The following is a 115,343-nucleotide window of genomic DNA, read 5'->3' as shown; positions in this document are numbered from 1 at the left end:
CTGACAATGGCAAAAAAACTATTAGGAAGTTTTTGATTAAAACTCGTGAATGGATTTGTGGTGACATCTCTGATACTTAGGTACAACTCAAAAATCGGGCTGAAAATTAGCTAATTTCCAGCTACGCCATGTTTTCTGAGTCAAGGTTGAGAGAAGACTTTTTCTCCTGGTAGGTATAGGTAATCAGCCCAGCTACCAAATTCACCATGAAATTGAATACTCTGCGACTTCTGGAATGTTCGAGTTGAACAATGTTCCGCCCTTTTTTGCTATTGTCAGTTAGACACTCTGGTAGTCAGTACCGAAAATCCACGAGTTTAATGTAAAGATTTTACACTTATAAAGATTTAATTACTGAGAAGAAAGATACAAAGCAATCGCTAAACATGGCTTTTGATTCTTGCCATGCGATCGCACATCAATAGATTACGTACAATCTATCTAAAATCAGATTTGGCAAAACCGCTCATGTTAAACTACAATCCGCTGCATTGTTTGCCATCTTCCGAAGAACTACCCGACTCAGATGATACTGCTGTGGATAATGAACTCCAAAATTTAATTCCCGGCTTGCTGAAAACGATCCTGGCTTTGGTTTGGTGCGATCGCTGGAATTGGTTCTTTGGTGTTGACATGGGTATTTATTATCACCCAGATAAACCAGCTATTGTCCCTGATGGGTTTCTCAGCTTAGGAGTTAAACGTGTCATTGATGAGGACTTACGCCTAAGTTATGTGCTATGGGAAGAAAAGCAACTGCCAATTTTAGCACTAGAAGTTGTTTCTCAAATTTATCGCGAAGAATATAACACCAAGAAAGAATTTTATGCCAAAGAATTAGGAATTTTGTACTACGTTGTATATAGTCCCCTGCGGCGGAAAAAGACACCTTTGGAAGTGTATCATTTAGTTGATGGGGAATATATCTTAATGTCAGGAAATCCCGTTTGGCTACCAGAAATTGGTTTAGGAATTGGGCGAGAACGAGGAATTTATCAAGGTATAGTGCGGGAATGGCTGTACTGGTATGACGAAGAAGGGCAAAGATTGCTGATACCAGAAGAACGCATTAGGGAAGCCGAAGAACGCACAGCTTTTGAAGAACAGCGACGGGTAGAAGCAGAACAAAAAGTGAAAATGTTAATTGAAAGGCTAAATGCGCTAGGTGTCGATCCAGAAAGTTTGGGTTGAAATTTTATCCAGTAAACTTTAAAAAATCAGTCCTTTTTTGCCCAAAATTGGCAATTATTTGTGCTGAAAAAAGTGTCGGGAGTATTGGTTGATTAATATACTCATTGCAGATTTTATTTCTGGCAGTTTAGTTAACTCTGTTAAAGTCAAATCTTTGGCATAATTTTGTAACACATAAAGAATCCTTTAAACTTTATGAATACTACTAATCTTCTGAGAGAAATACAAATTGAGTTCATTCAAAGACTCAATACAAATCAGGATGAAGAATTGTTATGTTCTAGATATGAAGGAAATTATAGTGAATTAAAAATTATTTTATTGGATGAATTAAGAGATGCTAGAGAGTTTGCTTGGAAAATGGTTGATAAATTTAAACATCAGAGTAATAATGCTCGTGTGAATTTCTCTAATCATCTAAAAGGAAAGTTGGGAGAAATTGCTGTAAAACACTCTCTTGGAAACTATATAACTTCCGTAAGTTATGAAATTCTCCCTAGCGGCGATGGGAAAGTTGATTTTAAGATTAACTCAAATAAAAATATTGGAATGCAAGTTAAAACTCGATATGGCAACATTAATACTCAATGGAAGTTTTCTAAAGATGAAATAGAAAAAAACAAGGTTTTGGCATGTGTATTGATTCATGAAAAACATTGGGAAAGTCAAATTTTTAATGAGTTTGAATCAGAATATAGACTTGTGATGGCAGGATTTATTACTACAGAAATTATTAAAGATAAAATTAATGCCAATGAAATTTATTTACAGTCCGATAAATACGGATATTCTATTAGTCTAAAAATAGAGAACTTACTTCATGGTAGTGGTTTAAAGAGTTGCCTGAAACATTTAGAATTTATAAACAATTTGCAGTGGAGAGAGTATCAAATTCAGGCAGAAGGTGGAGATATATGCAGTCTTATAATTAGCCGAACTAACAAAACACTCGTAACAGGCGATAGTTGCCATTACATCAATTTTTGGGATTTGGAAAATCAAACCTTGCAATACTTTGTTGCAAGTACTAGAAGACAAACTGGCGATGGGCATAGCGGAGATGTTACTGCTCTTGCTTTAAGTCCTGACAATAATTTTTTTGCTTCGGGAAGTGATGATAAAACTATTAAAATCTGGGATTGTAATACAAAAAGCCTACTTAAGACCTTAAAAGGGCACTCACAATCTGTGTATTCTCTAGTTTATAGCTTTGATGGTAAGCGAATTTTTAGTGGGAGTCTAGATCAAACGGTCAAGGCTTGGAAAGTACCTGACTTTGAAATAGAGTTCACCATAGATGTCAAAGATAATCTAAATTCAATTAAAATTCATCCTAATGGTGAAATTTTAGCTACTGCTGGGAAAGATAAAAATATTAGTTTTTGGAGGGTATCAAATCAGCATTTACTATGTAAATTATCAGCACACGAAGAACAAATTATGGATATCTGTTTTTCTAGCGACGGATTTATTTTGGCAAGTTGTAGTAAGGATAAAACAATAAAAATTTGGAATACCTCTCATAAAAATTTAATAAATGGATTAAAACCACATTTAAAATTTATAAGGTTACACGAAAGCTATATTAATGCAATTACAATTAGCCCTGACTGCAAGCTACTTGCGAGTATAGATGGAAATGGAACTGTATATTTATATGAGATTGAAACAGGACAACTGATTTGCAAGCATCCTGAACAACTTCCATATAGTTATAGCAGAACTCATGCAATAGCATTCAGTCTAGACGGAAAACTTTTAGTTGCAGTAGCAAAGCATATCATCAGAGTTTGGCAACGGGTTAACTAATATAGACATTTCTTTATAATGTGCTTCCTATGACACAGCCACAATTACAGTTATCAAATATCGTTTACTTCCGGTAGCCAGTCTTCATCCAACACTAACTCTACAGAATATGGGCACTCTTCTGGAAACACGGATACAAGTATCCCCGTTTGCTTGGCTGCTTGCCGACGCGCCTTTTGATAGCTTTGCTCAAGTTGCTCTGTAGGATAGCTCTTAAGACTAGGACTATCTTCTATTACTAACTCAATTTGGGTACGAGAATCGGTGATAGAATCGAGCCAACTATCTGAGCGACGCTGGGGTTGATATTGCCACTTGAGCAGATGCAAAAGTAAGCGAGTTAGTTGACTAGCAATACTCCGCCGTTCACTTTTGCCCAAGCCTTCAACCTCTTCAATCAGATGTTCTACATCAACTTCATGCCAGCGATGCGATCGCAATAGTTGGGCTGTCTGTTGAATCCACAAGTTAAAATCTGCTTTATAAGTTGCGCTCATAGCCGTTCTCGATCGGTTGCATAGTTTAAGCCATAGCACGTAGCTTTTCGGGCAGAAATCAATCTCATCAGTTTTTTTCAAGCCTCAAAAATCTTCATCATCAACAAAAAATTCGGCATCGTCTTCCAATCTAGAATTACTCTGCCCAATACCAGCAAGTCCCCACAGAGGTTGCAGCAGTGCCATACCAATTAACCCGACACCGGCACTAAAAGCTAGCACTAAACCCATTGGTATCTGAATCGATTGGAATGTTAAAAATTTTAACGATACGGGTGTAGCATTTTGGACTGAAATAATTGCGATCGCTATTACCCAAACTGCTACAACTAAAGATGTAAAAAAAGGAGCAAGAGTTTTCATACTTTGATCGAAATGAGGAGTTAGGAGTTAGGAGTTAGAAGTTAGGAGTTATATTTTGCTCGAAATTAGAAATAAGGAGTTAAGAATTGTTACTTTACAACTCTTAACTCCTAATTCATAACTCTTAACTCTTAATTCCTAACTCTGGCAAATTAAACTGCTACTGCCTCTAGTTTAGCAATGGCACTTTCTAACTCTTGGGCGATTTGGGTGAGTTTTTCGGGAGTGTTGGTTTCTAGGTAGACGCGTACCAGTGGTTCTGTACCGGAAGGACGCAGTAGAACCCAGCTACCTTCTTCTAAATACAGCTTAATACCGTCTTTACGCCCCACTTCCTTGACTTTAATTCCTGCTACCTCTGTAGGTGGATTTTTAGTAAAGGAGTCGATGACGGCGGTTTTGTGTGCCTCTGTGAGGTGCAAGTCTAGGCGGTTGTTGTAAAGTGGGCCATCGGCTTCAGCGATCGCTTCTTTGACAAGTTGACTCAGCGGTTTGCCTTCATAAGCGATCGCTTCTGCCACCAGCATATCGGCTAAAACCCCGTCTTTTTCGGGAATATGCCCAATAACACTCAAACCACCTGATTCTTCTCCACCGATTAACACGGCAGTTTCGCGCATTTTTTCGCCGATGTATTTAAAACCAACTGCTGTTTCGTAAATTTGCAGCCCATTTTTAGCAGCGAAATTATCCAGCAGGTGAGTTGTAGCGACAGTACGGACTATCGCGCCAGTTTTACCTTTATTTTTGATTAAATGACGTGCTAGGAGTAGCAGCACAGTATTCGGAGTAAGGACGTTTCCTTGTTCATCAACGATACCAAAGCGATCGCTATCTCCATCCGTTGCCAAGCCCAAATCAGCGCGATCGCGAACTACTGCTTCCACTAACTCAACTAATTGTTCTCCTTTGGGTTCTGGCATTCCACCCCCAAATAAAACATCTCTCCAATCGTGGAAACTTTCTAGTTGAACGCCACTATGTTGCAAAACTTCATCTAAATAGCCGCGAGAGGTAGAATACAAAGCATCGTACTTTACCTTTAAATTAGCGCTTTTGATCTTTTCTACATCAAGTAGAGTGTAGATAAATTGTAGGTAATCTGGTTTCGGATCGAAAATGGAAATTGAACCTGATGGGTTGTTCCCAGGCAACTCATCCGATGCACCTTCTATATTTGCCACAATAGTATCAGTAATCTCTGGAGTGGCAGGCCCAGCATAATCGGGTATATATTTAATTCCACAGTAAGGTGCTGGATTATGGCTAGCAGTAAACATTAACGCCCCAGCGGAATTTAGGTGACGGGCATTGTAGGCAATTACTGGTGTGGGACAATCCCGATCGGTAATTTTTACAGTCCAACCCAAGTCTGCTAATACTTGGGCCGCTGTTTGGGCAAACTGGTCAGCTAAAAAGCGAGTATCGTAGGCAATAAGTACTGGTCTATCTTTTGTGTAGGCTGTTTCTAAGTAAGTGGCGATTGCCCTTGTTACTTTTCTCACATTAGGAAAAGTAAAGTCATCGGCAATAATCCCTCGCCATCCATCGGTACCAAATTTTATCTTGCTAGACATTTTTGCCACTTGCTCCGGTACATTATCAGTACTATAAAAGCTTCCCGCAAAGCGTGTGTAGCAGCAAGTATCCTCCGAAGTTCTTTTCTAAGCAAGCCTTAGCTTAAACTTCTCCCCACCGTATTTTCTCTCACTGTTTCTGAGCAATGTCAACCCCCGATCGACCTTTTGCCAGTTATCACCTTTGGTCTCTAGTTGCCCCAGCGACTGGGCAAGAACGCTGGCACTGCCAGATGAGACGGGGGTTTATCAAAGCACGGCAACACGAACCACAAGTCAAAGCGCTTTTAATGCAAGCCACCGCGCCCCAGCGTATTGGCATACTAGCTCAGAAAGGCGTTTATGAGTTTCATCATCACAGGCATCTGTTGAAGCAAGCAGATGGCGTAGAAAGAGTTGCCCAGCTACTTAAATTAGGCAACTCAAGCGTTCAAGTTCAGCAACGCGTGCTGCAAATTTTGCAAAAATATCACGATTCGCCGTTGCTTTTGGATAAAGATATTATCCAATTAACTCCAGGTGATGAAGGCTTTCCTAAACCGATAGTAGTTGAACAAGAAGATTATTGCTTTCGCTTATACGCGGCTATGGACTGCGTTTTTATTGAGTCTGATAGCACTTTACATATTTTGGATTTCAAAACTGGCAAGTCGGCTTTTGACAAACGACAGGCATTAGTTTACTTATTAGCTGCTCGTTATCTTTACCCTGGACGAAAAGCTGTAGCATCATTTTATAATTTAGAAATATGTAAAAAATCAGACTTAATTAGTATTAACAATAGTGAATTAGAATCCTTAAAATTTGAGTTAGCGAATATTGCTCATAAGCACCAGCACGATTTGCAGAAATATCAGGAAGAAACTAGTAATTTCAGTAAAATATTCCCTCCTAATCCTGGCTCTCACTGCCGCTTTTGCCCATTTAACTCCATCTGTGAGTTTGCCGATTTTAAGCAGCATCAATCATATCCATTGCCTAGTTTAAGAAGTTTAAGAGTTAATAGCTAATTAGTTTATTTACTTGGTTCATTTTTCAAAAATAATAAATACTCGTATTTTTACTGGACTGATTTTCTTCTCCTATCAGACAACCTAGATGTCAGATACATCGATTTTTATCTTTGGTTGTAAGGAGTTAAGACTAGTGCGATTAACCACAAATAAATCCGTATTTAGATTAGTAGGAATTTCGACATTTCTTTTACTTCTCATTTTTAAAGGGATTTTACCTCAACCTGTTTATGCATTGCTGTTGTCTCCAGATGCTTGTGCTGTTCAAGCTAGATGTGCTGCTGCTGGCTCGGAATTAGCTCCTACTGCGAAGACGTTTATGAATATTCAACTGGCGATACCATGACATGGGATGATTATGCAAATTATTCTAACAATAATATTGAGGGAGAATGGATTAGCGATGTAGTTCGTGCTGATATACCGCCAGATAATTCATCTCCTTATGATAGGAAAGATTGACTTCAATAAAAGCGCGATATGGCTGTTCAATTAATAAATTTTCATCAAATTAGAGGTTACTGGGATGAATGAGCTTTATACGCTTCTCCAAAAAATTAAAGAAAATCCAGTTATGTACATAGATAAGCCATCAATTACTTGTCTTGATTCATTCTTAACTGGGTATATAGATGGTCTAATCACACTCGGATTTACTACAATAGACTCTTGTGGAATGGAAGGGTTTCAAGAGTGGATACAAGAAAGAGCAAAAACTAATGTGAGTCAATCTTGGGCTGGGATAATTCTCTCTTACTCTGGAAGCGAACGAGCAGCTTTTAATAGGTTTTTTGAAGAATTTGAGCAGTTCTTAAAGCAGAAAGATAATTCAAAAATTCAAAAAAATGAAGATATTTCAAGGCTTAGTGAGGATATGAGTTTTCCTCAGTTTGATATTTACAGCGAGATTATAACTAATATAAAGAAAAGACCAGGAATGTATTTAGGAGCTAATTCAATTACTAGACTAGATATGCTTTTGCGAGGATATAGTCTGGCTCGAAGAGAAGTTGGCGTACCTCCAACTGAGCCAGAAAGGGAATTTGAAGGTTTTCAATCATGGATTGAAGAAAAATATGGAATTAACTCAGGTCAGTCATGGGCTAAGATAATTCTTTTTTATTCTGTAGACGAGCATGAGGCACTACAGAAATTTTTTGAATTGTTTGAAGAATACTTGAATATGAACAAGAATTCAGAAGTTGATGAAAATAGTGGTTAAGTAGAGAGTATTAAGGTGCGTTACTACCGGATAACACACTCTACTGACGTGGCAAGCTTAAAATAGTGCGTTAGATGTAGGTTGGGTTGAGCAACGCGAAACCCAACATCGATCGGAGTGTTGGGTTTCGTTCCTCAACCCAACCTACAATTTTTTTTGCAACAATTTAGTCTTGCCACGCCACTACTTACTTTCTGATGGTCTTTCCCCAATTCCTAATGCCCTAATTTAAAAAGGTGGTAATTCTTTAATAATTGTGAACCGAATATGATTTATCGCCAAATCACCGATGGGAATATCTTCTTTAGTTAGCCGTTCACCTTTGCTTGTCACCGTTTCAAAGGTGATGCCTTTGCCAATTTCAATGTGATACCAGCATAAGCCCATAAAAAAGCGCGTTGGATAAGGGCCACCTTCACCTATATCGTCAGGATTTGATTCCATTGGCAACCAACCAAAATTGGGGACGTAGAATTCTAGCCAAACATGATTAAAGTCGGGTTGTAACGGTACTCCTACGAAGTCACTATGGGGAGGACATTTGTACCTGCCTACGGTACGGCAGGGGATGCCATTTAAACGGGATAAAGCAAGTAAAACGCCGACATATTCACCACAAGAACCAACACCCCGCTCTAAAACCGTATCTGGTGTATCAATGTAAGGTTTAATACCGTAGGATAACTCATCATAAACGTAGTTGCGGATGCTGTGCATTTTCCGCAACACATTGGTTTCAGAACCAATCGCTTCTCTGGCGGCACGGCGAACAATTGTAGTATCCATTGCTAAATCGTCGTCGTCCACTAGGTAGCGTGTTTGTAATTCTGGGGAAAGTTCAGGTATATTTTCTACATCTCTGGGTGTAATCCGATATTTAATCCCTCGAACTTCCAAAAGAGCTTTCCAGCCAAATATATGCCGTTCGCCTGGGGCAAGAGAATCAAATTTAAAGACTGCTACGCGTTGCCCTTCTATCACTTCTTCGGTGAAGGGTATACCAATAGGTTCAACGTGTTTCACCTTTTGACGCTCAGTTTCCGATGGTAGGGCGATGCGCCATTCGACATCGGGTAAATAAACCTCGTCTAAGGGTGCAATTTCTTCAGCATAAGACATTTCAATCAGATAGCCATTAGAGAGGGCGTAACGCTTATCTGGCTGGTAATGATAATACAGAGGATGAATAAAAGTGCGATCGCGGAATGTTAGCTCATGACTCGGATCGGCATTGGGGTTATCCCGGATATAAGGCTCTTCTGAGGCGTAGGCGACGTAAATACTTTCTTTGCCTGTTTCGGCATTTTTATGGATTGCTATGCCCGTAGGACATTCAAAGGGTGTCAGGACGCTAAATTGCAGTTCTCCTGTGGCTCTGTCCATCGCGTAAACTGATTGTTCGGTGCGATCGCAAATCCATAGCATTTCTTGGTTAACTGCCAAATTCTCTATCCCAACTCCAGGGGCATAAAATCTGGTAATTTCTTTTCGCGTTTCGCGGTCAAAAACTAGAATGTAGCCTAGCCTTTGGCAACTTACATAAACTGTTGTTTCCCAAACAGCAACGCCATCAGCGGCATAAGGCAATGTTACAAAATGTTCCAGATCCAAAGTGTTGAGCTTGCACGAGTAAACACTATTTTCTCGGCTTACCCACAGGGTATCATCCCACACCGCTAGACCAGTGACATCGGTAAATTCTTCAACTTGATGGAAATTGAGAATTCTGCTGTTGTCAGAGGTAGGATCGATCTCCAGTAGATGCCCTTTAATACTGTCAATAGCAATCAGTCTATCTTTAATAAAAGTAATGCCACACAGGGCAGCAGCAGTAAGCGGTCGAATTGTTTTTTGCCCAAACATCTGGCTAACGGTCAAAGTGGGGAGTGCAAAACTCATAAAACCTTGTGGTAAGTGTAAAAAACCCTCACCTTTAGGTAGGAGAGGAAACATGACCGAAGAGGGGAAAGGGGGAAGGGGGAAGGGGGAAAGGGTGCAAGCCCCTAAACTTTATTTATCGAGGGGAAAAAGATTCAATTCCAGACTATTGCGCGAGAATTGAGGCATCCTTACTTCAAGCCCCTAACTTTAGTTATGGGGTTCTCTTTCCCCTTTCCCCTTTAACCTTTTCCCTGCCCAAAGGGCATTGACTCAAGCGGTTTTACCGCCGTCACACCAATCGCTTGATATAGGAAATCCTAGTCGAGCAATGGCTCCCCCAATTGGGGTAGATGAAGAGTGCTGAGTTAAAAGACTGCCCATAATGGGCGTTGCTCTTACCAAGTACATCAATTAGTGGTTTTCGATCGCCACGTTTACAGCGGAGTACTAATAATTATCGGTACAATGTGTTCCGAAAAACTCTTTCGTGAGAAATAATACTATGTCAAAACAGGAGGAATTTACAAATATTAAGAATTACATATACACTCATACAACTGAGCGATCGGCTTAATGTAACTTTAAAAGATGGAATTCCTGCCATCACTAAATTATGATCGAATTTTGTAACCATTTGCTGTGACCTACACGATGTCTGCTAATTCTCTGCCTGAAGGTGCCGCCGTTTGGCATAGTTTAGAAGTTGATAAAGCGCTAGACCTGCTTGATAGTAATGCAGACAGCGGCTTAACACCCCAAGAAACTCAACAGAGATTGCAAAAATACGGCCCCAACGAACTTGAAGAAACTGCTGGCCGTAGTGCTTGGGAAATTCTGCTGGATCAGTTCAAGAACATTATGTTGTTGATGCTGATTGGCGTGGCTCTGATTTCTGGGTTTTTAGACCTAATGGCTTTACGGGCGGGCAGTTTGAAGCCTGGTGAAGTGCCATTTAAAGATACGATCGCTATTTTAGCAATTGTTATCCTCAATGGCATACTTGGCTACGTCCAAGAAAGCCGCGCTGAAAAAGCCTTGGCAGCCTTGAAAAAAATGACCTCTCCCTTAGTGCGCGTCATCCGTGACACCAGATTGGTGGAGATAGCAGCCAAGGAACTAGTTCCAGGGGATGTCATGCTGCTGGAAGCTGGGATGCAGATAGCCGCAGATGGACGCTTGATCGAACAGTCTAATTTACAAGTGCGTGAGTCGGCATTAACTGGTGAAGCCGAGGCCGTGAATAAACAGGCATCACTAAAATTGCCGGAGGAAACATCATTAGGCGATCGCTTAAATGTCGTCTTTCAAGGAACTGAAGTAGTCCAAGGACGTGCCAAGGTTCTGGTGACTAACACCGGCATGACTACAGAACTAGGCAAAATTGCCACCATGTTGCAGGCGGTGGAAAGTGAACCCACGCCTTTACAGCAGCGGATGACTCAACTGGGTAATGTCCTAGTTACAGGTTCTTTAATTCTGGTGGCGATCGTCGTCGTTGGCGGTGTCATCAAAGACGGAGGTTTTAAAAATATTCAAGAACTTTTGGAAGTTTCCTTGAGTATGGCGGTTGCTGTAGTGCCAGAAGGTTTACCAGCTGTAATTACCGTCACCTTGGCACTGGGAACCCAGCGAATGGTACGCCAAAATGCCTTGATTCGCAAATTGCCAGCAGTGGAAACATTGGGTTCTGTAACGACCATCTGTTCTGATAAAACCGGCACCCTGACTCAAAATAAAATGGTGGTGCAATCGATTTCCACCAATAATAAAACTTTTCGCGTCACCGGCGAAGGTTATGCCCCCATAGGGGACTTTGAGTTAAATGGTCAAAAAATTTCTCTAGAAGAATCTCCAGAAATCTCCGCATTATCAGTTGCCTGTGCTATTTGTAATGACTCCGTATTGCAAAAAGAACAAGGTGAATGGGCAATTTTGGGAGATCCGACAGAGGGGGCATTACTCACCCTAGCGGGAAAAGCGGGAATTGAAAAAGACCAGTGGAACAGTAAGTTACCTCGCGTTGCGGAGTTTCCCTTTTCCTCAGAACGGAAGCGGATGAGCGCGATCGCTCAGGTGGAGCAAGTAGCCACAGGTGAAGCATCTTCGAGGGGTGTTGACCCTGCGATCGCCGGTTTTCTCGAATCGGAACCTTACTTAATGTTTACCAAAGGTTCTCCAGAATTAATCTTGGCACGTTGCACTCAGATTCATTTGGGTAATGACACGGGTACTATAACCGAAGCACAACGCCAGAAAATTTTGGCAGAAAATGACCTGATGGCGAGTAAAGGTCTTCGGGTGCTAGGTTTTGCCTACAAACCTTTGTTAGAGATTCCTCCAGAAGGTTCAGATGAGACATCCGAGCAAGGCTTAGTATGGCTGGGATTGGTGGGAATGCTAGATGCGCCACGCCCAGAAGTCAGAGCAGCTGTGCAAGAGTGTCGAGAAGCAGGTATTCGCCCAGTAATGATTACTGGCGACCACCAATTAACAGCACGAGCGATCGCCACCGATTTGGGAATTGCCCAAGAAGGCGATAGGCTACTTACAGGTCAAGAATTGCAACGGATGACTGACCAGGAATTAGAGCAAAACGTTGACTTGGTAAGCATCTATGCCAGAGTTTCCCCTGAACACAAACTGCGAATTGTCCAAGCACTGCAACGCCGGGGTCGATTTGTCGCGATGACAGGTGATGGTGTCAACGATGCCCCAGCCCTCAAACAAGCCGACATCGGTATTGCAATGGGCATTACTGGCACTGATGTCAGTAAAGAAGCGAGTGACATGGTATTACTTGATGACAACTTCGCTACCATTGTCAGCGCCACCAAGGAAGGCAGAGTTGTTTATACCAACATCCGCCGCTTTATTAAATACATCTTGGGCAGTAACATTGGTGAAGTTCTCACAATTGCAGCCGCCCCTTTAATCGGCTTGGGAGGCGTTCCCCTGACTCCCTTACAAATTTTGTGGATGAACTTGGTGACAGACGGTTTACCAGCCTTAGCATTAGCTGTGGAACCTCCAGAACCAGATGTGATGCAACGTCCGCCTTTTAGCCCCCGTGAAAGTATTTTCGCTAGGGGATTGGGTTCTTATATGATTCGCATTGGCATCATCTTTGCCATTATTACCATTGCCTTAATGTGGTGGGCTTATCAACATAGTCATGCCCCAGGCTATCAAGGCGATCGCGATAGTTGGAAAACAATGGTATTTACCAGCTTGTGTATTGCTCAAATGGGTCATGCGATCGCCATTCGCTCCAACAACCGACTGACCATTGAGATGAATCCCTTCTCGAATATCTTTGTATTAGCGGCTGTTGTCGTCACCACGATTTTGCAGTTGATGCTAGTTTACGTCCCACCCCTGCGAGATTTCTTTGGTACTCATTACCTGAATATGCAAGAGTTGGGGGTTTGTATTGGCTTCAGCGCCTTAATGTTCGTGTGGATTGAAGCGGAGAAGATATTCTTGCGGATTATGGGCAAGAAGGCTGTTTGAAAAAGAAATTTTAGATTTTAGATTTTAGATTTTAGATTTATCTTCAATCCAAAATCTAAAATTTAAAATCCAAAATTGAACTTATGTACCTAAAAACTCTAAACCTCCGACAATTTCGCAATTATCAAGACCAAAAGGTTGAGTTTACTGCCGCCAAAACAATTTTGGTAGGTAATAACGCTCAAGGAAAGTCTAATTTGTTGGAGGCGGTGGAGTTGCTGGCGACATTGCGATCGCACCGCATCACCCGCGATCGCGATTTAGTTCAAGAAGGAGAAGCCATAGCCCAAATTGATGCCACCCTTGAGCGACAAACAGGTGTTAGCGACTTGACCTTGACCTTGCGCCGCAATGGTCGCCGTAGCGTTGCTCTCAATGGTGAATCTATCCGCCGTCAAATGGATTTTCTTGGCGTTCTCAATGGAGTCCAATTTTCCAGCTTGGATTTAGACTTAGTACGCGGCGGCCCCGAAGGTCGCCGCAACTGGTTAGATACACTGTTAATTCAACTCGAACCAGTTTATGCTCACATTTTGCAGCAGTATAACCATGTGTTACGCCAGCGCAATGCCTTTTTAAAACGCCATGTAGAGACGTTGGATGCAACGTCTTTACAATCAGAACTAGCACTGTGGGATGCACAGTTAGCTACTACAGGAACTAGGGTAATTAGACGACGCGATCGCGCTATCCAAAGATTAGCCCCTATTGCTACCACCTGGCACGGCAGTATCAGCGGCAGTACAGAAGTTCTACAAATCAAGTACGTGCCGAATATTCCTTTAGAAGATAACCAGCCAGAAGAAGTGCAGCAAGCTTTTTTAGCAAAAATTCAGCAGCGAGCCGTAGCTGAAATGCACCAAGGCACGACTCTTGTCGGCCCCCATCGAGATGAAATAGAATTAACGATTAACCAGACACCCGCTCGTCAATACGGTTCTCAAGGTCAGCAACGAACGCTGGTTTTAGCTTTAAAATTAGCCGAATTACAATTAATTGAAGAAGTCGTCAAAGAGCCACCATTACTATTACTAGATGATGTTCTTGCCGAATTAGATTTATCCCGCCAAAATCAATTGCTTGATGCCATTCAAGACCGTTTTCAAACCTTGATTACTACTACTCATTTGGGTTCTTTTGATTCTCAATGGTTGAAATCTTCACAAATTCTGTTTGTGAAGGCAGGAGAAATAAGGCAATATCAATAATTTTAAAAATCATATTTATACTAATTGAAGCATATTTTATACCAATTCGTAATTCCTAATTAAAAAACATTAAAGTAGGCATACTGAAAATCTACTCCTTTGGTTCCCTCAAGCTGGCAATTTGATAAATGTACGTTTTGATAGCTCTCTAATTCAGATAATTGATTATCTGGTATTCCCTTATTCATATTTTCAGATAAAGGTAAATTAGGAAGCTCAATAACTCTATGTTTCTTAGCCATATTTTTTATTAAAAATAATAGCTAGCTAATTATTGATTTCGTTTTTCAAACCTTTTAAAAACGCTGAGAACTAAAAAAGTCAGCATTGCACCGATTAATCCTAACTGCCATAAACCACAGCCAGCAGCAATTCCCAATGCAGAAGAAACCCAAATAGCCGCTGCTGAAGTGAGTCCGTGAATTTCAAGTTGCTGTGACTCTTGGGAAGATTGACGCACAATTTCTCCAGCACCGAGAAATCCTACACCAGCTGCAATCCCTTGAATCACACGGCTAAGTGCATCAGGACTAGATTGCAGTCCTTTTGTTTGCATGATTATTAAGGTAAATAAGGCTGAACCTAAACTCACTAGCATGTGAGTTCTTAAACCCGCTGGTTTGCGCCTAATTTGACGTTCTAAGCCGATGATTGCTCCAATAAGCAATGCAATACATAGCCGGAAGCTGATATTCAGCCAATCATTAGTTGCAAGGTAGTAAGTGTTTGCCAATGTTTAGTCTGATATGGAGAATTCTATATACTAGGTTAAATCGTAATATTTTTATAAAAATAGTACAAAATTATTCTAATGTTTTATTAATGGAGTTTAATCCAATGGGTGTAGTGCAATAGCCTATCTCATATTTGGATTCTATCAATCCAGGAATGGTTTTGAAACTGAGAATTAATATTTTCCCTTATTAGGATTATTTTTCAATAAGAGATTATTTTGGTCAATGAATGGAGATTTGCATTATTAAATTGCGATCGCGATTCGGATTTGGGCAAACTACATGAATTTTGAGTTTATGAAGTAGTTTTTTGGCTATTTAAAATGACTTAGCCAGAGAATTATACCTTAAATTGTTAGATTTAACCCATACACTGAACAATTAAATATGATAATGACATGTACAAGTCGAGCAAATAAGCTATACAGCGTATTTAAAGTTGCTGAAGTACACAACGATTCGTCTCAAAGCCAGGTATAAAGCCTGTTTTACTTCTGAATTCTGTTAGCACAGGGGGGTGCAGCCCATTCTGAATTCTCCTCTATCCTGCTTCCACCGTAACTTTGTAATTCATCCAAAAGAAAGCTGCTGTAAGTCCTGAGTACTTTTTATTCAGAAGTCAGTAGATTAACCTGATAACATACCAAAAAGAAATGGCTGTGGCTACAAATAAACAACTAACAAATTGAGTGAATAAACTCTACTGGCTAGATCAAATTAAACTACAAGACCGTGCCAAAGTAGGTGACAAAGCCTTTTACTTGAGCAAAATTATTCAGCGTGGCTATCCGGTGATGCCTGGTTTTGTAGTTTCGGCAGAAATTTTGCGGCAATTTCTCGAAAATCTCAATAGTTCAGAATCATTAATAGCTGACTTACCCCATTCTTCGCTACACCTGGATGTTACTAATTGGCGCCAACTTCAGCAGGTGGCTAGTCGCTTGCGCCAAGAAATTCTGACTGCGACTATAACCCAGGAGTGGGTGAGTACAATTTTTCAAGCAGCTAGAGAATGGAAAACTAGCTGTTTAATTCTTCGACCTTCCTTGGGAGTATCAACTGCTACTCCAGGAATAAACAATATATCGGGTTTACTAGAGTCGGTATTTTGCCAGTGCGAACCAGAAGCGATCGCTTTGGCTCTAAAACGTACTTGGAGTCAAATATTTCGGGCCCGGAGTCTATTATATTGGCAGCACTCAGGAATTAATCTGCAACAAATTAATCTCGCAGTTTTGGTGCAACCTGTTGAAAATGCGATCGCCTCTGGCTCGCTCACAACCAATGCCTCTGGATGGGAAATTGAAGCTACTTTGGGATTAGGAATTGCGATCGCTCTTGGCGAAATACAGCCAGATATTTACTACATTCAACCAGAAACTGGGGCTGTACTTGAGCAACAACTGGGCAATAAAATGCTGGCTTATGGTGTCGATGATGCAGCATCTAAAATTTTTTTGCGACTCGCGCCGAACTCAGCGTTAACACCAGATCGCACCTGTCTGATTACTTATTTAATTCCAGAAGCCCAACAAAAACAGTACTCTTTACAAGAAGAATACTTACAACAAATAATTACTCTGGGAACTCAACTGGTAAGTGAACTAGGTAAAACTTTTACCATTAAATGGACTCTCGCTGGGCAAACTACATCTGGTAAGCTCTACATCACACAAGTTAATCCTTCGCAATCTATGATTCCCCACTCACACTTGATTCGGGGACTAGGAGCAGCCGGAGGACGGGTTGTAGCCACTGCCCTGATAATTATTAATCCGCAACAGAAACCCGAACAACTACCGAAGGGAGTAATTTTAGTAGTACCAACGATTACCCCTGATTGGTTACCATTATTGCAACAAGTTGGTGGTATTATCACTGAACAAGGGGGATTAACCAGTCACGCGGCAATTCTAGCTAGAGAATTAGGTATCACAGCAGTAGTAAACGCCACATCTGCCACAACTTTGATCCAAACTGGCGAACGATTGCTGCTTGATGGCGACAGAGGAGAAGTTTATCGCATCAAAGGAGACTCAAAGGAAGAGATGGACAAAGGAAGAGAAGAAAATCTTCTTACCTCCCATCACCCCAACCCGAAAGCGCCTCATTCTGCTGTTACGTCTCATCTACCTATGATTGCTACCCAATTGCTGGTTAACTTGAGTCAGTCCACTTTAATAGAACAAGTGCAAAACCTGCCTGTGGATGGAGTGGGATTGTTACGTTCCGAATTGATGGTACTAAATATATTGAACGGGCAACATCCCAATAGTTGGATTTTAAGCGGGCGTCAGGCAGAATTGTTAGAGCTATGGTCTGAGCAGATTATGCAATTTGCTCGTGCCTTTACCCCAAGACCAGTTTTTTATCGTTCTTTAGATTGGCGATCGCAAGATTTACCATCATTGAGTGATAGTTTACAATCTTCGCCCCAGTCAATGTTAGGCGAACGCGGTACTTTTAGCTATTTACAAAATCCCGCAGTCTTTGACCTAGAACTGCAAGCTTTGGCAAGTGTACAGCAAGCTGGCTACACCAATGTAAACCTACTGTTGCCTTTTGTGCGGACTGTAGAAGAATTTATTTTTTGCCGTCGCAAAGTTGAGCAAGCTTTTTTAACCGAGGTAGCGCAGTTTCAATTGTGGATGATGGCAGAAGTGCCAAGTGTCTTGTTTTTATTACCAGAATATGTGAAAGCAGGTGTGGCCGGAATTTCTATTGGTACAAATGACCTGACCCAATTATTGTTAGGAGTGGATCGAGAACAAGGACAGCTAGCAAAAGTATTTAATGAACGTCATCCAGCAGTTATGGGTGCGATCGCTCAACTGATCCAAATGGCTAAAAGTGCCGATATACCTTGTTCAATCTGCGGTCAAGCACCAGCTCTCTATCCAGAAATTATTGATAAATTAGTGGAATGGGGTATAACTTCCATTTCTGTTGAACCGGAAGCAGTCGAACGAACATATCAAGCGATCGCTCGTGCTGAACAACGCTTAATTTTGGAAGCAGCACGCCGAAAGCTTTATTAGTTAGGAGTTATGAATTAATTGCTCGCTGCCAATTATTTAATGTAGCCAGTTTCGCGCAAAAACTTTCGTAAATCGGCGAAGTATTTGGTGCGATCGCTTTTTTTATAAGCTTGTTGCACTCGCCCCCATCCATCCTGTCCTTGATTCAACAGATATTTATCTGCCAAATAAGCTGCTAAAAAGCCCTTGCCATCATCGCCTTGTTGCCGTGCCTGGGTATAAGTTTGCCATAGCTCTGAGGCATGATTGGAGATTAATTTGGGATAACTACGAGTCACATCAACCATTTTCCCTTGGCGATAACGCCAAATTTGCAAGGGGTAGGCAGAAGCAGCATAAGCTGTAAAAGCATAGGCAAAGCGATCGTCTCGACTTTCAAACTCTGGCAATCCATCTTTGTCTAAATCTTTTAGTTGATAGCCACCATTGCCCCATTCATGACGAATCTTAATATACTTTTGAGATTTGCTGTCGTAGCGATAAATCAATGAATAAGTACAACAGTGCGCTCCACCTGTAAAGAAATCGGCAATTATTTCTGGTTCTTTGTTACCGTCCAAGTCTTGCACTGGTAAGTTGTTTTCTTGTCCAGATATATTCCCCACAGGGTCTGTCATATTCATCTTCTTGCGGCAGTTCTCGATCCAAAACAGTTTTACCCGCCCGGATAATTTTCAACCGGATATTTTTATACTGATATTCCTCTGGTTTTTCGTAAGATATTTCTGCTCGCACATTGCCTGATTGCCCAGTTATTGTTTCTGCTATTGCCGTCTGGGTAAATATAGCCGTTGCACTCAAAAGAGCTAAACCGATTAGAGATTGACTGATAAAGGAGCGAATAGTAATCATCGTTGGTGTTGTATATAGCACATTCAACTTTATACAACACCATCAAAATGTCAATATCGGTAAATTGCCGCAACGGCTGTGCTATACGGAATCTCTTCAAAGGGAACAGCGTAAACCGTGCCACCGTTTAATAAAGTATGAGCAGCAACAAAATCCAACAAATCTTCATCACCAGCTTCTTTTTCTGGGTGCAAATAAACCGTTTCTGAGGTTGGATCGAATAAACCCCACTGTTGCTGACCAACTGCAACTAGTAATGAATCCACGCGTTGGTAATAAGCCGCTGAGATAACTTCTTGGAGGTTGTTAGATGCTTTACCAGTATCACCACCAAACAGTTCGTGAAATTGCTCTAAAACTGCTTGCTGTGACTTTTGGAAATCAGCCTCGACAATTGGCCAAGCTTGCTCGTGTAAATCTTGGGCGCTGAGAATTTCTGGATTACCGATAATAGCTTCATCCATTAAATGCTGGTAAGTATTCGCCTGTCTATACAAAGGCAAGAGATACTCTACCCCAGCCAGCACCAAAGGCGCTTTTTGTAATTTCAGTTTTTCGTGTAATGCGCCATCAACAATTTGAAAGAATTGGAGGATGTCTTCTTGACGTTTATCCCTATCAGGGCTTCCCTGTCCGTGAAACGTACCCGGCTGTGAAAAAGAATTAGAGGTCCCCCCTTTTGATGTGGCGATGCGAAACTGACCTTCTTTAGCAGTATCATCTCTTTGCAGAGCTTCATCTAGACTTTTAGGGAGATTTTCTACTTCTACTTCTTTGACGCTGTAGCGTGTTCCTTCAAAGAACCTGACATCTTGTTGACTCAAAGCCAGGATATAGAAGCGACCATTGCCATTTAAAATTGGCAGCAACGGCTTGATGTGAAAGCGGTCTGTAACTACAACCAACTCTTGAAAATCAATTGGTAGGGGATAGTAACGAAAAATATTTTCAGAAATAAAAATCGCCAGCCCTTGCTCTCCCATTTGCTCCCAAAACTCTTGGTTATCAATTTCCTGGGATTTTTCCAACAATGCGATCGCATCTTCCTGTGTCAAACCCGCATCAATTAAACGAGTCTCTGCTTCTCTGACCAAATTTTTAAAGCGAATTGGATCTTGTCGCACTTCTGGCCCGGCTGGGTGCGTTGGCATATAAATGGAAACACAATTTCCTTTTGGCTGTTCTATTAATGTCTTGATGTCCTCTTTCGAGATTAATTGCATATTATATCCCTCCTATCAACATGACTAGATACATCAGACCAGACCATCAATATTCAACGATCTGATAAGACGTTATTCTCAGGTGATGGCGGTTGAAGTTCAACCATTTGTTTCTGAGTTTATTTCACCTTAAGGAGGGTTTTGTTGCATCTTTCTTTTGATAGGCAATATTCATCAAGGGAATTACTAATTAAAATTCCTAAATTAAGAGCCAAAATTGCCACATAGATCAAATGTTTGGCGTATTAGAGTTTGTGCGTCCTGAGTTTATCCCTATTCTGCTATTTGATTGGCTAAGACCTAAAGTTACTCGTTTCATAATCCAGTACAAACCTGCAAGTACCACAAAGGTGATAGCAATAATCACCAGGGGTTGTTTTCCCAGAATTTCTTCTACCCCTTTGGTAAGTACGGCATCGGGTTGAGTAATAAAATCCCAACTGTTGAAACGCAAAAATCGCCCCCAATAAACACCAACAGCACAGAGAAAATGTGTAATTGTCTCAACGCGCCAAATCCATTGGCTCTTACCGATACGATGTAAGTAGTGACCCCAATTAATTAACGATATTACATAAGCTTCAAATCCACTTAAAATTACTAGCAAATACAGAGGAATAAGTACTAAAGTAATCATCCACACCGATTGAATCGTGCGGATATCATCTATCAAGTGAATTACATCGGTCAACAAATATGGTGCATTTGGTAAGAAAGCATAGAAAACTAAGAATCCTAGCCACCAAAGCCAAGTGCCACCTCGCCTCATGCGAAATAGCCAGACACTCAAAGCCAAAGGTATAAAAGCCAGAAACAAATTCCAAGTCATCCAACTCATATTAATTCGCAAGACCTGCACGACTCTGGCTATTAATTCTTCTTTCATAGGTGCTTACTCGGAAGATGTTTGATTGATGTAGATTCACTCTGTAGTGTTAGTGTTAACCTTAGCGATCGAGTTTTTGGAGCCTCCAAGAAAATTAATTTTCTCCAAGAGCGGACAAGATTTTTATGTCCGTTAGAAGTAAATGCATACTGATATATGTCCAAAATTTAGAGTTTTTGTGTATTTTATGCTGGAGGATGAAATTTATCAATCAATCGGCTTAAGTCTACTAGTATAGCCAGAAAATCATCAGGGTAAAAGATACCACCAAAAGGTAGTCTGAGCAATAAAAACGCTGCGAATAAGTGATGGTGGACTTTTTTAATTGCAATGTATGCCTGTGTGCTAACTATTATATTGATTTCATTTTGCTCTGCGAGAGTTCCAGAAGCATTCAACATTTTGGTCAAGTTAGCCTTTGATTAGGGGCGGGCGAGACGCCCACCCCACAAAAAGTAGTTGGATATTTTTTATTGAACAGTTCCTAACTAACGCAGTAGCACTCGACTACGAGGGCCGATCGCTTGTTTTGCTAAAGTGGGCATTGTACAACTTTTGGCAGAATCTTGCGAACAAGCGGCTTGAGCAAGGGTTGCAGGGTTGACAACTACTTGATTCACCTCTAAAGAATTACCATTACTCAATTCCATATTAGGTGTAGTAGAAATTGATGGTGAATTAGACCTAGATGTGTACGTTGTAGGTGTCGAAGAAGCGCCACTATCAACTATTGGTGTAACAGTGAACGTGTTACCGCCATCAACCATTGGCGTAACAGTGAATGTGTTTCCACCACTAACTACAGGTGTAGGGGCGATCGCACTACCATCACTAACTACAGATGTAGGGGCGATCGCACTACCACCACTAACTACAGGTGTAGGAGCGATCGCACTACCATCAATTACTGGCGGGGGAGTGGGTGTACTACCACCGTTACTTACTGGTGGGGGAGTAGGTGTACTACCACCGTTACTTACTGGTGGGGGAGTAGGTGTACTACCACCGTTACCAGTAGTTGGTGTAGGAGTTATGAGAGTTGCAGTTGCAGGTACTTTGATTTGTATTCTTGCTAGGGGTGAGTTAGTCATTTCCAAAGATGTTACCTTTGGCGAACCTGGGAGATCGGATTTGAAATCAAAGACTGTGGGAGTGGCGCTACCATTGCGATCGCTATATCGGACTCCATATCCACTCACTTCAAAAGTGCCCTGATACTGGTTTCCAGTGTTTGGATCGGTGACAATACCAGTATATAAGGCTTTGGTGAGATTAAATTCATCCTGAACTACTCCTTGAAATGTGGTTCCTGCCAATTGTCCCTGATATTTATAGGGTGTCAACTCACCGCCAGAGAGAATCGGCGAAGTGAGAACGCCATTAAAGGAGACAATCGGAATGCCTTTAAAGTCAACAAAATAATGCAGACTACCATCAGAGCGTGTTTGTACCTGCACATAGTCTGACTTGTATATAGGAACATAATTAGGATTGTTCTTAGTTCCTAAGTTCCGCGAGTAAGTCCCCGTGTCGTCTGTATCAACACGAGTAATGCTTTGATTGAAATTGGGATTATTTCTGGGAAGTTGGATAGTACCCGATAATGTACCAGTGCTTTGAATTGTGATTTGAGCAGAAGCACTTGTTCCACCTAAACCGATGAAGATTGCGGCTATGCTGCTGCTAACAAGAAAACAACCCAAATGAACTGATGAATTTAATTTCATGAAAAATTTGCTCCTTTAATCACATACAAAAAAAATACGCGTATGTTTACGCATGACTTTTCCTTGCTCCTAATGGATCGTGGAAATATCTAATACTGAACTAAGCAGTAGTCAAATAGCGTATTTTATTACATTTACATCAGTACAAAATTAAAACCGGAAACTTGCTCTTAATGTCCCAACGATTAATGCATCGTTAGCAGCATTGTGATCCGGATTGAAAATAACGAATAAGCCTGGAGTCAAGGCGATATTGTCGCTGAGTTGGGCGCGGTAAAAAACTTCTACGTGAATTGATGTGTCACTACGTCCACCTGCTGTCCCCCCATCAGAAAAGTTGGGAAAATTGAAGCCGTCGGGTAAAGTACTGGAAGTAATTTTGGGCGGTTGTCCAACGAGAACGCCCCCTAAATTCCCAGGACGCAACAAATTAGGAAAAGCTGCGAATACCATCCAGTTGGTAGTTTCTACACTTCCCGAAAGTTTAAATGGCTTGGAGGAAGTAAAGCCACCCCAACCACCCAATTGCAAGTTAGGGTTAATTCGCCAAGCAACGGTAGCGCCAATGGCTTGGGTATCGAAAGCTGTAGGATTTGCAAAAGGTGAAATCAGTTGAGAATCGCCAATACCACCTCCCAATAAGCCATCTGGGGAGTGGGAATAGAGATAATGTACGCCGATATCGATGTTATTTGTGGGTGCTAAACTTAACTGAGCGCCAGCAGTATATCTACCGCCAAATAGTCCGCCCTGCTTGGTGTCGCCAGGAAAATTGGGTATTTCTGCACTATAAACGCCTTGCAAACTGATGCGATCGCTAATTTGCCAGTCAAAGCCTATACCACCATTGCCGTTACCAATACTTAAAATCGGGTTGCGCTGACCAAATAGAGAAATTGCACCATCGCTAGAACCTTCTAAAGGGCTAATACCGCGAAAGGTGTTAATCGGGTTGACTCCCGCCGTACCTACGACAATTCCCAAGTTATTCGAGGCCAGAAACCGATAAGATAAGTCACTAATAACTAGATTGTTGTCTGTATTTGACTCGAATCCCAACCGCCCCATATTGGTAGATAACAACGATGCATTAGAACCCAAATTACCCGCAGACAGCCCTGTTAACAGCAAATCTCGCCCTGTAAATGAAGTTGCTAAGGTTAGTTGGGCACTACTTGTAAAAGTCAGATTGGTTTTTCCCTGACGTTCAGGTACTCCATCTCTCGGAAACAAATCGACATCGGAACTATTGGTTCCCTGAACGCTAAAAATGGCTTGACCAAATAATCTGGTAGTTGTGGAAAACCGATTTCCTTGTAATTCACTAGTCTGCTTTTCCACAACTTCGACGCGCTGCTGTAATTGCTGCAACTCTGCTTTGAATTCGCCTTGCAATCTTTGCAGCAGGATTAAATCTTCATGATTAACAGTATTAATTTTATTGTTAGGGTAGGCGTAGCCCGCACTTCGGCTGCGCTCAGTGACCGCCGCAGGCATCGCATCGTTTATCTTCTCCAAACAAGCATTTAAACCAGCCGCAAATTCATAACGGCTGATGCTACGATTCCCCAGATAAGTCCCATCAGTATATCCCGCAATGCAGCCATAGCGTTCTACTAAAGACTGCAAAGCACCAAAAGCCCAGTCGGAGGGTTGCACATCCTGGAGTTGCGATACTGAGGTGACTTGAGACATTGGGTTGTCTGAGTCTGGAGGATGAAGAGATTGGGAAAATTCTTCTGTACTTTCCTGGTTCTGTACAACTTCTGTTACAGGTTGAGTATTTTTTAATTCAGGTAAGTTAGGTGAACTGATAAATTGAATTTTATCTCTACTTTTTCTAAGTATATTCTCGTACTTATTTTTTATAGCTGACGAGGTGGTTATATCTGGTTGCACGAATTCAGGTGGTGTAATTTCAGCAGGTGAGACAACTTGAGATAAATCGTCCTGTGTTGACTGCTGCACCGGATTTTCTGGCAGAATTACGGACTTTTCTGGTAAATTGAGCGCAGATATTGGCGCTGTTGCCAGCACACTCGCCATCAGTAGACTCATATCACTCCTGGTATTTCATTTGACTTGCACCAATACTTCTTTTGACAGATAAAGTTGGTGTATATCAGGAAAATTTTGGAATAAAAGTGATAAAAGTTACTGGCTATCCGAGAGGCATCACCGTGTCAGTGAAGAAGGGAATAGGTTACAGGTTATAGGGTACAGATTATTCCCGATCGCCTGTCACCTTTGCCTCTCTGCCCAATGCCCCAGATAGATTATTCTGGTTCGCTACAATACTTATTCATCTGATTCACTAATGTATCTGACTGTTTGCCAAGAGTTGTAGCTGTCGTCAGTGCTGAATCAATTTCGGTTCTAGCCTTTTGGATTTTTTCTCTTCCAGATTCTGAGGCTTGTGCTGTCTTGGTTGCACCAAGCGCTTTACCTGCTTTGGCGATCGCTTGACTAAGATTTTGAAAAATCTTCACAAAACCGCTTTGAAATTCTTTCAGTTTCGGATCTTTTAACTTCAGTTCTGCAATGGATTTAGTCACAAAGTCTAAATCTTTAGATAACTGTATGCTAGTTATCACTTGTGTTCCTTTATTTTTATCAATTAAAGAAGTTCCAGCATTCACAACTCGAATCAGTCGCTGGCACTGAGAAACTTTATTCTCACTGCAACTAGCAACTAATAAAGCAATACTTAGGCTCACAGGAGCAAGAAGAATATATTTACGTAAAACAGACATTAACACCCCAACAGCAATCAAACCCACAATATAGTATCCAATATTACGGGGAAATGAGAGGATTGGGCAGAGGGGCAGGGGAGCAGGGGAGCAGGGGGCAGGGGGCAGGGAGATGAGGGAGACAAGGGAGATGAGGGAGACAAGGGAGACAAGGAGATAAACAAAACTCCTAACTCAGCACTCATTACTCATTACTCATTACTCAGCACTCCTAACGCCCAATGCCCAATGCCCAATGCCCAAATCACCAATCTATCGGCAAACCCAACTGGTCTAAAGTAGCACCATCTTGTAACAGTGGTTGAATATCGCTGTCTATTTGAATACGACCACCAGATAGTACCAAAGCGCGTTGAGTGACTCTGCTTAACCAATTTAGATCGTGGGAAGCAATTAAAATCGCTTGCACGGGTAACTTTAATAATACTTGCCCCAAATGACGACGCCATGCTGGATCGAGACCGTTAGTTGGCTCATCCAAAATTAGAATTGTTGGTTCTAGGGCTAAAATTGAGGCTAGGGCGGCTAGGCGTCTTTGTCCGCCAGAAAGTTCGTGGGCGGAACGATTAGCATAGGCTTCTAGACCAAAATCAGCTAATAACTGCCTAGCGCGATCGCTAGCCTCTGCTGGTGATATCCCATAGTTACGCGGGCCAAAGGTAATATCTTCCAAGATAGTCGGCATAAATAGTTGGTCGTTGGCATCTTGGAAGCTAAAGCCAATTTGACGACGCACTTGGGGTAAAGTTTGCGGTTCTACGGGAATGCCATTAATGGTAATTTTTCCTGTTTGCGGTTGTTTTAAGCCAATTAAGTTCTCCAATAAGGTACTTTTTCCAGAACCTGTTGCTCCCATCAATGCAACGCGATCGCCTTTGTTCAAGGTAAAAGATATTTCCTGTAATACTGGCTCCTGGCGAGAATATGCATACACCAGGTTCTCAACCTCGACTACAGCGGCATGGGGGTTATGGGTTGATAATTGGGGATTAGAAGATAAGGATTTCAAAATTGACAAACTCTATATGTAAGGGAGTAGAGAAGCGATTAATCGCGTCTTAGGTAGAGACACGATTAGTCGCGTCTCTAGTAGGGAGTGGGTTAAATTCTGTAAGAAGTTAGGGTTACACTAGCAGCGATCGCCCAAGCTAGTAACAGGGCAAAACGTTCTTTTGGTCTGAGGCTAGAATCTATGGGTAATTGTCCGTTGTAACCACGAGCTACCATTGCCGCATAGACTCGCTCTGCTCGATCTAAACTGCGGAGATATAAAGCTCCAATCATGGCTGCACTGGCATAGCGCAACCATCCCGTAGTTCCATTCAAACCGCGTAGTTGGGCGCTGCGCCGCATCCGCGTTACTTCTGAGAGCAAAATTTCCATATATTGCCCAGCTAATAACAAGTTTTCCTTTAAAGGTGCTGGTACTGGTAATGTTTTCAGGGCAATGCCGAAACTGTGGGGCGGTAAGGTTAACAAAAAACTATTCATCGTCACTAGACAAACCAGCGAACGAACTAGCAAAAAACTGGCTCGTTCCCATCCCAAGGGCAATGCTAGCAATGACAAAAAAATCAATTCTGTGCCGAGTAATCCTCCCAATTGGCGAATTGGTACGCGCAAGAAGCAAGCCCATAAAAGTGCGATCGCGCCATATATACTTAGTCCATACCAGGCATGATGCTTTAATAAAGCTGCTCCCACCACGATCGCTAGAGATAGTTGTAAGCGTAGCGGTAAGGAAAGTTTAAGCATTATTCGGTTTCACTACCTTGGCAATTCCAAAGGCAACAGCAAAACAAACCGCAGCTCCCACCAGTCCAGCGATACTAGTGCCAATTGGCCCTAAACCCTCAATTCCATAGTCAGCTAAGGGAGTCGGTACAATTATCCGTACTTTCTGGGCTAAGTTAATGAAACCTGTATTTTCAGCAACTTTCTCCAAACCATCGGGCCATGCTGAAGCAAACAGTGACAGCACTCCCGCAATCAAGAAAATGGTGACAATAGGTACTGACCCAGCCGCGAAACTCTTGCTGTTCGCCTGGTAACAAATCTGGTCTGGCTCTGGACAGATAAGTCAGCACACCCCCGGTAATCATTCCTTCGCCAATGCCAATCAAAATATGCACGCCAGTCATGGCTGGTAAAACTATGGCTACCGGTGCAGTTCCAGAGAGGGCTAATTCAATGGCACAAGCGATCGCAGCTACCACTACACTCACACCAGCTGCGATCCCAGCAGCCAAGGGTAAACGCCCTTTAGACCCTCCAAATAGCCGTTGCAAGGTTTCGGTTAAAACCCAACCAACCCAAACTCCAACTACTGCCATGTTAAAAATGTTTGCTCCCAAGGCTGTAATGCCACCATCAGCAAATAACACGGCTTGAATAATCAAAACTGTGGCGAGACACAACGTTCCTGCCCAAGGACTGCCCAAAACGATCGCAGCTAAGGTTCCCCCTAACAAGTGACCACTAGTACCTCCTGCTACTGGAAAATTGATCATCTGGGCAGCAAAAATGAAGGCGGTGGTTAATCCCAATATCGGGGCACGACGAATACCAAAAGCCTCTTGCGATCGCCCGAAGGCAACAAACAACGCTGCCACACTCGCTAAACCAGTAGCCCCGGCCACCGGAATAGAAACAAATCCATCAGGAATATGCATGATCTACCCTGTATTTTTAGAGGTTCATTTAACTCAAAACAAGCAATAAAACTACGCCATCTAATTTAATTACAAACAAAATTTTTCTCTTTTTTGCAATGCCCTACCGGGGGATTTTCTAGTGCTACTTTTGACATATTTACAATCCACTGTTTACTAAATAGTATACTTATTTAGTAATATATTAGTTTTTGTTAGGCTGGATTTTTTATATTGCTAAACCTTGACAAATATTCCAAAACGAGACTGTACATATCTAGTCTTATTTGGTTCCTCAAATTACTCCTAAAACAGGTAATAAAGAAACATTCACTGCTTCTTACCCTTATGGAGTAGTTCGTTTTTTCAAAAATCAAATACCAATTTCTAGCTGCTCCTACAGTTAAGAAATAGCTACAAGTATTTATCAAAATATTATTTTGATTTTTATTTGTTTTGTAGTGTTTAATTAATTCAATATTTGTTGCATCAATAAATAAGTTTTTACACGTGTAACAAGCTTATGTAATCAGCATTTGCACTTTATTCTTAACCTTGCTGTAAAAACAATAATGTATAAGCACATTAATAAAATTTCCGATACTCCATATTAAATTAATATTCTTTGTAGTATCATTAAAAAATTATAAAGATATGCTGAATAAACTGTATATTTGCTGACTTAGTTTACTTAAAAATACAGGATGTTTTGCTAGAAAATACGTAATTTTTCGTATAGTATCATAAAAACAAGGGGTAAGATGTAAAATTTAGATTAATTTAGGAAAATATTGGGAATCGAAGTGCGGAAATTACTAAACTTTCAGGGCAACTAACTGTAACAAAAGGATTCCTCAACTTTTGAGTAACTAGGTTCAGTCACTAAAGTCACCAAATGTTTGATTCTATTTTCCACAGACTTTACACACCCTCGTTTTGCAATTTGCAATATGAAAACAAACTCATCGACCTCGCTGTTAACAGTATCAACTGGCCCGCTAAAGATTTCAGAGTTGCCCCCCAACCCCGTGGGTACAGATGATAATTCTATTCATCTTTCTCTAGTAATTCCTACTTATAAAGAGCGTGACAACATCAAGAATGTAGTCAGCATATTGAGTCAATTACTAGATGAATCGATTGCAGGAAAGTATGAACTAATAGTGGTAGATGATGATAGCCCAGACCGAACCTGGGAGATAGCGCAATCTTTGACGACAGAATACCCCCAGTTGCGAGTGATGCGACGCCAACAGGAACGGGGGCTATCCTCAGCAGTGATTCGTGGATGGCAAGCAGCGACAGGCAGTGTGTTGGGGGTGATTGATGGAGATTTGCAGCATCCACCAGAGGTATTATTACAACTGTTGGGTAATATTGAGCAGGGAGCAGATTTGGCAGTAGCTAGCCGTCATGTAGAAGGAGGCGGTGTTAGTAGCTGGAGTGTTGTTAGGCGTTTCTTGTCTCGTGGCGCTCAGTTGTTAGGCTTGGTAATCTTACCGGGGGTATTGGGCAGAGTTTCTGACCCGATGAGCGGTTATTTTATGGTGCGTCGGAGTGCGATCGCAGGTGTAACACTCAATCCAGTTGGATATAAAATTCTCCTAGAAGTAATTGGCCGGGGAAAAGTAGACCAAGTTGCCGAAGTTGGGTATGTATTTTGCGAACGCAAAGAGGGCGAGAGTAAGGTGACATGGAAGCAATATATAGATTACATCCACCACTTAGTGCGATTGCGGCTTTCCACAGGGAAAGTAGGACGATTGCAAAGAAAAGTCAATTTCCCCATCGGTCGATTTGTCCGTTTTGGGTTTGTTGGCTTTAGTGGTGTGTTTGTGGATTTAACGGTGTTTCACTTGCTGCGTACTGTAATTCATTTAGGTTTAACCCGCAGTACGATTCTTTCGGCCGGAGTGGCAATCGTCAATAATTTCCTATGGAATGATATATGGACTTTTAGTGATATTTCTCAGAGGCAACGTGCTTCGCATCAACGTTTCAAGCGATTCTTGAAGTTCAGTGCGGTCTGTTTGGCAGGGGTTATATTACAAGCTCTAATAATTAACTTTCTCTATAATATCTTGGAAATAAATCAGTATTTAGCTAAGTTGATAGCGATCGCAGTTGCTACCATCTGGAATTTCTGGGTTAATTTGAAACTTAGCTGGCGCGTCACAGACGTGAAATAATCACAACGAGGGATTTGAGCTTTAGATTTTTGTTTTTAGATTTTAGAACGAACTTAAATCTCAAACGTCAAATCTACAAATCCATGACTGTGAGGCCCAGCAATGAGAGTTCTTTTCCAAGGTGCATTTTATTTTTACAAACAAATTATCTCGTTGCTATCTGCATCTGCTATACATTTCCTGCCTCTGGCAGATAAAAACTCTGGCTCACAACGCAAGCATTGGCATAATTGGCATCGCCTTCCTCCTTTCTGGGTTCATCTCTTGCCGATTTTAATCTGGTCGATTGTCGGCATCAGCTTGCGCCTAATCAACTTGACTGCAAAGCCTCCTTGGACTGATGAGTTTGCCACCTTAGTGTTTAGCTTGGGGAATACTTTTATATCAGTTCCCCTCGATCGAGCGATCGCACCTGATATCCTATTACAACCACTGCAACTAAACCCAGCTGCAACTATTGGTGATGTCATTCATAACTTAGCGACACAAGATAATCATCCACCACTGTATTTTGTGCTGGCTTACCAGTGGATGAAGTTATTTAAGAGCGACGGAGGATTAATATCGCTGTTTGGTGCGCGATTGCTACCAGCTATATTCGGTGCTGCCTCTATCCCGTGTGTTTACGTATTAGGTAGAGTAGCGTTTCGTTCGTCATTAGTAGGACACTTGACTGCTGCCATGATGGCAGTATCACCTTATGGCGTATTTTTAGCACAAGAAGCGCGTCATTACACTTTGGCAATCTTATGGGTAATTGGTTCTCTCACCTGCTTAGTAATTGCCACACGTCATATTCAAAACCGCACACCTTTACCTATATGGGTAGCACTTTTCTGGATCGGAATTAATGCTTTCGGTATTGCTACTCATTATTTTTTCACCCTTACCCTTTGCACAGAAGTCGTAGTTTTGATTTTTCTGGCTTGGCTTCAATTGCAAACTAGCAGTCCGGCAAGTGAACTTGACGGGGTAAAGGGGAAGGGGGAAGGGGGAAAGGGTTTAAATCCCAAACCCAGTGCCCTTTCCCCTTTCCCCAGCCCTCACCAAGCATTGTTGACTTGCCAGACTACTAGCAGCAAATCTCTTTTCTTCTCTCCTCCCTGGCGGCGTATCTATGCCGTTGCTATAGGTACTTGTGTAGCGGGTTTAATTTGGATACCAACCTTGTTAGAGAATGAAAATCGTGGTGCTTTGACCGAGTGGATTCGAGGTTCGCGCGTTGGACTAGAGTGGTTAAGCCCAATTTTTCAAGCTTTAGGAACATTGATTGCAATGATTTCCTTATTACCAGTTGAATCTTCACAAGCTTTGGTTGTGATTCCTTCTGGAATAGTGATGCTAACTTTCTTTATTTGGGCAGTACCAATTTTGCTGCGTGGGATAAAAATTCAACTACAGCACCCAGAAAACCGGATGATGATTCAGGTACTTGCGGGAGTCGTTATCAGTGCGATCGCAATATTCTTTATCTTTACGTACTTTTTGGGTATTGACCTTACCAGAGGTGCTAGATATAACTTTGTTTACTTTCCTGCGATCGTGGTTTTATTAGGTGCAAGTCTCGCAGTTTGTTGGCATCCTCCCCAGATAGAAACAGAGCCAGGAAAAAATGGGATAACAAGCATAGGTAAATGGGGAATAAACGGGAAAAAAGCCGTAATGGTAATTTGGTTAATGGGATTTTTCAGTGCAGTTACAGTAATCTGCAATCTCGGCTATCAAAAATATTATCGTCCTGACCTGTTTGTGCAACTAATTCAACAAACATCCTCAACACCAGTACTGATTGCCACCACCCACAAAACTTATGTACACACTGGGGAAATGATGGGAGTTGCCAGGGAGATTAAACTTGCAAATTCACTCCAAAATCCCCTGTTTCTCCTTGCTCATCAAGATCGAGATCCGAATGCTTCCACCATTGCTCTGGAAAATACTTTAAAAAAATTACCACGACCTTTTGACTTGTGGCTAGTAAACTTTCACGCACCCGTAGCAGAAACCGTCAAAACATGTGTGACATCTGATACTCAATCTTTGCCACCCGTAGACGGCTACGAATATGAACTTTATCATTGCCAATGAATAGGGGGCAGGGGGCAGGGAGCAGGGAGCAGGGGGCAGGGGGCAGGGGGACAAGGAGATAAACAAAACTCCTAACTCTTGTACAGACGCGATTAATCGCGTCTCTACTCTTAACTCCTAACTCAGCACTCCTAACGCCCAATCCCCAATGCCCAATCTATATGCATCTTGTGGAAGTTCCTCAAATATGAATATCCATAGGAGACTAGAGAAAGAAAAACAAAATATATGTGACACGTTTTTCAAATAGCGAAAGCTGTAACTAGTTAAGGAGGATTTATGCGTGCAGTACTGATGGCAGGGGGTTCGGGAACGCGGCTTCGCCCGTTAACTTGCGATCTGCCAAAACCGATGGTGCCGATTCTAAATCGACCAATTGCCGAACATATTATCAATCTCCTCAAACGACATCAAATTACAGAAGTTATTGCAACATTGCATTATTTACCTGATGTCTTGCGAGACTATTTTCAAGATGGCAGCGATTTTGGCGTCCAGATGACTTATGCTGTCGAAGAAGATCAGCCTTTGGGTACAGCAGGCTGTGTAAAAAATATTGCCGAACTTCTTGATGAAACCTTTTTAGTTATTAGTGGGGATAGCATAACAGATTTTGACCTGACGGCAGCGATCGCATTTCATAAACAAAATAAGTCAAAAGCTACTCTGATTTTAACCAGGGTTCCCAACCCGATTGAATTTGGAGTGGTGATTACCGATGAGGAAGCCCGGATTCGGCGATTTTTAGAAAAACCCTCTAGTAGTGAAATTTTTTCTGATACCGTCAACACTGGTACTTATATTCTCGAACCAGAAGTTTTGGAATATCTGCCAGCAAACGTTGAATGTGACTTTTCTAAAGACTTATTCCCTTTACTGCTAACCAAAGATGAGCCAATGTATGGTTACATTGCCCAAGGTTACTGGTGTGATGTCGGTCACTTAGATGCTTATCGTGAGGCTCAGTATGACGCGTTAGATCGGAAAGTCCAGTTGGATTTTGCCTATAAAGAAGTTTCTCATGAATTATGGGTAGGCCAAAATACTTACATCGATCGCACGGCTGTGATTGAAACCCCGGCTGTGATTGGTGACAATTGTCGTATTGGGGCAAGAGTACAGATTGAGGCAGGAACCGTAATTGGGGATAATGTCACTATTGGCGCTGATGCTAATCTCAAACGTCCCATTGTATGGAATGGGGCATTTATTGGCGAAGAAGCACATCTTTCTGCCTGTGTAATTTCCCGTGGTACTCGTGTAGACCGCCGCGCCCATGTATTAGAAGCTGCTGTTGTAGGTTCGCTTTCTACGGTGGGAGAAGAAGCCCAAATTAGCCCTGGTGTACGTGTTTGGCCCAGTAAAAAGATTGAATCAGGGGCAGTTTTAAACATTAACTTAATTTGGGGAAACACAGCCCAACGCAATTTATTCGGTCAACGTGGCGTTCAAGGATTAGCTAATATCGACATCACCCCAGAATTTGCCGTGAAATTGGGAGCTGCTTACGGTTCTACTTTGAAACCTGGTTCTAAAGTAACGGTTTCCCGCGACCAGCGTAATATTTCTCGGATGGTGACGCGATCGCTGATTGCAGGTTTAATGTCGGTAGGTGTTGACATTCAAAACCTTGATGCTACAGCTATCCCCATCGCCCGTACAGTTATACCCACAATGTCGGTAGCTGGTGGTATCCACGTCCGGGTACACCCAGACCGCCCTGACTACATTCTGATTGAATTCATGGATGCCAAAGGCATTAATATCACCAAAGCCCTGGAAAAGAAAATTGAAGGGGCTTACTTTAAGGAAGATATGCGGCGGGCGCTAATTCATGAAATTGGCGATGTATCTTATCCTAGCCAAGTCATGGAGCGCTACTGTACTGCTTTTGAGAAATTATTGCATGTTCATACACTCCGCAACAGTCGGGCAAAAGTGGTGATTGACTATGTTTATGCAGTATCAGGGGCAGTTTTACCCCAAATGTTGGATAAATTTGGTGCTGATGCAGTGGTATTGAATGCCAGTGTCAATAAAACGGCAATGTCAATCACCGATCGCGAAGGATTGCTGACTCAGTTAGGTCATGTAGTGGAGGCATTGAAAGCTAACTTTGGCGTGCAAGTATCCGCTAATGGAGAACAGCTAATTTTAGTTGATGAATCCGGCTACCCAATTCGCGGGGAAATGTTAACAGCATTGATGGTAGACATGATATTAACTGCTAACCCCAGAGGAACAGTAGTTGTACCAGTTCATGCTTCTAGTGCTATTGAACAAGTCGCCCGTCGCCATGATGGTAGAGTGATTCGCACTAAAGCCAACCCTACAGCTTTAATGGAGGCTTGCCAGAAAAACCCGAATGTGGTAATAGGAGGTAGTGGAGAGACTGGTTTTATTTTCCCGCAACTGCATCCGGGATTTGATTCCATGTTTTGTATTGCCAAGATAATTGAGATGTTGACTATACAGGAGCGATCGCTTGCTGCTGCGCGGTCAGAATTGCCCCGTGTAATTCACAAAAGTTATACAGTCCGTTGCCCGTGGACAGCCAAGGGTGCTTTGATGCGTTACTTAGTGGAAACTCACCCAGCGCAAAACCTAGAACTCATCGATGGAGTAAAAATTTGTCAACCCTACGATGATAGTTGGCTGTTAGTTTTACCAGATGCCAGCGAACCACTGGTGCATTTGTATGCAAATAGCAACGATCGCGAATGGGTAGATGAGACTGTGAGAAACTACCGCACCCGTGTTCAGACTTTTGTGGAAAGGCAACAAGAATATCAACCAGCCGAAGTGTAATTCGTAATTCGTAATTCGTAATTGAATTCTTTAATTACGAACTACGAATTATCTTGACCATCCGCCCAACTATCGAAAGGAAGTAGGCTTTCGCCTTTGCCCTTGTAGTTTACTCAAAGTATTAAAACTTGACATCTATTTAACGTGAGTTCTAGGAGTGCTATTTTGACCTCTCCCCCAGCCCTTCTCCTACCAGGAGAGGGGAGCAAAAACCCTCCTTACTTGTTACTCCTCCCTCTCCCAAGGGGAGACGCACTCGCGTTCGCCTTTTAGGAGAGCAGGGTGGTTTCATACAACGAGAGAAAAACTAAAAATAGGTTTCAAAGCCTCTCTCCGCTTCGGGGAGAGGTTTGGAGAGGGGTCAAAATCTATGGTTATATATGAGAAATCAAGACTTATGTATTTTTCTTTTTTCGTATGAAACCACCCTGCGTTCGCCTTTTAGGAGAGGGAGGCTGTCCGGGAGAGGTCTGTCGAACTCACGTTGATTTAAACTATCTTCTTGCAGAGTGCGTTATTCACTCTTAATATAAAAGTACGCTAACTCAATCGAGTTACCGTACTTAAAGCAGCCAAAGGACAATATCACATAACTCCTGCAAGATCAAGTCTTGTATCGCTTTTAGTCTAAACTCTTTTGTTCAAGCGTTGATCTCAATACTCCTATTCGAGTCAGTGCGAGGTTTTTGACCAATTAAGGTATGAAAATTCTTGCTGCCTCGTCTAGTTTTCGGTTTGTTTCCTGAAATACTTAACAAAAGTTTACTCATTTAAATGAAAAAGACTCTCAATTAGTCTGATAGGATATCTTCAGAATTATTGAGACTAATACTCATTAAGCTGGTCATGTATTTCAGCTATTTGCAAACTTTCTGAAAAGATAACGCTTTTGACTTGCGTGGCTGTTCAAACACTGGAGTCGATACCTTGATGGGCAGATTAACCAACCTCTCAGGGCGACTTTCCAGCAGGGCACACAACTATTTACTTATCAGGTGTCAATATGTCAAAAAAAATTGGTTTGTTTTACGGTACTCAAACTGGTAACACTGAATCCGATGCTGAAAAAATTCGGGATGAGTTTGGTGATGATATTGTGACATTACATCCCATCTACGAGGCGGATACTAGCACTTTTGATGAGTATGACTTGCTGATTATTGGTTCTCCTACTTGGGATATTGGTCAACTTCAGAGCGATTGGGAAGGCTTTTTCTCCGATCTAGATGAAATAGATTTTAGTGGAAAGCTAGTTGCCTATTTTGGTGATGGAGACCAATATGGCTATGCCGATAACTTCCAAGATGCAATCGGAATTCTGGAAGAAAAAATTTCCCAACGAGGCGGTAAAACTGTTGGTTACTGGCCAACTGAGGGATATGACTTTGAGAATTCTAGAGCTTTGAGAAATGGCAAGTTTGTCGGATTGGCACTTGATGAAGGTAGTCAATCTGATTTAACAGATGAGCGAATTAAAACTTGGGTTGCTCAGTTAAAGAAAGAATTTGGTTTGTAGAGATTTAGGGCGTACAGCTAACTGTACGCCTTTGTTGAAACTGATAATTTAATTTAGAAAATATAGGTATTTATGTCTGATTCATTTGATGTTTTATGGTTAAGTGCCAGTCCTGTTTTGCAGCGTTTTGATAAACCATTACTTGAACATTTATCTAGGTATATAAATATCGCCCAGTGGGAATATCAGCAAACTAGAGATGAAGCCAGTTCCATAGATCAAGCTGTAGATTTACTGTATGAATTTTTAGAATGCCGCGGTCCCGTGCATTTAGCCGGTCATGCGATGGGTGGTGCGATCGCTTTAACCTTTGCGCGGCGATTTCCGCAAAAAGTGCGATCGCTCACTCTGCTGGCTGTAGCAGCTCAACCTGCAAATAATTGGCAAGCTCACTATTACTTTCAACGACAACTTTTTAGCATCAGCCGTGAATTAGTTTTGGCAAGTAGCGTTCGCAGTTTGTTTGGCAATCAACCACCTCATACCACTAAAAAGTTAGTAGCTGCCTTAGATAAAGATTTAGAACAATCTCCCACGTCACACTCTTTATTTAAGTTGGTTTATTTACCCAAGGGTGGAGTTTCTATGCCAATGATGGTATGTGGTAGCAAGAGCGATCCGGTAGTCAATCCACCTGCATTGCATGACTGGTTAAATTGGTTGAAGCCAGAAGATAAACTTTGGGAATGCCCACAAGGGTATCATTTTTTTCACTATTTTTATCCTCAACAGGTTGGCGAACAAATTTTGAGTTTTTGGCAATGCCACCATCCGCATCTACTGGAAGCATCTGCACTATCTTTTAGTACTTCTACAAATTAGTAACTTTGAGAGTGCCATGTCTAATGACAAGCCTTACGGCTACGCACTGGTGAAATTTGGGGTGTAATGAGGTGCGTAGCTTGCCGCCGTAGGCATCGCTAATTAAATTTTTTTTCCTGTCACACACTACGACTTAACTTATAGTTAGGAATAGGTTGATTGCTAATTACTGCATAGAGAACATCTGGATCGAGGTCGGCTCCCGATCGCCATTGTATTGTGCCTAATTCGTGGTTTAGTTCAACCTGAGCAAAGTATTTTTTATCTTGCAAAGGTGCAAAAACACCTGTAAATTTAATCAGCTTACTGATATCAACTATTCCTTCCATTTTGTCTTCAAAACAGATATATAGTTGATAGTTTTCTCTTGGTTCCACTGCAATAATATCTTTTAACATATTTTACTACTCCAATGGTAAGACCATATTGAGGGTTTGATTATCTCTAGCTAGTTCCCAGTTTTCCATCAATTCACTCTGATGTAAAGTCGCCCATTCTGATATCAGTTTAAAAGCTCTAGAGCTAAGTTTACCTTCTAAAATTTCTAAGGTTTCAATGCTAATTATGGCTTTTTGTTGATTGTATCTTACGTGAAAATGTGGGGGCGGATGGTCATTATAATACATAGTAATGATCATACCGAAAAAACGACTAATTTCTGGCATACTTTATTCCCTCTTCAGGATGTATTGGAAGCCAATGTGCGTCTACGCCTTAATTAACGTTTAACATTGGAAGATGGGTAAGAAAAACTTGCCAAATGGCAAATATTTAGTTGGCATTTCTACGAGGCTTCTGATTGTACATTTCCCGCAGCTTTTGAAGATACTCCGGTTCAGTCTCAATTTTGATCCAGATATGGTGTACCAACGCTAGCCTCTGTTTGTGCTTCTCATTTGGCATTCTGCGGTCAACTCCCTGAGAAAACCAATGATTGACGGTTGTTATTGAACAGTCACAAATAAAAGCTAGTTCTTCCCGTGAGACATTCCAGTGTCTGAGAAACTCATTGAGTTCCATTTCCGCTCGTATATGAAGTGTAAATAGGCATTTAACTCATCTAAGTGTCCCTGAGTAGGAGTTTCAGAAGCAATAGCAATAGCTATTAAATTTGCCATTTGGCAAGTTCTGAGCTATCTTAACTATGGTGAAATAAATATTTATCCTCATTTACTTTGGACAGATTCATAATCTGTTCTATATTTTTGCTTTCTCAAAAAAGAAGCAACTTCATGACGTATCTAAAATATGGTCTCAGTTAAATTCTCGGTTAAGAAAGTTTCACAACATGGTCGTATTGGCAGGCTCTGTTATAAAAAGCGTTATTTTAATACCCCTCTTTTGTTTCCAGTAGTATCTTTGGTTACTGGCACAACAGCAAAGGGAGGAGGACTGTGGAAATACATTTTGCAGATGGATGAGTCTAATAGTCTACTACGTCGTAATTTGCCAGTGTTGTCTCAAGTACTTCACTTTTTAGACTTCATCCCGAATAAAAAAAACTCGCTGGCATCTTGGCGTAAATTCGGTATTAAACGGCGTTACCTTGAGGAAGTCTCTCCTCCTGTAAAATATAATGCTCCACTTTTCCTCGATTCAGGTGGTTTCAAACTTCTTTGGAACAAAAGTATAGATTTGTCTGCTTATGGTTTATCTATGGAAGATGGACAAGGATTTGAGTCGATATTGAAGTTACAAGAAAACTTTGGTGGGGATATTATCGCTACATTAGACTATCCTTTACCTCCTAAATTAGCAGTGTCCGAAGCAAAAGAACGTATGCAGAAAAGCTTGGACAATGCTATAGCTGCTGCTTTAATACTACAAAAACGATCTCGATGGAAACCATTTCTTTATGTTGCTGCTCACGGTCAAGAGAGAGATAGCATGAAAAATTATGTTAAACAGGTATTTGATGAGTTTCAGAGAGAAGAGTTAAAAAATTATTCTTTTGGATTAGCAGTTGGATCATTAGTACCATTGCGAGGTGCTAATAAAAATACAAAGATTATTGAATTAATTAAAGGTTTGCAAGAAAGCATTCCTGAAAACAGACAAGAATTAACTCCTATTCATGTATTTGGTATAACTGGTAGTTTAATTCCAATATTAGCTTATTTAGGTGTAGATAGCTTTGATTCTAGTAGTTATGTTCAGGAAACTAGGAGTTTGAGCTACATAAATCCTGAGACCAGGAAACCAGAACCCATTTTGGAAATGGAAGAATTGACTTGTGATTGCCGTGTTTGTCAAAAAGCAAATTTAGAACATATACAAAATGCATTGATATCTGAGATTAGTGGTAAACCTGTTCATAATGGTCACTATAAAAGTAAATACTATGCTGACATTGCTTTACACAATCTAGAAATGGATTTCCGTATTGTAAATAAAACTAGAGAAGCGATAGAGGCAGATTACTTACAAGAATATCTCATTGAATATACAAAAAAACTTCCTCATCTACAACCTGTAATGAATGCGATCGCCACTGAAGATACTGAGTTACAGATTAGGCTATCACGCACACTAATACCAGTACCCAAAAAACAAGAGTTCGAGAATAACGAACAGGTTATTTCTCTAAAATATAAACCTGCTGACTTTAATATTCTGAATAATGGCTATGCACCGCTATCTGGTAAGCATATTATGCTAATAATTCCTTGTTCTGGAGAAAAACCTTATTCTAAATCTCGCTCTCATCGCTTCATTACGGAACGCATAGAGAAAGTTTTGGGTGATATAACAACATCAATAGATAAAGTTACATTATCTGGATTATACGGCCCAGTGCCGGAAAAATATGAAGCTTATCTGGATTTTAGCGGAAATCTTAGATCGTATCCTGCAAGATGATAACTTACGTCAACAAGTAGAGCGAGTTGTCGTTGAAGGACATCACAAGGAGTTTAATGAAGATTTAGTATTACATACAGCTTCACATTTATTACATAGAGCGATCGCTGCTATTAGTGGTGTTAATGAGCAGGAATTAGAATACTGGTATGATGTAAATCACAGAGAAGTAATTGTCTGGGAACGATACGAGGGTGGAGCAGGAATTTCAGAAGTTTTTGAGAATAGGCTACGAAATAATCCTCAAGAAGTTTATGAGGAATTATTATCATCAGTTATCTGCCCTGTAGATTTAGCAGAAAATCAAAATTGGACATCAGCTGAAGAGTTACGTGCTGCATTGGCTCAAAATTGGAATTTGCCGTCTGATAGTCAATTCATTGATAGAGTTGTAGAAGAAGCCGAAGCAGAACGTCATGTACAACTTCAACAACAAGAACAAGAGGAAGAAAACCGTATGGTTTGCCGAGAACATGATGGCTGTCCCTGCTTGCATTCACACTACTTACTGTACAGAACGAGATAACCAAGCCTTGAGTGTCAGCCGGATTGTTGGTGAAGCTATCCTGCGTTATTTTGTACAAAGAGATTTTTAAATTAAGCTAGAACTTAAAATATCAAAATATTACATATTTTACAAGTTAAAATTTAAAATTTTAGCTATTCATGGTCAATGAATGATAATTAAAAATCTAAAAGAATATCAAAAATATAAAAATGCAGCTTTAGAAGTGATGCATAAGTTAGCTATATCCATTGTTGACTGTTTAGATAAGAAACTGTACTTACAAAGTCTGTAGGTAAGACTTAAAAGAAAATATCAGTGAGAAGAAAAGTTTCAACTGAGCATAATAACTTATTTGAAATGCGATCGCTAGCAAAATTACCTACCAAGATCGCATAAATCTTTTGGTAATTCCCAAGATTAATTCTAGGGAAATATAGCTAACTCAGTTTCTGGATCAAAAAAGTGAATTTTCTCTGGAGTTAGCGATAACCATAGTTGTTCACCAGCTTTTACAAATCGGTCTGGTGGGATTCGCACTTGCAAGGAATTGGCTGTAGTGGCTCTTTGAGATCCTGGTTCGGCAATCTTAACAGCGAGAAAGGAATCGTTGCCGAGATTTTCTACCAAATCTACTTGCACGGGTAGATTTTTAGTTGCAGGCATACTCAAGTTCAAGTGTTCTGGGCGAATGCCTAAAATTAAAGTTTTCCCATCATATTTTTGTAAAGCTTTTCCCCAAACTTCTGGCAGGGTGAAACGCAACTGGGAATGAGTAATCAACTGCGGAGCATGAAATTCTACAGGAATAAAATTCATCGGTGGCGAACCAATGAACTCTGCTACAAAAAGATTTGCAGGACGGTTGTAAAGTTCTAGGGGAGAAGCAACTTGCTGAATTTTACCCTCAGACATAATCGCAATGCGATCGCCCATTGTCATCGCTTCTGTTTGGTCATGGGTAACGTAAATTGTCGTTGTCCCCAATTGGCGCTGTAATTTGACAATTTGAGCGCGGGTTTCCGCCCGTAGTTTTGCGTCTAAGTTAGAAAGCGGTTCATCCATTAAGAATACTTGCGGGTCACGTGCGATCGCTCGTCCCAATGCAACCCGTTGTCTTTGTCCCCCAGATAGTTGTTTGGGTAAGCGATTCAGCAATGTTTCGATTTGCAACAGTTGAGCAACACTACGCACCTGTTCATCCACCGCCCGTTCTTTGTTAGAAATATAGCGCAATCCTTTAGGTAACTTTCTGGTCGCCCCCACAAAAAGATTTTCCGCCCAGGTGGAAAGTTGAGAGTGGGCAATGGGGAGTGGGGAATGCTGATTTTCCCTATTCCCTATTCCCCATTCCCTATTCCCTAATTCCCTGCGGCGCAACCCAAAAGCGATGTTGTCATACACCGTCATGTGCGGATAGAGGGCGTAATTTTGAAACACCATTGCGATGTCGCGTTCCTTGGGTGGTAGGTCATTAATTAAGCGATCGCCTATCCAGATATTACCGCCAGTCATCGTTTCTAACCCGGCGATTAACCGCAGCAAGGTACTTTTACCACAACCAGAAGGGCCTACCAGCACCATAAATTCACCGTCTGCGATCGTTAGATTAATCCGCCGCAAGACATTGACACTTTCCGCCCGCTCTTGGGCTACATCGATTTTTTCCCCAGGCGTGAGGGGAGATTGGGTTTGTGAGGTAACACTTTCCCCTTTACGCGGGGAAAAACTTTTATAAACGTTTTCTAAAATTACTTGGGACACAACTAATTATTGTGATTGGGGATTGGGTATGGGGCATTGGGCATTGGGGATTGGACTAATGACTAATGACCAATGACAGTTTAGCGCCCATCATAATACACCTTCAGGGTAAATACGAAAAGTTAAAAAAACAGCTTGCACTATCAAAAGCAAACTATTCTAAATTTTAGGGCTATCAAGAGGTGTTGTGATGACTACCGATGTACCTAAAAATCTTTCCCAAGACCCAAATATTAACCCTATCCATGACATTGTAGACGTACAAACTACAGATTGTTGCATTGTGGGTGGGGGACCAGCAGGAGCAGTATTGGCGCTGTTGTTAGCGCGTCAAGGCATTTCTGTGATGCTGCTAGAAGCACACAAAGACTTCGATCGCGACTTTCGCGGCGATACAATTCATCCGTCGGTGATGGAAATTATGGAGGAATTGGGATTAAGCGATCGCTTGTTAGAACTTCCCCATACTAAAATGCGCCAAATTAGTATTCAAACTCCTCAAGATAATGTCACATTCGCAGATTTTAGCCATCTGAAAACCCATTATCCCTACATTACAATGCTTCCCCAGGTAAAATTCTTGGAGTTCATCACCCAAGAAGCACAAAGATATCCTAATTTCCATCTGGTGATGGGTGCGAATGTGCAGGAATTAATCACCGAAAATGACGTGATTCAAGGTGTCCGCTATCGAGGAGGCGGTGGTTGGCATGAAATTCGGGCAATACTGACAGTTGGTGCAGACGGGTCGCCACTCACGTTTACGCCACTTGGGTGAGTTTGAATCCATCGAAACTTCACCGCCAATGGATGTCCTCTGGTTTCGCCTACCGCGTCAGCCAGAAGACTCTGAAGGAGGAATGGGGCGCTTTGGTCAAGGTAAACTAATCGCCATACTTGACCGTGGCGATGAGTGGCAAGTTGCCTATGTTATTCCTAAAGGAGGCTATCAACAACTAAGGGCTGCGGGTTTGGAGGAATTAAAAAAATCTGTTGTCGAAGTAGTGCCAGAATTCCAGCAACGTATTCAAAATTTACATGATTGGTCACAAGTAGCTTTTCTCTCGGTCGAGTCCAGCCTTGTCAAACGTTGGTATCGTCCGGGACTGTTAGTCATTGGTGATGCAGCTCATATAATGTCCCCCGTTGGTGGAGTTGGCATTAACTACGCGATTCAGGATGCTGTAGTCGCGGCGAATGTACTTAGCAAACCGCTCAAAAACCGAGAAGTACAACTGAGTGACCTAGCAAAAGTACAACGTCAACGCGAGTTGCCTACACGCATTATTCAAGCGTTTCAAACTTTTATCCAAAAGCGGGTATTGGCCCCGGTTATCACCTCAAATCGCACCTTTGTACCACCTGCATTTTTGCGCTTACCCATCTTGCGCGACCTTCCAGCCAGGTTGATCGCCTTGGGTGTTTTTCCAGTTCACGTCAAGGCTTAATTTTTGCCAAAAATTTTTTCTATTTAATTAACTTAGTGGTACAATTATACTACTCTATGCAGAATTGAATGCTCAATTTAGTCAAGCGAGGGTGGCGAACGGTATACTCAATGCTGTTCAAAGCGATCGCTTGGCTTTTATGCTAGAAAGGACTAAAAACTCAAAATGGATGTAGAAAATTTGTTCAAACATTATTAAAAAATGCAAAAGATTAAACCTATCTAGATATTAATTGGCACTACATAGAAAAACCTTCTCTTTTTGAATCAGTACTTTTTGCAGTCAGGAGTAATTTTAATGAACAGCTGCGTTTTGATGGCGGAAATTATTAATGAACCGCAACTCCGCTATACAGCGGATAATTTGGGAGTCACGGAAATGTTGGTGCAGTTTCCCAATTCCCAGAAACCAGAAGATCCGCCAGCCACGCTGAAAGTTGTCGGCTGGGGGAATTTAGCGACAGAAATTCAGCAAAACTACCACCAAGGCGATCGCGTCATCTTGGTAGGACGTTTAACTATGAATACTGTCGATCGTCAAGAAGGGTTTAAAGAAAAACGCGCTGAATTGACAGTACAACAAATTCAATCTGTTGGAGGTAGTTTTAATACTGATCCATTACCCTCAGCAACCCCAACTCCATCATTTACTGAAACTGCTCCCCGACAACCATCAGCATCTCGTCCTCCACAGAAAGAGGTTCCCACTTACGATTCACCACGTCCAGCACCTACTCCAGCGACAAATCCTGTTGGCGTTGCTCCCCAAGCGAAAACTTACGAACCCGTACCCCAACCCACAAATTATGAGCGAACCACTTATCCAGCAGTGAAAGAGGAAGAACCAGATCCAGATGATATTCCGTTCTAAAAGTTGGTAGTTGAACGTGTATTCAATTTGCTAAGTATGATTAGCAAAAAGGATTGCGATTAGACAATTTCTACAAGTAGCCATCCTTTAAGATGTGCTATTTTTTTGTTTGCGTTGACGCTTTGCATTTTGTTGTGAAAAATTTACCTACTCTTATTCACCAATTCTCCATACATATCTGAGTTGTTGTGGGCACTACCCACCTTAGCGACGCATTATTATTGATTATTAATTAAGAGATTTGCTTTCTATAAAGTTGACCTGCTCTACATTTTTTAGCAACCGTGGCATTTTGAACTGTGCCTCTGAAGTACCTTGAGAAATAATTGTGTCTTTTAGCATTTTGAAACTGTCTCTTTCAACAAGCTTAATTTCAGGTGCGCCAATCCCATTCGCTTGCCTATAACTCAGATAAAGCACATTTAAATCATAAATTACCTGTTCAAATTTATCTCGAAATAATGTTAAATCAGGAAGAATTTCAAAAATTTTTGAAACCTCTAGGTAAATAATGTACCTCAACGGAAATGATGAAATATCAATGCTTGTCGTATAGTCTATTATTTTGCAGTCGTCTCCCCAAATTTTGCAAGCTTCAGTAATGGCAGCGAAAATTTCGTTCTCAGAAATTTTCGCTCCGCTAATATTTAGTAAAGAACCTTGGCGATACAAAAATTCAATCATGGGACTTTGGTTATAGTAGCCCACACATTTAACGATATCTCCCATCCTGTACCTGTAAAGTCCAGCTACTGTCGTCACAACTAATTCGTAACTTTCACCTATATCTAGAGAAGTCAAGTCAACTGTAGTGGGTTTTTCTGCATCAATTTGGGAAATAGGTATAAACTCAAAAAATGCCGAATGAGGAGTAATTACGTAAGCTGGAGAATCTTTTTGTGGCTCTAGATTACACCCGATCCAAGCTTCAGAAGCACCATAACCATGTGAGTAAATTGGTATTTCACCTGCATAAAATTTCAAACTTTCTTTATAGAGTTGCAGCGACCCAGTTATGATACATTGTATGTTAGACAACTGCGGCCATATTCTGGGTATAATACCCTCAAATCCTTTTTCAAATTCAGTTCGGAGTGTGTTACTTTTTTCTGGACTAGGTTTGAGCCTATTTTGTAGCTCATTTCTTGTAGCTGTATCCAGTTCCAAATTGGAATTAATTTGACCGTGGTAAATATCATTTATTATTTGTGGCCACTCTCGTTCTAATATTTGTAGAGCATCCAAAACATTGGAGGCAAAATTTGCCGTAATATAAGTAAGCTTTGGCTCCAAGAGAGCAAAAAGCATATGGCAATAATAAGCGCTCCTATAATCGGGAATCAAGAATATGCTAATAGGGCTAGAAAAATTGAGACTGAATATTTTTTGAAATAATTTAGATTGTCTAATTCCTCCGCTAGTTCCTGAACCTCTAGGAATACCGCTAGGTGTAGATTTAAGTGGTTGTGCGCTAGCCAAAGCCAAACCACGACAGTTTTTTGCGTATGCTTTACCATTGAGATAGTAAGAGCGTGCGATCGCGTTTATAGCCTGAAAAGATTTTTGTGAAGTTGATAGTAAGCGTTTTGTTCTGGGTATAAGTTTAGATTTGCCCGTTGTCCCCGACGTTTCTTGAAAAAGAATAATTGGCTCTGCTACCAGTTGAGAGAAATTTCCACTATTAGCAATATCTTCGATAATTTCGCGGTAATTTTCATAAGTCGTAAGAGGATGTATCCTTTGGAATTCTGCAATCGAACCTATAGCCGCCAAGTTATACTTCTTACTGTATTCCGTATCCTTTTGAAGTTTTAGAATATTTTTGAGAAGCTTGTGTTGGACAGAAACAGCATTAGCTGTGTCTTTTAGCAAACTTTTCAGGCTTCTTTTCGCTGCTACTTGCAACAAATAAAGTAGAAAAATATCCGAAATTTTATTGAATATTTCTTGTGCTTGTTCTCGAATTTTTAAGTTCATACGCAGCAATTGTTTTAGAAAATACCTTATCCCAATATGGAAGTCTTGTATTGCCTCAAAAGAATTAAATCTGGGCTTTAATCATTGTTTGCGACCGAAGTCAAGGATGAGTAGCCTGTAAGCGACGCCCAAAGCAGGAAATTAAGAGATATCACCGCTATCTGTTCAGTGTAGACGCTTTTGAGGCATTGTTTGGTACAGTACTTGATAATCCAAAATCCTTTTTAGCGGTAGTAATCGAGACAACAGAATTGTTTCAAATTACAATACAGATTTGGCAGCACAAATAGCTGTAAAGAAAGCTAGTGCAACTCAATCAGCCAAAAATTATCTTGATGGATGAGGCAACTATAGGAATCCGCTTTGATTCGGAGAAATTATTTGCGTAGGGAGGGAATAGGGGATAGGGAATAGGGATGAAGGAATAAATGTGTACTGAGTTTTTTCACGCAATCAAATACGAGTCCTATAGTTCTCAAAACATTAAAAATTGTAGTTGAGGTCTAAGCAGTGAAAAACCACCAAGGAGTCTAAAAATCAAATTTATCGACACATACATCAAAACTCTTGTTAAAATCCAAATAATTTTAAGTTAGAATTCGTACCCAACTCCTATGAGAGAAACTGTCCTAGAGGTTCGCAATCTCCAAGTTGAATTTCCCGGTGATGGCAACACTGTCAAAGCTTTGGATGGTATTTCCTTTGCGCTGCATCGAGGTGAGACTCTAGGAATAGTAGGAGAATCGGGAAGTGGTAAATCGGTGACAGCCTTAGCTGTGATGGGTTTGTTGCAAACTCCTGGCATAGTGAGTGGCGGTGAAATCTGGTTTCGTGCGCAGGAAAATGGCAACCCCATCGATTTGGTAACATTGCCTCCTGAGCAAATGCAGTTACACCGGGGTGGCGACATCGCCATGATTTTTCAAGAACCGATGAGTTCGCTTAATCCGGTTTATAACATCGGGTTTCAGCTAACAGAAGCGATTATGCGGCATCAAAATGTGTCAGCAGCCCAAGCACGACAAATTGCGATCGCAGGTCTGCAAGAGGTTAAACTTCTACCTAGCGATGAGGAGATCCAACAGCAGTATATCGAAACTTGGCATCAAACCAGCAAGTCATCGAAACTAGAACCATCAAAGTTGGCACAGTTGGTTAAAGAACACAAAGAAGCCATGCTGGAACGCTATCCTCATGAACTTTCTGGAGGTCAGTTGCAACGGGTGATGATTGCAATGGCAATTTCTTGCAACCCATTAATCTTAATCGCCGATGAACCAACCACAGCTTTGGATGTGACGGTGCAAGCGACTATTTTGGAGTTAATGCGAGAATTGCAGCAAAGCCGTGACATGGCAATGATTTTCATCACCCACGATTTGGGGCTAATTTCAGAAATTGCTGACCAAGTAGCGGTGATGTATAGAGGTAAAGTTGTCGAATCTGGTACTTCTGGGCAAATTTTCAGTAGTCCCAAGCATCCATATACTAAAGGTTTGATAGCTTGTCGCCCCACACTCAACCGCCGTCCCCAAAAATTACTCACTGTTTCCGACTACATGAGTGCAGAAGAGACGCCAACGGGACAAGTAGTAATTCAGCCGAAAGAACCTGCACAACCCACAGAAGTTACCAAAGAAGAGATTGCTGCAAGATTGGCAAACTTTAATGAGAAAGAACCCCTGCTGCAAATCCGCAACCTGAAAGTTAGTTTTCCAGTGCGTGGGGTGTTCGGTAGTATAAAAAGTTATAATATGGCAGTTAATGGCGTTTCTTTTGATGTTAAACCAGGAGAAACACTAGGTTTGGTGGGAGAATCTGGTTGCGGTAAAACGACCCTTGGCAGAACCTTGCTGCGCTTAATTGAACCGATGAGTGGTCAGATTATCTTTGAAAAACAAGATATTACTAGCCTCAAAGGAGAACGGTTGCAAAAACTGCGGCGGGAAATGCAAATAGTCTTCCAAAATCCTTTTAGTTCCCTCGATCCCCGGATGAAGGTTGGGGACGCGATAATGGAACCTTTGTTAATTCACGCTGTTGGGAAGACAAAACAACAACGACGAGTGCGAGTAGTCGAACTTTTAGAACGGGTGGGGTTGAGTGCAGATGCGATTAACCGCTATCCTCATCAGTTTTCTGGCGGTCAACGCCAACGGATTTGCATAGCTCGTTCTTTGGCGTTAAATCCTAAGTTTATCATCTGCGATGAGTCAGTTTCAGCGCTAGATGTTTCAGTACAGGCGCAGGTGTTAAATCTTCTCAAAGAATTACAGTCAGACTTTCAGCTTACTTATATCTTTATTTCTCACGATTTAAGTGTAGTGAAATTTATGAGCGATCGCATTTTAGTCATGAATCGCGGTCAAATTGTTGAAGAAGGGACAGCCGAAAGCATCTACCAAGAACCTAAAGAGGAATACACGCAAAAATTAATTGCTGCGATTCCTACTGGTAGTGCTGAACGGGTGCGAAGTCGTCATCAGAAGGCTTTATAGAAACAGAATTCAAAAGTCAGGAGTCAAATGGGCTTGACTCCTGAATCTGAATTCATTTTCAACAGATATTGGTGCAAACAAAGTTAATTACATCTGCAAGTCCAGAGTGAGTTTTTAAATTAGTAAAAATAAAAGGTTTATCGCCGCGCATTTTTTTAGCATCTCGTTCCATCACACTTAAATCTGCACCAACATAAGGTGCTAGATCGGTTTTGTTAATCACCAATAAATCAGACTTGGTGATACCAGGGCCACCCTTGCGGGGAATTTTATCACCAGCTGCAACATCGATGACGTAAATTGTTAAATCCACTAATTCTGGACTAAAAGTAGCAGCCAAATTATCGCCGCCACTTTCCAAAAACACCAAATCCAAATCGAGAAAACGTTCTTCTAATTGTTCAATTGCTGCCAAATTCATCGAAGCATCCTCGCGAATAGCAGTGTGAGGACAACCACCAGTCTCTACACCCAAAATGCGATCGCTAGCCAACGCCTGAGAACGCACTAAAAACTGAGCATCCTCCTGAGTATAAATATCATTCGTCACCACCGCAACCTGATACTGCTCGCGCAATTCCTTACATAAAGCATCAACTAAAGCCGTCTTCCCCGAACCCACTGGCCCAGCAACCCCCACTCGAAATGCATTCATTTTTATTTGTCCTTTGTCATTTGTCATTTGTCATTTGTCATTTGTCCTTTGTCCTTTGTCCTTTGTCCTTTGTCATTTGTCATTTGTCATTTATTAACGTGAGTTCGATGAACTTCTCCCGGACAACCTCCCTTTCCCCGTGGGAGAGGAAGGAGCAACGAGAAATTAGGGTTTTGGCTCCCCTCTCCGTGTCGGAGAGGGGTTGGGGGAGAGGTCAAAAAAGGGCTTGTCGAACTCACGTTTTATTAAAAATCGGAAGCTAATGACCAATACAACTCTTGGAAAGGCTGCGCCAACGACTACGCGGTAGTTGAATCTCGACTTACTTCTCCTGTCGGAGAGGCTGCGCCAACGACTACGCGGTAGTTGAGCGCAGTCAAAACTCAGTACAAGTCGCTCGATTACCGCGCAGCGATGCACTGAGCGCAGTCGAAGTGTCGAAACTCAGTACAAGTGACTAATGACAAAGGACAAATGACTAACTCCTAAATAACCTTGTATACTGCGTTTCATGCTGCATACTCGCTAGCGACAAACCCCAACTACAACAGGCGAGTTCATCGTCATCCAACGCAAGAATTTCTAATGTCGTAGCACTGAGTAGTGGTTGCAAATCTAGCAATAACTGCTGTCCTGTTGTTTGCCCAAGGGGGATCAGTTTCACGCCAGCAGTAATCAAATTACTTGCCCAACTATGCAGATATGCGAGTAATGCGGCTTGGATACTGATTTGCCAATGGGCAACGGCAATACCAAAAGCGATCGCATAATTGCAAGGATTACCTACAGCATTGGCAATAGGCATAATCTGCGATTCTAGTTTACCAAGTAATTGGATCAGCGATCGCCCCATCTGCCAACTAGAGGCGCGTAATTCTTCTGTTTCCCTAGCAGCCGATAGCCACAAATTCCAACGGCGTAGCGACTCAATATCACCTATTTTTACAGCTTGCTGCGATCGTACCATCACCGCCGCCTCTAACCGAATTGCCCCGTAGAGCAACTCTGCTTTTAACCAATCTTTGAGATGTGTGTGGTTAGCGATCGTACCATTTTCTACCAGCATTTCCAAACCTTCAGAATAACTATATGCTCCTACAGGCAAAGCGGGGCTAGCCAACTGTAAAATACTCAAAAGATGACTATCAGTGAGCATGATGGTGTTGTCCATAAGCTCCTAATTCTGGCTGAAACGGTAAAATTTCCTCTTTAACTTCTAACCCTAATTGTTCCAACATTTGACGTAAAACTGAATCTGAAGATAAGCGTAAATAAGTTGGAGTAATTTCTACTGGTACATGGCGATTTCCCAAATGGTATGCCGCCCGTAATAACAAAAGTGATGTTTGGGCAAAAGCAGTTATTACTAGTTCTGGTTTGGCAGTAATTCTGATTAAACTGCTATGGGTTTCTTCTTGTAGAATATCGCCATCGTGTAAAACAGTTCCTCTGGGTAAATGTAAAAACACAACCTTACCATCTGGCGTTTCAAAACGATGACGGCTGCGGGTGCGTTCTTCTGCTGTTAGCGCCAGAGTAAAAGTAACCGCAGCATCGTAATTAGGTGGTTTAAGTTGGGTAAATGTCAGCATACAGAGTTTCGCCTGAACTTTTGCTTTTCATTATGGTTCTAATTTAAATACAATATCTGCCTTGCCCGAAGAAAAGATAAAATTAAACAAAGGCAACGAGCCAAATGGGGACAATCATGAACCAAGCCATTGAGGGAGTACGCTGGACAATTCACGATTTAGAGGTTCTACCCGAAAACGAGTGGACGCGCTATGAAATTATTAATGGAGAACTCTTTGTGACTCGCACACCTCACCGCCGTCATCAACAAGTTTGTGTAAAAATTGCTCGACAACTCGATGTTTGGTCAGATTCGAGTGGTTTAGGGGAAACAATTGTGGCTCCAGGAGTGATTTTTTCGCAAGCAGATAGCGTCATACCGGATGTAGTTTGGGTAAGTCGAGAACGACTGGCGCAAATTGAAGATGAAGCGGGACATTTGACAGGCGCACCAGAGTTAGTAGTAGAGGTTTTATCCCCAGGTAAACAAAACGAACTTCGAGACAAAGAAGCAAAACTGAAACTTTATTCAGTTCAAGGCGTGCGTGAGTATTGGATTGTCGATCGCTTCACTAAACAAGTCGAAGTTTATCGGCGAGAAAAAGCACAGTTGGTTTTAGTTGCTACTTTGTTAGGCGATGATGAAATCACATCACCAATTTTACCCGGATTTTGTTGTTCTATTCGTTTCTTTTTTCCTGAATAATCGTAAATTTAAAAAAATATTTGTGGTAACAAAAAGGTTTAATTAGCAACTTCATCCTGTGAGCTACTAATTGGTAAGGTAAACCAAAATGTTGCTCCTGCATTCAATGCACTGTTTACGCCAATTTCGCCACCGTGAGCATGGATGATTTGTTTACATAGATACAACCCTAATCCCAAACTTACAGAATTGCCGATACTTGCACCCCGAAAGTAAAGGTCAAAAAGCCGATCGCTTTGTTGTTGACTAATTCCCACGCCGTTATCACTAACAGTACAATAAATCATGTCATCCTGACGGGTAGCGTTAATTGTCAAGAGCAAACCAGGGGGATTATGTTTCAAAGCATTGACAATTAAGTTAGAAAAAACTCGCCATAGTTGCGTAGGGTCGGCATTCACTAATGGCAAATTTGCGGACACCAGATTTGTCAGCTGGGCTTGATTTTGCTCTAGCAATGGCTCTAAATCTGCGATCGCAGCTTCGACAACTGTCAGTAATTGTACGGCTTGACGTTGTAAGACAACACCTTGCACCTCACTGATATGAGTTTCCATCAACGAATTAATTAAGTTCAGTTGGCGATCGCTACTTTGAATCATCCGCTCTAAAATTGAGCGGGAAATCGTAATATTTTTCTCTGAACGGGCCAGCAAATTCTTCAGTACCATTAAAGTACCTAGTACTGGGTTGCGTAAGTCGTGGGAAACTGCATGGAAAAATACTCGTAGTTCTTCTTCAGTTTGCTTGCGCTGGGTAATGTCTTCAATCAAACCTTCGTAGTAAAGCAGTTTTCCCTTTTCGTCACGAACTTCGTAGGCTTTTTCGGAAATCCAGACAATACTCCCGTCTTGACGATAAATTTGGGACTCGAAATCGGAAACGCTGCCATACTTTTCCATCAGGCGCACAAATTCTGCTCGGCGGTTCGGGTCAACGTATAATTGTTCAATATCAGTGAAATTTGCTGTCACCTCGTCTACTAAGGAGTAGCCATAAATCCTCGCTAAAGCAGGATTTGCCGTAATATAATGTCCATCGGGACTGCTTTGAAAAATTCCTTCAACGGCGTTTTCAAAAATGCTGCGATATTTAGCTTCGGCAACCTTGAGTTTTTGGTAGGCAGATTCTAGTTCTTGGCGGGCGAAAAATTCCGAACGTTGCAGGCGATCGTACAGATAAACACCGATGTCACATATAGTACAAAACCAGAAGATATATAAAATGAACGTTACATTATATATTCCTGGATGGTCGGGGATTGATGTTTTTAGCCCAAGTACTGTATTCACACCAAAATAGTAAATCAGCACACTTACTTGAGTCAGCAAGTGAAGAATCCAGCAAACAGGCATCAACACAGCTTGGCTCAAGAACAACAGCGACCAGCCGATGGTATCGGGTAGTGCGAAACCTCTGATGGTTGCAAACAACTGCGACGCTAAACTAAGTGACCAAGAAGACCCCAAAAATAATAAATCTGGACGATGACGACCTAATTTAGTTTTATGTAAAGCAAGGCAAATAATTATAGTTGCAAGCATTGCAACATTAATTACCAGGCGTTGAGTTCTAAGTACTTCTGGGAGCGGCTGCAACTCTGCAAAAGGAAAAAACAGGCCGTAAATGTCTCGCAAAGTAAAAGACAACAGACAAATCAGCGCCAGCCATAACCATAAACGTAATCTTTGCCACAAAAAACGGTTACGCCAAACTCTGTAAAGAGTAATGATTTCATCTGTTGTTGGTGCAGAAAAGGTTTTTCTCCACCACCTTTGCACTGTTGTCAATGGAGTAGCCATTAGCATCCGAGCAACTTTGCCCATACCTTGAGGGTGTTTCCCTTACTTAATAGACTTCTTGCAGAGTCGGGAAAGGGGGAAGGGGTAAAGGGTAAAGGTTTTGTATTTAACCCTTCCCCTTTAACCAAAACCTTTTCCCACAAGAGTGCAAAAAGCACCTTTGCAAGAGGTTTAATATTGCCATAAATAACACCCTCTCATTTTTTGGTGATTTATGGGCGATTTGTTGCGGATGAAGTTGCCAAAGGTAGTGTAAACCAGAAAGTTAATCCACGCTTGCGGTTACTCATAACACCGATTTCGCCGCCATGCGCCTTAATAACTTTCCGACAAAGATACATTTTTAAGCCAATGCTTGTAGAGCAGCAATCTTGAGGATCGCGGACATGCAGATCGAAGAGGCGATCGCACTCTGCTTTACTCATTCCCACACCGTCATCTTGAATCTGAGTGCGAATCATTCCCCCTTCAATGGTGGCACTCAGGGTAAAATTTAATCCTGGCGGATTATTTTGCAAGCCATGTGCGATCAAATTGACCAAAACTTTCTGCAATCGAGTCTCATCTGCCATTACTAACGGTAAGTCTGCCCGAACCAAGTTCTTCAAAGTCGCTTGATTTTGTGTCAGCATCGGTTCCAACTGGGAGAAACATTCGCCCACTAGGGTGCTTAGTTGTAGAGGTTCGAGTTTGATTTCAATACCCTGTTTTTCACAGGAATTAATTTCTAGCAATGAGTTAATCATTGTTAGTTGGCGATCGTTACCCTGAATCATTCGCTCGATGATTGAGCGAGATATTGGAATTGCAGATTGGGCAGAAGAGGCAGAGGGGCAGGGTGCGGGGGGCAGAGGGGAAAATTCTCCCTTGCTCCCTGCTCCCTGCTTCCCTGCTTCCTTGCTCTCCACTCCTTGATTTAATAAATTCTTTAACACCATCAAGTTACCCATCACGGAAGTTCGTAAATCGTGGGCAACTGTGTGCAAAACAACATCTTTGACACGATGCAAATTTTCAACTTCTTGCATTTTCTGCTGCAACTGTGCTGTCCGTTCTTGGACTTGGTATTCTAAATTAGTGTTGAGTTCTGCTAGCTTTTGGCATATCTGACTTTGTTGAATTGCGATCGCTAGCTGTTCCGACATCTGCTGTAACAAATCAATTTCTATTAGCTGCCAATGACGCGGCCCTGAGCATTGATTGGCAATTAACGCCCCAAATAATTCGTCACCTAGCATAATTGGTACAGCCAAGCTAGCCTTCGTTTGGAATTTTTGACAGTGTGCTTTTACTTTGGGAGATGCTGATATTTGCGTTACGTCTTCAACGACACGTACAAGATTATCTTTTAATAAGTTTCTTAATTCTTGTAGATAAGCTTCATCATTAGTAGACCAACCTGAGACTGATGGATACTTAGGATCTACTGATTCGGCAAGAGTTTTGACTCCTAAATTAGCATTATTTAAACCAATGAAAACTCGATCTGCTTGCAGAAATTGCCTGACTTCCGTCACGGTGGTTTGAAGAATTTCCTCTAATTTCAGCGAAGATCGAATTCTTACTAGGGTTTCTGCCAACAAACGATCGCGTTGGGCACAAAAGCGTAATTGTGCTTCTACTTGTTTGCGTTCTGTAATGTCGTGATGCACTGCTAAAATCGCAGGAATACCATTTAAATCAATGACTTCAGCTGACAGCAGCGTTGTAATTATCTCGCCAGATTTTTGCCGAAAATCAATTTCTAAGTTACGAGCAACTCCCGTGCTTTGCAACTCTTGCACTAAGTTTAGGCGATCGCGATCGTTTACCCAAAGATTTAATTCAAAAGAAGTTTTACCAATTGCCTCATCTCGCCCATAACCGGAAAGATTCACAAAACTGTCGTTAACTTCGATAAAGCGTCCTTCTTGCAGCGTGCTAATGGTAATTGAATCGGGGCTGCAACTAAAAGCTTTAGCAAATTTTTGGGCAAGATTTTGTAAGGCGACTTCCCCTTGTTTGCGATCTGTGATGTCTCGGACAATTGCTAATACCTCATCTGTACCACTAACTACCAACCGCGCCTCATAATCTCTGATTCCCAAAGATGTTGGTAGTTGATATTCACAAGTTTGCAAAATTCCCGAATCTAAAGTTTTAGCGATCGCTACTTGGCTAATGGCTGCAACATCACTCGGCAATAACTCTTGCAAATTTTTTCCAACTATTTCTTCTCTCGCAAGAGTGATATTTGCACCCTCACTTTTCAAATCTAGATACTCGCCATCGCGGCTGATGCGAAACATCAAATCGGGGATAGCATCCAAAATTGCTTTATATCGTGCCTCACTCTCAAGCAATTTTTCTTGGGCTTGTTTTCGGTCTGTAATATCCATAACCAAACCATGCCAAAGAAAATCACCTGCTGCTTGTAATTCTGGTTGCAAAGTACCTTGAATCCATTTAAGTTTGCCACTAGGCGTAATAATCCGACTTTCCCAATGCCAAGGTGTAAGAGTAGTACGACAAACAGCAATAGATTCTGTAAAAGCTTTTATATCTTGTGGATAAATCAGTTTGCATAACATTTGAAAGTCTGGCTGTATAGCCTCTGGTTCTAATTCATACAAATATTTACAACCAGAACTAATATAAGGAATAAATACAGAACCATCCTGCCGTTGCAGAATTTGGAAAATCATTCCCGGTAGATTGGCAGCAATTGTTTCCAATAGAGGGATCTTCTCTGGTAGAAAATCTGGTTTCTGCGGTGATTTTACAATTTCATCCACTCTTAGACCCTTTGATATATAAGCAATTGGCATAATATTCAAGGTAATCATAGCCATTGTAAAAGTTTTTAGCTGTCAGCACGATCGCAAACAGCAGAAAAAGTGGCTCTACTTTCAGCGTAGTTCTGGATGCTGCGATCGCATTCACCCAATCGGGTGAACCATTTGTCAAAGAGCGAATGACTTTAGGAGTGCTGACAGAATACCCTGAGATAATCAACTTCGATCGCAACAATCAGATAGAAAGTAATTGAACGATACATTTAATCTAGTTTTACCTAAAGGTAAAAACTAATCATGGGCAATCCCAAGTGGGGTACTTGCAATAGATTTGAGAGGGATGAATGCAATTACAACAGACACAAATTTTAGAAGAAACACTATGGGAAGCAGTTCTCAATCGAGACTTTGCTTTTGAAGGTAAGTTTTTCTACGGTGTTCGCTCTACAGGCATTTATTGCCGACCTATTTGCCCTAGTCGCAAACCGAATCGGAATCAAGTTTGTTTTTTCCAGTCGGTACAAGATGCTGAAATTGCAGGTTTTCGACCTTGTAAGCGCTGTCAGCCACAATCTGAAATAGTTCCAAATACAGCCAAAATCTTAGCAGTATGTCGATATATTGAAGCACAAGTTGATCGCATACCAACCCTATCGGAATTATCCTCTCAGGTAGAAATGAGTCCTAGTTACCTACAAAGAATATTCAAGCAGATAATTGGCGTATCGCCTTTTCAATATGCAGATGCGCTGCGTAGCCAACGGTTGAAGCAGCGTCTTCAGTCAGGAGAAGAAATTGCTGATGCAGCTTACAACACGGGGTATGGTTCAAGTAGCCAACTGTATGAGAAAGCACCTAAACAATTAGGAATGACACCAAAAATTTACCAACAAGCTGGAAATACAATCAACATTGTTTATGCGATCGCTCCATGTTCGCTAGGATATTTGCTTGTGGCAACAACAAAGAAGGGTATCTGTGCCGTTAAACTAGGTGATGAAGCAGACAAGCTTGAACATATCTTAAACCAGGAATTTCACCAAGCGCACATCATACGTGACGATCGCACACACAAGGAATGGATACAAGCAATCCTCGACTTCATTGCGGGAGGTGAAACGCATCTTAATTTACCACTTGATGTCCGTGGGACAGCATTTCAGAAACAAGTTTGGGAAGCATTACAAAAAATTCCCTATGGCGAAACCCGCACTTACACTGATATCGCCTGTGATATTGCCAAACCCCAAGCAGTCCGCGCGGTGGGTAATGCTTGTGGAGCTAATCCGATCGCGGTGATTGTACCATGTCATCGGGTGCTGCGGAGTGATGGCAGTCTTGGTGGTTATCACTGGGGAGTTGAGCGCAAACAAAAACTGCTTACACAAGAATCGAAATTTCTCAAAGATGACTCAAACACCTGAACTAGAATCGTTGACTGAAGAAAGCCTTACCCGTGGTTTAATGGTGCTTGCCAAACTTGATAGTGATTTGGCTGGGATTTTAGAAACACTGGGGCCTCCACCGATGTGGAAAAGAGAACCGGGTTTTACAACACTTCTGTGCATCATTCTAGAACAGCAAGTTTCCGTAACAGCTGCAAGGGCTATATTTAACCGTCTATGTGCAGTGGTTGTAACTTTAACGCCAGAAAACTTTTTGATATTAGATGATGCTCAATTAAGAGCGATTGGATTCAGTCGGCAAAAGATTCTATACTGTCGTGGGTTGGCGAATGCTATTGCAACTGGTCAGCTTGACCTCAGCAAGCTAGAAACAATGGACGAAACTACTATCAGAACAGAGTTAAAGCGCCTCAAAGGTATCGGAGACTGGACAGTTGATATTTATTTGCTCATGGCGCTGCAACGTCCTGATGTCTTTCCTAAAGGCGATTTAGCGATCGCGATCGCTTTCCAAAAACTCAAAAACTTGGCGACGCGTCCAACACCAGCACAACTAGAAGCCATGACACAGCACTGGCGACCGTGGCGAGCAGTTGCCGCAAGACTTCTATGGCATTATTACCTAAATAATCCCAAATAATTGCTACTTCTTTCTTGGTGCACTCGGCGGTTCGTATTATAAATATAAACTAAATGGCAGAAAATCAATTAAGCCTAACACCAGAAAATGATAAAACTTCAAAAATCCTGCCGATAATCATAGTAATAATTGCATTATTCGCTTTATCTTCAACAGCAATATTTATTAAAATTGCTGTTAGAGAAATGAGCGCTGTTGCTACATTATTTAATCGGTTATGGATAGCAACTATTATCTTTGGCTTATGGAGTGGAATTAACCAAGTACGGACTCAAATTACAGAAGATAAACCTGTATTACCACAGCAGCCTTATCCAATCAAAGAGATAGCGCTTTTAATCGCAGTGGGTCTAGTTCATGTATTAGGTAGATTATCTTGGACTTGGTCGCTAACTCAGACTGGTGCTGCGAATGCTAATGCCTTAGGTAGCCTCAATCCGCTATTTACTACTTTAGGAGGATGGCTATTTTTTAATCAAATTTTTGGGCGCAAATTTATCATCGGTTTGATCTTAGCTATAATCGGTGCGATCGCTGTTGGATTTGAAGATTTATTGCGTTCTAATAATAATATTACAGGTGATGCTGTTGCTCTCATCTCATCGATATTTTATGCAGCAAACTTTTTACTTATTGAGCAGATCGGAAATAAGTTTTCAACGATCTCTATTCTTCTGTGGCGTTGTGCGATCGCAACTTCATTGATGATTCCAGTAGTACTAATCTGGGAAAAACAAGTTTTCCCAGTTACTTTGTCGGGATGGTTAGTAGTATTTGCGCTAGCTGCTATTTGCGAAGCCTTGGGTCATGGGCTAATTGTATACAGCCTCAAAAATTTCTCATCGGGATTTATTTCTTTACTTTTACTACTCAATCCAGTGATTGTTGCGATTCTTGCTTGGATACTTTTCTCGGAAAACTTGAGTATTTTTAACTTGTTAGGATTGGCTTTAATTGTCGGGGGTATATATTTAGCAATTTCTAATAAAGAAGCTGTGCAATCTAAAATTAATAGCCAGATTCAATCTCCAACAGAAACAGATTCATCCGCCAGTTCCCCAAAATAATACCAATTTGAAAAAAATAATGCGACAAATAGACCGTATTGTAGAGACGCGATTCATCGCGTCTTTACCCAAGGACGTGTTGCAATCATTAATTGAATTGCGATAAGAAACGATGGCACAGCCCGCCACAGACATCGCTGTTTCTATGGCACTACTACTTGAGTAATGCCAATAGTAAGTCGGTTACAGTTTACCAGTGAATACCTTTTGGGCCGGGCCTGTCATGTAAACCCGTTGGTCGATTTCTGACCATTCAATTTGCAAGGGGCCACCTGGTAATTCTACAGTGGCGGTGCGATCGCATTTCCCGGTTAACACACCAGCTACTAAAGAAGCACAAGCACCAGTCCCGCAAGCTAAGGTAATTCCAGCACCCCGTTCCCACACCCGCATTTTCAAATAGTCACGGCGTACCACTTGCATAAATTCGGTATTTATGCGTTGGGGAAAAACTGGGTGATGCTCAAATTTCGGGCCGATGGTTTCTAGTTCAATTGCTGCTACATCTTCTACAAAGGTGATGCAATGAGGATTTCCCATATTTACACAGGTGACTTCCCAAGTTTGCCCCGCCACCTCCAACGGCACAGAAATGACTTTTTCTTCGGCGGGTGCAAGAGTGGTAGGAATTTCGCTAGCGAGTAACCTGGGTAAACCCATATCTACTTTAACTTGACCATCAGATAAAAGTTGGGGAGTCATTACACCACCCAAAGTATGAATGCGATATGAATCTTGATTCCGGGATTCCCCTTCTAAGTCTGCTAAAAAGCCAGCTAAACAGCGAATGCCATTGCCACACATTTCTGGTTCTGAACCATCGGAATTAAAAATCCGCATGGTGTAGTCAGTGCCGTTTTCTCCAGGTAAGGCAAAAATTACACCATCAGCACCGATACCAAAGTGGCGATCGCACAACTCGATCGCTTGCTCTGGAGTCACTACAGGCAAAGATGACGAGCGATTGTCAATCAAAATAAAGTCGTTGCCTAGACCATGATACTTAGTAAATTCGATTGCCATTTCTTCAAGGATGAATTATCAAGGATTAGTTACTCTTTATTTTGCCTTGTAGGTTCATCTTTACTAAAAATGCTTACTGAATTTGACACCACTTTACCCAGTATTAGACAAGTCCAAAACCTGATAAAACAAACAACACCAGTAGAGTTAAAGCTGCTGACTGGTGATGTACTCACAGGAAAAGTTTTATGGCAAGATCCACAGTGTATCTCTATTGCTGATGAAAACAGTCAGCAAACCACCGTTTGGAAACAAGCGATCGCCTACATCAAGCCGAAAGTGAGTTAGGAGCGAGGCAGAAACATCACAACCCATCGCTTTAAGTGATTTCTCACAAAGAATCTACCCAGGTTGACGAGTTTCGACACTTCAACAGGCTCAGTGCATCGCTTTGCTCAACTCTCGATCCCTTAGTTGGTTGAGCGTACCCCTCCGGGGAAGCAAGCTACGCGTAGCGTCTCGTAGAGAAGTCGAAACCAACGGCGACGGTAGATTTATTAACGGAAATTGCCTTATCACTTGCTTCACTCAAATTAAAAATTCAAGCCCACTGCTTAAGCCGTGGGCTTGGAATAAAGATGCCTTGCGCCTCGCATCTCGAAGCAATTCTTTATTTATTGTGAAATACAAGCCCACAATTAAAGTTGTGTATTTTTAATTTTTTCATCACTAGACTCAGGTTTTTGCAGCACAAACCCACTGATTGCGTCCTTGTTCTTTAGCTTTATATAAAGCTTTATCTGCGGCATTAATTAAATTTTGAGATGAACTTTTATCTGTTGGCATTTGAATTGCAACACCTAAACTGACAGTCACAAAATATTGAAAATTATTCTTCTTCTTATGGGGAATTTTTAACTCTTGAATAGATTTTTGAATCAACTTAGTTATTTTAATCGCACCTGATTCGTTCGTATTTGGTAAAATTACAACAAATTCTTCACCACCATAACGAGCTAGTAGATCGGTAGGACGCTTTAATACAGATTGTGCAGCACGAGCAACTTGTATTAAGCATTCATCCCCAGCTAAATGTCCATAGGAATCGTTATAATCCTTGAAATAGTCAATATCAAATATAATTAAAGATAAATAATTTTCACTTAGTCTTAATCGATCCCATTCCTGCTCTAAAAACTGATCGAAACAATGACGATTGGCGATTTGGGTTAGAGCATCTAGTTTACTAAGTTTTTCTAGCTGAGAATTTGCTAGTTCTAAAGCATTGTTTGCTTGAGCAAGTTGATTAGCTTGAGAGCGGAATTGCTCTAATAATTCAGAATGTTCTAAAGCTACATTAAACTGAGCAGCTAACTGATGGATAAATTGAATTTCCGACTTTTTCCACTCGCGCGAACAATGGCACTGATGAACGCATAGTAATCCCCATAAAGTTTTTCCTTTCATTAAAGGTGCAACAATTTGTGCCTTGATTTGAAATTGCTCTAACAGTTGAATGTGGCAATCTTTTAGCCCAGCTTGATAAATATCTGATACTACCTGTATACGCCCTTGGTGATAAGCAACTGCATATTTTTCACCAAAACAATTATCCTTTACCTTGATGGCGATCGTAGAATCGTAGTCAGGCAATACATTCTCGGAGACAAATTTACCAGAGGTATAGTTCGATCCCGGATCAAATCGAAAGATACTGACGCGATCGCTCCGTAAAGCCTTACGAATTTCTCGTACAGTAGTCTTAAACAAGGTGTCTAGATTCAGAGATTCACGAATCTCAGCAACTAAATTAAACAGAATATCCTGCTGCTGATTTGCTTTATACAGTTCTACTGCTTTTTGTTCTGCTTGAGCTAAAAATTCTGCTTGTTTAACTGCAAATCCTAACTGCGTTGCAATCTGAGACAAAAACTGAATTTCTAATTGTTTCCATTCATGTGGCTGTGAGTGCTGATAAGCAGCAAGCACTCCCCACAGTTTTTTTCCCACAAAAATTGATGCAGTTGCATAAGCTCGAATATGGAACTGTTCTAAAATTTCTATATGGCATTGAGATAAGCCTGCTGCGTAAACATCTGAAACAACTAAAGCTTCATTATTACGATACCGTCCACCTTGATTTTCTTGTAGATAAGAGTCATTCCAAACTGTATTTTTTCCTAATGTATCTACATCATCCCATCCAGTTTCTGCAAACTCAAAGTCGCTAACAAATTCTCCACCCCAGTTTTCATAGAAACGATAAACGGCAATCCGTTCGACTCGGAGTAACTTGCAAGTTTCTTTAGTAGCTGTACGAAAAATTGTTTCTAATTCAAAAGAAGCTCGAATTTTGCTAATAACTCGGTAAAGCGCCCTTTCTTGCTTTTCTAGCTGCTGAATTTGAACTTGTTTCTCATAGAGTTGAGTTTCTAAATTACTAACACTAGGCTGTCCTAAAAGCTTACAGAGTAAATTAGCAGATGCTCTAGTAATAATACGTAAACTTGTGTACAACATTATAAGTATAATTTCAGAAATATTTAAAAAATGAAAAGATACAGCTACAACGATGTAAAAACGTAGTTTTTCTTAGTTTATAACCATTATCGCGTAAGAAACTTTCGCAATTGCTTCTCTTCATCTGACTTTTGCCATTAAGCCTTAAAAAGCTTTCTCACAAATAATTTTGGATAAAGTACTGTAAATACAGTACAGTAATTATCATTATCGCCAAAGTATCTGATAACTGAAAATATGAGATGAAAAGGTATTGTAAAGACAGAATAAATTTGTAAAAAGTAAAGCTCAATTCTTAGATAAACTCAGTTATCAAACAAGGTAATCAAATTCAATAGACTAAAAACTTCTGCGATTGACAAAGATCAAGCAGATAACCCCATTAGATACTTTTTTGCAAAAGAGAATCAAAATTTAGAGTAGTCAAGAGCAAAAGATCGCCGTCCCCATGTTTGATTTGTCACTTTATCCTGCAACCACTTTTCAAACATCCTCTTAAGCTCTTATGGATGGACTGTTACCGAAACTGAGCTGCAAATGACTCAATCTATGATGATGTCCGCATCAGAGATAACATCTTGGATCTGGGTATTATCCTAAAAGAATATGAAAAAGCACCCCAAATAGCCAAGTCACTACCATCCCAAAGGCGCGATCGCTATATTGAGCCACTTAGCTTGTGGAGTCTTAAAGTTCAATCAGTTACACTATCGACAGGTAGAAAGTCTTTGAGCGCTTCTGCTTCACCAGCTTTTACCACTGGGATAGACAGGGGTACTGAACTAGCGCTCGCAAATAACTGTTGTAGTTGACTCAAACCTGTCAAGCCACCACATAACAATACTTGGTCGCCGACTCGCAAATCCATACCGCCATCAGGATAGCGGATAAACTTACCATCTCGCCGGATCGCCTGTACTTGGACTCCATATTGCTTGGCGATATCTAAATCTGCAAGGGTTTTACCTTGTGTTGGCGCGTCTGCATTGACTGTAACCCACTGACAAGCACTATTTTCTCCGGGAACAGCCACTTGTCCCTTAGCGAATTCTGCCAAAGCTGCCAGTTCTTCATTAGCTCCCACCACCAACAAGCGATCGCCTTCTGCCAATTTGGTTTGATTATTGGGATAATCAATTTCTTCGCCGTTAGCGCGGCGAATTGCCATCAAACTCGCTCCTGTTAAATAGCGCATATCTGCCTCTTCTATGCTCATGCCAATTAAGGGCGAATCAGATGGTAAAGGATACCAACGCTGATTTAAATCGCGGGTGGCTTGGCGCAAATCACGAGCAACTTCAGTTGCAGAGCGCTCTGGCCGCAAATCTAAATAATGATCGTTGCGGATTTGCTGCATTTCTCGTTGGACTACAGGTGGCGACAACAAGCCTAAGCCAGTTAATAAATAGGTTGCCATTTCTAAACTGGCTTCAAACTCTGGTTGTACAACTTCCCTGGCTCCCAATTGATACAGCACCTCAATATTTCTATCCTGGTTAGCACGGACAACCAAATCTAATTCTGGGCGCAATTCTAAAGCGCGTTTCAAGCAAAGACGAGTACTTATGGGATCTGGGAGTGCGATCGCCATTCCTTTGGCATGATTCACCCCGGCAGTTTCCAAAACGTGTAAACTGACGCAATTACCATAGACATAAGACACCCCAGCCTCGCGTAACTGCTGAATTCTCCTCTCCGATTGGTCGATTACTAGCACAGGTAGGTCGTGTTGCTGCAACAACTTCACCAAATTCTTGCCGACTCGCCCATAGCCACAAACTACCACATGGTCTTTGAGAGGCAAGTCTTCCGACACATCCTGCACCTCATCTTCTTCTAAATACGGTTTTAACCAAGGCATTGATTCGGCAAAGTTAAATAAAAATGGCACTAACCGCAGTACAAAAGGAGTCAGCATCAGAGTGACTGCGGTGGTTCCCAAAATTAATAAGTATATTTGTCGAGACACCAGCCCCAAAGACTGCCCTTCACTAGCGAGAACAAAGGAAAATTCTCCAATTTGCGCCAATCCCAAACCGGCGATGATGGCTGTTTTCAAAGGGTAGCGGAATAGTTTTACTAGGGGCGTGATAATCAAAAATTTACCGACAAAAACTATTGCCACCAACCCCAAAATCAATTCTAGGTTGTTCCACAAAAACACTGGGTCAATTAACATCCCAATGGCAGCAAAAAATAAACTGGCAAAGATATCTCGCAGTGGTTCGACATAAGTCAGGGTTTGGTCGGCGTACTCTACCTCAGAAATCATCAAACCCGCGACAAATGCCCCCATTTCAATGGACAGTCCCAAATGCTCTGTCAACAGGGCAATGCCTAAACACAGGGCTACAACCCCTAATAAAAATAGTTCTTTACTTTCGGTACGGGCTAGCAGTTGCAACAAAGGCGGTATCAGCCAAATCCCCGCAGCGACAGCCCCAGCAGCAAATAAAGCAATCGAACCTAGCGCTGTGAGGACAGCAATGCCAATAGTTTCTGCTGGTTGATTGAGGGCTGGTAAGACTGCTAACATCAGTCCTAGTGCCAAATCCTGGACTACCAAAATCCCCAGCATCACTTGCCCGTGGGGCGTTTCCGTTTCGTTGCGCTCCATCAAGCACTTGAGGACAACGGCTGTGGAAGACAGGGACAAAATACACCCCAAAAACATCCCCTTCGCAGGTAAGGCTCCCCAGGCTCCGCTTAACCCGCATACTAAAACTGTCACCAAAATCGTCAAAGCAATCTGGAGTCCACCTCCACCAAGAGCGATCGCTTTTACCTTCTTGAGTTCCGCAAAGGAAAATTCTACACCCAAGGCGAATAACAAAAAGGCGACCCCGAACTGTGCCAGAGTCTCGACTTGAATCAGTTCTTTAATCAATCCCAGTCCCGTTGGCCCAATGACTATCCCACCAATGAGATACCCCAACAGCACGGGTTGTTGCAAAAGTGCCGCTAATAGTCCGCCACAGGCTGCAACACCTAGAACTAAAACTAAATCAACAATTAACCGAAAATCTTCTTGCACCAGTTTTAAAAGAACTATTAAGACCTATTAATTCAGGATACAAAGTTTTATATATCCCAAGATAGTTTGTTTAGATATTGGGCATTGGGCATTGCCCAATACCCATTAAATTTTAGGCGAACCAAGGGCATTCAATAACAGCAGTGACCACGGCATTTTTATATCGGGTATGAGCCATGAGTACTTTCTCAGTACAGGCAATGCAGCAGGTAATACAAAACGTAGAGAGCGTAGGGATGCGGGCCGATCGCCATTTTCATCTACAAGATTATATTTCTTAGCCAGTTCGGCAACAATCTGCACGCGTCCTGTATGGCGGATTATATTTGGCTCACTAGCAAGTGCAGCGATCGCTCGTCCAGTAAATAAGGGAGTTTCCCAGTTGTAGCGATCGCTCAAGAATGAGTTTTTCGGGTCAGTAGCATTAGTTTGATTCATCTCAGAAGCAAAACTGGAAAAAAGCTCAGTACCAACAATACCCGGCCAAATTGAAACAGAAGCGACGTTATGGGGTTTTAACTCAACAGCCATATTAGCAGCTAGGCGATCGCAAGCTGCTTTGCCAACACCATAAACTGTATTAAACAGATAAAACATACTACCCCATGAAGAAATAGTACAAATTAGTCCAGAGTTACGCTTAGTCATCATCCGAGCTGCAAAAACACTCGCAACATAGTGGCTGCGAAGACCAACGTTGTTGCTAGCATCCCAAAGACTTGGTTCAGAATCCCAAAAGGGCTGTCCCTGAGCGTCTTTTAATGCCTGAACTCCTGAGTAAGCATTATTTACCAATAGGTCGAGTTGGCCATTTTGCTCATCTTGAATGCGATCGAAAAGCAAACGCACCTGCTCATCGTCGCTGTGGTCTACTTGGACGGGAATGCATACACCACCGACTTCCTCAATGGCTGATTTCGTTTCACTAAGACTCCCTGAAACCCCATCACTAGAGGAGTTGTTCAGGCTGCGACCCGTAACGTATACAGTTGCACCTGCTTCACCAAGGCCAATGGCAATTCCCCTACCAATTCCCCGCGTAGCACCTGTTACTAAAGCCACTTTACCTTCAAGGTGTTTCATGAGCGCTCATTTCTAATCTTTTACCGTTAAATATTGATTATTACAATATTCTTTCGTCGCTGTGACTGAAACAACTTCTACTTCTATGGGTTTTTCTTTAGTTCCGTCGATCAGAAACTCACTAGCTCCTTCACGAGGTTTTTTTGGATTTCCCCAATCATAGGTGTAACCTAAACCTGTCCAAGGATAATGTTCTTGACTAGCAACGGCATAAGAAGTTGTGTATATCTCTTGCAAAATCGGATAACTAGCAGGAATCGGGATCTCAAAAACATTACAACTAGAATCATTAATTTCTGGATCGACACATGGTCTACTTAAATCTTCAGCTTTCACCCACATTTCGACAAAATGCGTCTTATTTGAATTTCTATTTAAAATTAAGCCTAAATACTGCTGTAACCTCAGAGAAAGCATAATATTACCAGGAATATTTATACCGATCCCCTTACAATTTTGACAAAATTCCTTAACTTGAGGAACAGCTGTTAACCAAGTCCGTGCCTCTATGCTTTTTTTTGTACCTACCTTCCAATCCTCGGTTGGGTTTTTGACATATTTCCAACTCGCCATCAGATATTCAATTTTGCCGTTATTTTCTCTCCACTTTATTTGAGGATTAGTTTTTGATAATGACCAAAGATTTTTTATTACTTTATCTTCACTCGGTCTTTTTGCATCCTCAATCGCTGCATCTAACTGTCTTTTTAGAGCGTTATAACTTTCTGGTTTAGTTTTCTCCAAATACTCATTGACATTTGGATTGGTTTCTAATTGCGCTACTAAATACTTTCTGAGGTTTGATGTACTCTGTGTGGGAATTTCTCTAGCTAGCAAACTGGAAGATCCGACTGCTAAAAATGCACCTGTCAAACCTAAAAATACTTGAGTCTTTAATTTTTTCATTAAAATAATCCTGTGGATTTCCAATAAGAGGGTGAATGTTTCAGCCCATCTAATATATGGGTTCAATTCAAAGATTGAATCTGATTTTATATTTATGTTTGCCTGAGATAATATTGTGCTTAATATTTTTAATTAACTCTATCTGTAGAAAAATAAATATCTATGAACTAGTAGTACTCTGTCAAGACTAAATTGATGGATAAGCAAGTTGGTAGTAAGGACTTTAGTCCTTAGAGGCTATTTATAAAGTAAATATAAAGGTGGTGGGTTAAGGTAAATCGCAAAGATAGGATACTTTGAAGACAGTGTATGTACTTAGTACGCAATGGCTGCAAAAGCTTATTCTACCGACCTTAGCGACTTAGAATGGGAAATTCTCGCTCTTCTGATTCCAGCAGCCAAATCTGGAGGGTATTCTCTCCTAAGGGGAGATGCTTTGCGAACGCACAACTGATGTGTGGGAAGTATGTAATGCTATCTACTGGCGTGACAAGCTCAAAATAGTGCGTTAGATGTAGGTTGGGTTGAGCAACGCGAAACCCAACATCGATCGGAGTGTTGGGTTTCGTTCCTCAAGCCAACCTACAATTTTTTTGCAACAATTTAGCCTTGCCACGCCAGTACTATATATGTTGTTATGGCTCGCATTATCCTACATCGTCTAGCCGCTTAAAGATTTACTGTATAAATGGTCTCTCATTCTCACTATTCCCTAAGATAGATTTTTTTATCGCAAAACGTAATAAACCATTTAGGATTTGTATTCAAGTCTGAATAGTGAAAACTATTACAACGAACAAGAAATTACTGTGATTGAAAATCACGAGTTTAATAACTGCCGAATCGATATGATTGATGGCACTTACAATGAGTCAATAAAGGTAGATTGTATTAAAGCAGATAGGGATTTTAACAAAATCGGTCGTCATTAGACTCAATGTTATTTGCATGAGCATCACTTTTGATAACTAGATTAAGTTTTTCTTATTCTCAATGTTTTAAATTAAATGAAAAAATATCCAGAAAATTAAAAATTAACGTTATGTCCAATACACCTAAGAAACCAGATCCAAATTCTTCTAATACACCAGACCCGAATTCCTCTAATACACCAGACCCGAATTCCTCTAATATACCAGACCCGAATTCTTCTAATACACCAGACCCGAACTCTTCTAATACACCAGACCCGAATTCTTCTAAGCAAAATAATATTGTTTATAACTTATTTAATAGTATTTTTCCTAACTCCCCTTATTTTAAGTTTATAAATAGTACATTTTTTGCACATTTTTTAAGTAATCACCCTTTTATTGCCAATTCATTAATTTTTTTGATTATATTTTTAACTAGTGGGAATTTATATCAAAATTTTATAATCAATAAAATTTCCGATTCAACTTACCAAAATAAAATATGTCAAGAGACCACAAAACTGATAGAAGAAGAATTAGAAACCAAGAACAAATCAGGGGCTATAACTGTTTCTTATAAAGCATTCGAGGATAGTAAGAATGTAAACTTATTACCATTTAGTTGTGAATACTCAATAGAAGATGAAAATAAAAATATATCTAAAAGGGAAATTTATTTGAGATATACGCCTGTTTTTAGCGAATACATTAATGAAGAGTACAACAAGAAAAATGCTGACAAGAAAATGGAAATGAACGAAGTATGTAAGCACAGTACTATAGTAGTGCAGATGGAAAAATATGCTAAAAATAACTCTCTTTTTGACAAGAGTAAAGGAGATAATATCAAACCAGGAAGGGCTGAGATTTTAACAAACAAACCACATGCTTATCCAGTACATCGATGGGTTTGTCATTTTTCAGTTTCAAAAAAAACCAAAGAAGTTAAACCTACTTTAGGAGGTGGTAACGATTATATGATAGACCTCAATTTAGAACCATATTGCCGAATAAAAGCTTCTGAAGATAATAATAAGTTTACAGTACCTCACTATCGTGATTATGATAATCCTTATTCTTTCTATTGTACAAATCCTTTTTCGAATTCTGATTCTGAATGATTTTATGTAAATAAAGGAGTGAATAGACCAAAAAGATTGATGCAAAAATGTGCTTTTATATGTTTAGTTTTTATTAGAAAATAAGATGCGTTTGCTCTGGTAATTGGACACAGGCATCACAACAGGCAAATAGAGTGGTTTATGACCTGTACTAGTATTTTTTACTCAGCACTTCTTTTTCCGGCTAACATATCTGCGACAGGAAGCGATCGCAGTCACTGTAAAAATTGCGTATAATTACTTAAACTTTGCAGTAATTTTCAGATAAATCGACTATATCTTACGGATACAGCAATGCTCATTAGTCTGTTTCTGGAAAATATTATGAGGCTACACTAACAATCTCTCGCCTGTGGAAAATATTGTTTTCTCGTTTATGTGAGGGGTCTAACCCCCTACTGATGGCAGTGGGAAGGGGTTTTGGTCAAGCCATGCTTGTTGGTAATCAACTTGAGCGTTTATTCACAGGATGACGCTGGCTAAACAAGCGATTAAACTATGGATAATGTCAAGCAATTGTTGCTTTTAACACCACTTACATAAATTTAATCTCATTGTTAAATCTAAAACCTCATTCTGTTAGATAAAATACCAGTTATGTCAGCGTATCAAGGAAGTTATGGGGAAACCACCGATTTAATTATTGGTGGTAACAACCAAGAAAACCTCGAATTAACAGCAAATTCTGCTCCTGTGGGTGCTCTTGCCACAAGACAAGGAACTTTTTCTACGTTTCTTGCTCCCCTGACTCAAGATACTTTTAAACAGGTCGTTAAGGATGTCGAGCAAAAATTACAGATTGTCCATCAAACCCTATCAATGCTGGATTCTCATGGGTTTGAAACCATTCTGCAAGAAATGTTGCATTCGATTACCTTGAAAACCGGAGAATTACTAGGGGCAGACCGAACGACTATATTTTTATTGGATGAAGAAAAACAAGAACTTTGGTCAATTCTAGCTGAGGGCGAGGGCGGGTCGCTCTTTAGAAATTCGTATCCCCGCTAATAAAGGTATTGGTGGTGAAGTCGCCACTTTCAAGCAAGTTATCAATATTCCCTTTGATTTTTATAACGATCCGCGATCGCATTTTGCCCAAGAACAAGAAAAGAGAACTGGCTATCGCACCTACACCATGCTAGCTTTGCCACTTTTAAATGAACATGGGCAATTAGTTGCAGTAGTGCAATTACTGAATAAATTAAAATCTAAGAATAATTATGATGCTTCACTTGCAGAGCGCATTGATACCAGAGGTTTTAGCCGTGCTGACGAACAATTATTTCAAGAATTTGCTCCTTCGATTTGTCTGATTTTAGAGTCCTCACGCTCTTTTTATGTAGCGACTCAAAAACAAAGAGCAGTAGCGGCGCTGATGAAGGCAATCAAGTCACTTTCTCAAAGTAGTCTTGACTTAGAAGACACTCTGAAGCGGGTGATGGATGAAGCCAAGGAACTGATGAATGCCGATCGCAGTACACTATGGTTAATAGACCACGATCGCCATGAATTGTGGACGAAAATCACTCAGGATGATGGTTCAACCAAAGAGTTACGAGTCCCCGTAGGTAAAGGCTTTGCTGGGATAGTCGCGGCTTCTGGCAAAAAGCTAAATATTGGCTTTGATTTGTACTACGATCCTGACTCAGAGACAGCCCAAAAACTAGACCAGCAAAATGGCTATCGCACTTGTAGCTTGCTTTGTATGCCAGTATTTAATGCCGATCAACAACTGATTGGTGTTACCCAACTCGTAAATAAAAAGAAATCCGGGGATTTTCCCCCTTATAATCCAGCTGATTGGCCCAAAGCTCCCGACTGCTTCCAAGCTAGCTTTGACCGCAACGATGAAGAGTTTATGGAAGCTTTTAATATTCAAGCGGGAGTCGCGCTGCAAAATGCTCAGTTGTTTGCCACAGTCAAGCAACAAGAACAAATGCAACGGGATATTCTGCGTAGTCTTTCCAATGGCGTGGTTTCCACTGATAAAACTGGGTTAATTATCGCCGCCAATGAAAGTGCCAAGCGTTTGCTAGGACTGGAGCCAGAAGACCGTTTAGAAGGTAAATTAGTTACTGACGCGATCGGCATCAAAGAAGGCGACTTTAGCAAGTGGTATCAGGATGCTTTACATGCAGTTGACTTAAAAGGTCGTCAACAATATTACCCGGATCGCACACTTATCAGCACTGGTACAGAACAACATAGTATCAATTTATCGATTAACACAATAGCCGATGCTAGCGACCAAGAGCAAGTCCGGGGGGCGCTGGTAGTGATGGAAGACATCAGTGATGAAAAGCGGCTCAAGAGTACGATGTACCGCTATATGACCCAGGAATTAGCCGAAGAATTGCTGAAATTAGATGACGCTAAACTAGGAGGCGATCGCAAAGAAGTTTCGATTTTATTTTCCGATATTCGCGGCTACACCACATTAACAGAAAACTTAGAAGCAGAAGAAGTGGTGAGTATGCTCAATGAATATTTTGAATCAATGGTGGAGGCAGTCTTTAAACATAAAGGTACTCTTGACAAATATATCGGCGATGCCATCATGGCTGTATTTGGTTCTCCTCTACCATTAGAAGAACACGCTTGGATGGCAGTACAAACATCCTTAGAAATGCGCGATCGCCTACACGAATTTAATCAACGTCGCCATATAGATAATAAGCCCAGAATTAAAATCGGTATTGGCATCAACTCAGATACCGTGATTAGTGGGAATATTGGCTCCAGTAAACGGATGGAATTTACCGCCATTGGTGATGGTGTTAATCTTGGCTCCCGATTAGAAAGTGTTAGTAAACAGTACGGTTGCGATATTATTATTAGCCATAACACTTTTAAACCCTGCCAAGATAATATTTGGGCTAGAGAACTAGATTACATTCGTGTCAAGGGTAGAAACGAACCAGTAGCCATATACGAATTACTGGGTTTGCGTTCCAATCCAATTGAAAGCGAAAAATTGCAAGTGATTGAGCATTATCACAAAGGACGCGAATATTACCTCAGACGCGATTTTAACCGTGCTAGAGCTGAATTTGCCCTAGTTTTGGCAGCAGACAGCCAAGACAAAGCTGCTATGTTGCATCTGTTGCGTTGTCAGCATTGGTTACAATCACCCCCAACAGAATCAGATTGGGATGAAGGAGTCTGGACGTTTCAGGAAAAATAACCCCACCAACTTTTTGGTTATGGACTGTAACTAATACCAATTTCAAAAAAGATGTAAATTAACTGATTATTTATCACTGTTAACAACTCTCTTGCCTTACTTGGCGCACTTGGCGGTTCGTTTCATAATTAAGTGCATCTTCATAGCGAATTGATCTCAGACAATATTCTTTAACTATAATGATAGTGAAGCAAATAATATTCAACCTTAAATATCTAAAATAATAGGCTGTTAAAATGGAATAGCTTGCTATATTAGGAAATTAAACAATATGTTGAAAAATGACTTTTAGTAAATCTCCTTGTTTAAAAGGCTTAGTTAAATAGCCTGATGCTCTAACCATTTTAGCTTTAGCTCTATCTAGAAATCCTACTTTTTCTGACACCATAATCACAGGTGTATTTTTAAAATGTGAGTGTTTACGCAGCAAAGAGCAGAGTTCATATCCATCAAGATTGGGCATTGATATATCCAATAAAATTATGTCAGGTTTTATACGGATAATTTCCATTAAAGCTTTTAAAGAATCAGTGACTCCGATAACGGAAAAGGTTTGCTCATCTAAATAACTTTTAATAGCATTCAATACCATAGGACTGTCATCAATACACAAGATTGTATAGATTTTTCTGTCAGCAGGCGGTTGGATGATTTGCTGACCCCTGTGTGCATTAGTATTAATCGAGTAAGCTGCTGGTTTAGAACCGTGTATTTTAGGTAACTTTGGCGTAGTTTTGGCTTTAGATGGTAGCTCATTTATTTGGAAAAATTGTGAGGTATGCGATTGATAACTTGGCGATGTTTGACGATAAACCGTTTCATTTTGGGGCGTTAAACATCGTTCAACTAATAAACGAACATTTAGATGACAAAACTTTGGCATATCATCCAGAAAAGTCTCAGGAATAAATTCATAACTTCCCTCCTCTAAATTCAGAAATGACTCTATAACTTCTAGCGCCAATTGCTCTATCAGCATTGCTGCTTGAGAGGAACTGATATATTTCTGATTTACTAACCAACAAATAGCCAGATAATCTGGGTTAGGTATTGCCTGATTTTCAATACCAGTTTCAAATATCGCCCGCAACTGATCTTTGATTCCGTCAGGGAGAGTAGAAATTTGTTGGCTCAAGCGTTGCAAATTTCTGTAAAGCGGCTCAAACATTTTCTCTGAGTAGCTGGCATAAATTAGTTTACCCTCATCTACATATATTGACCAAGAGCCTGATGTGCTAAACACTTGTAAACAACCAGTAACCGACTTACCAGTGATTTTTTTCAACAAAGGTAGGGGCTGGAGCTTTTGAAAAAATCTGTATCTACTAATCGGAAGTGTCTTCATTGCGATCGCTCTGAAATAAAATTAACATTTGCAGGCAAAATTAGTGAATTACCTTTTCGGAATCCACCGTGACTTTGTTGAAAGCACTTTTCAGATAAATATAGCGGTCATATTTGAGTTAGTACAGAGATTCCACACCCCCCAACTCTTAATTCACCAATCTCTGTTAAGCTATAATCTACAACTTACAACTAAACCAATTAATGCTACTGACCAATAGCAAAATTGCCCGACTAGTTGTCAGGATATAGTATTTCAAAAATTAGATTGGTTTTCTGTATCTTTAGCTAATCTAGCCAATCTAACAGTAACTCAAGTGCCACACAAAGACCATTGGCTCTCGCCCATCAGTCACAAAAGTATCATTGTTATCCGTATTTTGTGGCCTAAAATTATAGATACTTGAATTCTCTTGCAAAAGTTTTTTGTCCCTAATCCTGAAGTCTGGAGTGACCAAAATCTACTGTAATGTAAACGTAAATGTTTCTCCATCAAGACTTATAAGCATTAATTCCGCGCTGACGAAGTATGTTTTTATATCCGTGACGAAAGTCGTCGGGTACTTTTTCAAGAAGTTTATTCTTGAGGGCAACTTCACAATCAAAAAAGTATTATTCAAAACTAAGCATTCCAAAAGTTCAATATCTTACTTAAGTTTGTGATTGTAGAGCAACTCTTAGTCTTGGGATTTGGCAAAGCGATCGCTTGCACAACAATAATGGTAAACCTCCGCCCAAGAATGAGTTTGCTGATAATTGCCGCCATGATGGTGTGTGGTGAGATGCGCAGGCGACTAAATCAGCAGAAGGGAATCTCTTCATAAGTACTGGAAACGGGTTTTAATGTTGTGTGAACCAAATAGCCACCCTGCACAAATTGGAGTGACAAATTCAAGAACTTACAGGGAAATTCTTGATTAGTAGTAGATACCATGCAAAATACCTGCTTTCAGCTAGATGGTAGATAACAAGTAACATACTCACTAAAACTTAGATTACTATAATTTTCAAAAAAAATTAGTAGAAACATCTAAACTTCATGATAAATCAGTAAAGTAAACATGAAAACTAATTAATATCATCTTCCAGAAAATTGTTATAAATATTTATTTGTTAAAATGTCTGGAAAAGCTGAAAATGTATAGTAAAAGATAATTATATGTTTGCTTATGGAATTACACTTAGAAAAAACTGAATTATTGTATGGTAGCAATTTAACTGAAAAATCCTAAGTTTGAAAAATCACAAATATAAATACAAAATTGTACGCTTAGGCGTAGCTTGTCGTAAACATCACATTCATCAACCCATAAGATATATGTCGCAAAAAGACGCAAAGAATTTCTTTGCGTCTTCAGAGTGAGATTTATAAGTGGACATTCTCACCGTTATACTTTCTCCATCTTCTTAAAATTGCTCCCGCCAGCACCAGCTTAAAAGTGTACCACCAGCTATCAGCTTCACTACTTCCAGCAGCCAATAACTACCGTGTAGTAAATTCATTGTCGATGGAATAGCAGCAGCAGCTTCAAATAGGTTGAGTTGAATTCCTATAGCGCACATCTGCGGACTTAAGAAATAGGTGTCAAGCACAGCGATAGTCAACAGCAGCACAGATAAAACAATACTGCCAATACTCCAGTGATATCGGGTTTTGCTCAAAGCTAGTGCCCCAGTCAGCACTACAGCAGCCGATAATAATTCCATCCGATTGAAGTTCCAAAAAATCGTATAGCCTGCTGTCGTAAAACCAGCTTGACTCATCATCCCAGAAAGATAAAGGCTAGGCATAATTACCCAGTCTAAAACTAGACTGGCACTGAGCCAAAAGCCCAAGGTCAATACGATCGCGGTTTGCCAAATTGGCCGTTTGAATTCAATGTTAGAAATAGCAGTCATAAAATAATTGCGTGTGTTGTATTTCTTTAGTTTCTAACTTCACTAGCAATTTGACAACTAATATCAACTAACCTTTACAAAGCGATCGCTCTTAACATTCTGAAGTCAATACCAAGATTTTTTAAACTAAGTTAATAAATCTTAAGATTTTCTAAAAAGTAATTTAAATAGATTTTTTCTGCGAGAAATACTCAAGCACAACCCTTGAGCAAATCTTTAAAATTCATAACTTAATACGCTTAGGTTAAGAGTTATTTATGTTAAGGTTGCCCTTTAATTATGAACTCAATCCCAATATTTATAAATACTTAACTTTTTATTGTAAAGCGACTAAGCGATCGCACTCATTCCCTCCTTTGACAGCTATCTAGCATAACAGTAACATTGTAATTTTTGAACGCAGATATGATATAAAACAGCGTGGAAGTAGAACGGTGTGGAAACATAAAACTATGTTAAGAAAAATTAAATAGACTCAAACCCTCTTCCCTCCTGCTCTCTGTCTTACAATTCTTAGAGAGGCTGCGCCCCTTTGCGTAGCTATGCCACAGGCTTTACGACTACGCTACAGTGACCACCTGCCGACGCTCGCGGACTCGCTTGCCGTCGGCGCTATCCTGCCTCATCTCAACTATAAATATTCACGCCGACCTACTTATCTTTATTTTGTCACTTTGGGAGAACCCAATCGCTGAAAGACTTTCAGAGCTTGAATTTTCAAGTTTTGGCTACAAATAGTTACTATTAGAAAATAGAGGCTCAAAGGTTGACTCAATCAAAGTTTCAGAATCTTGCTTCGATTATTGTTTTCCAAGAGTGACAAAACAGGTTTATTCCATAATGTCTTAGACTACGCCACTTGCGATCGCATATCGTAGCAATATTTTACTATCTATGTGAATTAGTGTACTGTTGAGTTCATTCGGTAAATTGCGAGCTTTTACCCGTGAATCTGCCTGCAAAAGTGAAACATTGTATGTACGTGCATCTATAACCGACAAAAGCGACGAATTTTGAGCAACGCAATCCATAATTACAGCAGAAATCATGTATTTGAACCACACCTATCGCAGGAGTGCAAGTCCTTGCGCCCCTACTGCGTGCTCTATTTACCTGAAAATAGCTGTAAATTCACTAGATGTCTGTTATATCAAGTCCGGTTAATTATTTATGATTACCGCATCTGTGCAAAAATCCGAAAAGCCTTTTTCCCCTACTCCCTGCGATCTAAATGATAAGTCTTTAGTCGGACACGATATTAGATATAGTTTTTGCACATATATTTTTGTATAAAGTATCTATCTTGAGACATACTTATTGTAAATATTTGGTTATTTAGTACACTTCGCATGGTGGATTGACTTAAATATATTTACAGATGTTATGATTTGTATTACTGTAATGTTATGATTTGTGTTGTACTTTTCAGGTACCAATTAGTAAATTATTTTTTGGTTTAAGCTGAAAAGGCTTAATTTGAGGCTAAGAAGGCAATTTCAGCAAACTTAGAAACCTTTAATACACACAAGTATTCCTTAAAAAAGTTAAACTTTTGTTACAAGGAACTCAGATACATTTAAATTCTGAATTTTCAGGAGTTGCTGAGGTAAGTATGTTGGTTACGGGGTACTAAGTTTACCTATTCAAGAGCTACTGTACTGAGATTTTTGAAGAAAATGCAGTGAGTCATCTTTGTTTTTAGCCATTTTATGGTTTGAGACTAATGCAAAAAAACAGCGAGATGAGGATTAATCATTTCTGTAATATCAAATGTCAGCCTAGAGATAGACAATGATAAACAATATGAGTAGTTTACTAAGATATGAGTTTTGCAAAGTCTAACGATCGAGAAGTTGTTAGAGACAAATATAGTGGAGTTAAGAAAAATTCAGGTAAACTTCCTAAAAGTCCACTGTTATTATGAAGCAAATAGAATGTAGCAAGTTTAGTAATATAAGGTTTGAGACTAATGCTAACAAATAGCGAACTAACGATTAATCAGGGTTCTAATCTCAAATTGAAGTTGGGAGATCAACGATACAATCAGTTATCTCGGTTAGAATTTTTGCAGAATCGTACAGTTGGAAAGCCACTATATCTAGATATAGTGGAATCAATCTGAATTCAGATGAATTTCCCAAAACTAAAGTCAATAATCCACAGAATAAGCGGGCAAATATTATGCCAATATGTTGCTAGTGGGGTTAATTGACTTGTTTGTGGTTAATACCGAATTAAGGGTTAACCCATCTACAGAACTTACTCAAATGAATAGTGTTGTTTAAAAACATTGCCAGTCAGTAATAAACGTTAGCTTTTAATAAAAAGCTAATTTTGTCTTGTCTTTTATCTGAAAAGGTAAAAAGCATAGCTGTTTGCTGGCATTCATGAGGGTAAATCGCAACTATTACCGAAATCTCACAATTTTGTAATTGAAATCAGGTCAACACACATGAATAAAGTTCAAGCATCATTTGAAGCTACCGAAACTGCGTTTCACGTGCAAGGTTACGAAAAAATCGATTTTAGTCTTGTCTATGTGAACGGTGCATTTGATATTGAAAACCGAGAAATCGCAGATAGCTATGCAAAATTTGGTCGCTGTCTGATTGTAATTGATGCCAATGTTCATGAACTTTATGGCGAGCAGATCAGGTCATATTTTAGACACTATGACATTGAACTGACAGTATTTCCGATCATCATTACAGAGCCAGCTAAAACCCTGGTAACTTTTGAAAAAATTGTTGACGCTTTTTCGGACTTTGGCTTAGTTCGTAAAGAACCAGTCTTAGTCGTTGGTGGTGGTCTAGTTACTGATGTGGCTGGGTTTGCTTGTGCTGCTTACCGTCGCAAGAGTAACTATATCCGCATTCCTACCACGTTGATTGGTTTAATCGATGCAGGTGTGGCGATTAAGGTTGCAGTTAATCATCGCAAAGAAAAAAATCGCTTAGGAGCATATCATGCGCCTTTGAAAGTAATCTTAGATTTCTCATTCTTGAAAACCTTGCCAACCGCTCAAGTTCGCAATGGGATGGCAGAGTTGGTGAAAATTGCGGTAGTTTCTAACTCTGAAGTCTTTGAACTGCTATACGAATATGGCGAAGAACTGCTTTCGACTCACTTTGGATATGTGAATGCAACACCGGAAATTAAAGAGATTGCCCATAAAGTAAACTACGAGGCAATAAAAACCATGTTGGAGTTAGAGACTCCTAACTTGCATGAAATAGACCTCGATCGCGTCATCGCTTACGGTCACACTTGGAGTCCTACCCTAGAATTAGCACCTCAGATACCTCTATATCATGGTCATGCGGTCAATATAGATATGGCTTTGTCTGCAACCATTGCAGCACAACGCGGTTATATCTCAACACAAGAGCGCGATCGCATCCTAGACTTGATGAGTCGTATCGGTTTATCACTCGATCATCCTCTTTTAGATGGGGATTTGCTCTGGTATGCTACCCGGTCTATAAGCTTGACACGAGATGGCAAACAACGCGCAGCTATGCCTCGTCCGATTGGTGAATGCTTCTTTGTCAACGATCTGACTCGTGAAGAACTTGATGCTGCCTTAGCTGAACACAAACGTCTTTGTACTAAATACCCTCGTGGCGGAGAAGGGGTTGACGCATACATTGAAAGTCAAAAAGGCAAGCTAGTAGGGGTGTGAAGATATGACAAGTGTTTTAGGGCGAGAAACAGCTAGACCAATAACGCCACATAGCATCTTAGTAGCCCAGCTACAGCAAACCCTCAAATTAGCCCAAGAGAAGAACATTTCCGTAGAGATATTAGATTCTTTACGGCAGGGAGTTCAATTAGCGGCGGGTTTAGATCCCTACTTGGATGATTACACTACCCCAGAATCGAGCGCATTAACAGCATTAGCGCAAAAAACAAGCATTGAAGACTGGAGCAAACGCTTCAGTGATGGTGAAACAGTGCGTCAATTAGAGCAAGAAATGCTCTCAGGACATCTGGAAGGACAGACATTGAAAATGTTTGTTCATATCACCAAAGCAAAGCGCATTCTAGAAGTAGGAATGTTCACAGGGTATTCAGCTTTAGCAATGGCAGAAGCATTACCAAGTGATGGGCAACTTATCGGTTGCGAAGTAGATCCTTATGTTGCTGAATTTGCTCAAGCTTGCTTTAGTGAGTCTCCCCACGGCAATAAAATCGTTGTGGAAGTAGCACCTGCTTTAGAAACACTCCATAAGCTGGCTGCTAGAAAAGAAGTATTCGATCTGATCTTCATTGATGCCGATAAAAAAGAGTATGTAGATTACTTCCAGATCGTGTTGGATAGTAACTTACTGACTCCCGACGGTTTAATCTGTGTGGATAACACTTTGTTGCAGGGACAAGTTTACCTACCACCCGAACAACGCACCGCCAACGGTGAAGCGATCGCTCAGTTCAACCGCGTTGTCGCCGCCGATCCTCGTGTCGAGCAAGTTCTATTACCCATCCGAGATGGTATAACGCTAATTAGACGCGTGGTGTAACAAAGTTTGTAGAGACGTTGCAATGCAACGTCTCTACAATAAACACAAAGGAAAGACTTATGGCACAATCAATTTCTTTATCTCTGCCTGAATCTCCAACATCATCAACAGGTGTTCGGGTTAAGGTAGTAGCTCTATTCAAAACTCTCGGAACTCTGACATTATTACTAATAGCCTTGCCGTTCAATGCTTTGATAGTATTGATATCTTTGCTGTGGGGCATTGTGCGTTCGCCGTTTCCGAAAAAAGCTGTTGTAGCTACTCATCCTCAGACTATCTTGGTGAGCGGAGCCAAGATGACTAAAGCATTGCAACTTGCCCGCTCTTTCCATGCCGCAGGACACAGAGTTATTTTGATTGAAGGTCACAAATACTGGTTGTCTGGTCATAGATTCTCAAAAGCGGTGAGTCGTTTTTATACAGTTCCGGCTCCGCAATCAGACCCAGAAGGCTATATCCAGGCGCTAGTAGAAATCGTCAAGCAAGAAAAGGTTGACGTTTATGTACCTGTATGCAGTCCTGTAGCTAGCTATTATGACTCTTTAGCAAAGCCTGTATTATCAGAATACTGCGAAGTTTTTCACTTCGATCCAGATATCACCAAAATGTTGGATGATAAATTTGCCTTTACCGATCGGGCGCGATCGCTTGGCTTATCTGTCCCCAAATCGTTTAAAATCACAGATCCTCAACAAGTTATCAATTTCGATTTTAGTCAAGAAACCCGCAAATATATTCTTAAAAGTATTGATTACGACTCCGTTCGCCGCTTAAATTTAACCAAACTTCCCTGCGACACCCCAGAAGAGACAGCAGCCTTTGTCAACAGTTTACCCATCAGTCCAGAAAAACCTTGGATTATGCAAGAGTTTATTCCGGGTATTGAATTATGCACACATAGTACAGTGCGGGATGGGGAATTAAGATTGCATTGCTGTTCAAACTCTTCTGCGTTTCAAATCAACTACGAAAACGTCGAAAATCTCCAAATTCGTCAATGGGTGCAACACTTCGTCAAGAGTTTGGCACTGACTGGACAAGTTTCTTTCGACTTTATCCAAGCTGAAGACGGTACAGTTTACGCCATTGAATGCAATCCTCGTACCCATTCGGCAATCACAATGTTCTACAATCACCCCGGTGTTGCAGACGCCTATCTTGGTAAAACTCCCCTAGCTGCACCTCTGGAACCTTTAGCAAGTAGCAAGCCGACTTACTTCCTATATCACGAAATCTGGCGACTAACTGGTATTCGTTCTTGGAAACAATTGCAAACATCGGTTAATACTCTAGTGCGGGGCACTGATGCTATTTACAGTCTTGATGACCCTATACCATTTTTGACTTTGCATCATTGGCAGATTCCCTTACTTTTACTCAAGAATCTCCAACAACTCAAAGGATGGGTAAAAATAGACTTCAACATTGGCAAACTGGTGGAATTAGGTGGCGATTAAATAATTTGTAAATTAAAGAAGAATTCAGTATATCATAGCCCCTTCCTCGCTTGCATACGGTGTACATACCACCCCCTCTAACTCCCCCTTGCCAAGGGGGAGAACCGGATTATTTCCCCCCTTGGCAAGGGGGGATTAAGGGGGGTAAATCCAGGGTTTGGGTTTCATTACCAAGATGTGTATAGACCGTAGCCTTGCTTGCAAAGAGGGGTTCTCATGGCCCACTCAACTGAGAACCGCTATATAAATTCTAATACTACATAGGAAGATAAATCATGCCAGTACTTCGTATCCTTCATTTAGTTGGGTCTGCATACAACGATTTTTACTGTGATTTGTCACGCCTTTATGCTCAAGACTGTCTCGCGGCAACGGCAGATCGATCGCACTATGAATTTCAGATTGCATATATCACACCCGATCGCCAATGGCGATTTCCTCCCTCCCTCAGCCCTGAAGATATTGCTGATACTAAACCGATGACTCTGGCTGATGCCATACAGTTTCTAACAGCACAAAACATTGACCTCGTGTTACCACAAATGTTTTGTATCCCTGGAATGACTGAATACCGGGCTTTATTCGACTTGCTGAAGATCCCTTACATCGGCAATACTCCAGATATCATGGCAATAACGGCGCACAAAGGCAGAGCTAAAGCAATTGTTGAAGCCGCAGGGGTAAAAGTGCCTCGTGGAGAACTGCTTCGCCAAGGAGACGTTCCGACAATTACACCTCCAGCGATCGTCAAACCCGTAAGTTCCGATAACTCTTTAGGGATGGCTTTAGTCAAAGAGGCTACTGACTATGACACTGCTCTTAAGCAAGCATTTGAATATGCTTCAGAGGTGATTGTAGAAGAATTCATCGAACTCGGTCGAGAAGTTAGATGCGGCATCATTGTCAAAGACGGAGAACTAGTGGGTTTACCCCTTGAAGAGTATCTGTTAGACCCCCACTCCAAACCCATCCGCAGCCATGCTGATAAACTCCAACAAACAGAGGATGGCAACTTGGGTTTCGCTGCTAAAGATAATAAAAAGTCTTGGATTGTAGACCCGAACGACCCGATGACCCCAAAAGGTTCAGCAAGTGGCTAAGAAGTGTCATCAGGCTTTGGGTTGTCGCCACTACAGTTTATTTGACTTCCGCATCGACCCAAAGGGACAACCTTGGTTTTTAGAAGCTGGATTGTATTGTTCTTTTGCCCCCAAAAGTGTGATTTCCTCTATGGCGAAAGCAGTGGGAATCCCTTTAGATGAGTTATTAATCACGGCTATCAATGAAACGTTGGGCAGTAATCAAAAGGTATTGCAGAATTGCTCGTGAATTTCTCGGTATAAATTTTTCTGCTTGTAGTGGGTAGGAGAGCGATCGCTAATTAACGTGAGTTCGACAAGCCCTTTTTTGACCTCTCCCCCAACCCTTTTTGGACACGGAGAGGGGGAGCCAAAACCCTAATTTCTCGTTGCTCCTCCCTTTCCCCGTGGGAGAGGGAGGTTGGGAGGGAGAGGTTCATCGAACTCACGTTAATTAAAAGTCGGTTGAGATTGCGATCGCTTTGCCAACGCCCGCCATAGGATACCCAAATGACTGTAGGGCAACGCTTTTAAAAGGTTTTTAATTCCTAGTCAGTGGTTGTTAAATTAATGCGTAAGCATTTCCTCAAAGAGGGATAAGTAACGATATGCTTGTAGCTCGCTCGGATACTCTTGTTCGGCTTTTTCACGAGCGTTCGCGCCAAGTTTTTGATGCCGTTCTTTGTCTTCTATTACCCAGATAATCCCATTTGCTAAGTCATCACAACTAAAACATTGCGCTCGATATCCATTTTTTTGATGTTCAACTATATCTTTGAGTCCCGTTGAATCAAAAGAAACCACAGGTGTGCCGCAGGACAGGGATTCACAAGCAGTCAGTGGCAAATTATCCTCAATCGATGGCACAATCATGACATCCGCAGATGAGTAGAGAAGTGCGAGCTTATTTCGATCGTCAACTTTGCCTAAGTAGTGTACCTTAAAACCTAAATCAACTGCCTCTTGAGGTTGAGATGAACCAAAAACAATTAATTCAATCTGCTCTTTCCACTCAGACTGACTGAGTTTTTGCAACGCTGATTGCAATAGTTCAAATCCTTTTCTGGGATTGCCAGTTCCATTAATTGCTCCAAATAGAAGTAGTTGCTTATTTTGTGGGAGGTTAAGTAACTTTCTGGCTATTTGACGCTCCGTCGGTTTATAAGTGTTGATATCTAATCCGTTGGGAATAACTCTGATGTCACTATTTGAAAATAGTGAACTGGATTTAGCACATTCAGCAAGCCAATTACTAGGAGTGACAATAGTCAGCTTGAGATTTTGCCATGCTTTAATTTTACGCTGCCAAACCCAGCGAGATAAATCCCAGCTTTGCTTGCTATTGAGTTGAGGGCAATTTCCACAAAATTTTGTATAGCGATCGCATCCTAGAGAATAGCAACATCCACCTGTGAATGCCCACATATCATGAAATGTCCAAACAATCGGCTTATTGAATTTTGCCAGTGCTTCAATTGGTATAAATCCGTCACATATCCAATGCAAGTTAATGATGTCTGGATTAAGTCTAGCAATTTGCGATGTAACTGTATTAGGGAGCCATTGCAGCCGGAAAAATGTCGGGTTACGTTGCCTATTTCTATAAATATTTAGTGGTAAATCATTTAAAAGCGGACGAGCTTTCCAGATTGTTTCGGCTACCTTATTGGGAGAACTGACCACAGTAGAGTCAGCTATTCTTTTATCTTGAATTAGCATCTGAGAATCAATTTCTAACCTCAGTAGTTCCTGATGTAGCCAATAAGCAGCACGAGCAGCTCCCGCCCCTCCCTTGGGATCGTAGGTATTAACTAATAGAGGCTTAATCATTGTTTATTTAACTATTTATTCACTTACAGAAAGTTTAAGGCTACCTAAACACAATCGGTAGATAGTTGAATATTAGAGAATTTTCAGTTAAAAAAATATCCCGTCGTAGGAACGCAAGGTCTTGCGCCCCTACAAATCTATAAATAATTTGGGATAATTTATTTTTTGCAAGTCCCTAGTACAAATTATTTTCTAACTCGATCGAATTATTCATTTGTACCAATTAGTAATGCGGTTCAACTCTCGGAAATATATCGCAGTCTATCGGCTCGCCAGGTTTTTTGGTTTTGAATGAATTCAATTCTGGCAAATCAATTTCTTCAATCGGTCTGAAAGGCCATGCTTTCGGGCGGTGATAATAAGTAATATCATCGCCAGTCCAATTTGTGACTACCGCACGTCGTTGTGTGGTTGATATATTGGTTGCTGAATGATGAATTGTCAGAAAATGATGAACCAAGCAATCTCCAGGCTCCATATCCCAAGATAAAATTTCCTGCGATTCTGGCTCTACAAACCAGGAAGGGTTTGATCCTTCACGTAACTCTTTGCCCCATCGATGAGAGGCTTTGATATACTCTAATCGACCATTTTCTTGGTTGACACTATCTAAAGCCAACCAAATTTTACAACACTGCCAGCCTTGTATGGGCCAGTAAGGTAGGTCGTTATGCCACCCAACACGGCTGTTTGTTTTCGGCTTTTTAACAAAGAAACCGTCAGTCAAAAAGTTGAGTTTTTCTGATTTCAAGACTTGAGCGGCGAGCGTTGCTAGCGGAGATTCAAAAGCCAAAGCACGAAAATCAGCATCAGTGAGCCATAAGCTACTGCTATGTTCCACATGACCTTCTGATTTGGGGATGCCCTTAACTTCTAAAGGGCCGGGGATTAATACATTCTTATCAACGGCTGTTCGCATCCGTTCTACCCAGATGTCATCCAAAACATTTTTGACGCAGATAACACCGTCTCGCTCGAAAGCTTCAACTTGTTGGGTGGTAATTTTTGATCTGTCTACCTTAAGCATTACGAAAAAACGAATAAAGTCAGATTTATGTAATAACAGATTTATAGAATCTGCTTTACTGACATTAACTTAGTCACTAAGTTATAAATCTTTATTACTGTAAAGTAAAGATAGAAGTTAGCAGTTCTTCCTATAGGTGGATAAATCTCCAAGTTAAGTACAACTTTTTGTTTTCATATTTGCAACAAAGAAATTTCATCCTAACTACCTAAGTCTTTTTTAACAATGAGTGGCACAAGTGAAGCTAATCGTAATACACCAGATACAATAAATACTTCTGCTATGCCAAAAGACCCAGCAAATTGAGCGATGAAGCCACCAATAGTTGCTCCTAAAGCACCACTTGCTCCAGCAACAGCTGCTGCGATCGCAAAATATATAGACTGATTTTTCACTGGTGCAATCTCTATCTGAAGATTGTTGTTACACAAGTCAACTCCTCCCCAATTAGCTCCAATAAAAATGTGTAACAGCGGCAACCATAGCCAGAGATCGAGAGGACTAGAACCCATCTTTAGCCACAGCCAGGGTACGACGGCAATGAGAATTCCATTAGAAATTAGAATCGGACGATTGCCTATTTTATCTGCTAATCTACCCCAGACGATTAGCATTAGCATGTGTGCTCCTGCTCGCAGACTGTTGTAGAAAGTTACCCAACTCACATCCAAGCTCAAGGTATCTAGCAAGTAGAGGTTAAAAAACGGGGCACTTAGATTAACAGCAAATGTCCATGAGCCGAAATAAAGTAGAAACACCAAAAAATTAGAGTTTTTCCAAATGCTGTTATCTATCTGGTTTTGAGGAGTTGGCATTTGCGGCAGAGAGATTGGTTCAGATATCTCACCAGGTTCATTTGGTGCCGAGTCCGACTGAATCTCACTGGTTTGAGATGAGTTAGCATAATAAGTATTTTGTAGTTGAGGATTTATATCAACCTGAAAATACTGACACCCCAAGCTCACAATTCCAAAGATAATGCCTAAGAGCAAAACCACCCCATAACCTTGAATAGCTCCCCCATACCAATGTGATACGGCTAGACCGGCTATTGGCAAACCGACCAACTCGGTTAAGTTAGCAAGGCTATTGCGTAGCCCGAAATATCTACCTCGTAATTGCCGTGGAACCAACATTGCTATCCAACTCAACCAAGATGCGGCTCCTAGTCCTCCTAAAAAATGGCTGCATACGAGAATCAAAAGCGACAATATCACTAATTGGTTGGAATTAAGCCCTCCCCAACTAAAGCTAAAAATGCCAATTACTAAAATCAGCCATAGTAGCCGACCAATCCCATGAGTGCGAAGCGAATACTGAAAACGGCTAGTGCTGCGTTCAGACAAATAAGCACCCATCGGCTGAAAGAGATTTACCAGCATCGGGATAGAACTCACCATACCAAATACCACTGGACTGGCATCTAACCCTACCAAGAAATTACCTAGCAAAATTCCACCAGTACCAATAGAGAAAAGTGCTGCGAAAATACCATCGATAGTAGAAGCACTCAAACTGGTGCGAACAGCATCTTTAGGAATACGAGGGCTGAGTGTTGAGCTAGGAGAGAGTGTTGTTGATGGTGAAGCAATCTGAGCAATTTCTATAGAAAGAGGCGCACCTGTTTCAATTTGAGAAGAATCCATAAATCTAGTATTTAAGAAAATAATTTAGAATTTACGTATCATACACATGTACTATACTAAGTTTAGGCTTTTAAGCTGTGTCTAACACCAAAAAGAGTTGCAGTCAACAATTGAAATGTATATATTGACTGTTTGTTATCTTTTGTGCCTAAAATTATTGTCATTGATGTGCTGAAAATCGTTTTCAAGTTTACAGATGGCAGTTTATCTCTGGTTTCTTGATTGAAACCGCAGGAATAGTCTAGACTTCTTGGCATTTGTCGGGAAAAGGGGAAGGTGGGGTTCCAAGAAGGGGAAAAGGGAAGGGGTAAAGGAATAGAATTTTTCCTTTCCCTTTAACCTTTTCCCTTTTCCCTTTAACCTTTACCCTTTTCCCCAAGAGTACAAAAAGCACAAATGCCAAGAGGTCTTCTGTATACTCATCGGGTATTTTGTTTTTATTTTAAGAGTTGATATACCCGATTTGCGAAGTGAGATAGCAATACTACCTCAACGGTCTGGAAAAACCGGGTTTTAAGATGCAGGTATCCGCAGAAGCAGTATCGATCGCGGGTGAGCATAAAAGCATAAATTAGAAGTCAAAACGGAAGAAAAAGGCATGACCCGCACTGAATTCCGCTATGGCAGGTTTTAGCACGTAATTTTGCTACTTATCCACGTTTAGAATGAACAGGTTCAAGCAAAATACAAAGATGGCATTCTCAAGCTGACGCTGCTCAAGGCTAAATCTGAGAAGAACAAGGTTGTAAAAGTATTCTGGGAGTTAGAGTGTCTTTTTTTGTTTCATACAACAAAGCCGATGAAGAAGAAAACCTGTTTTGGATACTCAGATATCGGAGCTTATATGCCAAAGTTGTTGGTATTTAGTGCCTACGTTGCGATCGTTGTTTCGGCTTTCTCGCTGTCTGGCTGTATACGCGAAAAAACAAAAAAAATTGTCGGATTTTCGCAAACGGAGAACATTGGGCCGTGGCGCATTGCCGAAACAAACAGCATTAAGGAGGAGGCCGCCAAGCGTCAGAAAACTTATGATTTTCTGATGACAGATGCCCAAGGGCAGACATCGAAGCAATTTGCCGACATTGAGGATCTAATCGCACGACAAGTTGATGTTATATTTCTTGCACCACGTGAGTATGAGGGTCTTACGCCCGCCCTCGAAGCAGCCAGAGCGGCAAAAATACCAGTTTTTCTCATCGACCGTGAAGCAGCAGGAAGACCAGGCGAACATTTCGTCAGCTTTCTGGGGTCGGATTTTATCGCCCAAGGCCGCCGCGTTGGTGAATGGCTAGCCCAAGCGACCAACGGTAAGGCATCCATCGTGGAACTCACAGGAACAGCGGGTTCATCGGTTGCAATCGATCGGGCTAAGGGATTTCGTAATGCGATCGCTAGTTATCCCAACATGAAAATCATCGCCACGCAGACGGCGGATTTCTCACGGGCTGCGGCCCAACGTGTAATGGAAAATATCATTCAGGCCAAGGGTGCCGACATTACCGCAGTGTATGCTCACAACGACGAAATGGCATTGGGTGCTATCCAAGCTCTCAAATCCGCAGGTATGAAGCCTGGTAAGGATGTGATGGTTGCTTCAATCGATGGTCAAAAAGCCGCGCTTGAGGCAATTATCCGTGGTGAGCTTGGTGTCAGTGTCGAATCGAACCCGCGTTTTGGCCCACTTGTTTTCGCCACAATGGAAAAGTATTTTGCTGGCAAGAAAATTCCTCCAAGGATTATTCTCAAGGACAGACTGTTTGACGTGACCAACGCTAAGAATTTCGTAGATGAAGCATACTAGTACCGCAAGGTGGAATTCAAGATTTAAAATTCAAAATCAATACAACGTAAGCGTTTCATTAATTTAGAATAGCTGGTTTATTTACCCCGCAGTGTACTAATTACAGCTTTGCGTAAAAGCGTAGCGTTTTTAATGCAAGCCGATGCATTAACATAACAAGCCGACGCATTAAAATAACAAGCCGACGCATTAACATAACAAGCCGACGCATTAACATAACAAGCCGACGCATTAACATAACAAGCCGATGCATTAACATAACAAGCCGACGCATTAACATAACAAGCCGACGCATTAACATAACAAGCCGACGCATTAACAATACATCTCAATACAATAGACTTCTTGCATAAATCAAAAAAAGAACCCCACCCCGCCTTTGACTTACTTCAAAGTCTCCCCTCCCCGCTTTTCGGGAGCAGGGTGGTTTCATACAAGCAGAGAAAAAATAAAACTGAGTTTCAAAGCCTCTCTCCGCTTCGGGGAGAGGAATGGAAGTGGGGTCAAAATCTATGGTTGTACATGAGAAATCAAGACTTATGTATTTTTCTTTTTTCGTATGAAACCACCCTGCCTCCCCGCTTTTCGGGAGGGGCTGGGGGTGGGGTGTTAGGGAACTTTTGCAAGAGGTCTAATGCCATTGCAGGGTATTGCCCAATACAGTTCAAATAAGCCTTTTTCTCTCCCCCTGCCTCCCCTGCTCCCTCTGCCTACCTAAACAGATAAATTTCCTTAACCCAAGCATATTAGGGTATTGCTAAATTTAATCCGCTACGAATTAATGAAATGTTGTACTAAGTAGTTCTCACCTAAAATAGAAAAAAGATAACCGGAACTATCCTGAACCTCCACGAAAGACAAAAAATTACTATAGTGCGAAGTGAAGGATCTCCACTATCGGCAATTAAGACAAAAACTAGGTAAAGCCGATGAATCAGGCGACTAGAAATGTCCTGTGCATGACGGGTATAAAAAAAAGTTTTTCCGGCGTGCCAGCGCTATCGGAGGTGGATTTTGAACTGAAGGCAGGCGAGATTCATGCACTGGTCGGAGAAAATGGTGCTGGCAAATCGACGCTCATCAAGATTATGACGGGGGCTTATCGGCGGGACTCAGGTGTTATGGAGTACGACCAGAAAACCGTTGCATTTCAGAACCCGACCGAAGCACAGGCGGCAGGCATCGTAGCCGTCTACCAGGAAATTCAACTCGTGGATTTGCGAACTGTTGCTGAGAATATTTTTCTGGGCAGGGAGCCGCATCGCTTCGGCATTATTGATAGACGGGTAATGAATACTAGGGCCGCCGATATCCTGGAGCGCCTGGGGTTGCATATCGACCTGCGCTCAGTGGTTGGTTCGCTCAATATTGCTCATCGCCAGATGGTGGCGATCGCCCGCGCCATATCCTTTGGTGCGCGGGTGCTGATCCTCGATGAACCCACGAGTTCGCTGACGGAAACTGAAGTTTCTGTGCTTTTTGATGTCATGCGGCGGCTAAAGTCGCAAGGGACATCTATCGTCTACGTCAGTCACCGTTTTGAAGAACTTTATGCCGTGTGCGATCGCGTCACGGTACTGCGTGATGGGCGCAACATCGTAACGCGATCGCTCTCGACCCTGACTCGTCTAGAACTCGTTTGTTTTATGCTAGGTCGTAAACCCGAAGAGGTAAGCCAAGGAGTCACGGCATTTGCAGAACACTCGCAAAACACGCCTTGTCGGTCAGTGCTGCTCCAGGCGGAAGCTCTCAAATATAAAAAACGGCTCAATGGTGTTTCCATTGAAATGCGGCATGGCGAAATCGTTGGGCTTGCGGGTTTGCTCGGCTCTGGTCGTAGTGAAACGGTGCGTGCCTTGTTCGGGGCTGAACCTCTTGAAGGTGGAACTGTAAAACTCGAAGGTAGTCTTTTATGCCTGCGCGATCCTCATGATGCCATAGACGCAGGCATAGCTTTCCTTTCTGAAGATCGCAAGGCGGACGGGATCGTTCCTGAGCTTTCGGTACGCGAAAACCTCACGCTTGCTGCCCTACCGAACCTTACACAATGGGGCATTGTTTCCAGAAAACAACAGAGCGAACTTGTAGAGCGTTTCATGCAGCGTCTTGATATCAAGGCAGCCAGCGCCGAGCAGAAGATCCACGAACTATCGGGTGGCAATCAGCAGAAGGTGCTTCTGGCGCGATGGCTGTGTAAGAATACCAAACTTCTTCTCCTCGATGAGCCAACTCGCGGGATCGATGTTGGTGCAAAGCGCGAGATCCAGCAGCTAATCGCCGAACTAGCAGAGCAAGGGCTGGGAGTTCTGATGATTTCCTCGGAAGTGGAAGAGTTGGTTGAAGGTTCGCAACGTGTCGTCGTCCTGCGTGACGGGCAGTCAATTGCGGAACTCAGTGGCGAACAGAAGAACATCAAGGCAATTCTGCACGCAATGGCTGAAGGTGCAGATCGTCAGGAAGCCGTCGGTGGACAATCCCAAACAGAGCAAAATACAAATGAGTAGCAAGAAGTCCGATCTGGGTTGGGGAACCCTGTGGAACCCAAACTTCGGTGCATTTGCGGCACTCTTAATTCTCTATGTTGCCAACGCCATCTTCACACCGCGTTTTGCAACAATTAGCAACACATTGAATATGTTGCTGCAAGTATCCACAACAATGTTGGTTGCCGTTGGTATGACCTTTGTCATTGCCTCCCGTGGCATCGACCTGACGGTTGGCTCTACTATGGCATTGGTTTCAGTCATTGTGGCATTGCTGATTAAGTATGGGATGACTGTGGCCATCTTGTTCGCTTTGAGCGCGGCTCTGTTGGTTGGTTTTATCAATGGCTTTCTGATCTCGCGTCTGAAACTTGATGCTTTGATTACCACCTTGGCGGCTCTGATCTTATGGCGTGGGATTGCTCAGGTTATCGGGGACGGTAAGCTCGTTCCTTTTGTCAATCCGACATTTGAAGCGTTGGGAAAGGGCTATCTCGGTTCTATACCAATTCAAGTTGTCATTGCAGCAGTAGCGATCGCGGCAGCTTTCTTCTGTATTCGCTCTACACTTTTGGGCCGTCATATCGTTGCAGTCGGCGGCAATGAGGAGGCTGCACGGCTTGCGGGTATCCGTGCGGAGCGCGTGAAATATATAGTTTATATAATTAGCGCCCTGCTTGCCGGGTTAGCCGGACTGATCGAAACAGCGAGGCTGGGCATGGGCGATCCGAGTAAGGTCGGTGTCAACGCAGAATTTGATGCGATCGCGGCTGTTGTTGTTGGCGGCACGCCCTTCTCTGGTGGTCGGGCAAATATCCTCGGCACTGTTGTCGGGGCCTTGCTCATGCAGGTGATTTCCACAAGTTTCAATATGCTGCTGATTCCCTTTACCTGGTCATTAGTTTTGAAATCCGTAATCATTCTTTTCGCCATTTTTTTGCAGCGTCCAAGGGAGGTTTAATGCGTCATGCCTGCTACAAGGTCTCTTGCGCTTACGGGTTTGCGGCATCTTGCCAAGCTCCTCACCTCCCAGGGCGTGCTACTCATGCTCTTTAGTTTGGCTGTTTTCGCATCCTTTCGTTATGAAACGTTCCTGACACCTGTTAATCTGATGAACATCATGCGACAGAATAGTATGCTGGCGATCGTGGCGCTAGGCATGACTGTCGTCATCTTGAGTGGAGGAATCGATCTGTCTGTGGGTTCCCTTGTTGCTCTAGGCGGTGTTGTTACAGCAATGCTTGCCGGACAAGGAAGCTTCGTAGCGATCGCCAGTGGCATTGCTAGCACCACGTTGCTCGGTGTAGTCAATGGTCTTCTTGTGTCTCAGGCGCGGCTTCAGCCGTTCGTTGTTACCTTATTCACTGCCAGCGCTGCACGCGGTCTGGCGTTGAGCATCACCGAGGAAAAGTCCATTGCCGTATCATCGGCAGCATCGGGATTTATTTGGCTGGGTAGAGGATTCATTGGTTGGGTTCCTGTACCTGTGCTGATAGTTGCACTCTTATATTTTGCAGCTTGGTTTATGCTGCACAGAAGCCGATTAGGTTTGCACATATTCGCTATTGGCAATAACGAGGAGGCTTCTCGGCTCATGGGCGTGAACCCAAACCGAGTAAAGCTGGCAGTCTACACATTTAGCGGGTTGCTGTCAGGGCTTGCTGGTATTATTCTCGCAGGCCGTTTAGGGGCGGGTCAGCCCGTCGCTGCCTTTGGCTGGGAAACAGATGCGATCGCCGCCACCGTCATGGGAGGAACGTTTCTCGCAGGAGGTCAAGGCAGCGTGTTTCCGACGCTAGTCGGTGTACTTTTACTAGGAATGATGTACAACCTTTTAAATCTTGAGGGAACCATTACTCCTTGGTGGCAGCTCGTACTTCGTGGGGCCTTCTTGCTTTTGGTCGTGCTTTTTCAGCAGCGTATTGTGCAGAGAAGCTGAGTTTATTGAAACGGTTGCAGCTGGGGACTTCCAAGAAATAAATTATTCACTCTTGTGGGGTGGGCGACACGAGCGCCCGTTGATATCATGTCCGGTTAAAGACTTATCATTAAGACCGCAGGGGGCAGGGAGCAGGGGGCAGTGGGAAAGAGGTTTTCCTGGTTTTTGCACAGATGCGGGAATCATAACTAATTAGGCGGACATGATATGACAGGGGCGGACATCTTGTCCGCCCCACAAGAAAATTTGTATATCTTTTTATTTGGAAGTCCCTTGTTCAGAGTTTCTGAGTCTGTTCAATAGTTATTGACTCTAAGCGATCGCTTTACAAGAAAGGCAGAGGGCAGAGGGCAGCTATGCTGAAGTTCAGGAGTATCAATTAAAACTAAAGTTGCAGGGTATAAAGCTCAGTCAAAACTGATAATTATACCGAGACTGCTTGCAGCGAGGTATAAAACGTCCTTGTTTCAATCCCACTCTTTTAAGGGTGGGTTGCCTTCTGCCTTCTGCCTCCTGCCTTCTGCCTTCTGAATCATGCTCGACTTTACCAAAAACTATTATTAACTTTTAACTGCTGGCAGATGCTTTTTTTCAGTTTTCCTACTCTGCATACTCAGCTTTTTCCGCCATGTCTCCATATAAATGTAAAACACTGGAGTCAGATACAGAGTTAATATCTGAGAAAACACCAATCCACCAACGATCGCAATCCCTAAAGGACGACGCGCTTCTGAACCGACTCCTGTCCCCAAAGCAATGGGTAATGTCCCAATTAAAGCTGCCATCGTCGTCATCATAATTGGACGGAAACGAATCAAGCAAGCGGCATAGATGGCATCAAAGGAATTTTTTCCTTCCTTTCGCTGGGCTTCAATGGCAAAGTCTACCAGCATAATCCCGTTTTTCTTGACGATGCCCACTAAGAGAATTATGCCGATGAAAGAGTAAAGATTTAAATCAACCTGGAAAATTAGCAGCGTCAGTAATGCACCAAAACCCGCCGAAGGCAAACCAGAAAGAATGGTGATTGGGTGAATGAAATCCTCATAGAGGATACCGAGAATCAGATAGATGACTACAATAGACACCAACAACAGCACGCCTAAATCGTTGAAGGATTGTTGGAAGGTTTGGGCTGAACCTTGAAAGCTGGGTGTAATTGTTGAGGGTAGCACCTCACTGGCTGCTTGCTTGATGGCATCTGTAGCTTGACTCAGAGACGTTCCTGGAAGTGTGTCAAAAGAGATAGTTGCAGAGGGGAGTTGAGCAACGTGAGTAACCGTGAGCGGGCCGACACTCTGGCTAATATTAGCGATCGCACTCAAAGGAACAAGTTTTCCAGTACTTGATTGCACATAGAGCATCGATAGGGCGCTAGGATCTCGTTGAAATTCCGGTTTGACTTCCAAGATTACATAGAATTGGTCATTTGGCGTATAAATAGTGGAAACCTGGCTAGAACCATAAGCGGCGCTGAGGGTTTGTTCAACTTGTTGAGCGGTAATGCCAAGGGTTGCAGCTTTGTTGTGGTCAAATTTGACTTGGATTTGAGGAGTGCTGAGTTGTAAATCACTGTCAACATTCTGGAGTCCTGGTAGGGTTTTGACTTTATCTACAAGTTTAGGAACGTATTGGCGCAGGTCTTGTAAATTCAAACTCTGCAAGGTGAATTGATAAGTAGAATTGGTTTGTTGTCCGCCAATGGGAATAGCTGGCGGAGAACGGAGGAAGGTTTTAACCCCAACTACACGTCTCAACTTGGGGGTTAACTCTTGAATGATTTGGTCAGCATTCAATTGACGTTGAGAACGTGGCTTGAGCCGAATCGTAATTCGCCCGGAGTTTACCGACGCATTCGGCCCACTTGCACCCACAATCGAGTCAACGGCTTCAATGTTAGGGTCTTGACGAATGATATCAACAACCTTTTGCTGGTGACGGCGCATATCATCAAAAGAAATATCTTGCGCTCCTTTGGTGTTGGCCGTCAGTTGTCCGGTGTCTTCTGTAGGAATAAATCCTTTGGGAACGATGACGAACAAATAGACGGTCATTACCAGCAGAATGCCAGAACCAATCAGTGTCATCAAGCGGTATCTTAAGACAGGCTTAAGAGTCCAATCATATCCCCGCAGTAGTAAATCAAATGCCCGTTCTGAAACTCGATATAGCAGATTTGGTCTTTGTTGATGCGAACGCAGAAAGCGACTGCATAACATGGGGGTGAGACTGAGGGAAACAAAACCCGAAACCAAAATTGCCACTGCGATCGTCACGGCAAATTCATGAAATAATTTCCCGATTATGCCACTCATGAACATGATGGGGATGAACACCGCCACTAGGGAAAGGGTCATTGACAAAATGGTGAAGCTGATTTCCCTCGATCCCTTCAATGCCGCGTCTAGGGGAGATTCGCCCATTTCTCGATAACGGACGATATTTTCTAATACAACGATCGCATCATCCACCACAAAGCCCACAGAGAGGGTCAACGCCATGAGTGAAAGGTTGTCTAGGGAGAAACCCGACAGATACATCACCGCAAAAGTGCCAATGATCGCTACAGGTAGCGCCAAACTGGGAATTAGGGTAGCTGTTATGTCACGTAAAAATAAGAAAATCACCAAGACAACTAGACAAACCGAGAGAACCAAGGTAAATTTCACATCATTGACAGAGGCTCGGATGGTTTGAGAGCGATCGTACATAATCCCCATTTCAATGGATTTGGGAACTTGTTCGCGGAGTGTAGGTAAAAGTTCTTGGATGGAATCAACGATATTTACAGTATTAGCTCCCGGTTGCGGCTGTACAGCCAGAACAACAGAATGACGATTTGTTACTTTGCGATCGCTATACAAATTCGAGACTTTGACGTTTTGTTCGCTGTCAATTACCTGCCCCAAATCTTGGAGTCGCACGGGGGCACCATTCTTGTAAGTTACAATTAGCTGGCGATAGCTGGCAGCATCGGTGAGTTGACCGTTCGCCTGAATCGTATAACTTTTGTAAGTATCAGAGAGACTCCCAGTTGGCAAGTTGACATTTCCCTGTTGAATTGCAGTTTTTACCTGATTTAGACCAATTCCCCTTGATGCCAACTCTCGCGGGTCAAGCTGGACGCGGACTGCATATTGCTGTTGACCAAAAACCTGTACCTGAGCAACACCATCAATCATCGAAATTGGTTGACCAACTGTTACCTCTGCGTATTCATCTACTGTTGAGATTGGCTGTGTCTCAGAATACATATAGAGGAAAAGAATTGGTGAGACAGATGGGTTAACTTTGCGGTAGGTAGGAGGGTGAGGCATTCCGGCTGGCAGTTGTCCTGCGGCGGCTGAGATGGCAGCCTGTACATCTTTGGCGGCATCTTCCACTCGGCGGCTAAAGTCAAATTGTAGGGAAATGTTAGTGCTGCCTGTGGAACTGGTGGAATTGAAGGAATTGAGTCCGGCAATTTCGGTAAACTGTCTTTCTAGCGGTGCGGCGACTGAAGATGCCATTGTTTCTGGGGTAGCACCAGGGAGACTAGCAGAGACAGAAATAAAAGGATATTCAACGTTGGGTAGGGCGCTGATGGGTAACAGTAGATAACTCATGAGACCGAAAATGAGGATACCCATCATTACCAAGGTGGTCATGACTGGACGACGGATGAAGAGTTCTGAAAGGTTCATGAGTTTTGTTCTCCCAGAAATGTGAATTTTGGCTACTGATTTTTGACCTAACTAAATGGTATTGGTTGATATTTCATAAGGGCAAATATAGGACAATCCCTTTCCACTCCAACCGATCGCTGTAATTAACCAGCAGCAGCAATTCGTCAATTGCTTGTCTAATTGGCATCCGATCGTTGACTACAAACAAACCCAACATTTGTTCTCCTTTTAACAATCGTTCGTAAGCGAAATCTGGCATCGTTGCCCGATCGTGAGTGAGGACTATGCGATCGCTCGCTGCTGCCCAATTTAAGATTGCTGGGTCATCTACTTCCTGCAAACCAACATCCTGAACGCGAAGTAAGTCAAGATTTGGTTGACGCAGAAATAGCCCTCGCACAATATCGCCATTGAAATTCTCATCACTCAATAACTTCAGCATTGACATTTTTTCAAATTATTGCTGGGCTAATAAGCGAGAACGAATTAGGCTCAAATCAGGTTGAACATTTGACAGATGTTGATGAACAGATTCAGCTAATTGTTCGCGTTGTTCGAGGTATAATTCCACAGCATCTCGATGTCGAAGGTAGTAGCCAATTGTCAGATATACATCAGATAATGACAAGGATGAGTAACGCCCAACAATAGATTCAGGGGATGCACCATCTTGAAAACTACGAATCACCAGTTCTAGCAAAACCCTTGTATTACCTACCCGAATTGCACCTGTTGCATCTTCACTTAAGGGAGGAATTTCTTGTTCTATTGCTAAAGTCATAGTGTAATTATTCCAAAAACGCTAATATCTAAATTTTAGTGGGGTGCTATTTCGTAATTCGTAATTCGTAAGACTATATTGCTTGTAGAAAATTACGATCGCCCACCTGAAAATGAAAATACCCGCCGGAATTTAACTTGATTAAGCTTCTTCCGCCACGATTCCATATAGATATAGAATACGGGTGTTAAATACAGAGTCAATATCTGAGAAAACACTAGCCCGCCCACAACTGCAATACCTAGAGGACGGCGGGATTCGGAACCAGCCCCAAATCCGATCGCAATCGGCAAGGTTCCCATTAATGCTGCCATTGTTGTCATCATAATCGGGCGGAACCGCACTAAGCAGGCTTGATAAATTGCCTCGGACGGTTTTTTACCTTCTTCTCGCTGGGCTTCAATTGCAAAGTCCACCATCATGATGCCGTTTTTCTTCACAATGCCCACTAAAAGAATTATGCCGATAAAGGAGTAAACATTGAGTTCGACATGGAATAATATCAGTGTTAACAATGCCCCAAAACCGGCTGATGGCAAACCAGAAAGAATTGTAATTGGGTGAATGAAATCTTCATAGAGAATACCCAGGATCAGATAAATTACTAAGATGGCGATCGCTAACAATAAACCCAAACTCGGCAGTGAGCTTTGAAATACTTGGCTTGCGCCCTGAAAGCTGGTGCTAATGCTCTTAGGAATCACTCGATCGATCAGTTCTGCAATTTTTTGGTTGGCATTTCCCAAGGATGCACCGGGAGCGAGGTTAAAGGAAATGGTAGCGGCGTTCATCCGACCGTTATGATTGACCATTAACGGGCTGACTCCCTGAGATAGTTTGGCGAATGTCTTCAGAGGAACTGCTACTCCTGTGCTGGAGTTAATGTATAAGGTCAACAGAGCATTGATATCTTGCTGAAACTGGGGTGCTAATTCCAAAATCACCTGATACTCATTGGTTGCTGCATAGATGGTTGACACTTGGTAGGAACCGTAAGCACTTCTGAGGGTGTTTTCGATTTGCTCGGCGGTTATCCCATAAGTTGAGGCTTTATCGCGGTCAATGTCAATTTGAATCTGGGAAGCAAACTGTAAATCGCTGTTGACATCCTGGAGTTCTGGCAAGTTCTTCATCTTCAGCACAAGTTGAGGAACATATTCCTGCAAGGGTTTGACATCAGAACTCTGAAGTGCAACCTGATAAAGTCCTGTGCTTTGTTGAGCGCCAATAGGTATCGCTGGCGGATTTTGTAAGAATACTTGGATGCCTGGAACAGTGGCAAGTTTGGTTCGCAAATTTTGCACGATTTCGTCAGCCCCTAGTTGGCGCTGCGATCGCGGTTTTAATCGAATAAATAAACTACCGGAATTGGCTGCAACTGCTGCTCCACTGCCATTAGCACTCGCTCCCGCGCCAATATTGGAGTTGACTGCATCTACATTTGGGTCTTCACGAATCAGGTTAGCAACTGTCTGCTGATGCTGGACAAGATTATCGAAGGATGCATCTTGGGCTGCTTGGGTGACACCTGTAATTTGCCCGGTATCTTCGCTAGGAATAAAGCCTTTGGGAACTACCAGCAACAACCCAACTGTCACCACCAATAGAACGACAGATAAAATCATCGTGGTGAAGTGATATTTTAAGACTTTTTTGAGACTCCAATCGTACAAACCAAGGAAGCGATCGAATACATATTCGGAAGCTTGATATAACCGACTTTGATTAGCATGATCCACGGGACGCAGAAAACGGCTGCACAACATCGGAGTCAAAGTCAAAGACACAAAACCAGAGACGAGAATTGCCACTGCGATCGTCACAGCAAATTCATGAAATAATCGTCCTAGCACTTCACTCATGAACAACATGGGGATAAAGACTGCAACTAAGGAAAGGGTCATCGATAGGATAGTGAAACCAATTTCTCTCGATCCATTCAACGCTGCTTCTAAAGGACGTTCCCCCATTTCCATGTGACGGACGATATTTTCTAGCATGACGATCGCATCATCCACAACGAAACCCACTGAAAGGGTTAACGCCATCAGTGATAGGTTATCTAGTGAGTAGTGCAGCAAATACATCACTGCAAAGGTTCCAATCAGCGAAACGGGTAATGCCAAACTGGGAATCACCGTCGCCGAGAGGTTCCGTAAAAAGATGAAAATTACTAAGATAACTAGAGCGATCGTCAGAATCAACGTAAATCTGACATCATCTACTGAATCTCGAATTGACTGAGATGCATCATAGAGAATCCCAATTTCTACCGATGCCGGAATCTGTTCTCGCAAATCCGGGAGCAATTTCTTAATCGTGTCTACGACTTGTACCGTATTGGTTCCGGGCTGTCTTTGAATGGTGAGAATAATGGCGCGGGTGTTATTGTACCAGCTTGCCACCTTGTCATTTTCTACACTGTCAACAATCCTACCCAGTTGATTGAGATAGATGGGCATTCCATCTTTATAAGAGACAATCAACTGACGATAAGCAGCCGCATCCTCAAGTTGACCGTTAGTTTGAACTGTAAAATTCTTGTGATTTCCCGAAAGACTGCCGGTAGGCAAATTGACGTTACCTTGTTGAATCGCCGTCGCCACCTGATCTAGCCCAATTTGCCGCGTTGCCAATTGCTGCGGATCGAGTTGAATTCGAGCCGCATACTTTTGGGAACCGTAAACAGCTACCTGTGCCACCCCATTGATTGTAGATAGCTTTTGCGCCAGATAAGTCTCGGCATAATTATCTACCTGGGAAAGGGGCAGAGTCGGAGAATCGAGGTAAAGATAAAGAATCGGTTGGTCTGCGGGGTTGACCTTACTGTAAGTCGGAGGATTGGGTAAATCGTCAGCAATTTGCCCCGATGCTCCCGATATCGCCGCTTGCACATCCTGCGCCGCATCATCAATATTCCGACTCAGGTTAAATTGCAGGGTAATTTGAGTCTGTCCCAGAGTGCTAGTTGAGTTGAGCGAATCGAGTCCAGCAATACTGGAAAACTGCTTCTCTAAAGGACGGGCAACCGATGCTGCCATTGTTTCCGGGCTGGCTCCCGGTCGGGAAGCACTTACCTGAATTGTGGGATAATCTACACTTGGTAAATCGCTGATCGGCAGCAAGCGATAACTCATGAAACCGAAGATCAAAATCGCTGCCATCACCAGAGTTGTCATGATTGGGCGGCGGATAAATGGTTCCGAGAGGTTCATGAATCACCTCCACCAGAGTTACGGGAATGATTTCTTCTTGGCTGATTTGAGTCATTACCGCCTTGGGAATTGCCGGGTGTTTTGACGCGGACTTTGCTCCCGGAAACGAGATTTGCCTGACCATCAGTGACGATTTTATCGCCTGGTTGTGGGCCTTTCTGAATTACATCTAGCCCCTGAATGGTGCTGCTAACTGTAACTGGAACGTTTTCTACCGTCATGTCTGGCTTAACTACAAAAACAAACTGTCCATCGGGGCCATTTTGCACGGCTTGGGAAGGAACAACCGTTGCATTTGGTTGTTCGGGTCAGCGTTAACGTTGCGTTGACAAATTGGCCGGGAAACAAGTGTCCCTGAGTGTTGTCAAAGTCGCCAATCAGTTGAATTGTCCCCGTGGTGTTATCGACCGTGTTATTGACAAATGTCAAAGTACCTGGTATGGAACGAGATGGATTGTCGGGGAATGTCACATCTACCTTCAGCTTGCCATTCTGCATATACTTTTGTACTTGGGGCAGATTTGTTTCAGGAATGGAAAAAGCAACTTGAATCGGGCGAATTTGGGTGATGGTAACAAGTGGAGTCGTGCTATTGGCTTGTACCACATTCCCCTGAGTCACCAAAATATTGCCAGCGCGACCATCAATCGGCGCATAAATTTTGGCGTAGGATAATTGCACTTTGGTATTTTCTAATGCTCCTTGGTCGGAAACGACAACAGCCTGAGCATTAGCGATCGCAGCTCGATCGCCTTTGACAACAGCCTGAGCATTAGTCAGCGCCACGCGATCGCTTTTCAAAACAGCCTCAGCATTAGCGATCGCTTCTCGATCTGCTTGTAGGGTTGCTGTCGCCGATTTGCTATTAGAAACGTATTGCTGTGCTTGATCTAAACTAATCGCGCCCTTTTTATACAACGCACTATAGCGATCGCTCTGTCCCTGAGCAAATTCTGCTTGCGCTCGATCTTTAGCTAAATTCGCTTCGGCTTGTCGGACTAAAGCTTGGTCTTTGACTAAAGTGGCTCTAGCTTGGTCTACCTGACCCCAAGTCTCTAGTTAATGCATCTCTAGCTTGTTGTACTGAGGCTTGGTCTTTGGCTACAACACCTTGAGCTTGCTGGATTGCAGCAGCTTGCGATCGGTCATCTAGGGTAAACAAAAGTTGTCCCTTTTTCACATCTTGACCTTTCTTGAAATAAACGCCAATAATCCGCCCGCTAGCTTGGGGCGTAATCGATACTGTAGACCCCGCTTGCACATTACCGATCGCCTGCAATTGTATCGGAACCGTTTTTTGTGTCACCATTGCCACAGTTACAGGTGTAACTTGTTGCTTATTACGCCCAGATTTTTCACTTTTGTCTGACTTGGCTGCACCTGCATAGATGCCAAAAAAACCTAATCCAGCCAGTAATAACACGCCCAAAATTATCAAAGTAATCTTTTTCTTTTTTGGCGATCGCGGTAGCTCTGGTTCTATGCTGTTCTCTGTCAAATCGTTAGAAATTTCATGGTTCATCAGAACCTCCAATGCATTTTAGTTAATTAAAAACCGTGAAATCCTTTACTACCTCAACTGCCGCCGATCCCAATTTCATTTGAGGCGGCACATCTAAATAATTCGTTTTTTCCGGTTTGCTCGATGTGCCTTGTCAAATCATGATGATTTTGTTTATTATAAATCAAACAAATTATATTTATATATACGTCTTAAGTAATCATGTTTAAAATATCTCATTATCTTAAGGGATACTTTTTTAGCTGCGTTTACTTATTATTTCTTAGTTGCCGATATAGAAGGTGGAGAGCTTGTTTTTCTATCTGTCTGACTCGTTCCCGACTAATACCCATGCGCTGACCAATCTGTTCTAGAGAAAGTTCATTTCCATCTGTTAATCCAAAGTGTAAGTTGATAATTTCTTGTTGCTGACTAGATAAATTTGACAATAAGTCTTCCAGCTCTTGATTGAGAGATTGCTCAGTAGTATAGCCATTTTGAGAATATCTATAATCTTCGATTAAATCTTCTAACTTTACATCTTTCTCTGAACCAACTTGAAGATCGAGAGAGACAGTTTGACGAGCCAAAGTTAGATATTGTCGAATCTGATTAGGCTCTAAAGAAAGTGCATGAGCAATTTCCGTAGTGGTAGGAACGCGACCCAGTTTTTGAGATAACTCTCGCTGAACGCGCTTAATTTTGTTTAATTTTTCATTGATGTGACTGGGTAATCTAATCGCTCGTCCTTGCTGGGCGATCGCTCTGGTAATTCCTTGACGAATCCACCAGTAAACGTAGGTTGAAAATCTGTATCCTAAAGTTGGATTGAATTTTTCAATTCCTCTTTCTAAACCCAAAGTACCTTCTTGAATTAAGTCCATCAGTTCTAAGTTCCGTCTCTGATATTGCTTTGCAATTGACACCACAAGCCGGAGATTAGACGCCATCATTTTCTGCTTGGCTTTTTTCCCTTGATTTAACTTTTGAAGTAGTTCTTGTTCGCTTAACTGCATCTGGTCAGCCCATTCTGACAGTGTGGGGGTACGATTTAATTCAACAGTCAGTTTTTCGGATTCAGCAAGTATTTTTATCATTTGCTGAACTTGTTGGGCAAAAAAAACTTCTTGCTCCTGCGTTAACAGAGGTATCCGCCCAATTTCTTGAAGATAAGCACGTACCGTATCAGTTGTAAATTGAGATGCTTTGCTTGTGTTAGCAGCTTTAGTGTCTGGGAATGATGTTAAGTTACTCATGTTGAGTTAGCCTCTGCCTATTCTATTAATTGGGGTATTTTTTATTCGGGAAAAAGTGCAAATAGTGACTTGATGGACCATAAAGGGTTTTATAAAAAAACCAGGTATCAAGTACTAGTTCCAAAAGAGCAATCAGTACCCAAATTGCTAATGAAACAATTACAGGTAGGCTGAGATCGGGAAATTTCCTTTGCAAATCGATAATGCCAAATAGCAGTAAAAATACAAGGGAAACTCCTAGAAGAAATGACAGCTTGACAATCGCGAGAATGAACCGACTCATCTCTAGGATGCGATTGTAAAGCCGGGAAAATCTTTCCAGTATTTCTTCCATGTTATTGATGACAAGTAAAATTTGTTGTTGGTGCAAATGGGTAGCTAAAGAGCATTGTTGCTGCACTTGCGTCAATTCGTGTTCATTCTTAAAATTATCTAAAAGCTTGTCCCAAGATAACACCTGAGAGCTATTTGACCAAATTGGGAAATCCTTTAAATGTAAAGGAACTAAATAGTTAATCAGTGCGATCAGAGTTTCATCAAAATTATTGAGTTCGGGGGGAAGAGACTGAGTTAAACGAATCAGTTGGTCAATCTGAATTTGAAGTGTATAGTAATCCTCATATCTCCTTTGAGCGATCAACTGACTAGTAAAAGTGAGGAAAACAATTAACACACCCAATAAAGCAGCTAGTGACTGGGATACAGCAGAAAAGAATTCAATCGCTACCTGTTTAGGTACTGTTAGCCAAGGGGCATTTTCCCGCATAGCAAAAACCAAGGTGGCAACAAATACAAACCCGACAATTGCTAGCTGATGGTGGGTAACAATAGCTATGATTGTCCGCACTAAAGGAGTGTTGCTGAGTTGAACCAAGATTTGCAAACCTGGGACTGGTTCACAAATTTGAAGTCGTTGGGCTTTGCGGGTTGACATGATAGAAAGATACAGTTCCTAGCTTGTTCACAACAGTGTTTATTAAGGAAGGCAGGAGGCAGGAGGAAAACTGCTCGGTTGTTGAGCGACTTACCCTGAGTTTCGACTGCGCGGTAATCGAGCGAAGTCGAGATTCAACTACCGCGTAGTCGTTGGCGTGGTCACTGAGCGAAGTCGAAGTGCAGCTTCTCCAAGAGTTGGGAGTCGAAACATTGTTTCCTGCCGCGATCAGACGGGTCTTGTGTTTAAGACCCCTCACCAAATTTTCAATTTGGAGCTGCTTATTCAAAAGTGGTCTGAATCTTCAATTGAGGTAAAACCCCCTGTCCCCTGCCCCTTGCCTGCTTCATTTCCCACGCTGTAAACTCACATGATTCCCCCCAGACTGAATCAATTTGCTTAAATCAGCAACAGCGCTAGCATATTGAGGATCGGCTAATGTCGCCAAGGTTCGGTTTTGCACTAAGGCTTTCTGTTGTGCCTCGGTTAATGCCACGTTAATATCTGGGGCAATGCCGACATGATTGATATCTCGACCTTTCGGTGTATAGTATTTAGCGATCGTTAGTTTCAGCCCCGAACCATCCTCTAGTGGCTCTACGGCTTGAACTAAACCTTTACCGAAGGTGCGAGTCCCGATTAAGGTGGCGCGATTGTCGTCTTGTAGCGCTCCCGACAGAATTTCGCTGGCGCTAGCAGATCCCTTATCAACTAATATTACTAAGGGTTTGTCGGTGAGAGGATGGCCCGATGCATTGTAGCTCTCTTTCACTTGGTCTCTATTTACCAAAGACACGATCGCTCCTTGCTTCAACCACATACTGGCAATTTGCAAACTTGCATCCAGCAATCCACCCGGATCGGAACGCAGATCCAAAACGTAGCCCTGCACCTGTTGTTTTTCTAATGCTTCAATTGCCTGATGCATCTCTGCGGGGGCAGTTTGCGTAAACTCTGGCAAACGAATGTAACCAATTTTGCCTGCTGCTGTTGTTTGCGTGTTGTAAGTTACAGGATGGATAGCAATATTGGCGCGAGTAAGTTTGTAAGTTTGCGATTGATTGCCCCGTTGAATCATAAGTACTACCTTGGTTCCCACGGGCCCTAGAATCCGCTTCACGGCATCGTCAATTTTCATCCCCTGCGTTTTTTGACCGTTAATTTGGACAATTACATCGTCCGGCAAAATACCGGCTTTAAAAGCAGGGGTTCCTTGAATTGGGGCGACAACGGTTAAGGCTTTAGTTTTTTCATTCTGTGCCAGTTCCAGTCCTACGCCACTGAGGTTGCCAGAAATATCGTTATTTAGGGCTTTAAATTCTTGTGGGTCGAAAAACTCGGTGTAGCGATCGCCTAATTTCGCCACCATTTCTTCAATCGCCCCATAAGCCTCTTTCTTGGAACTATAGGAACGGTTAAGATACTGCTGGCGAATTGCTTGCCAATCTTGATGGTTAAAGCTGACATCAACATAGTTTTTATCTAGGATTTGCCACACCTCATCCACCAGTTTTTGAGAACTAGGTTGTGGTTTACCTAGAGCTTTGGAAGTGTAGAGACTAGTTCCTACAAAGATTGTGGCTATAACAGCCAGTTCTATCTTGACGAGCAATTTTTGTTTAAACATACTTTAATTGAAGAAGAATTCAGTATCCAGAATTTAGAATTTAATCAATCAAGGGACGAATATCCATAGTTGCAGATAATTACTTCTAAATTCTCACAGATGATTCTTGAATTATGTTTTGATAAAACTGTACAAACGGCAGAAACAACCATTCATTTGAAATTTCTAGAACCATTATGCAATCATAATTACGAATGACAAATTACGAATTATCTTGAGATTTTCCTTTGCGGTGGGGATAGGCAGTCTTAAAAATATCCTGAATTTTAGTCTTTTGTTCAGCAGTAAGATTCAGGCTAAACACTGCTTTACGCATTTTTTCGCCTTTTTGTAATTTCGTTGATAATTCCTTTACCTGATCTGGGGTCAGAACTGCCTCAACTTGCTTGCGAATTTCTTCACGCTTATGAGCGCGTTCTGGCGTATTCGCTGCTGGATTTGTCGTAGAAGTATCAGATACCTTTGTGCCAGAATCATTCCCTTGAGACACATCTGGAGATTTAGAACTGCAACCTGTCATTCCGCCAATTAGGATAGTTGCAAGTAGCAGGGTTGGTAAAATTATCTGTTTTGTAATCATTTATTTCTCTGGTTTTTATTGTGTGTAGAACTGTTCTGACTCAATTTCAGTTGATGAAAGTTGTTGATTTACTTCCACCAGCTAATCTTAAAAGTTGGAACGAGTTTGCACATGAGCTAGAATTCCTAACCTGACCAGGAAAAAAGTACTCAAATTATTGTGACTTTTTTCCTAATTTAGAAATAATTAATTAGTCAGAACGGCTCTACCCATACTAAAGACAGATTCGTTATATAGAAAGAGAGTTTAATTTCAACAGCACCTATCTCTCAGCTTCCTGTCTTCTGCACCTATTTCCCTCTAAAATAGTGAAAATACCTATGGTTTTGTTACAAAGACCATTGAGTTGGAACAGTTCTATGGTTAGCTTGACCTATCCATCTTTTCGTCTGTTGCTTTACCTAGAGTGGCTGTTATTAGCCACAGCAGCGTTCATGGAAGTTCTGCTGCCGTTTCAGTTGTCCTGGTCTTTGCCGCTAGGAGTTATGGCGATCGCAACTTTCAGCTTGATGGGTTTGAGGCTACCAATGGTGAAGCCGGAAAGTAAATTAATTTATACAGCCCTGGAATTTGGTTTAATTTTACTGCCAGCAACTCAACATACTTTATCGACTCGCTCCGTTTTCCTGCTGTGTCTGGTATTGGTGATGCGGAGTTGTCTCATATTTAAGCGATCGGGACAGTTGGCTGTCTTGATTTTATCTCTGCTTGCTTATGGAACGCTGCTTTTATCAAGACCGATTGTACCTGAGAATTTTCTGCCAGATAAGCTGATCCTCATGTCCTGGGATTGGCGATTAAGTAATATATTATTGTTTAGCTTAACCTTAGTATTCGCTTTATTGTTAATTAATGCTCTGCTTGCAGAGCGCCAAAGTCGAGAGCAGTTAGAAATTGCTCATCAGCAATTAGAGATCATCAATCAACAACTGTGTCAGTATGCCTTGCGGATTGAAGATCAAGCAACCTTGCAAGAACGCAACCGAATTGCCCGCGAAATTCATGATGGGTTGGGACACACTCTCGCCGCCCAAACCATTCAGATTAATAATACTCTGTTGTTTTGGCAATCAAATAATGACAAAGCATTAACATTTCTCAAACAGGCAAAAGAACTGGGGGCTGAAGCGCTGTTAGAAATTCGGCGATCGCTTTCGGTTTTGCGTTCAAATCCTTTGCAAGGGCAATCTCTCAAATCAGCTATTGAAAAGCTGCTGACAGATTTTCAGCAAACCACAGGTATTGAACCATCTTGTAAAATCGATCTCCCGCACACCTTACCAACAGAAGTAAACACGGCTTTATTCCGCATTGTGCAAGAATCGCTGACAAATATTTGCAAACACGCCGAGGCGACGAGTGTCACCGTTAAACTTCTGGCTCACACTGGGATGATTCATCTGTCAATCGAAGACAATGGAAAAGGTTTTAACCCCACTCAAAATACAACCGGGTTTGGATTACAAGGGATGCGAGAACGGTCGGTTGCACTGGGCGGTCAGTTAAATCTCCACAGTCAACTAGGAACAGGTTGCTGTATTTCTGTTTCTTTGCCACTCTCAAAGCTATTGGTGTTTTAGCTTATGATTCGGATTTTATTAGTTGACGATCAGCATCTTATTCGCCAGGGACTTAAGAGTATGCTTGAGTCCAATGCCCAGATGCAGGTAATCGGTGAGGCGGAGAATGGGCAACGGGCACTCGAACAGGTTGCCGCACTGAAACCCGATATTGTACTAATGGATATTCGGATGCCCGTAATGGATGGAGTTGCTACCACAAAAGCGATCGCTCAACAATATCCTGAAATTAAAGTTCTCGTCCTCACCACCTTCGATGATGATGAGTATGTTTTCCAGGCGATGCGGCTGGGTGCAAAAGGCTATTTGCTCAAAGACACCGAACCAGATGAATTAATGTTAGCAATTCGATCCGTCTACAAAGGACAAACCCTACTCGGGCCGGGATTGTTTGAGAAAGCACTCACGCCATCTACCACACCTGTCACGTCTGTGCAACCCCCTCCAGAATTAGCACAACTCACGGCCAGAGAATTAGATGTATTGCGGTTAATTGCTAGTGGAGCTAATAACCGAGAAATTGCCGAATCGCTGTTTCTTTCAGAAAACACTGTTAAGAATTATGTTACTAATATTCTCAGTCGCTTGAGTTTACGCGATCGCACTCAAGCCGCTTTGTTTGCCCATTCGTTGTTTAGTGGACTGAAGTAGAGTAGACCTCTTGGCATTTGTGCTTTTTGCACTCTTGGGGAAAAGGGTAAAGGTTAAAGGGGAAGGGGACTTTTGCAGAGCCTTTTCCCCTTGCCCCTTCTCCTTTTCCCGACTTATGCAAAAAGTCTAGTAGTCTGCCAACCCAAAAATGCTGAGTGAGGGCTGGGGAAAGGGGAAGGTGGGGCCCCCACGAAGTGGGGATAAGGGGCAGGGGTAAAGGGTAAGGGATTTAAAACCTTTCCCCTTTCCCCTTTCCCCTTAAAAGAGCCAAGTTCACTTGGCGAACTACTAGTCTACTTGGGCAAGAAGTCAATAGACTTCTTGGCATTTGTAGGGAATTGGGTTTGGGGAAAAGGGGAAAGGAACAATAAAAAACATCAGTTCCTTTTCCCGCAAGAGTGCAAAAATGACTTTTGCAAGAAGTCAATGCACATTGTGTCTTAATACACAACAACTGAATATAGATATTTTGACATACTCTTTCAGCGATAATTCTTGTTATACAGCAGCCTACAGGGAGAACTAAATATGACATCTCCAGAAACGGTTACATGGCTACAAGAACGCACAAGTTTAGGAATTCTCTCGCCTGAAGTATTAAATGCGATCGCTCAAGTAATTGAAGAACGAGTTGTACCCGGCGAAACTGACTTAGTTAGTGAAGGCAATTCTCCAGAAGCCCTTTATATTCTTGTAGAAGGTCAACTCGAAAGCAATAGTACCAATCAAAACAACCCAGCTTTAGCTTGTGGATTTCTCCCCGGTGCGGTGATTGAACTCAAAGAATTGCTGTTGGATGAATCAACTCCATTCACAATTACGACAGTAACCGAATGTCACTTGTGGGTTGTACCTGCTGCTAAATTCCGGGAATTAGTCACTCAATACCCCGAAATTGCTCAGGCTTTTTCGCGTCAATTGGCTCAAGAATTAGCTCAGGTAACATCTGCACTTGGCTATGAACAAGAACGTTCTATTGCCTTGCGTCCATATTTAGTCACCAAAGCACAACGCGGAATTGTTGGTACAAGTCGCTATGCTGTGCGGTTGCGGGAGCAAATTCGAGAAGCAGCTGGCGATCGCAAATCAGTAGATATTTTCGGAGAACCAGGGTTAGAAAAAGACAATATAGCAGCTCTTATCCACTTTGGTTCTCCGAAACGGCGAGAACCAATTATTAAACTAAATTGTGGTATTCTCCAAACTAGCGGTGCAGATTTATTTGGTCGTGCTGGCGGCAAACCAGGGCTGTTGGAATGGTTGGGAGAAGGTACTCTAGTTCTCAACAATATCCAAGAATTGCCCGAAGAATTATTACCTGCGGTGACGGAGTTGCTCAAAACTGGTAAATATACCCCCGTCACTCGTTCTGGAGATTCAACACCCAAACCTCGTCCCAGTCAAGCCAGAATTCTGATTGTTTCAGAAAAAACTCAGCCGACAGTTGAACGTTCTGTTGGTCACATTATTAAAGTACCACCGCTACGGGTGCGGAAAGCTGATATTCAGACACAGGTAGAATATTATACCAGTCTTTATACACGCTCTCGAGGGATTTCTAAACCGCACATTACCCCAGAAGCTTTGCGTCGCCTCCAGTCTTATGATTTTCCTGGCAATCTCAGGGAATTGAAAAATCTGGTAGAAAGAGCGATTGTCCAAGCTGAGGGTGCAAATGAATTAACAGAAGAAATTTTCTGGCCCGCCGAAACTAAGAAAAAACGATTTCGGGTAAATTTGTTAAATGCCTATCCTGATTTACGGCGGTTTTTACGTAGTGATTGGTGGCCCGATCGCATTAATTATGGTTTTACTGCAACGGCTTTTGCGATTATTGTGGCAATATTATTTATTGGGCCGCAAACCCGCGATCGCAATTTCGTCTTAAATCTATTTTGGGCTTGGTGGTGGCCTTTCTTCTTATTTCTCTTTCCCTTTTTAGGACGTATCTGGTGTTCTGTTTGTCCCTTCATGATTTATGGAGAAATCACCCAAAAGCTCTCTTTATGGCTGTGGCCTCGAAAACTAAAGCGCTGGCCGAGAGAACAAGCTGAAAAATGGGGCGGATGGTTCCTCTTTGGTTTATTTACCCTAATTTTCTTATGGGAAGAACTCTGGCATTTAGAAAATACAGCTTACCTCAGTGCTTGTTTGCTGCTATTAATTACTGCTGGGGCAATGATTTTCTCGGCTATTTTTGAGCGGCGGTTTTGGTGTCGCTATCTCTGTCCCATCGGTGGGATGAATGGTTTGTTTGCCAAACTCTCAATGACCGAACTCCGGGCACAGCAAGGGATATGTTCTGCCAGTTGCACCACTTATCAGTGTTATAAAGGCGGGCCGCAAAAGGGCGAAGGTATGGAAACGAATGGATGTCCTTTATACTCACATCCAGCCCAATTAGAAGATAACCGAGATTGCGTACTGTGCATGACTTGCCTGAAAGCTTGTCCCCATCGCTCTGTTGAGTTCAACTTGCGTCCCCCTGGAATTGAACTGTGGACAACTCATGTACCCCGTACTTATGAAGTAGCATTATTGTTATTGCTGTTGGGTGGTATATATTTACATCGCTTGCCAGAATTGCAATCTTGGTTAGGCTTACAACTGGATTTAACTGATTTTTGGCAGCACTTGGGATTATCGCTGCTAGTGTTAATTATCCCAGCAGCTTTTATTTTTGGGGCTTATGGCTTGTTCCAAGTGTTCAACGCTAACCGTAAGCCTCGATCGTTTGTAGAACTCGCCTACGGCTACCTACCATTAGTATTGGGAGGCAACTTAGCTCACTATCTACGTTTGGGCTTAAGCGAAGGCGGGCGGATTTTACCTGTTACCTTTGCTACTTTTGGTTTGAGTGGCGAACCATTGCCAATATTAGTTGCTCACCCAGCCGTGATTGAGTTTTTGCAAGGTGCAACAATAATTTTCTCCGTGTTACTGACTATGTTTTTAACGCAAAAAATTGCCAAGCAACCAGCGCGATCGCTCATACTGCAACACCTAACAGCGATCGCTTTGGGAGTTAGTATGTGGGCAATTATCGTCTTTTGAGCTTTATACCATTTCACGAAATGCTAGATACAAATGATTAGTCTCTAACTCTCCCCCTGCTCCCACTTCGGCTACGCTCAGTGACCACCTGCTCCCCTGCCCCCCTGGGCTAGGTGGAAAATGTCAGTTAAGAACATTCTTCCCTACGAACGTGATAGAAAATACTTATATGATTTATGATTTTTGACTCATAGTGTAAGGATTACAGATAATGCACGTTATAAAAAAACCCATCAAACCAGCAACTTATATATCATTCCTCCACATTTACCAAACGACTTGGGGGACTGCTGGTGATATTTGTTTAATCCGTGAATCTGTAGCTAATGATAGTACATCGAAGTTTATCGGGCACAAAATCCAACTAGTAGTTCCAAGAGGATTGGAGCGCGATCGCATCGCCAACTGTCCAATAATTAAAGTTGCAGGTAATGTTGGCGACGGACATCCTAAAGAGCATCCGTTGGAATGGGAGGCTTATGAAGGTGTAAGTGAAGAAATAGCTTTAGCGGCTCTCAAACCTTGGGGCTTCAAGTTAATTGAACTCTAATGTAGCAAACCAGGCTTCTAAATCCGCGATCGCCTGAAAATCCAATAATGCTTCACCGAGATTTTCTAATTGTTCTAAGGAGAGAGTTTCAATCCGGTTTAGCATCTCTTGGGGTAATTCTCCCACCCGTCGAGTAAGTTGACGGAGAATGAGCAATTGCCCTTCTGCTTTTCGTCCTTCTTCCCGTCCGCGTTGTTCGCCGCGTTGTTCGCCTTCAGCGAGAATTTCTTGATAAATTACTGACTCGCGCATCATACCCTCCCGAAATAATTGTCGAATCAAGTCTTGATTGTATTTTAACCCCGCTAAGATTTGGGTATACGCGGAAATTTCTGGTCGTTGTCTTGGCTCAAGTTGACTAACTTTTCTCACAACTTGTTGCAACAAAGCTTGGGGTTGCGTGGTTGCGGCCAGTGGTGCTAACGGTAACAAAGCAGGATCGTTGAGGAATAGTTCAGGATTTTCTGACCATAAGCGAATCACGCGATATTCATGACGAGTAGTTTCGACACAGAAGACAGTTTCAATTACTGTTCCCGGTGCAGGGGGAAGCAGTAATACGACAACTTGCGTTATTGGTAGACGATATAAACGATACAAGCGTACCCAATAATCTAGCATCCGCAGGGGTAGGGGTGGTGTAGATTCTAGTTTGGTTTGAAATTCCAGGTGGAGAATGCGTCCTTGTAGCTGTAAAAATGTGACATAATCAGCGCGAATTGGTTCGATGCTCAATTCGGTTTTGAGAACTGTGACGGAAGTTTGCGGTGTTCCTAATACCCAACTGGCAAAGGTAGCAGGATGTTTTTCGGATAGTAGTTTGCAGAGGTTATCAAAAGACATTAGCGATCGCCAACAATCAAATGAAGTATTGTTATTATCTCGTGGAGTACAACTCAACCTGAATAATGTTGTTGTAATTCTGGATAGCATTTATTACGCAGGTCAATCAGAATTTGCACAGTGGCGATTTTTAAGCTATTTCCTGGGTGGCGGCACTGATGAAGTCAAAACACTGCTCACATGGCTGGGTTTTCCTGACACTAAAACAATTCCTGTTTCATTAACCCACGATCGCGGTGTTAAAACTCTCAAAAT

87 protein-coding genes and 7 pseudogenes (2 of these 94 cut by a window edge) are annotated in these 115,343 nt (G+C 41.8%); 42 read left to right on the top strand and 52 right to left on the bottom strand.

Annotation, left to right across the window (positions count from 1 at the left end):
- On the bottom strand, positions 1–67 hold the beginning of the coding sequence (locus NSTCB13_RS20220) for an ATP-binding protein (protein WP_448273620.1). The gene continues 2,540 nt to the left of window position 1, outside the view; 67 of the gene's 2,607 nt are visible here — the first part of the coding sequence; its start codon is at positions 65–67; the stop codon falls past the left edge of the window.
- 401 nt (positions 68–468) lie between these two features.
- On the opposite strand from NSTCB13_RS20220, the gene NSTCB13_RS20215 reads away from it, so the two are divergent.
- Both NSTCB13_RS20215 and NSTCB13_RS20210 read left to right on the top strand, forming a co-directional pair.
- The gene (locus tag NSTCB13_RS20215) at positions 469–1,191 is read left to right on the top strand and encodes a Uma2 family endonuclease (RefSeq protein WP_445631042.1); all 723 of its coding nucleotides are present in this window, start codon (positions 469–471) and stop codon (positions 1,189–1,191) included.
- Between the two features lie 195 nt (positions 1,192–1,386).
- Positions 1,387–3,000, top strand: coding sequence for a WD40 repeat domain-containing protein (locus tag NSTCB13_RS20210; RefSeq protein WP_448273619.1), 1,614 nt, complete (start codon positions 1,387–1,389; stop codon positions 2,998–3,000).
- A 53-nt stretch (positions 3,001–3,053) separates the two neighbouring features.
- Here the strand turns inward: NSTCB13_RS20210 and NSTCB13_RS20205 are convergent, their stop codons facing one another.
- From NSTCB13_RS20205 to NSTCB13_RS20195, 3 genes are all read right to left on the bottom strand, one after another.
- Positions 3,054–3,497, bottom strand: coding sequence for a DUF29 domain-containing protein (locus NSTCB13_RS20205; RefSeq protein ID WP_448273618.1), 444 nt, complete (start codon positions 3,495–3,497; stop codon positions 3,054–3,056).
- 84 nt (positions 3,498–3,581) lie between these two features.
- On the bottom strand, positions 3,582–3,860 hold the full coding sequence (locus tag NSTCB13_RS20200) for a LapA family protein (RefSeq protein ID WP_445631045.1): 279 nt from the start codon (positions 3,858–3,860) through the stop codon (positions 3,582–3,584).
- Positions 3,861–4,012: 152 nt separating this feature from the next.
- Positions 4,013–5,437, bottom strand: a complete 1,425-nt coding sequence (locus NSTCB13_RS20195) for a phosphoglucomutase/phosphomannomutase family protein (protein ID WP_448273617.1) — start codon at positions 5,435–5,437, stop codon at positions 4,013–4,015.
- Between the two features lie 146 nt (positions 5,438–5,583).
- Here NSTCB13_RS20195 and NSTCB13_RS20190 point away from each other — a divergent pair, with 146 nt between their 5' ends.
- The 3 genes from NSTCB13_RS20190 (at position 5,584) to NSTCB13_RS20180 (ending at position 7,672) form a co-directional block, all read left to right on the top strand.
- On the top strand, positions 5,584–6,447 hold the full coding sequence (locus tag NSTCB13_RS20190; protein WP_448273616.1) for a PD-(D/E)XK nuclease family protein: 864 nt from the start codon (positions 5,584–5,586) through the stop codon (positions 6,445–6,447).
- A gap of 136 nt (positions 6,448–6,583) precedes the next feature.
- Positions 6,584–6,796, top strand: coding sequence for a hypothetical protein (locus NSTCB13_RS20185; RefSeq protein ID WP_448273615.1), 213 nt, complete (start codon positions 6,584–6,586; stop codon positions 6,794–6,796).
- Between the two features lie 180 nt (positions 6,797–6,976).
- Positions 6,977–7,672, top strand: coding sequence for a hypothetical protein (locus NSTCB13_RS20180; protein WP_448267534.1), 696 nt, complete (start codon positions 6,977–6,979; stop codon positions 7,670–7,672).
- Positions 7,673–7,900: 228 nt separating this feature from the next.
- On the opposite strand, the gene NSTCB13_RS20175 is transcribed toward NSTCB13_RS20180, so the two are convergent.
- On the bottom strand, positions 7,901–9,571 hold the full coding sequence (locus NSTCB13_RS20175; protein WP_448273614.1) for a transglutaminase domain-containing protein: 1,671 nt from the start codon (positions 9,569–9,571) through the stop codon (positions 7,901–7,903).
- A gap of 633 nt (positions 9,572–10,204) precedes the next feature.
- Between NSTCB13_RS20175 and NSTCB13_RS20170 the strand changes: the two genes are divergently transcribed.
- Both NSTCB13_RS20170 and recF read left to right on the top strand, forming a co-directional pair.
- Entirely contained in the window at positions 10,205–13,063 is a 2,859-nt protein-coding gene (locus tag NSTCB13_RS20170) for a cation-translocating P-type ATPase (RefSeq protein WP_448274196.1), read from the top strand.
- Between the two features lie 83 nt (positions 13,064–13,146).
- Positions 13,147–14,271, top strand: coding sequence for a DNA replication/repair protein RecF (gene recF / locus NSTCB13_RS20165; RefSeq protein WP_448273613.1), 1,125 nt, complete (start codon positions 13,147–13,149; stop codon positions 14,269–14,271).
- A gap of 59 nt (positions 14,272–14,330) precedes the next feature.
- Here recF and NSTCB13_RS20160 read toward each other — a convergent pair whose 3' ends face one another.
- On the bottom strand, positions 14,331–14,513 hold the full coding sequence (locus tag NSTCB13_RS20160; protein WP_448273612.1) for a hypothetical protein: 183 nt from the start codon (positions 14,511–14,513) through the stop codon (positions 14,331–14,333).
- Between the two features lie 29 nt (positions 14,514–14,542).
- The gene (locus NSTCB13_RS20155) at positions 14,543–15,004 is read right to left on the bottom strand and encodes an MgtC/SapB family protein (RefSeq protein WP_445631053.1); all 462 of its coding nucleotides are present in this window, start codon (positions 15,002–15,004) and stop codon (positions 14,543–14,545) included.
- Positions 15,005–15,694: 690 nt separating this feature from the next.
- Here NSTCB13_RS20155 and NSTCB13_RS20150 point away from each other — a divergent pair.
- Positions 15,695–18,043, top strand: a complete 2,349-nt coding sequence (locus NSTCB13_RS20150; RefSeq protein ID WP_448273611.1) for a putative PEP-binding protein — start codon at positions 15,695–15,697, stop codon at positions 18,041–18,043.
- Positions 18,044–18,075: 32 nt separating this feature from the next.
- Here the strand turns inward: NSTCB13_RS20150 and NSTCB13_RS20145 are convergent, their stop codons facing one another.
- From NSTCB13_RS20145 to NSTCB13_RS20095, 11 genes and pseudogenes are all read right to left on the bottom strand, one after another.
- Complete coding sequence (locus NSTCB13_RS20145; protein ID WP_448273610.1) at positions 18,076–18,660, bottom strand: hypothetical protein; 585 nt, start codon at positions 18,658–18,660, stop codon at positions 18,076–18,078.
- Positions 18,593–18,895: a hypothetical protein gene (locus NSTCB13_RS20140; protein ID WP_448273609.1), complete on the bottom strand. Its 303-nt coding sequence runs from the start codon at positions 18,893–18,895 to the stop codon at positions 18,593–18,595. The genes NSTCB13_RS20145 and NSTCB13_RS20140 overlap by 68 nt, the downstream gene beginning before the upstream one ends.
- A gap of 50 nt (positions 18,896–18,945) precedes the next feature.
- Positions 18,946–20,118, bottom strand: coding sequence for a baeRF3 domain-containing protein (locus NSTCB13_RS20135; RefSeq protein WP_448273608.1), 1,173 nt, complete (start codon positions 20,116–20,118; stop codon positions 18,946–18,948).
- 229 nt (positions 20,119–20,347) lie between these two features.
- The gene (locus NSTCB13_RS20130) at positions 20,348–21,004 is read right to left on the bottom strand and encodes a DUF1361 domain-containing protein (RefSeq protein WP_322670693.1); all 657 of its coding nucleotides are present in this window, start codon (positions 21,002–21,004) and stop codon (positions 20,348–20,350) included.
- Between the two features lie 185 nt (positions 21,005–21,189).
- On the bottom strand, positions 21,190–21,405 hold the full coding sequence (locus tag NSTCB13_RS20125; RefSeq protein ID WP_448273607.1) for a hypothetical protein: 216 nt from the start codon (positions 21,403–21,405) through the stop codon (positions 21,190–21,192).
- Positions 21,406–21,492: 87 nt separating this feature from the next.
- The gene (locus tag NSTCB13_RS20120; RefSeq protein WP_448273606.1) at positions 21,493–22,731 is read right to left on the bottom strand and encodes a hypothetical protein; all 1,239 of its coding nucleotides are present in this window, start codon (positions 22,729–22,731) and stop codon (positions 21,493–21,495) included.
- A gap of 150 nt (positions 22,732–22,881) precedes the next feature.
- Complete coding sequence (locus tag NSTCB13_RS20115) at positions 22,882–24,789, bottom strand: iron uptake porin (protein ID WP_448273605.1); 1,908 nt, start codon at positions 24,787–24,789, stop codon at positions 22,882–22,884.
- Positions 24,790–25,007: 218 nt separating this feature from the next.
- The gene (locus tag NSTCB13_RS20110; protein ID WP_448267519.1) at positions 25,008–25,484 is read right to left on the bottom strand and encodes a hypothetical protein; all 477 of its coding nucleotides are present in this window, start codon (positions 25,482–25,484) and stop codon (positions 25,008–25,010) included.
- A gap of 244 nt (positions 25,485–25,728) precedes the next feature.
- Positions 25,729–26,493, bottom strand: a complete 765-nt coding sequence (locus NSTCB13_RS20105) for an energy-coupling factor ABC transporter ATP-binding protein (RefSeq protein WP_448273604.1) — start codon at positions 26,491–26,493, stop codon at positions 25,729–25,731.
- A gap of 92 nt (positions 26,494–26,585) precedes the next feature.
- A complete protein-coding gene (locus NSTCB13_RS20100) occupies positions 26,586–27,239 on the bottom strand; it encodes an energy-coupling factor transporter transmembrane component T family protein (RefSeq protein WP_448273603.1) in 654 nt (217 codons plus the stop codon).
- Positions 27,232–28,156 (bottom strand): annotated as a pseudogene (locus NSTCB13_RS20095) (energy-coupling factor ABC transporter permease). Before NSTCB13_RS20095 ends, NSTCB13_RS20100 begins: the two are co-directional and overlap by 8 nt.
- A gap of 929 nt (positions 28,157–29,085) precedes the next feature.
- On the opposite strand from NSTCB13_RS20095, the gene NSTCB13_RS20090 reads away from it, so the two are divergent.
- The 5 genes from NSTCB13_RS20090 (at position 29,086) to NSTCB13_RS20070 (ending at position 37,558) form a co-directional block, all read left to right on the top strand.
- Positions 29,086–30,324, top strand: a complete 1,239-nt coding sequence (locus tag NSTCB13_RS20090; protein ID WP_448273602.1) for a glycosyltransferase — start codon at positions 29,086–29,088, stop codon at positions 30,322–30,324.
- Between the two features lie 102 nt (positions 30,325–30,426).
- Positions 30,427–32,412, top strand: a complete 1,986-nt coding sequence (locus NSTCB13_RS20085) for a glycosyltransferase family 39 protein (RefSeq protein ID WP_448273601.1) — start codon at positions 30,427–30,429, stop codon at positions 32,410–32,412.
- A gap of 279 nt (positions 32,413–32,691) precedes the next feature.
- The gene (locus NSTCB13_RS20080; protein WP_448273600.1) at positions 32,692–35,220 is read left to right on the top strand and encodes a sugar phosphate nucleotidyltransferase; all 2,529 of its coding nucleotides are present in this window, start codon (positions 32,692–32,694) and stop codon (positions 35,218–35,220) included.
- Positions 35,221–36,223: 1,003 nt separating this feature from the next.
- Positions 36,224–36,736, top strand: coding sequence for a flavodoxin FldA (gene fldA / locus NSTCB13_RS20075; protein ID WP_448273599.1), 513 nt, complete (start codon positions 36,224–36,226; stop codon positions 36,734–36,736).
- Between the two features lie 72 nt (positions 36,737–36,808).
- Positions 36,809–37,558 carry an alpha/beta fold hydrolase gene (locus tag NSTCB13_RS20070; protein ID WP_448273598.1) on the top strand — a complete coding sequence of 250 codons (750 nt, stop codon included), beginning with the start codon at positions 36,809–36,811 and terminating at the stop codon, positions 37,556–37,558.
- Positions 37,559–37,677: 119 nt separating this feature from the next.
- Here NSTCB13_RS20070 and NSTCB13_RS20065 read toward each other — a convergent pair whose 3' ends face one another.
- From NSTCB13_RS20065 to NSTCB13_RS20055, 3 genes are all read right to left on the bottom strand, one after another.
- Positions 37,678–37,956, bottom strand: coding sequence for a DUF2442 domain-containing protein (locus NSTCB13_RS20065; protein ID WP_448273597.1), 279 nt, complete (start codon positions 37,954–37,956; stop codon positions 37,678–37,680).
- A gap of 6 nt (positions 37,957–37,962) precedes the next feature.
- Complete coding sequence (locus NSTCB13_RS20060) at positions 37,963–38,223, bottom strand: DUF4160 domain-containing protein (RefSeq protein WP_448273596.1); 261 nt, start codon at positions 38,221–38,223, stop codon at positions 37,963–37,965.
- A gap of 106 nt (positions 38,224–38,329) precedes the next feature.
- Entirely contained in the window at positions 38,330–38,578 is a 249-nt protein-coding gene (locus NSTCB13_RS20055) for a hypothetical protein (RefSeq protein WP_448273595.1), read from the bottom strand.
- Positions 38,579–38,806: 228 nt separating this feature from the next.
- Between NSTCB13_RS20055 and NSTCB13_RS20050 the strand changes: the two genes are divergently transcribed.
- Both NSTCB13_RS20050 and NSTCB13_RS20045 read left to right on the top strand, forming a co-directional pair.
- A complete protein-coding gene (locus NSTCB13_RS20050) occupies positions 38,807–40,417 on the top strand; it encodes a tRNA-guanine transglycosylase (RefSeq protein WP_448273594.1) in 1,611 nt (536 codons plus the stop codon).
- A complete protein-coding gene (locus tag NSTCB13_RS20045) occupies positions 40,365–40,943 on the top strand; it encodes a hypothetical protein (protein ID WP_448273593.1) in 579 nt (192 codons plus the stop codon). Before NSTCB13_RS20050 ends, NSTCB13_RS20045 begins: the two co-directional genes overlap by 53 nt.
- 405 nt (positions 40,944–41,348) lie before the next feature.
- Here NSTCB13_RS20045 and NSTCB13_RS20040 read toward each other — a convergent pair whose 3' ends face one another.
- Positions 41,349–42,686, bottom strand: a complete 1,338-nt coding sequence (locus NSTCB13_RS20040; RefSeq protein WP_448273592.1) for an ABC transporter ATP-binding protein — start codon at positions 42,684–42,686, stop codon at positions 41,349–41,351.
- A 190-nt stretch (positions 42,687–42,876) separates the two neighbouring features.
- Between NSTCB13_RS20040 and NSTCB13_RS20035 the strand changes: the two are divergent.
- Positions 42,877–44,134: pseudogene (locus tag NSTCB13_RS20035) on the top strand (FAD-dependent oxidoreductase).
- Positions 44,135–44,431: 297 nt separating this feature from the next.
- Positions 44,432–45,004, top strand: a complete 573-nt coding sequence (locus NSTCB13_RS20030) for a single-stranded DNA-binding protein (RefSeq protein ID WP_445631072.1) — start codon at positions 44,432–44,434, stop codon at positions 45,002–45,004.
- Positions 45,005–45,232: 228 nt separating this feature from the next.
- Here the strand turns inward: NSTCB13_RS20030 and NSTCB13_RS20025 are convergent, their stop codons facing one another.
- Positions 45,233–46,981 carry a GH3 auxin-responsive promoter family protein gene (locus NSTCB13_RS20025; protein ID WP_448273591.1) on the bottom strand — a complete coding sequence of 583 codons (1,749 nt, stop codon included), beginning with the start codon at positions 46,979–46,981 and terminating at the stop codon, positions 45,233–45,235.
- Between the two features lie 614 nt (positions 46,982–47,595).
- Between NSTCB13_RS20025 and NSTCB13_RS20020 the strand changes: the two genes are divergently transcribed.
- A complete protein-coding gene (locus NSTCB13_RS20020) occupies positions 47,596–49,479 on the top strand; it encodes an ABC transporter ATP-binding protein (protein WP_448273590.1) in 1,884 nt (627 codons plus the stop codon).
- A gap of 58 nt (positions 49,480–49,537) precedes the next feature.
- Here the strand turns inward: NSTCB13_RS20020 and ureG are convergent, their stop codons facing one another.
- The 3 genes from ureG to ureE all read right to left on the bottom strand — a co-directional run bounded on the left by ureG (position 49,538) and on the right by ureE (position 51,726).
- Positions 49,538–50,134: an urease accessory protein UreG gene (gene ureG / locus NSTCB13_RS20015; RefSeq protein ID WP_448274195.1), complete on the bottom strand. Its 597-nt coding sequence runs from the start codon at positions 50,132–50,134 to the stop codon at positions 49,538–49,540.
- Positions 50,135–50,612: 478 nt separating this feature from the next.
- Positions 50,613–51,305 (bottom strand): urease accessory protein UreF, encoded by a 693-nt coding sequence (locus tag NSTCB13_RS20010; RefSeq protein ID WP_448273589.1) that lies wholly within the window; start codon positions 51,303–51,305, stop codon positions 50,613–50,615.
- Positions 51,280–51,726, bottom strand: coding sequence for an urease accessory protein UreE (ureE, locus tag NSTCB13_RS20005; RefSeq protein WP_448273588.1), 447 nt, complete (start codon positions 51,724–51,726; stop codon positions 51,280–51,282). Before ureE ends, NSTCB13_RS20010 begins: the two co-directional genes overlap by 26 nt.
- Positions 51,727–51,842: 116 nt before the next feature.
- On the opposite strand from ureE, the gene NSTCB13_RS20000 reads away from it, so the two are divergent.
- Entirely contained in the window at positions 51,843–52,412 is a 570-nt protein-coding gene (locus tag NSTCB13_RS20000; protein ID WP_448274194.1) for a Uma2 family endonuclease, read from the top strand.
- A 38-nt stretch (positions 52,413–52,450) separates the two neighbouring features.
- On the opposite strand, the gene NSTCB13_RS19995 is transcribed toward NSTCB13_RS20000, so the two are convergent.
- The 3 genes from NSTCB13_RS19995 to NSTCB13_RS19985 form a co-directional block, all read right to left on the bottom strand.
- A complete protein-coding gene (locus NSTCB13_RS19995) occupies positions 52,451–54,238 on the bottom strand; it encodes a PAS domain-containing sensor histidine kinase (RefSeq protein ID WP_448273587.1) in 1,788 nt (595 codons plus the stop codon).
- A 188-nt stretch (positions 54,239–54,426) separates the two neighbouring features.
- Positions 54,427–56,988, bottom strand: a complete 2,562-nt coding sequence (locus NSTCB13_RS19990; RefSeq protein ID WP_448273586.1) for a PAS domain S-box protein — start codon at positions 56,986–56,988, stop codon at positions 54,427–54,429.
- A complete protein-coding gene (locus NSTCB13_RS19985; protein WP_445631084.1) occupies positions 56,981–57,208 on the bottom strand; it encodes a hypothetical protein in 228 nt (75 codons plus the stop codon). The genes NSTCB13_RS19990 and NSTCB13_RS19985 overlap by 8 nt, the downstream gene beginning before the upstream one ends.
- Positions 57,209–57,332: 124 nt before the next feature.
- Between NSTCB13_RS19985 and ada the strand changes: the two genes are divergently transcribed.
- From ada to NSTCB13_RS19970, 3 genes are read left to right on the top strand one after another with little or no spacing between them, the layout of a single operon-like run.
- Positions 57,333–58,412: a bifunctional DNA-binding transcriptional regulator/O6-methylguanine-DNA methyltransferase Ada gene (gene ada / locus NSTCB13_RS19980; RefSeq protein WP_448273585.1), complete on the top strand. Its 1,080-nt coding sequence runs from the start codon at positions 57,333–57,335 to the stop codon at positions 58,410–58,412.
- On the top strand, positions 58,396–59,034 hold the full coding sequence (locus NSTCB13_RS19975; protein ID WP_448273584.1) for a DNA-3-methyladenine glycosylase family protein: 639 nt from the start codon (positions 58,396–58,398) through the stop codon (positions 59,032–59,034). Before ada ends, NSTCB13_RS19975 begins: the two co-directional genes overlap by 17 nt.
- Positions 59,035–59,087: 53 nt before the next feature.
- Positions 59,088–60,101 (top strand): DMT family transporter, encoded by a 1,014-nt coding sequence (locus NSTCB13_RS19970; protein WP_448273583.1) that lies wholly within the window; start codon positions 59,088–59,090, stop codon positions 60,099–60,101.
- A gap of 183 nt (positions 60,102–60,284) precedes the next feature.
- Here NSTCB13_RS19970 and dapF read toward each other — a convergent pair whose 3' ends face one another.
- Positions 60,285–61,124: a diaminopimelate epimerase gene (gene dapF, locus NSTCB13_RS19965; RefSeq protein ID WP_448267481.1), complete on the bottom strand. Its 840-nt coding sequence runs from the start codon at positions 61,122–61,124 to the stop codon at positions 60,285–60,287.
- Positions 61,125–61,193: 69 nt separating this feature from the next.
- On the opposite strand from dapF, the gene NSTCB13_RS19960 reads away from it, so the two are divergent.
- A complete protein-coding gene (locus NSTCB13_RS19960; protein ID WP_445631090.1) occupies positions 61,194–61,412 on the top strand; it encodes an Hfq-related RNA-binding protein in 219 nt (72 codons plus the stop codon).
- A 387-nt stretch (positions 61,413–61,799) separates the two neighbouring features.
- Here the strand turns inward: NSTCB13_RS19960 and NSTCB13_RS19955 are convergent, their stop codons facing one another.
- The 4 genes from NSTCB13_RS19955 to NSTCB13_RS19940 form a co-directional block, all read right to left on the bottom strand.
- Positions 61,800–63,584, bottom strand: coding sequence for a diguanylate cyclase domain-containing protein (locus NSTCB13_RS19955; RefSeq protein WP_448273582.1), 1,785 nt, complete (start codon positions 63,582–63,584; stop codon positions 61,800–61,802).
- 694 nt (positions 63,585–64,278) lie between these two features.
- Positions 64,279–66,618, bottom strand: a complete 2,340-nt coding sequence (locus NSTCB13_RS19950; RefSeq protein ID WP_445631092.1) for a cation:proton antiporter domain-containing protein — start codon at positions 66,616–66,618, stop codon at positions 64,279–64,281.
- A gap of 105 nt (positions 66,619–66,723) precedes the next feature.
- Complete coding sequence (locus tag NSTCB13_RS19945; RefSeq protein WP_445631093.1) at positions 66,724–67,701, bottom strand: SDR family NAD(P)-dependent oxidoreductase; 978 nt, start codon at positions 67,699–67,701, stop codon at positions 66,724–66,726.
- A 12-nt stretch (positions 67,702–67,713) separates the two neighbouring features.
- Positions 67,714–68,607, bottom strand: coding sequence for a hypothetical protein (locus tag NSTCB13_RS19940; protein WP_448273581.1), 894 nt, complete (start codon positions 68,605–68,607; stop codon positions 67,714–67,716).
- A gap of 325 nt (positions 68,608–68,932) precedes the next feature.
- Here NSTCB13_RS19940 and NSTCB13_RS19935 point away from each other — a divergent pair.
- From NSTCB13_RS19935 to NSTCB13_RS19925, 3 genes and pseudogenes are all read left to right on the top strand, one after another.
- Positions 68,933–69,101: pseudogene (locus NSTCB13_RS19935) on the top strand (transposase); the annotation flags it as partial.
- Positions 69,102–69,649: 548 nt separating this feature from the next.
- On the top strand, positions 69,650–70,642 hold the full coding sequence (locus tag NSTCB13_RS19930) for a hypothetical protein (protein ID WP_448273580.1): 993 nt from the start codon (positions 69,650–69,652) through the stop codon (positions 70,640–70,642).
- 597 nt (positions 70,643–71,239) lie between these two features.
- A pseudogene (locus NSTCB13_RS19925) lies at positions 71,240–73,826 on the top strand (GAF domain-containing protein).
- Positions 73,827–74,088: 262 nt separating this feature from the next.
- On the opposite strand, the gene NSTCB13_RS19920 reads toward NSTCB13_RS19925, so the two are convergent.
- Positions 74,089–75,171 (bottom strand): response regulator, encoded by a 1,083-nt coding sequence (locus NSTCB13_RS19920; RefSeq protein WP_448273579.1) that lies wholly within the window; start codon positions 75,169–75,171, stop codon positions 74,089–74,091.
- Between the two features lie 658 nt (positions 75,172–75,829).
- On the opposite strand from NSTCB13_RS19920, the gene NSTCB13_RS19915 reads away from it, so the two are divergent.
- Positions 75,830–75,994 carry a hypothetical protein gene (locus tag NSTCB13_RS19915; protein ID WP_448273578.1) on the top strand — a complete coding sequence of 55 codons (165 nt, stop codon included), beginning with the start codon at positions 75,830–75,832 and terminating at the stop codon, positions 75,992–75,994.
- A gap of 583 nt (positions 75,995–76,577) precedes the next feature.
- Here NSTCB13_RS19915 and NSTCB13_RS19910 read toward each other — a convergent pair.
- Together NSTCB13_RS19910 and NSTCB13_RS19905 are read right to left on the bottom strand one after the other, a co-directional pair.
- Complete coding sequence (locus NSTCB13_RS19910) at positions 76,578–77,069, bottom strand: hypothetical protein (protein ID WP_448273577.1); 492 nt, start codon at positions 77,067–77,069, stop codon at positions 76,578–76,580.
- An 845-nt stretch (positions 77,070–77,914) separates the two neighbouring features.
- Positions 77,915–78,118, bottom strand: a complete 204-nt coding sequence (locus NSTCB13_RS19905; RefSeq protein ID WP_448273576.1) for a hypothetical protein — start codon at positions 78,116–78,118, stop codon at positions 77,915–77,917.
- 920 nt (positions 78,119–79,038) lie between these two features.
- Between NSTCB13_RS19905 and NSTCB13_RS19900 the strand changes: the two genes are divergently transcribed.
- The 5 genes and pseudogenes from NSTCB13_RS19900 (at position 79,039) to NSTCB13_RS19880 (ending at position 84,375) form a co-directional block, all read left to right on the top strand.
- Positions 79,039–79,191, top strand: coding sequence for a hypothetical protein (locus NSTCB13_RS19900; protein WP_448267470.1), 153 nt, complete (start codon positions 79,039–79,041; stop codon positions 79,189–79,191).
- Positions 79,192–79,521: 330 nt separating this feature from the next.
- Complete coding sequence (locus NSTCB13_RS19895) at positions 79,522–80,751, top strand: sedoheptulose 7-phosphate cyclase (RefSeq protein WP_448273575.1); 1,230 nt, start codon at positions 79,522–79,524, stop codon at positions 80,749–80,751.
- Positions 80,752–80,755: 4 nt separating this feature from the next.
- Positions 80,756–81,589 (top strand): O-methyltransferase, encoded by an 834-nt coding sequence (locus NSTCB13_RS19890; RefSeq protein ID WP_448273574.1) that lies wholly within the window; start codon positions 80,756–80,758, stop codon positions 81,587–81,589.
- 59 nt (positions 81,590–81,648) lie between these two features.
- Positions 81,649–83,046 (top strand): ATP-grasp domain-containing protein, encoded by a 1,398-nt coding sequence (locus tag NSTCB13_RS19885; protein WP_448273573.1) that lies wholly within the window; start codon positions 81,649–81,651, stop codon positions 83,044–83,046.
- A 275-nt stretch (positions 83,047–83,321) separates the two neighbouring features.
- Positions 83,322–84,375: pseudogene (locus NSTCB13_RS19880) on the top strand (D-alanine--D-alanine ligase family protein).
- Between the two features lie 317 nt (positions 84,376–84,692).
- Here NSTCB13_RS19880 and NSTCB13_RS19875 read toward each other — a convergent pair.
- From NSTCB13_RS19875 to NSTCB13_RS19865, 3 genes are all read right to left on the bottom strand, one after another.
- Positions 84,693–85,955, bottom strand: a complete 1,263-nt coding sequence (locus NSTCB13_RS19875; RefSeq protein WP_448273572.1) for a glycosyltransferase family 4 protein — start codon at positions 85,953–85,955, stop codon at positions 84,693–84,695.
- 223 nt (positions 85,956–86,178) lie between these two features.
- Positions 86,179–86,982: a phytanoyl-CoA dioxygenase family protein gene (locus NSTCB13_RS19870; RefSeq protein ID WP_448273571.1), complete on the bottom strand. Its 804-nt coding sequence runs from the start codon at positions 86,980–86,982 to the stop codon at positions 86,179–86,181.
- A gap of 200 nt (positions 86,983–87,182) precedes the next feature.
- On the bottom strand, positions 87,183–88,628 hold the full coding sequence (locus NSTCB13_RS19865) for an MFS transporter (RefSeq protein ID WP_445631105.1): 1,446 nt from the start codon (positions 88,626–88,628) through the stop codon (positions 87,183–87,185).
- Positions 88,629–89,122: 494 nt separating this feature from the next.
- Between NSTCB13_RS19865 and NSTCB13_RS19860 the strand changes: the two are divergent.
- From NSTCB13_RS19860 to NSTCB13_RS19840, 5 genes and pseudogenes are all read left to right on the top strand, one after another.
- Positions 89,123–89,382, top strand: a pseudogene (locus NSTCB13_RS19860) (Hsp20/alpha crystallin family protein); the annotation flags it as partial.
- 45 nt (positions 89,383–89,427) lie between these two features.
- Complete coding sequence (locus NSTCB13_RS19855; RefSeq protein ID WP_448274193.1) at positions 89,428–90,429, top strand: ABC transporter substrate-binding protein; 1,002 nt, start codon at positions 89,428–89,430, stop codon at positions 90,427–90,429.
- Between the two features lie 929 nt (positions 90,430–91,358).
- Positions 91,359–92,933: a sugar ABC transporter ATP-binding protein gene (locus NSTCB13_RS19850; RefSeq protein WP_448273570.1), complete on the top strand. Its 1,575-nt coding sequence runs from the start codon at positions 91,359–91,361 to the stop codon at positions 92,931–92,933.
- On the top strand, positions 92,896–93,873 hold the full coding sequence (locus NSTCB13_RS19845; protein ID WP_448273569.1) for an ABC transporter permease: 978 nt from the start codon (positions 92,896–92,898) through the stop codon (positions 93,871–93,873). Before NSTCB13_RS19850 ends, NSTCB13_RS19845 begins: the two co-directional genes overlap by 38 nt.
- Before the next feature lie 159 nt (positions 93,874–94,032).
- A complete protein-coding gene (locus tag NSTCB13_RS19840) occupies positions 94,033–94,851 on the top strand; it encodes an ABC transporter permease (protein ID WP_445631109.1) in 819 nt (272 codons plus the stop codon).
- Between the two features lie 560 nt (positions 94,852–95,411).
- On the opposite strand, the gene NSTCB13_RS19835 is transcribed toward NSTCB13_RS19840, so the two are convergent.
- From NSTCB13_RS19835 to NSTCB13_RS19785, 11 genes are all read right to left on the bottom strand, one after another.
- Positions 95,412–98,534, bottom strand: coding sequence for an efflux RND transporter permease subunit (locus NSTCB13_RS19835; RefSeq protein WP_448273568.1), 3,123 nt, complete (start codon positions 98,532–98,534; stop codon positions 95,412–95,414).
- A 73-nt stretch (positions 98,535–98,607) separates the two neighbouring features.
- A complete protein-coding gene (locus NSTCB13_RS19830) occupies positions 98,608–98,958 on the bottom strand; it encodes a DUF5615 family PIN-like protein (protein ID WP_448273567.1) in 351 nt (116 codons plus the stop codon).
- 15 nt (positions 98,959–98,973) lie between these two features.
- Complete coding sequence (locus tag NSTCB13_RS19825; RefSeq protein ID WP_448273566.1) at positions 98,974–99,297, bottom strand: DUF433 domain-containing protein; 324 nt, start codon at positions 99,295–99,297, stop codon at positions 98,974–98,976.
- A 92-nt stretch (positions 99,298–99,389) separates the two neighbouring features.
- Positions 99,390–102,512: an efflux RND transporter permease subunit gene (locus NSTCB13_RS19820; RefSeq protein ID WP_448273565.1), complete on the bottom strand. Its 3,123-nt coding sequence runs from the start codon at positions 102,510–102,512 to the stop codon at positions 99,390–99,392.
- Positions 102,509–102,733 carry a hypothetical protein gene (locus tag NSTCB13_RS19815; protein ID WP_448273564.1) on the bottom strand — a complete coding sequence of 75 codons (225 nt, stop codon included), beginning with the start codon at positions 102,731–102,733 and terminating at the stop codon, positions 102,509–102,511. Before NSTCB13_RS19815 ends, NSTCB13_RS19820 begins: the two co-directional genes overlap by 4 nt.
- Before the next feature lie 7 nt (positions 102,734–102,740).
- A complete protein-coding gene (locus NSTCB13_RS19810) occupies positions 102,741–103,430 on the bottom strand; it encodes an efflux RND transporter periplasmic adaptor subunit (protein ID WP_448273563.1) in 690 nt (229 codons plus the stop codon).
- A gap of 109 nt (positions 103,431–103,539) precedes the next feature.
- Positions 103,540–104,034, bottom strand: coding sequence for a hypothetical protein (locus NSTCB13_RS19805; protein ID WP_448273562.1), 495 nt, complete (start codon positions 104,032–104,034; stop codon positions 103,540–103,542).
- A gap of 248 nt (positions 104,035–104,282) precedes the next feature.
- Positions 104,283–105,269, bottom strand: a complete 987-nt coding sequence (locus NSTCB13_RS19800; protein WP_445631114.1) for an RNA polymerase sigma factor, RpoD/SigA family — start codon at positions 105,267–105,269, stop codon at positions 104,283–104,285.
- Positions 105,270–105,294: 25 nt separating this feature from the next.
- Positions 105,295–106,203, bottom strand: coding sequence for a hypothetical protein (locus NSTCB13_RS19795; protein ID WP_445631115.1), 909 nt, complete (start codon positions 106,201–106,203; stop codon positions 105,295–105,297).
- Between the two features lie 346 nt (positions 106,204–106,549).
- Positions 106,550–107,830 carry a S41 family peptidase gene (locus NSTCB13_RS19790; protein ID WP_445631116.1) on the bottom strand — a complete coding sequence of 427 codons (1,281 nt, stop codon included), beginning with the start codon at positions 107,828–107,830 and terminating at the stop codon, positions 106,550–106,552.
- 202 nt (positions 107,831–108,032) lie between these two features.
- Complete coding sequence (locus tag NSTCB13_RS19785) at positions 108,033–108,410, bottom strand: hypothetical protein (RefSeq protein ID WP_445631117.1); 378 nt, start codon at positions 108,408–108,410, stop codon at positions 108,033–108,035.
- Positions 108,411–108,769: 359 nt separating this feature from the next.
- Here NSTCB13_RS19785 and NSTCB13_RS19780 point away from each other — a divergent pair, with 359 nt between their 5' ends.
- The 4 genes from NSTCB13_RS19780 (at position 108,770) to NSTCB13_RS19765 (ending at position 114,245) form a co-directional block, all read left to right on the top strand.
- Positions 108,770–109,990, top strand: coding sequence for a sensor histidine kinase (locus NSTCB13_RS19780; protein ID WP_445631118.1), 1,221 nt, complete (start codon positions 108,770–108,772; stop codon positions 109,988–109,990).
- Positions 109,991–109,993: 3 nt separating this feature from the next.
- Complete coding sequence (locus NSTCB13_RS19775) at positions 109,994–110,641, top strand: response regulator transcription factor (protein WP_448273561.1); 648 nt, start codon at positions 109,994–109,996, stop codon at positions 110,639–110,641.
- Between the two features lie 528 nt (positions 110,642–111,169).
- Positions 111,170–113,695 carry a cyclic nucleotide-binding domain-containing protein gene (locus tag NSTCB13_RS19770; protein WP_448273560.1) on the top strand — a complete coding sequence of 842 codons (2,526 nt, stop codon included), beginning with the start codon at positions 111,170–111,172 and terminating at the stop codon, positions 113,693–113,695.
- A 211-nt stretch (positions 113,696–113,906) separates the two neighbouring features.
- Positions 113,907–114,245 carry a hypothetical protein gene (locus NSTCB13_RS19765; protein WP_445631121.1) on the top strand — a complete coding sequence of 113 codons (339 nt, stop codon included), beginning with the start codon at positions 113,907–113,909 and terminating at the stop codon, positions 114,243–114,245.
- On the opposite strand, the gene NSTCB13_RS19760 is transcribed toward NSTCB13_RS19765, so the two are convergent.
- Positions 114,231–115,088, bottom strand: coding sequence for an Rpn family recombination-promoting nuclease/putative transposase (locus NSTCB13_RS19760; protein WP_448273559.1), 858 nt, complete (start codon positions 115,086–115,088; stop codon positions 114,231–114,233). The two genes, NSTCB13_RS19765 and NSTCB13_RS19760, sit on opposite strands and share 15 nt — an antisense overlap.
- Before the next feature lie 49 nt (positions 115,089–115,137).
- Here NSTCB13_RS19760 and NSTCB13_RS19755 point away from each other — a divergent pair.
- Positions 115,138–115,343: pseudogene (locus tag NSTCB13_RS19755) on the top strand (NACHT domain-containing protein); its annotated part runs 1,609 nt beyond the window's last position; the annotation flags it as partial.

Source organism: Nostoc sp. DSM 114160, assembly GCF_053470305.1.
This window is presented reverse-complemented; position numbering and strand designations above follow the sequence as displayed.

Bases quoted from the DNA above. Each gene is read 5' to 3' on its own strand.
- NSTCB13_RS20050 (WP_448273594.1), top strand. From the start codon at position 38,807: ATGGTCTCAGTTAAATTCTCGGTTAAGAAAGTTTCACAACATGGTCGT.
- NSTCB13_RS20110 (WP_448267519.1), bottom strand. From the start codon at position 25,484: ATGTCTGTTTTACGTAAATATATTCTTCTTGCTCCTGTGAGCCTAAGT.
- NSTCB13_RS20140 (WP_448273609.1), bottom strand. From the start codon at position 18,895: ATGATTACTATTCGCTCCTTTATCAGTCAATCTCTAATCGGTTTAGCT.
- NSTCB13_RS20190 (WP_448273616.1), top strand. From the start codon at position 5,584: ATGTCAACCCCCGATCGACCTTTTGCCAGTTATCACCTTTGGTCTCTA.
- NSTCB13_RS20020 (WP_448273590.1), top strand. From the start codon at position 47,596: ATGAGAGAAACTGTCCTAGAGGTTCGCAATCTCCAAGTTGAATTTCCC.
- NSTCB13_RS19945 (WP_445631093.1), bottom strand. From the start codon at position 67,701: ATGAAACACCTTGAAGGTAAAGTGGCTTTAGTAACAGGTGCTACGCGG.
- NSTCB13_RS20200 (WP_445631045.1), bottom strand. From the start codon at position 3,860: ATGAAAACTCTTGCTCCTTTTTTTACATCTTTAGTTGTAGCAGTTTGG.
- ureG (WP_448274195.1), bottom strand. From the start codon at position 50,134: ATGAATGCATTTCGAGTGGGGGTTGCTGGGCCAGTGGGTTCGGGGAAG.
- fldA (WP_448273599.1), top strand. From the start codon at position 36,224: ATGTCAAAAAAAATTGGTTTGTTTTACGGTACTCAAACTGGTAACACT.
- NSTCB13_RS19780 (WP_445631118.1), top strand. From the start codon at position 108,770: ATGGTTAGCTTGACCTATCCATCTTTTCGTCTGTTGCTTTACCTAGAG.
- NSTCB13_RS19955 (WP_448273582.1), bottom strand. From the start codon at position 63,584: ATGTTGTACACAAGTTTACGTATTATTACTAGAGCATCTGCTAATTTA.
- NSTCB13_RS19900 (WP_448267470.1), top strand. From the start codon at position 79,039: ATGCTAACAAATAGCGAACTAACGATTAATCAGGGTTCTAATCTCAAA.
- NSTCB13_RS20045 (WP_448273593.1), top strand. From the start codon at position 40,365: ATGAAGCTTATCTGGATTTTAGCGGAAATCTTAGATCGTATCCTGCAA.
- NSTCB13_RS20115 (WP_448273605.1), bottom strand. From the start codon at position 24,789: ATGAGTCTACTGATGGCGAGTGTGCTGGCAACAGCGCCAATATCTGCG.
- dapF (WP_448267481.1), bottom strand. From the start codon at position 61,124: ATGGCAATCGAATTTACTAAGTATCATGGTCTAGGCAACGACTTTATT.
- NSTCB13_RS20125 (WP_448273607.1), bottom strand. From the start codon at position 21,405: ATGTTGAATGCTTCTGGAACTCTCGCAGAGCAAAATGAAATCAATATA.
- NSTCB13_RS19785 (WP_445631117.1), bottom strand. From the start codon at position 108,410: ATGATTACAAAACAGATAATTTTACCAACCCTGCTACTTGCAACTATC.
- NSTCB13_RS19905 (WP_448273576.1), bottom strand. From the start codon at position 78,118: ATGATTTCTGCTGTAATTATGGATTGCGTTGCTCAAAATTCGTCGCTT.
- NSTCB13_RS19895 (WP_448273575.1), top strand. From the start codon at position 79,522: ATGAATAAAGTTCAAGCATCATTTGAAGCTACCGAAACTGCGTTTCAC.
- NSTCB13_RS20175 (WP_448273614.1), bottom strand. From the start codon at position 9,571: ATGAGTTTTGCACTCCCCACTTTGACCGTTAGCCAGATGTTTGGGCAA.
- NSTCB13_RS19960 (WP_445631090.1), top strand. From the start codon at position 61,194: ATGCTTACTGAATTTGACACCACTTTACCCAGTATTAGACAAGTCCAA.
- NSTCB13_RS19995 (WP_448273587.1), bottom strand. From the start codon at position 54,238: ATGGGCAAAGTTGCTCGGATGCTAATGGCTACTCCATTGACAACAGTG.
- NSTCB13_RS19975 (WP_448273584.1), top strand. From the start codon at position 58,396: ATGACTCAAACACCTGAACTAGAATCGTTGACTGAAGAAAGCCTTACC.
- NSTCB13_RS19930 (WP_448273580.1), top strand. From the start codon at position 69,650: ATGTCCAATACACCTAAGAAACCAGATCCAAATTCTTCTAATACACCA.
- NSTCB13_RS20130 (WP_322670693.1), bottom strand. From the start codon at position 21,004: ATGAAAGAAGAATTAATAGCCAGAGTCGTGCAGGTCTTGCGAATTAAT.
- NSTCB13_RS20065 (WP_448273597.1), bottom strand. From the start codon at position 37,956: ATGTTAAAAGATATTATTGCAGTGGAACCAAGAGAAAACTATCAACTA.
- NSTCB13_RS20090 (WP_448273602.1), top strand. From the start codon at position 29,086: ATGAAAACAAACTCATCGACCTCGCTGTTAACAGTATCAACTGGCCCG.
- NSTCB13_RS19890 (WP_448273574.1), top strand. From the start codon at position 80,756: ATGACAAGTGTTTTAGGGCGAGAAACAGCTAGACCAATAACGCCACAT.
- NSTCB13_RS19775 (WP_448273561.1), top strand. From the start codon at position 109,994: ATGATTCGGATTTTATTAGTTGACGATCAGCATCTTATTCGCCAGGGA.
- NSTCB13_RS20180 (WP_448267534.1), top strand. From the start codon at position 6,977: ATGAATGAGCTTTATACGCTTCTCCAAAAAATTAAAGAAAATCCAGTT.
- NSTCB13_RS19920 (WP_448273579.1), bottom strand. From the start codon at position 75,171: ATGAAGACACTTCCGATTAGTAGATACAGATTTTTTCAAAAGCTCCAG.
- NSTCB13_RS19885 (WP_448273573.1), top strand. From the start codon at position 81,649: ATGGCACAATCAATTTCTTTATCTCTGCCTGAATCTCCAACATCATCA.
- NSTCB13_RS20060 (WP_448273596.1), bottom strand. From the start codon at position 38,223: ATGCCAGAAATTAGTCGTTTTTTCGGTATGATCATTACTATGTATTAT.
- NSTCB13_RS19840 (WP_445631109.1), top strand. From the start codon at position 94,033: ATGCGACAGAATAGTATGCTGGCGATCGTGGCGCTAGGCATGACTGTC.
- NSTCB13_RS19765 (WP_445631121.1), top strand. From the start codon at position 113,907: ATGCACGTTATAAAAAAACCCATCAAACCAGCAACTTATATATCATTC.
- NSTCB13_RS19805 (WP_448273562.1), bottom strand. From the start codon at position 104,034: ATGAACCATGAAATTTCTAACGATTTGACAGAGAACAGCATAGAACCA.
- NSTCB13_RS19760 (WP_448273559.1), bottom strand. From the start codon at position 115,088: ATGTCTTTTGATAACCTCTGCAAACTACTATCCGAAAAACATCCTGCT.
- NSTCB13_RS19875 (WP_448273572.1), bottom strand. From the start codon at position 85,955: ATGATTAAGCCTCTATTAGTTAATACCTACGATCCCAAGGGAGGGGCG.
- NSTCB13_RS19795 (WP_445631115.1), bottom strand. From the start codon at position 106,203: ATGTCAACCCGCAAAGCCCAACGACTTCAAATTTGTGAACCAGTCCCA.
- NSTCB13_RS19770 (WP_448273560.1), top strand. From the start codon at position 111,170: ATGACATCTCCAGAAACGGTTACATGGCTACAAGAACGCACAAGTTTA.
- NSTCB13_RS20215 (WP_445631042.1), top strand. From the start codon at position 469: ATGTTAAACTACAATCCGCTGCATTGTTTGCCATCTTCCGAAGAACTA.
- NSTCB13_RS19855 (WP_448274193.1), top strand. From the start codon at position 89,428: ATGAAGAAGAAAACCTGTTTTGGATACTCAGATATCGGAGCTTATATG.
- NSTCB13_RS20205 (WP_448273618.1), bottom strand. From the start codon at position 3,497: ATGAGCGCAACTTATAAAGCAGATTTTAACTTGTGGATTCAACAGACA.
- NSTCB13_RS19820 (WP_448273565.1), bottom strand. From the start codon at position 102,512: ATGAACCTCTCGGAACCATTTATCCGCCGCCCAATCATGACAACTCTG.
- NSTCB13_RS20055 (WP_448273595.1), bottom strand. From the start codon at position 38,578: ATGGAACTCAATGAGTTTCTCAGACACTGGAATGTCTCACGGGAAGAA.
- NSTCB13_RS19790 (WP_445631116.1), bottom strand. From the start codon at position 107,830: ATGTTTAAACAAAAATTGCTCGTCAAGATAGAACTGGCTGTTATAGCC.
- NSTCB13_RS20195 (WP_448273617.1), bottom strand. From the start codon at position 5,437: ATGTCTAGCAAGATAAAATTTGGTACCGATGGATGGCGAGGGATTATT.
- NSTCB13_RS20010 (WP_448273589.1), bottom strand. From the start codon at position 51,305: ATGGACAACACCATCATGCTCACTGATAGTCATCTTTTGAGTATTTTA.
- NSTCB13_RS19835 (WP_448273568.1), bottom strand. From the start codon at position 98,534: ATGAACCTTTCAGAACTCTTCATCCGTCGTCCAGTCATGACCACCTTG.
- NSTCB13_RS20030 (WP_445631072.1), top strand. From the start codon at position 44,432: ATGAACAGCTGCGTTTTGATGGCGGAAATTATTAATGAACCGCAACTC.
- NSTCB13_RS20025 (WP_448273591.1), bottom strand. From the start codon at position 46,981: ATGAACTTAAAAATTCGAGAACAAGCACAAGAAATATTCAATAAAATT.
- NSTCB13_RS19870 (WP_448273571.1), bottom strand. From the start codon at position 86,982: ATGCTTAAGGTAGACAGATCAAAAATTACCACCCAACAAGTTGAAGCT.
- NSTCB13_RS19865 (WP_445631105.1), bottom strand. From the start codon at position 88,628: ATGGATTCTTCTCAAATTGAAACAGGTGCGCCTCTTTCTATAGAAATT.
- ada (WP_448273585.1), top strand. From the start codon at position 57,333: ATGCAATTACAACAGACACAAATTTTAGAAGAAACACTATGGGAAGCA.
- NSTCB13_RS19970 (WP_448273583.1), top strand. From the start codon at position 59,088: ATGGCAGAAAATCAATTAAGCCTAACACCAGAAAATGATAAAACTTCA.
- NSTCB13_RS20100 (WP_448273603.1), bottom strand. From the start codon at position 27,239: ATGCTTAAACTTTCCTTACCGCTACGCTTACAACTATCTCTAGCGATC.
- NSTCB13_RS19910 (WP_448273577.1), bottom strand. From the start codon at position 77,069: ATGACTGCTATTTCTAACATTGAATTCAAACGGCCAATTTGGCAAACC.
- ureE (WP_448273588.1), bottom strand. From the start codon at position 51,726: ATGCTGACATTTACCCAACTTAAACCACCTAATTACGATGCTGCGGTT.
- NSTCB13_RS20135 (WP_448273608.1), bottom strand. From the start codon at position 20,118: ATGCAATTAATCTCGAAAGAGGACATCAAGACATTAATAGAACAGCCA.
- NSTCB13_RS20145 (WP_448273610.1), bottom strand. From the start codon at position 18,660: ATGACAGACCCTGTGGGGAATATATCTGGACAAGAAAACAACTTACCA.
- recF (WP_448273613.1), top strand. From the start codon at position 13,147: ATGTACCTAAAAACTCTAAACCTCCGACAATTTCGCAATTATCAAGAC.
- NSTCB13_RS20000 (WP_448274194.1), top strand. From the start codon at position 51,843: ATGAACCAAGCCATTGAGGGAGTACGCTGGACAATTCACGATTTAGAG.
- NSTCB13_RS19800 (WP_445631114.1), bottom strand. From the start codon at position 105,269: ATGAGTAACTTAACATCATTCCCAGACACTAAAGCTGCTAACACAAGC.
- NSTCB13_RS20070 (WP_448273598.1), top strand. From the start codon at position 36,809: ATGTCTGATTCATTTGATGTTTTATGGTTAAGTGCCAGTCCTGTTTTG.
- NSTCB13_RS20210 (WP_448273619.1), top strand. From the start codon at position 1,387: ATGAATACTACTAATCTTCTGAGAGAAATACAAATTGAGTTCATTCAA.
- NSTCB13_RS20085 (WP_448273601.1), top strand. From the start codon at position 30,427: ATGAGAGTTCTTTTCCAAGGTGCATTTTATTTTTACAAACAAATTATC.
- NSTCB13_RS19940 (WP_448273581.1), bottom strand. From the start codon at position 68,607: ATGAAAAAATTAAAGACTCAAGTATTTTTAGGTTTGACAGGTGCATTT.
- NSTCB13_RS20120 (WP_448273606.1), bottom strand. From the start codon at position 22,731: ATGAAATTAAATTCATCAGTTCATTTGGGTTGTTTTCTTGTTAGCAGC.
- NSTCB13_RS19830 (WP_448273567.1), bottom strand. From the start codon at position 98,958: ATGCTGAAGTTATTGAGTGATGAGAATTTCAATGGCGATATTGTGCGA.
- NSTCB13_RS19825 (WP_448273566.1), bottom strand. From the start codon at position 99,297: ATGACTTTAGCAATAGAACAAGAAATTCCTCCCTTAAGTGAAGATGCA.
- NSTCB13_RS19815 (WP_448273564.1), bottom strand. From the start codon at position 102,733: ATGACGGTAGAAAACGTTCCAGTTACAGTTAGCAGCACCATTCAGGGG.
- NSTCB13_RS19850 (WP_448273570.1), top strand. From the start codon at position 91,359: ATGAATCAGGCGACTAGAAATGTCCTGTGCATGACGGGTATAAAAAAA.
- NSTCB13_RS20170 (WP_448274196.1), top strand. From the start codon at position 10,205: ATGTCTGCTAATTCTCTGCCTGAAGGTGCCGCCGTTTGGCATAGTTTA.
- NSTCB13_RS20080 (WP_448273600.1), top strand. From the start codon at position 32,692: ATGCGTGCAGTACTGATGGCAGGGGGTTCGGGAACGCGGCTTCGCCCG.
- NSTCB13_RS20160 (WP_448273612.1), bottom strand. From the start codon at position 14,513: ATGGCTAAGAAACATAGAGTTATTGAGCTTCCTAATTTACCTTTATCT.